At 35.2% G+C, this 115,343-nt stretch carries 95 protein-coding genes and 1 pseudogene (1 of these 96 running past the window's edge); 49 read left to right on the forward strand and 47 right to left on the reverse strand.

The genetic code is table 11. From position 1 onward, the window contains the following. Window positions 1-10 precede the first annotated feature (10 nt). From C245_RS0104310 to C245_RS0104385, 15 genes are all read right to left on the reverse strand, one after another. Complete coding sequence (locus C245_RS0104310; RefSeq protein WP_017495351.1) at window positions 11-625, reverse strand: acyloxyacyl hydrolase; 615 nt, start codon at window positions 623-625, stop codon at window positions 11-13. Window positions 626-887: 262 nt separating this feature from the next. Next, on the reverse strand, window positions 888-1,043 hold the full coding sequence (locus C245_RS24190) for a hypothetical protein (protein WP_017495352.1): 156 nt from the start codon (window positions 1,041-1,043) through the stop codon (window positions 888-890). Between the two features lie 15 nt (window positions 1,044-1,058). Beyond that, a complete protein-coding gene (locus tag C245_RS24195) occupies window positions 1,059-1,229 on the reverse strand; it encodes a hypothetical protein (protein ID WP_017495353.1) in 171 nt (56 codons plus the stop codon). Between the two features lie 268 nt (window positions 1,230-1,497). Next, window positions 1,498-4,476: a protein translocase subunit SecDF gene (secDF, locus tag C245_RS0104325; RefSeq protein ID WP_017495354.1), complete on the reverse strand. Its 2,979-nt coding sequence runs from the start codon at window positions 4,474-4,476 to the stop codon at window positions 1,498-1,500. Window positions 4,477-4,703: 227 nt separating this feature from the next. Beyond that, window positions 4,704-5,639, reverse strand: coding sequence for a malate dehydrogenase (gene mdh / locus C245_RS0104330; RefSeq protein ID WP_017495355.1), 936 nt, complete (start codon window positions 5,637-5,639; stop codon window positions 4,704-4,706). Window positions 5,640-5,748: 109 nt separating this feature from the next. Then, window positions 5,749-7,689, reverse strand: a complete 1,941-nt coding sequence (gyrB, locus tag C245_RS0104335; RefSeq protein WP_017495356.1) for a DNA topoisomerase (ATP-hydrolyzing) subunit B — start codon at window positions 7,687-7,689, stop codon at window positions 5,749-5,751. A 354-nt stretch (window positions 7,690-8,043) separates the two neighbouring features. Next, complete coding sequence (locus C245_RS0104340) at window positions 8,044-10,779, reverse strand: pitrilysin family protein (RefSeq protein ID WP_026109863.1); 2,736 nt, start codon at window positions 10,777-10,779, stop codon at window positions 8,044-8,046. A gap of 348 nt (window positions 10,780-11,127) precedes the next feature. Continuing rightward, window positions 11,128-12,744, reverse strand: a complete 1,617-nt coding sequence (gene asnB, locus C245_RS0104345) for an asparagine synthase B (protein ID WP_017495358.1) — start codon at window positions 12,742-12,744, stop codon at window positions 11,128-11,130. Window positions 12,745-13,057: 313 nt separating this feature from the next. After that, window positions 13,058-14,734, reverse strand: a complete 1,677-nt coding sequence (asnB, locus tag C245_RS0104350) for an asparagine synthase B (RefSeq protein WP_017495359.1) — start codon at window positions 14,732-14,734, stop codon at window positions 13,058-13,060. Between the two features lie 874 nt (window positions 14,735-15,608). Beyond that, window positions 15,609-16,058, reverse strand: a complete 450-nt coding sequence (locus tag C245_RS0104360) for a hypothetical protein (RefSeq protein ID WP_017495361.1) — start codon at window positions 16,056-16,058, stop codon at window positions 15,609-15,611. Between the two features lie 73 nt (window positions 16,059-16,131). Then, window positions 16,132-16,479 (reverse strand): SH3 domain-containing protein, encoded by a 348-nt coding sequence (locus C245_RS0104365; protein ID WP_017495362.1) that lies wholly within the window; start codon window positions 16,477-16,479, stop codon window positions 16,132-16,134. A gap of 83 nt (window positions 16,480-16,562) precedes the next feature. Beyond that, the gene (locus C245_RS0104370) at window positions 16,563-17,093 is read right to left on the reverse strand and encodes a GNAT family N-acetyltransferase (RefSeq protein ID WP_017495363.1); all 531 of its coding nucleotides are present in this window, start codon (window positions 17,091-17,093) and stop codon (window positions 16,563-16,565) included. 180 nt (window positions 17,094-17,273) lie between these two features. Further along, window positions 17,274-19,025 (reverse strand): hypothetical protein, encoded by a 1,752-nt coding sequence (locus C245_RS0104375; RefSeq protein ID WP_026109864.1) that lies wholly within the window; start codon window positions 19,023-19,025, stop codon window positions 17,274-17,276. Window positions 19,026-19,152: 127 nt separating this feature from the next. Then, on the reverse strand, window positions 19,153-20,016 hold the full coding sequence (locus C245_RS0104380) for a PhzF family phenazine biosynthesis protein (RefSeq protein WP_017495365.1): 864 nt from the start codon (window positions 20,014-20,016) through the stop codon (window positions 19,153-19,155). A 127-nt stretch (window positions 20,017-20,143) separates the two neighbouring features. Next, a complete protein-coding gene (locus C245_RS0104385) occupies window positions 20,144-23,158 on the reverse strand; it encodes a tetratricopeptide repeat protein (protein WP_017495366.1) in 3,015 nt (1,004 codons plus the stop codon). A gap of 363 nt (window positions 23,159-23,521) precedes the next feature. On the opposite strand from C245_RS0104385, the gene C245_RS0104390 reads away from it, so the two are divergent. Genes C245_RS0104390 through C245_RS0104400 form a run of 3 tightly spaced genes read left to right on the forward strand, consistent with a single transcriptional unit; the run spans window position 23,522 to window position 26,029 of the window. Continuing rightward, window positions 23,522-24,205 carry a cell division ATP-binding protein FtsE gene (locus tag C245_RS0104390; RefSeq protein WP_026109865.1) on the forward strand — a complete coding sequence of 228 codons (684 nt, stop codon included), beginning with the start codon at window positions 23,522-23,524 and terminating at the stop codon, window positions 24,203-24,205. Beyond that, window positions 24,205-25,092, forward strand: a complete 888-nt coding sequence (locus C245_RS0104395) for a glycosyltransferase (RefSeq protein ID WP_017495368.1) — start codon at window positions 24,205-24,207, stop codon at window positions 25,090-25,092. Before C245_RS0104390 ends, C245_RS0104395 begins: the two co-directional genes overlap by 1 nt. 1 nt (window position 25,093) lies before the next feature. Beyond that, entirely contained in the window at window positions 25,094-26,029 is a 936-nt protein-coding gene (locus C245_RS0104400; protein WP_017495369.1) for a glycosyltransferase family 2 protein, read from the forward strand. Here the strand turns inward: C245_RS0104400 and C245_RS0104405 are convergent. Next, a complete protein-coding gene (locus tag C245_RS0104405; protein WP_017495370.1) occupies window positions 26,016-26,420 on the reverse strand; it encodes an FdtA/QdtA family cupin domain-containing protein in 405 nt (134 codons plus the stop codon). The two genes, C245_RS0104400 and C245_RS0104405, sit on opposite strands and share 14 nt — an antisense overlap. Next, window positions 26,421-27,257, reverse strand: a complete 837-nt coding sequence (locus C245_RS22675; protein WP_157495777.1) for a glycosyltransferase family 2 protein — start codon at window positions 27,255-27,257, stop codon at window positions 26,421-26,423. Between the two features lie 165 nt (window positions 27,258-27,422). On the opposite strand from C245_RS22675, the gene C245_RS24485 reads away from it, so the two are divergent. After that, window positions 27,423-27,764 (forward strand): hypothetical protein, encoded by a 342-nt coding sequence (locus C245_RS24485; RefSeq protein ID WP_051041431.1) that lies wholly within the window; start codon window positions 27,423-27,425, stop codon window positions 27,762-27,764. Window positions 27,765-27,811: 47 nt separating this feature from the next. After that, window positions 27,812-28,561, forward strand: coding sequence for a glycosyltransferase (locus tag C245_RS22680; protein ID WP_051041432.1), 750 nt, complete (start codon window positions 27,812-27,814; stop codon window positions 28,559-28,561). A gap of 66 nt (window positions 28,562-28,627) precedes the next feature. On the opposite strand, the gene C245_RS23585 is transcribed toward C245_RS22680, so the two are convergent. The 13 genes from C245_RS23585 to C245_RS0104485 form a co-directional block, all read right to left on the reverse strand. Next, entirely contained in the window at window positions 28,628-29,623 is a 996-nt protein-coding gene (locus C245_RS23585) for a hypothetical protein (RefSeq protein WP_017495372.1), read from the reverse strand. 339 nt (window positions 29,624-29,962) lie between these two features. Further along, window positions 29,963-30,478: a hypothetical protein gene (locus C245_RS0104430; protein ID WP_017495374.1), complete on the reverse strand. Its 516-nt coding sequence runs from the start codon at window positions 30,476-30,478 to the stop codon at window positions 29,963-29,965. A gap of 768 nt (window positions 30,479-31,246) precedes the next feature. Further along, window positions 31,247-31,618: a hypothetical protein gene (locus tag C245_RS0104435; protein ID WP_017495375.1), complete on the reverse strand. Its 372-nt coding sequence runs from the start codon at window positions 31,616-31,618 to the stop codon at window positions 31,247-31,249. Next, entirely contained in the window at window positions 31,581-38,348 is a 6,768-nt protein-coding gene (locus tag C245_RS0104440; protein ID WP_017495376.1) for an RHS repeat-associated core domain-containing protein, read from the reverse strand. Before C245_RS0104440 ends, C245_RS0104435 begins: the two co-directional genes overlap by 38 nt. Before the next feature lie 8 nt (window positions 38,349-38,356). After that, complete coding sequence (locus C245_RS0104445) at window positions 38,357-38,803, reverse strand: T9SS type A sorting domain-containing protein (protein ID WP_157495778.1); 447 nt, start codon at window positions 38,801-38,803, stop codon at window positions 38,357-38,359. Window positions 38,804-38,832: 29 nt separating this feature from the next. Then, on the reverse strand, window positions 38,833-39,879 hold the full coding sequence (locus tag C245_RS23590) for a hypothetical protein (protein WP_017495378.1): 1,047 nt from the start codon (window positions 39,877-39,879) through the stop codon (window positions 38,833-38,835). A 98-nt stretch (window positions 39,880-39,977) separates the two neighbouring features. Continuing rightward, window positions 39,978-41,435, reverse strand: a complete 1,458-nt coding sequence (locus C245_RS0104455; RefSeq protein WP_017495379.1) for a lipopolysaccharide biosynthesis protein — start codon at window positions 41,433-41,435, stop codon at window positions 39,978-39,980. A 37-nt stretch (window positions 41,436-41,472) separates the two neighbouring features. Beyond that, complete coding sequence (locus C245_RS0104460) at window positions 41,473-42,786, reverse strand: CDP-glycerol--glycerophosphate glycerophosphotransferase (RefSeq protein WP_017495380.1); 1,314 nt, start codon at window positions 42,784-42,786, stop codon at window positions 41,473-41,475. Window positions 42,787-42,804: 18 nt separating this feature from the next. After that, window positions 42,805-43,905: a DegT/DnrJ/EryC1/StrS aminotransferase family protein gene (locus tag C245_RS0104465; protein ID WP_017495381.1), complete on the reverse strand. Its 1,101-nt coding sequence runs from the start codon at window positions 43,903-43,905 to the stop codon at window positions 42,805-42,807. A gap of 15 nt (window positions 43,906-43,920) precedes the next feature. Further along, window positions 43,921-44,892, reverse strand: a complete 972-nt coding sequence (locus tag C245_RS0104470) for a hypothetical protein (RefSeq protein ID WP_026109866.1) — start codon at window positions 44,890-44,892, stop codon at window positions 43,921-43,923. 173 nt (window positions 44,893-45,065) lie between these two features. Next, window positions 45,066-45,668, reverse strand: a complete 603-nt coding sequence (locus C245_RS0104475; RefSeq protein ID WP_017495383.1) for a trimeric intracellular cation channel family protein — start codon at window positions 45,666-45,668, stop codon at window positions 45,066-45,068. Window positions 45,669-45,761: 93 nt separating this feature from the next. Beyond that, window positions 45,762-46,625 (reverse strand): hypothetical protein, encoded by an 864-nt coding sequence (locus tag C245_RS0104480; protein ID WP_017495384.1) that lies wholly within the window; start codon window positions 46,623-46,625, stop codon window positions 45,762-45,764. A 187-nt stretch (window positions 46,626-46,812) separates the two neighbouring features. Next, entirely contained in the window at window positions 46,813-47,556 is a 744-nt protein-coding gene (locus tag C245_RS0104485; protein WP_017495385.1) for an RDD family protein, read from the reverse strand. A 20-nt stretch (window positions 47,557-47,576) separates the two neighbouring features. Here C245_RS0104485 and C245_RS0104490 point away from each other — a divergent pair, with 20 nt between their 5' ends. The 18 genes from C245_RS0104490 (at window position 47,577) to C245_RS0104575 (ending at window position 68,575) form a co-directional block, all read left to right on the forward strand. Beyond that, complete coding sequence (locus C245_RS0104490; protein WP_017495386.1) at window positions 47,577-48,542, forward strand: stage II sporulation protein M; 966 nt, start codon at window positions 47,577-47,579, stop codon at window positions 48,540-48,542. Continuing rightward, complete coding sequence (locus C245_RS0104495) at window positions 48,542-49,492, forward strand: hypothetical protein (protein ID WP_017495387.1); 951 nt, start codon at window positions 48,542-48,544, stop codon at window positions 49,490-49,492. Before C245_RS0104490 ends, C245_RS0104495 begins: the two co-directional genes overlap by 1 nt. Beyond that, window positions 49,485-50,261, forward strand: a complete 777-nt coding sequence (locus C245_RS0104500) for a hypothetical protein (RefSeq protein ID WP_017495388.1) — start codon at window positions 49,485-49,487, stop codon at window positions 50,259-50,261. Before C245_RS0104495 ends, C245_RS0104500 begins: the two co-directional genes overlap by 8 nt. Continuing rightward, complete coding sequence (locus tag C245_RS0104505; RefSeq protein WP_017495389.1) at window positions 50,254-51,465, forward strand: DUF4350 domain-containing protein; 1,212 nt, start codon at window positions 50,254-50,256, stop codon at window positions 51,463-51,465. The genes C245_RS0104500 and C245_RS0104505 overlap by 8 nt, the downstream gene beginning before the upstream one ends. 41 nt (window positions 51,466-51,506) lie before the next feature. Beyond that, window positions 51,507-52,517, forward strand: coding sequence for a MoxR family ATPase (locus tag C245_RS0104510; RefSeq protein ID WP_017495390.1), 1,011 nt, complete (start codon window positions 51,507-51,509; stop codon window positions 52,515-52,517). A 68-nt stretch (window positions 52,518-52,585) separates the two neighbouring features. Then, window positions 52,586-53,200, forward strand: a complete 615-nt coding sequence (locus tag C245_RS0104515; RefSeq protein WP_017495391.1) for a hypothetical protein — start codon at window positions 52,586-52,588, stop codon at window positions 53,198-53,200. A gap of 31 nt (window positions 53,201-53,231) precedes the next feature. Next, complete coding sequence (locus C245_RS0104520; RefSeq protein WP_026109867.1) at window positions 53,232-54,563, forward strand: DUF58 domain-containing protein; 1,332 nt, start codon at window positions 53,232-53,234, stop codon at window positions 54,561-54,563. A 145-nt stretch (window positions 54,564-54,708) separates the two neighbouring features. Continuing rightward, window positions 54,709-55,794 carry a phosphoglyceromutase gene (locus C245_RS0104525; RefSeq protein WP_017495393.1) on the forward strand — a complete coding sequence of 362 codons (1,086 nt, stop codon included), beginning with the start codon at window positions 54,709-54,711 and terminating at the stop codon, window positions 55,792-55,794. Window positions 55,795-56,011: 217 nt separating this feature from the next. Then, complete coding sequence (locus C245_RS0104530; protein WP_017495394.1) at window positions 56,012-56,803, forward strand: RNA methyltransferase; 792 nt, start codon at window positions 56,012-56,014, stop codon at window positions 56,801-56,803. 16 nt (window positions 56,804-56,819) lie between these two features. Next, window positions 56,820-58,358, forward strand: a complete 1,539-nt coding sequence (locus C245_RS0104535; RefSeq protein ID WP_017495395.1) for a serine hydrolase — start codon at window positions 56,820-56,822, stop codon at window positions 58,356-58,358. A 176-nt stretch (window positions 58,359-58,534) separates the two neighbouring features. After that, window positions 58,535-60,757, forward strand: a complete 2,223-nt coding sequence (locus C245_RS0104540) for a bifunctional (p)ppGpp synthetase/guanosine-3',5'-bis(diphosphate) 3'-pyrophosphohydrolase (RefSeq protein WP_017495396.1) — start codon at window positions 58,535-58,537, stop codon at window positions 60,755-60,757. Window positions 60,758-60,958: 201 nt separating this feature from the next. Then, the gene (locus C245_RS0104545) at window positions 60,959-61,417 is read left to right on the forward strand and encodes a Fur family transcriptional regulator (protein ID WP_017495397.1); all 459 of its coding nucleotides are present in this window, start codon (window positions 60,959-60,961) and stop codon (window positions 61,415-61,417) included. A 94-nt stretch (window positions 61,418-61,511) separates the two neighbouring features. Then, complete coding sequence (locus tag C245_RS0104550) at window positions 61,512-62,783, forward strand: adenylosuccinate synthase (RefSeq protein WP_017495398.1); 1,272 nt, start codon at window positions 61,512-61,514, stop codon at window positions 62,781-62,783. 57 nt (window positions 62,784-62,840) lie between these two features. Beyond that, window positions 62,841-63,422 (forward strand): NUDIX domain-containing protein, encoded by a 582-nt coding sequence (locus tag C245_RS0104555; protein ID WP_017495399.1) that lies wholly within the window; start codon window positions 62,841-62,843, stop codon window positions 63,420-63,422. Between the two features lie 40 nt (window positions 63,423-63,462). Further along, window positions 63,463-64,956, forward strand: coding sequence for a S41 family peptidase (locus tag C245_RS0104560; protein ID WP_017495400.1), 1,494 nt, complete (start codon window positions 63,463-63,465; stop codon window positions 64,954-64,956). A gap of 85 nt (window positions 64,957-65,041) precedes the next feature. Further along, a complete protein-coding gene (locus C245_RS0104565; RefSeq protein ID WP_017495401.1) occupies window positions 65,042-65,917 on the forward strand; it encodes a L,D-transpeptidase in 876 nt (291 codons plus the stop codon). Window positions 65,918-66,116: 199 nt separating this feature from the next. Next, window positions 66,117-67,259 carry an NAD(P)/FAD-dependent oxidoreductase gene (locus tag C245_RS0104570; RefSeq protein ID WP_017495402.1) on the forward strand — a complete coding sequence of 381 codons (1,143 nt, stop codon included), beginning with the start codon at window positions 66,117-66,119 and terminating at the stop codon, window positions 67,257-67,259. 116 nt (window positions 67,260-67,375) lie between these two features. Further along, window positions 67,376-68,575 carry a hypothetical protein gene (locus tag C245_RS0104575; RefSeq protein WP_017495403.1) on the forward strand — a complete coding sequence of 400 codons (1,200 nt, stop codon included), beginning with the start codon at window positions 67,376-67,378 and terminating at the stop codon, window positions 68,573-68,575. Window positions 68,576-68,648: 73 nt separating this feature from the next. Here C245_RS0104575 and guaB read toward each other — a convergent pair whose 3' ends face one another. From guaB to C245_RS0104600, 4 genes are all read right to left on the reverse strand, one after another. After that, window positions 68,649-70,121, reverse strand: a complete 1,473-nt coding sequence (gene guaB, locus C245_RS0104580) for an IMP dehydrogenase (protein WP_017495404.1) — start codon at window positions 70,119-70,121, stop codon at window positions 68,649-68,651. A 202-nt stretch (window positions 70,122-70,323) separates the two neighbouring features. Continuing rightward, the gene (locus C245_RS0104590; RefSeq protein ID WP_017495406.1) at window positions 70,324-71,727 is read right to left on the reverse strand and encodes a DUF5723 family protein; all 1,404 of its coding nucleotides are present in this window, start codon (window positions 71,725-71,727) and stop codon (window positions 70,324-70,326) included. Then, complete coding sequence (locus C245_RS0104595) at window positions 71,724-72,278, reverse strand: hypothetical protein (protein WP_017495407.1); 555 nt, start codon at window positions 72,276-72,278, stop codon at window positions 71,724-71,726. The genes C245_RS0104590 and C245_RS0104595 overlap by 4 nt, the downstream gene beginning before the upstream one ends. Window positions 72,279-72,375: 97 nt before the next feature. Further along, the gene (locus C245_RS0104600) at window positions 72,376-73,242 is read right to left on the reverse strand and encodes a hydroxymethylglutaryl-CoA lyase (protein ID WP_017495408.1); all 867 of its coding nucleotides are present in this window, start codon (window positions 73,240-73,242) and stop codon (window positions 72,376-72,378) included. 208 nt (window positions 73,243-73,450) lie between these two features. Between C245_RS0104600 and C245_RS0104605 the strand changes: the two genes are divergently transcribed. Both C245_RS0104605 and C245_RS0104610 read left to right on the forward strand, forming a co-directional pair. Then, on the forward strand, window positions 73,451-74,065 hold the full coding sequence (locus C245_RS0104605; RefSeq protein WP_017495409.1) for a SatD family protein: 615 nt from the start codon (window positions 73,451-73,453) through the stop codon (window positions 74,063-74,065). Next, a complete protein-coding gene (locus tag C245_RS0104610; protein ID WP_017495410.1) occupies window positions 74,062-74,778 on the forward strand; it encodes a DUF3307 domain-containing protein in 717 nt (238 codons plus the stop codon). Before C245_RS0104605 ends, C245_RS0104610 begins: the two co-directional genes overlap by 4 nt. On the opposite strand, the gene C245_RS0104615 is transcribed toward C245_RS0104610, so the two are convergent. After that, window positions 74,764-75,798 (reverse strand): quinone-dependent dihydroorotate dehydrogenase, encoded by a 1,035-nt coding sequence (locus tag C245_RS0104615; RefSeq protein WP_017495411.1) that lies wholly within the window; start codon window positions 75,796-75,798, stop codon window positions 74,764-74,766. The two genes, C245_RS0104610 and C245_RS0104615, sit on opposite strands and share 15 nt — an antisense overlap. Before the next feature lie 356 nt (window positions 75,799-76,154). Between C245_RS0104615 and C245_RS0104620 the strand changes: the two genes are divergently transcribed. The 3 genes from C245_RS0104620 (at window position 76,155) to C245_RS0104630 (ending at window position 79,376) form a co-directional block, all read left to right on the forward strand. After that, window positions 76,155-77,285 (forward strand): formylglycine-generating enzyme family protein, encoded by a 1,131-nt coding sequence (locus tag C245_RS0104620; RefSeq protein ID WP_017495412.1) that lies wholly within the window; start codon window positions 76,155-76,157, stop codon window positions 77,283-77,285. A 226-nt stretch (window positions 77,286-77,511) separates the two neighbouring features. After that, complete coding sequence (gene pepT / locus C245_RS0104625) at window positions 77,512-78,789, forward strand: peptidase T (RefSeq protein ID WP_035746278.1); 1,278 nt, start codon at window positions 77,512-77,514, stop codon at window positions 78,787-78,789. Between the two features lie 8 nt (window positions 78,790-78,797). Next, a complete protein-coding gene (locus tag C245_RS0104630; RefSeq protein WP_017495414.1) occupies window positions 78,798-79,376 on the forward strand; it encodes a YdeI family protein in 579 nt (192 codons plus the stop codon). Window positions 79,377-79,574: 198 nt separating this feature from the next. On the opposite strand, the gene yajC is transcribed toward C245_RS0104630, so the two are convergent. The 3 genes from yajC to C245_RS0104645 form a co-directional block, all read right to left on the reverse strand. After that, window positions 79,575-79,850: a preprotein translocase subunit YajC gene (yajC, locus tag C245_RS0104635; RefSeq protein ID WP_026109868.1), complete on the reverse strand. Its 276-nt coding sequence runs from the start codon at window positions 79,848-79,850 to the stop codon at window positions 79,575-79,577. A gap of 113 nt (window positions 79,851-79,963) precedes the next feature. Continuing rightward, complete coding sequence (gene nusB, locus C245_RS0104640) at window positions 79,964-80,875, reverse strand: transcription antitermination factor NusB (RefSeq protein WP_026109869.1); 912 nt, start codon at window positions 80,873-80,875, stop codon at window positions 79,964-79,966. 193 nt (window positions 80,876-81,068) lie between these two features. Beyond that, the gene (locus C245_RS0104645) at window positions 81,069-82,175 is read right to left on the reverse strand and encodes a Glu/Leu/Phe/Val dehydrogenase (RefSeq protein WP_017495417.1); all 1,107 of its coding nucleotides are present in this window, start codon (window positions 82,173-82,175) and stop codon (window positions 81,069-81,071) included. 205 nt (window positions 82,176-82,380) lie between these two features. Between C245_RS0104645 and C245_RS0104650 the strand changes: the two genes are divergently transcribed. The 3 genes from C245_RS0104650 to C245_RS0104660 all read left to right on the forward strand — a co-directional run bounded on the left by C245_RS0104650 (window position 82,381) and on the right by C245_RS0104660 (window position 85,286). Further along, window positions 82,381-84,159 (forward strand): ABC transporter ATP-binding protein, encoded by a 1,779-nt coding sequence (locus C245_RS0104650; RefSeq protein ID WP_017495418.1) that lies wholly within the window; start codon window positions 82,381-82,383, stop codon window positions 84,157-84,159. A 68-nt stretch (window positions 84,160-84,227) separates the two neighbouring features. After that, window positions 84,228-84,596: a PUR family DNA/RNA-binding protein gene (locus tag C245_RS0104655; RefSeq protein ID WP_017495419.1), complete on the forward strand. Its 369-nt coding sequence runs from the start codon at window positions 84,228-84,230 to the stop codon at window positions 84,594-84,596. Between the two features lie 144 nt (window positions 84,597-84,740). Continuing rightward, entirely contained in the window at window positions 84,741-85,286 is a 546-nt protein-coding gene (locus C245_RS0104660; RefSeq protein ID WP_017495420.1) for an alpha/beta hydrolase, read from the forward strand. Window positions 85,287-85,373: 87 nt separating this feature from the next. On the opposite strand, the gene C245_RS0104665 is transcribed toward C245_RS0104660, so the two are convergent. Further along, the gene (locus tag C245_RS0104665) at window positions 85,374-85,709 is read right to left on the reverse strand and encodes a tRNA-binding protein (RefSeq protein WP_017495421.1); all 336 of its coding nucleotides are present in this window, start codon (window positions 85,707-85,709) and stop codon (window positions 85,374-85,376) included. A gap of 216 nt (window positions 85,710-85,925) precedes the next feature. Between C245_RS0104665 and C245_RS0104670 the strand changes: the two genes are divergently transcribed. After that, window positions 85,926-86,489, forward strand: a complete 564-nt coding sequence (locus tag C245_RS0104670; protein ID WP_017495422.1) for a thioredoxin family protein — start codon at window positions 85,926-85,928, stop codon at window positions 86,487-86,489. A 332-nt stretch (window positions 86,490-86,821) separates the two neighbouring features. Beyond that, complete coding sequence (locus C245_RS0104675; RefSeq protein ID WP_017495423.1) at window positions 86,822-87,217, forward strand: GreA/GreB family elongation factor; 396 nt, start codon at window positions 86,822-86,824, stop codon at window positions 87,215-87,217. Between the two features lie 109 nt (window positions 87,218-87,326). Here C245_RS0104675 and C245_RS0104680 read toward each other — a convergent pair whose 3' ends face one another. From C245_RS0104680 to C245_RS0104710, 7 genes are all read right to left on the reverse strand, one after another. After that, on the reverse strand, window positions 87,327-87,638 hold the full coding sequence (locus tag C245_RS0104680; protein WP_017495424.1) for a cytochrome c: 312 nt from the start codon (window positions 87,636-87,638) through the stop codon (window positions 87,327-87,329). 92 nt (window positions 87,639-87,730) lie between these two features. Next, complete coding sequence (locus C245_RS0104685; protein WP_017495425.1) at window positions 87,731-88,663, reverse strand: peptidylprolyl isomerase; 933 nt, start codon at window positions 88,661-88,663, stop codon at window positions 87,731-87,733. Between the two features lie 51 nt (window positions 88,664-88,714). Beyond that, window positions 88,715-89,860, reverse strand: coding sequence for an MFS transporter (locus C245_RS0104690; protein WP_017495426.1), 1,146 nt, complete (start codon window positions 89,858-89,860; stop codon window positions 88,715-88,717). Between the two features lie 142 nt (window positions 89,861-90,002). Continuing rightward, window positions 90,003-90,353: a cupin domain-containing protein gene (locus tag C245_RS0104695; protein WP_017495427.1), complete on the reverse strand. Its 351-nt coding sequence runs from the start codon at window positions 90,351-90,353 to the stop codon at window positions 90,003-90,005. A 115-nt stretch (window positions 90,354-90,468) separates the two neighbouring features. Next, window positions 90,469-90,930, reverse strand: coding sequence for an IS200/IS605 family transposase (gene tnpA, locus C245_RS0104700; protein WP_026109871.1), 462 nt, complete (start codon window positions 90,928-90,930; stop codon window positions 90,469-90,471). 331 nt (window positions 90,931-91,261) lie between these two features. Beyond that, window positions 91,262-91,717, reverse strand: coding sequence for a nuclear transport factor 2 family protein (locus C245_RS0104705; protein WP_017495429.1), 456 nt, complete (start codon window positions 91,715-91,717; stop codon window positions 91,262-91,264). A gap of 115 nt (window positions 91,718-91,832) precedes the next feature. After that, window positions 91,833-92,162: a hypothetical protein gene (locus tag C245_RS0104710; protein ID WP_017495430.1), complete on the reverse strand. Its 330-nt coding sequence runs from the start codon at window positions 92,160-92,162 to the stop codon at window positions 91,833-91,835. A gap of 259 nt (window positions 92,163-92,421) precedes the next feature. Between C245_RS0104710 and trmD the strand changes: the two genes are divergently transcribed. From trmD to C245_RS0104790, 16 genes and pseudogenes are all read left to right on the forward strand, one after another. Next, entirely contained in the window at window positions 92,422-93,102 is a 681-nt protein-coding gene (gene trmD, locus C245_RS0104715; RefSeq protein WP_017495431.1) for a tRNA (guanosine(37)-N1)-methyltransferase TrmD, read from the forward strand. Between the two features lie 102 nt (window positions 93,103-93,204). Further along, the gene (locus tag C245_RS0104720; RefSeq protein WP_017495432.1) at window positions 93,205-94,029 is read left to right on the forward strand and encodes a GyrI-like domain-containing protein; all 825 of its coding nucleotides are present in this window, start codon (window positions 93,205-93,207) and stop codon (window positions 94,027-94,029) included. A gap of 113 nt (window positions 94,030-94,142) precedes the next feature. Further along, complete coding sequence (locus tag C245_RS0104725) at window positions 94,143-95,273, forward strand: agmatine/peptidylarginine deiminase (RefSeq protein WP_017495433.1); 1,131 nt, start codon at window positions 94,143-94,145, stop codon at window positions 95,271-95,273. A 261-nt stretch (window positions 95,274-95,534) separates the two neighbouring features. Further along, on the forward strand, window positions 95,535-95,885 hold the full coding sequence (gene rplS, locus C245_RS0104730; RefSeq protein ID WP_017495434.1) for a 50S ribosomal protein L19: 351 nt from the start codon (window positions 95,535-95,537) through the stop codon (window positions 95,883-95,885). 282 nt (window positions 95,886-96,167) lie between these two features. Continuing rightward, window positions 96,168-98,387 (forward strand): annotated as a pseudogene (locus C245_RS0104735) (NADP-dependent isocitrate dehydrogenase); the annotation flags it as partial. Window positions 98,388-98,603: 216 nt separating this feature from the next. Then, window positions 98,604-100,985: a TonB-dependent receptor gene (locus C245_RS0104740; protein WP_017495436.1), complete on the forward strand. Its 2,382-nt coding sequence runs from the start codon at window positions 98,604-98,606 to the stop codon at window positions 100,983-100,985. Window positions 100,986-101,022: 37 nt separating this feature from the next. Then, on the forward strand, window positions 101,023-101,844 hold the full coding sequence (locus C245_RS0104745) for a DUF4249 domain-containing protein (RefSeq protein WP_026109873.1): 822 nt from the start codon (window positions 101,023-101,025) through the stop codon (window positions 101,842-101,844). Between the two features lie 10 nt (window positions 101,845-101,854). Then, complete coding sequence (locus C245_RS0104750) at window positions 101,855-102,337, forward strand: GyrI-like domain-containing protein (RefSeq protein ID WP_017495438.1); 483 nt, start codon at window positions 101,855-101,857, stop codon at window positions 102,335-102,337. A gap of 4 nt (window positions 102,338-102,341) precedes the next feature. Next, window positions 102,342-102,782 carry a DinB family protein gene (locus tag C245_RS0104755; protein ID WP_017495439.1) on the forward strand — a complete coding sequence of 147 codons (441 nt, stop codon included), beginning with the start codon at window positions 102,342-102,344 and terminating at the stop codon, window positions 102,780-102,782. A 94-nt stretch (window positions 102,783-102,876) separates the two neighbouring features. Continuing rightward, entirely contained in the window at window positions 102,877-105,417 is a 2,541-nt protein-coding gene (locus C245_RS0104760; RefSeq protein WP_017495440.1) for a T9SS type A sorting domain-containing protein, read from the forward strand. 142 nt (window positions 105,418-105,559) lie between these two features. Next, window positions 105,560-106,222: a thiamine diphosphokinase gene (locus tag C245_RS0104765; RefSeq protein ID WP_017495441.1), complete on the forward strand. Its 663-nt coding sequence runs from the start codon at window positions 105,560-105,562 to the stop codon at window positions 106,220-106,222. Window positions 106,223-106,285: 63 nt separating this feature from the next. Next, the gene (rlmF, locus tag C245_RS0104770) at window positions 106,286-107,245 is read left to right on the forward strand and encodes a 23S rRNA (adenine(1618)-N(6))-methyltransferase RlmF (protein WP_017495442.1); all 960 of its coding nucleotides are present in this window, start codon (window positions 106,286-106,288) and stop codon (window positions 107,243-107,245) included. A gap of 89 nt (window positions 107,246-107,334) precedes the next feature. Continuing rightward, window positions 107,335-108,297 carry an alpha/beta fold hydrolase gene (locus tag C245_RS0104775; protein WP_017495443.1) on the forward strand — a complete coding sequence of 321 codons (963 nt, stop codon included), beginning with the start codon at window positions 107,335-107,337 and terminating at the stop codon, window positions 108,295-108,297. A gap of 337 nt (window positions 108,298-108,634) precedes the next feature. Then, window positions 108,635-111,754: a TonB-dependent receptor gene (locus tag C245_RS0104780; RefSeq protein WP_017495444.1), complete on the forward strand. Its 3,120-nt coding sequence runs from the start codon at window positions 108,635-108,637 to the stop codon at window positions 111,752-111,754. A gap of 125 nt (window positions 111,755-111,879) precedes the next feature. After that, on the forward strand, window positions 111,880-113,874 hold the full coding sequence (gene uvrB / locus C245_RS0104785; protein WP_017495445.1) for an excinuclease ABC subunit UvrB: 1,995 nt from the start codon (window positions 111,880-111,882) through the stop codon (window positions 113,872-113,874). A 123-nt stretch (window positions 113,875-113,997) separates the two neighbouring features. Further along, window positions 113,998-115,227 carry a hypothetical protein gene (locus C245_RS0104790; protein ID WP_017495446.1) on the forward strand — a complete coding sequence of 410 codons (1,230 nt, stop codon included), beginning with the start codon at window positions 113,998-114,000 and terminating at the stop codon, window positions 115,225-115,227. A 24-nt stretch (window positions 115,228-115,251) separates the two neighbouring features. On the opposite strand, the gene C245_RS0104795 is transcribed toward C245_RS0104790, so the two are convergent. Next, on the reverse strand, window positions 115,252-115,343 hold the 3' end of the coding sequence (locus tag C245_RS0104795; protein ID WP_017495447.1) for a hypothetical protein. It continues 310 nt past the right edge of the window; 92 of the gene's 402 nt are visible here — the last part of the coding sequence; its start codon lies off the right edge, out of view; its stop codon occupies window positions 115,252-115,254.

Here is a 115,343-nt window from a genome sequence, read left to right on the forward strand (position 1 = left end):
GCGTTTTTATTTAAAGGAAATACGAAATACCTAATTCAATGTTTCTGGTATTATATCCCGCATTTTCACTATTTAGGCCTCCATTTGAAACGTGCCGAATGTTACCACGAGCATCCAACTGTAAGCGATTCATTTTAATCGAAAAGCCCATCGCAAAAACATCTGCAAAAGCAAAACCTTTAGACATTCTTTCTGTTTCCGTATCTGTAATCATTGGTCCGATACTTCCTAAAGCATAAACAGAGAAAACTTTTCCAATTGGTTTCCTAACCAGAAAACCAAGATTCAGCACGTACTCATGCACGTCCTTCAACTTCGTATATTCTTCCCTCTTTTCAAGATAATCAGGTCTGTCCGGCTTCACAAAGTAAAAGTTCATCAATTGATGTCTTCCAAAATTAACTTCCGGCTGAACCAAAACCTCATATTTAAAATACTTTGATTCGTTAACCCGATAGCGCAATTCGACTTTATAAAAATGGTTGGTAAATGTGTAATTTCTATTATTAAATTCGCTCCCAAAACCATAATTGATTCCTATAGTCAGCTTTTCGTTTTTAGTCTGCCCCAAGGCTTTAAATGCGCCAAAAACAATAATTAGAATCAACAGTAATTTTCTACCCATAAATACTTTTTTATTACCCTAAATATAGCACAAAAAAAAGATCCGGCTTACACCGGATCTCTTTTCAAATACTTAATTTACATTTTACAATATTTTGCTTCTATCGCAAAATTCAGTCCTTTAGAATTGAATTACCTGACTTATTAAACTTAATTTGCAAGTCATACTTAGCACATCTCCCTCCTAAATAGAAAGCTACTGAAATACAAAAAAGTACCAGAATAAATAATCGTATAATTTTTTTTTCTTCCATTTTAGCAATCTATACATTATGCCTTGCATCATATGCAGCACAAGCAGCTCCAAGTTCATAACAACACCATACAGCGGCTAAACCAAGTGATAGAATCCCACTGATTCCTCCATTAATATCTTTTACTTCTTCTTCTTCTTCTGATAATTCTATTACATTTTCCATAATCTAATTTCGATTTTATGAATTTAAATGATAACCTAACATAAATGCGCCCAGGCCAACCGGACCACATACTAAATAACACCCAAGCCCAACCAAATAAGTTGTTTCAGATACACCTCCCTCAACTTCCTTCATTTCCTGAACATTGAGCACTACTACCGCTAAATTTTCTAATTGTTTTTCCATGATTTCATTTTTTCTAAATTAATAAATTTTCAATAAAATCATTCTATCGAAATCTTTTTCTTACAACAAATTTAACCGACTTCCGTCTAGTAACCTTGGACGGAAGTCTTGCTTATTTATTTTTAACAAATATTCTATTAAAAAAACTACAGCCTTCCTACAGGTAAACCTAATTATTCTTAAAACTTCAATACATCGTACCCATTTTTAATGCAAAAAAAAAGATCCGGCTTACACCGGATCTTTTTATTATATCTTAAGTATATGATTATACTTTATTATTATGCTTGTCTTCGATTGTGTGCTTATCATCACTTGAAATTGTGTCAACCAATACCGGTGTAGCAATAAATAATGATGAATAAGTTCCTACTACAATACCAATTAACATAGCAAAGATAAATCCTCTGATAGATTCTCCACCAAAGATAAACATCGTTAATAATACAATGATCATCATTAATGACGTATTCAACGTTCTTGATAATGTAGTATTAATAGAAGCGTTTACGATATCTTCAAAACTTCCTTTACGGTTTCCGATGATGAACTCTCTAATTCTGTCAAATACAATTACAGTATCATTCATAGAGTAACCAATTACGGTAAGGATAGCCGCAATAAAGTGCTGATCCATTTCCATGTGGAAAGGCATGAATTTGTAGCATAAAGAGTAGATTCCTAATACAAAGATAACGTCGTGTGCTACCGCTGCAATCGCACCTAATGAATATTGCCATTTACGGAAAGAGATCATTAAGTATAAGAAAATAACCGCCATTGCACCTAATACAGCCCAGTAAGAGTTTGTTTTGATATCCTCAGAAATAGAAGCTCCAACTTTAGATTGTTGTACAACACCAATTCTTTTACCATCAAATGAATTGATGAATTTTTCGTAAGAAGTGTTAGGGAAATATTTCGTCAACGACTTGTATAAAATTTGGTTCACTTCTTCATCGATAGCTACACCGTCTTCTTTAATTTTATATTTAGTTGTGATTTTCAACTGATCATCATCACCTAAAATTTTCGCCTCAACCGGAGTACCGAAAGCAGCAGACAATTCATCTGATACTACAGTAGCATCAACAGGTTTTTCAAATTTTACCTGGAATGTTCTTCCTCCAACAAAATCAACACCTTCATCCAATCCGTTTACGAAAAAGATAGAAACTAAACTCACAACTACTACAATTGAAGAGAAGATGTATGTGAATTTTTTAATTTTAATAAAGTCAAAGTGGAAGTTTGTAAACCAGTTTTTAGTAACACTTGTAGAAAAAGTTAAATCTCCTTTTCCAGCAATGTTTCTGTCAATAAAAATTCTTGCGATAAAGATTGATGTAAACAATGAAGTTACGATACCAATCAATAATGTTAATGCAAAACCTTTAATTGGTCCTGTACCAAAAATAAACAAGATTGCTCCAGTTAAAACGTGCGTTACGTTTGCATCAATAATAGAACGCATTGCTCCGTGCCATCCGTAAGAAGCTACAACCGCATCAGACAATGATTTACCTTCACGCAATTCTTCTTTTGCTCTTTCAAATATAATAATGTTCGCATCTACCGCAGTACCTAATGTTAATACGATACCTGCAATACCTGGTAATGTTAATACAAAACCAAAACTTGCCATAATTCCAAAAAGGAAAAGTAAGTTTAATAATAATGCAAGGTTAGCATACCAACCAGCTTTACCATAATAGAATACCATCCATAAACAAACTAATAAGAATCCTAATACAGAAGAAATTGTACCTGCATCAATTGCTGCCTGACCTAAAGATGGCCCTACAACTGTTGACTGAATAATATCTGCAGAAGCCGGTAATTTACCTGCATTTAATACGTTAGCTAAATCTTTAGTTTCAGCAACATCAAAAGATCCAGTGATCTCAGATCTACCTCCGGCAATTGGTCCGCTTGTAACACCTGGTGCAGAGTAAACAATATTATCTAAAACGATAGCAATGTATCCTTTTTGAGAGAAAGCTCTTCCAGTTAATTCTTCCCAAACTTTAGCTCCCTGACTGTTCATTTGCATAGAAACAGCCGGTTTTCCTAATTGGTCAAAAGTATCTTTTGCATCTGTAACAACTCCACCGCTCATCGCAGGAACGTTGTCTCTGTTTCCTTTTAAAGCATATAATTCAACTGCTTCAATATCTTTTCCTTTTGCGTCTTTAATTGTAGTTGGTTTACTCCAAACAAATTTTGCATTGTGTTGGTCAGCACCCAATAAAACTCTGATATCTGCTCTTTTAAAGTAAGCATTTACAGCAGCAGTATCTTTAGGAGCAAAATATCCTAAAACTGGTCCACCACCCTGACCTAACATTTTGTCAAATAATGGGTTGTTTCCTTTTTTAGTATCAACTGAATCTTTAGCATTATCCGTTAACAATGCATTCAATGAATCTTTAGCAACAGCTTTAGTTTCTTTTACTTTAACTTCAGTCTTTTTTAAAGCCTCGTTAGAAGCTACTAAGAAGTTACCAATTTCTTCGATTTTAAAAGTTTCCCAAAACTCTAATTGAGCTTTTCCTCCTAATAATTTCTTAATTCTATCTACATCCTTAGCACCTGGAAGCTCTACTAAAATTCTTCCTGTTTCTCCTAATTTTTGGATGTTTGGTTGAGTTACACCAAATTTGTCGATACGCTCTCTAAGTACTTTGTAAGCACTTTCGATAGATTCGTCAACTTTTTTCTTAATTACTTTTTGAACTTGTGCATCAGACATTTGAAAATCTACACCACCTTCTCCTTGTAAACTTCTGTTTGCAAAAATATCAGGTGAAGCTAATTTTACTGATCCTTTTGAGTTAGCCTCAAAAGCTTCAAAGAACTTATTTAAATAGGTTTTGTTTCCTTCTAAATTTGCAGTTGCATCAGCTAATGATTTATTAAATACCGGATTTTTAGAATTGTTTGCTAATCCTTTCAAAACGTCTTTAACAGAGATTTGAAGAATCACGTTGATTCCCCCTTCTAAGTCAAGACCTTTATTAAGTTGTTTGTTTTTTACTTCGTTATAAGTAAAATCAGTAAAACCAAGGTTTAACACTTTTTCTTTCCCAATAGAATCTAAGTATTTTAATTCTTTATCAGGATTATCTCCTGCAAAAGCTTTAGCTTCACTTTTGACACTATTGGCCACAAAAGTGAACGAGAGTTGGTAAATACTTACCAATGCAAATAGAATTGCGAAAAATTTAATAAGTCCTTTATTCTGCATTATTACTAAAAATTAATTATTTTTTATTGTTTGTTTTTGTTTTAAAGTCCCATAGAATAAGCCCTGATATGATTTTTTAGCACTAAAAAATCAAGATCACGAATTACAACATTTTTTTTAACCCGAGCAAATATATAATTAACGAAAAGATTAACCAATTTATTTATTAATTAATCTCAAAAAAAAGACTGCAAAAGTGCAGCCTTTTCCTCTTTTTACGAAATTCGTTATACTAAAATCGATTTTAAAGCGTCATTCATGCTTCTCACCGCATCTGCACTTTTCGCAAATAAGGCTTTTTCATGATCATTTAACTGAATGTCTAATATTTCTTCCACTCCGTTTTTACCAATTATACAAGGTACACCTATACAGATATCATTTTGTCCATACTCTCCTTCAACAAAAACAGAGCAGGCGATCATTTTTTTCTGATCATTCAGAATACTATCTACCAGATAAGCCACAGAAGCTCCTGGCGCATACCATGCTGACGTTCCCAAAAGACCTGTAAGTGTCGCTCCACCCACCATAGTATCAGCAGCTACTTTTTGCAATACTTCTTCTGAAAGAAATTCAGTTACCGGAATTCCGTTATAAGAGGCCAGACGGGTTAATGGAATCATAGTAGTATCACCATGTCCTCCAATAACCATAGCCGAGATATCATTTGCCGGCTTATCTAAAGCTAATGAAAGATAGGTTCTGAAACGAGAACTGTCTAACGCTCCACCCATACCAATAATTCTGTTTTTTGGTACTCCGGTCGATTTCAATGCCAAATACGTCATCGTATCCATTGGATTAGAAACTACAACTATTATAGTGTCCGGAGAATATTTCAGTACGTTTTCGGCAACTGTTTTTACAATTCCTGCATTTATACCTATTAATTCTTCACGGGTCATTCCTGGTTTTCTTGGAATTCCAGATGTAATAACTACTACATCACTTCCAGCAGTTTTAGAATAATCATTGGTCACCCCAGATACTTTGGTATTAAAACCTGTATTTGTGGCACATTGCATAATATCCAACGCTTTCCCTTCGGCAAAACCTTCTTTAATATCCAACAACACTACTTCGCTTGCAATTCCTCTATAAGAAATAACATCTGCACAGGTAGCTCCAACATTTCCTGCTCCTACAATGGTAACTTTCATATTTTATACTTTATCGGTTATTAATTAATTTGTTTGTTTGATAAATCGACAATTCGTTTAATCGTTTAAGTAAATTTAAACAATTAAACGAATTGATGATTAAAATTTATTACGCATCGATATTAGCGTAAACTGCATTTTTCTCGATAAATTCTCTACGCGGCGGAACTTCATCTCCCATTAACATAGAGAAAACTCTGTCAGCCTCAGCCAAACTATCAATGGTTACCTGACGCAGAGTTCTGAAATTCGGATCCATTGTTGTTTCCCACAATTGCTCCGCGTTCATCTCTCCAAGACCTTTATAACGCTGAATCGCGGCGCTTCCACCCATTCTCTCGTTGGCCTGATCACGCTGAACATCATTCCACGCATATTCTTTCTTGTTTCCTTTTTTAACTAAGTACAAAGGCGGTGCAGCGATATAAACGTGACCTTCTTCGATTAGTTCTTTCATGAAACGGAAGAAGAACGTTAATATTAAGGTAGAGATGTGACTACCATCGACATCCGCATCACACATGATGATTACCTTGTGGTATCTTAATTTTTCAATATTTAAGGCTTTACTGTCTTCTGCGGTACCTACTGTTACTCCTAAAGCAGTAAAGATATTTCGAATCTCTTCGTTTTCGAATACTTTATGGTGCATCGCTTTCTCCACATTCAAAATCTTACCACGTAAGGGTAAAATTGCCTGAAAATTTCTGTCACGACCTTGTTTAGCAGTTCCACCCGCCGAGTCTCCCTCGACAAGGTAAACCTCACATCTTGCAGGATCCTGCTCTGAACAATCTGAAAGTTTTCCCGGTAATCCACCACCGCCCATAACGGTTTTACGCTGTACCATTTCACGAGCTTTCTTAGCCGCGTGACGTGCCTGAGCAGCCAAGATTACTTTTTGAATAATGACTCTGGCATCGTTTGGATTTTCTTCCAGATAATTCTCTAACATCTCTCCAACAGCCTGAGAAACCGGAGAAACTACTTCTCTGTTTCCTAGCTTTGTTTTGGTCTGACCTTCGAATTGAGGCTCTGCAACTTTTACCGAGATAATAGCAGTTAATCCCTCACGGAAATCATCTCCCGCAATTTCGAATTTCAATTTATCCAACATTCCGGATGCATCAGCATATTTTTTAAGGGTTCTTGTTAAACCACTTCTAAAACCTTGTAAATGCGTTCCTCCTTCGTGTGTATTGATGTTATTTACGTAAGAGAAAATATTTTCTGTATAACTTGTATTGTAAATCAGCGCCACTTCAACCGGAATTTCTCCTTTATCGTGATCCATACTGATTACATGCGAAACAATTGGCTCGCGGTTACCGTCTAAATAACGAATATACTCTTTTAGTCCTTCTGTAGAATGAAAAACTTCGCTTCTGAATTCTCCTTTTTCATTTACTTCTCTTTTATCTGTAAAAGTGATTGTAATTCCTTTGTTCAGAAAAGATAGCTCGCGCATACGAGCGGATAACGTATCATAAGAGAACTCTGTAGTCTGTGTAAAAATGGTATTATCAGGGTAAAAAGTCTGACGTGTACCTCTTTTTTCTGTTTCTCCTATTTGTTTTACCGGATATAACGATTTACCTCTTTCGTACTCTTGTTCGTAGATTTTTCCTTCTCTAAAAACGGTAGATTTCATGTGAACAGAAAGAGCATTTACAACCGACACCCCTACTCCGTGCAAACCTCCGGAAACCTTATAAGAATCTTTATCAAATTTACCTCCGGCTCCAATTTTAGTCATTACAACTTCAAGTGCCGAAACGCCTTCTTTTTTATGTAAATCAACCGGAATACCACGACCATTATCCTCAACTGTTACTGACCCGTCTTCGTTTATTGCAACACCAATGGTATCACAATGTCCTCCCATCGCCTCATCAATAGAGTTATCTACAACTTCATAAACCAAATGATGAAGCCCTCGAACTCCCACATCTCCAATATACATCGATGGACGCATTCTTACGTGCTCCATTCCTTCTAATGCCTGAATACTATCTGCTGAATAATTGTTCTTCTTGATTTCTTCGCTCATATAATTTATTCTAAAAAATGTATTTATTGTCTAACACGCAAATATATAAAAACGCAAATTATATATCCCTAAAATTCCGATTTAAAGCACTTAAGTTATCAACACAATTGTCTGAAAAACCTAAAAATATGCCTAAAAGAACACTTAAATTACAATTTTCTTAAATTACAAATTACAAAATTTTAGAATGCAGTAAAAAATCAATTGATTTTATAAAGTCTAAATTGCAAAACGCCTATTTTTTAAACCGTATAAAAAAAACCGAAATAACATTATAAAATGCATTTCGGTTTTTATGATTTTAAAACTCCCTGAAATTGGAATTTGGATTTTTAAAATGAATCTTTCTAAACTTTATTGTTTTTTATTAAAATCTCCAACATAAACAGAAGTCATTTTATCTAAACTTAAGTACTTTTTCGCAACCGCGTTTACCTCTTCGATTTTCAAGGCTTTAACTTTAGCTTCAAGCGTATCATAATCTTCCAAAGGAACTCCGTATTGCAGATAAACATTGGTCAAATCCATTAAAGTTCCGTCATCACCCAATCGTGTTTTTCTTTCATTAAGCCAGCTCACAAGATTTGATTTTAACTCTTCTGCTGTGAAGCCATCTTTTAATGCTTTTGCAATTTCTTCTTTTGCAGCAATCTCAACGGCATTTTTCTTCGTTGGATTTAAAAATGCATAATAAGCCCAATACGAAACATCATTGGTGATGGGTACATTTACGAACGACCCTGCTCCGTAACTGATTCCTTCTTTTTCTCTCAATCGCATCGGTATTCTTGCGCTTAGAAAACCTCCGCTTCCTAACATTTCATTGGCCATCACAAAAGCAGGATAATCAGCATCTTTCTGAGTCATTTTAAAGCTGATTTTACCCACAGCAACCGCATTTTCTTTATCAGGAGTAATATACTCTTTATCGGCTTTCTGTGTTTCAAAATAAGTCGGTATTGCTCTCTCATATTTTGATTTGGAATTCCATTTACCAAAAGTACTCTCTAAAATCTGAGCTGTAGATTTCGCTTCTAAATCTCCCACTACAGTCCCTACTCCATTATTTCCTCCTAAAATGTTTTTATAGAAATCAATAAGTTCCGGCTGTTTTATCTTTTTGTAAGCATCAATTTGTTCCTGAACGGTCGCAGTGTAAAAAATACTCTCTTTTGGATATTTAGAGGTTTGTCTTGAAACTTCGATAAATGCCAGAGAATTAGGATCATTTAAACTCGATTCTAAGTAGGTGTTATATTCACTGATTGTTTTGGTTAACTCATTTTGCGGAAAAGTAGCATTAGTCAATAAATCTCCTAAAATCTCCATTACTTCCTTAAAACTTTCTTTATAGGTACTAACATTCACCGTTAATGTTTGTCCTGAAAAACCAAATGACAAACTTGATTTCAGAAGGTCTAAACGATCACTAATTTGTTCTTTTGTACGGGTAGTTGTTCCGGTCTTTAACAATTGAGCCAAAATAGCGCCAACATCTGATTTTCCGGATAAATCCTTTTCATTACTTACCGGAAATTTAAACGCTGCCTGAACTTTTCCTCCTTTAATTTCTTTTTTAATCAAGCCATACTTAGCGCCATTACTTAACTTTCCTTCAACAAAATTTTGTTTCAGATTTTTAATAGAAGCTTCAAACGGAGCTGTTTCTTTTTCAAGTGCTTTTCCTTTATAATCTTTAGTAAAAGCTGCTAATTGCTCGTCAGTATATTCGACTGGCTTAACTCTTTGTTCGTCTTTTGAAGGAATAAATACTCCCACAGTTCTGTTGTTACTTTTAAAATACTTTTCAGCAACTCTTTGTATGTCTTCTTTTGTAAGTTTTTCGATTGCATCTCTATACAGGAAACCTAATCTGTAATCACCTGCACCAATAATTTCGGTAAGATTTATAGCAAAAGAAATGGTGTTATTTTTAACCCCTTCAATTTGCTTGATAATTTTAGCTTTAGCTCTGCTTACATCTTCATCCGTGTATTTAGTTGATCCAATCTTATCCAGTTCAGCTCTTACCAGTTCTTTTGTTGCTACAACATCTTTATCGTTAGGAACAGCTACTCCAAAGTACACAAAACTGGCATCTCTGGTGGTTGGCTGCCAATAATAAATACTGGAAATCTTTTGAGTTTCTACCAGTGATTTGTACAAATAACCAGATGGATCGGCTGTTAAAATTTCCCCCAGAGCATCAATGGCTGCATAGTCTTTATCTGCATAGGCTGCGGTATGGTACAATACCCCGATATTTTTGCTGTCACCGGCTCTTTTCAGCTCCACAAACTTTTCGCCATCCTGCGCTGGCTCTATCGTATACGTTTTATCCAAAACTCTTTTAGGTTTTGCAATGCTTCCAAAATATTGACCTACATACTGCAATGCTTTTTTCTCATCAAATTTTCCGGCAATTATCAAGGTTGAATTATCCGGCTGATAATATTTCTCGTAGAAAACTCTTAATCTGTTAGCTTTTACGCGTTCAATATCTTCTTTACTACCAATGGTGCTTTTTCCGTAATTGTGCCACAAATAAGCCGAAGAAAGTATTCTTTCCTGTAAAACACCGTCAGGGTTGTTTTCTCCTATTTCGAACTCGTTTCTAACTACAGAAAATTCTTTATCTAAATCGGTCTGTAAAATAGTCGCATTGATCATTCGGTCTGCTTCCATTTCAATACTCCATTTCAGATTTTCATCATTCGATGGAAAAACTTCATAATAATTGGTACGATCCAGCCAAGTTGTACCATTAGCAGCACCTCCTTTTTCAGAAAGCATTTTTTTAATATCTCCTAAGTTTTTGGTACTCTTAAAAAGCATGTGCTCTAACAAGTGAGCCATTCCTTTTTCTCCGTAACCTTCGTTTCTGGAGCCAACATTGTAGACAATATTTACCACCATATTACTTTGGGAAGCATCCGGAATCAAGAGCACTTTCAATCCGTTATTCAGGGAATATTCTTTTACTCCTTCGACATTTTTAATATATTTTGGCACGTCAGTTTTTTGTGCGTACACCGGACTTAACGAAGCTAGCGAGCAGCACAAAACACTACTAAGCAATAAGTTTCTCATAGATAAAGTTTAAAATGGTTAGTTATTAATGGTAACCAAATATAATATTTTTCCTAAACACGGTGAGCGACAATTAACTTAGTTTTTAGAAATGTTCAAGGATTCAAATCTTAATTTTCAAATTTCAAGTTTCAGGTTTCAAGTTTCAGGTTTCAAGTTTCAAGTTTCAAGTTTCAAGTTTCAAGTTTTGAAATTTGGAATTTGAGTTTTAATAACTAAAAGTTTTCTTTCTTTCAAATCATAAAAAAATCCGGAACTACATTTGACATGTCTCTCCGGATTTTTTTAAAACTTATTTTCAATAATGATTTTGTTCCCTCTATTAAGAAGCAACACTCCTTGCATATTTTAAGCAATAATTCCTGCTTTCGAAGCTTCAACACCTGCTTTGACGTGCGCTGCATTAGCTCTTCCGCTTGGATCCTGATTTTCCTGCCATTTCGGTATCCATTTTCTAACGGTTTGTGCTGAACTAACTTGTGGATAGAATTTATGGAAAATTGATCTGTACAAATAAGCTTCCTTAGTTGTCGGTGAATTATATGGAAATTCTACGCTTGCACCTGCAAGCTGTTCGTCTGAAACCTGTGCGGCGCAGAATTCAATCAATTCATCTACCCAGTTATATCCCACTCCATCCGAAAACTGTTCTTTTTGTCTCCATAAAACTTCCTCTGGTAAATAAGGATCGTCTGGTGTATCAAAAGCTTTTCTTAAAATGTATTTTTCAATTCCATCGTAGGTTTTTGGTTGTTTTTCTATGGTTTTAATTCGGATTGACGCCTCTAAAAATTCTTTGTCCAAAAACGGAATTCTCGCTTCCAGTCCATGTGCCATTGGTATTTTATCAGCACGCAGCAAATCAGCAGTAAACAATTTTTGTACTCTTTCGATAGTTTCATCCTGAAATTCCTCTGCTGATGGTGCATTTCTAAAATACAAATGACCTCCAAAAACCTCATCGGCACCTTCACCGGAAAGAATTACTTTAATTCCTTTATCGGCAATTACCTTTGACAACAAATACAATGGCACTCCTGATCGCACCGAGATAATATCGTAAGTTTCAATATGATAGATTACTTTTTCTAAAACCTCGATTCCTTCTTCAACTGTAAAATAGATTTCGTGATGTTCTGTCCCTAAAAATGCTGCCGCAGATCTTGCTGCTTTATTATCTGGTGCATCAGCATCTAATCCGATAGAAAACGAATGCAGTTTTTCTCCGTTTTCTTTCAATAATCGCGCAGCAATTGCTGACGTTAATGAAGAGTCTAATCCTCCTGAAAGTAATACTCCCACAGGAACTTCACTCATTAAACGTTTACGGGTTGCTTCAATTAAAGTATTACGAATTAAATCTAAATCTAATTTTTGATTGGCTTTGGAGTGGTCTTCATATTCGGGATTGTAGTATTTTACAAAACCGGTTTTACCTGTATAATAGTGCCCCGGAGGAAAAGTTGAAAAGGATTTGCACTGATCTGAAATGGACTTCATTTCTGATGAAAAATAAATTCTCCCTCTCTCATCCAGTCCATAATACAATGGTTTTACACCAACTGCATCTCTGGCTGCTATGTAATTATCTCCGTCAACAATTACAAAAGCAAAATCACCATCCAGCATATGACAAAACTTATGCCCAAATTCTTCGTACAAATGCACGATAACTTCTGAATCTGATTTTGTTCTGAAGCTATGCTCTTTTAAGACTGTATCTTTTAGTTCCTGATAATTGTAAATCTCTCCATCATGCACCATCCAGGCCTTATTAGTTCCCTGAATAGGCTGCTTACCTGATTTTAAATCAATAATCGACAAACTTTCATGGCAAATAATACTGCCATTTTCCATAATATGCAAATCACTTTCATCAGGACCGCGATGCGACATTCTTGCAGAAAGCTCTTTTACGAGTTGCGGGTCTTTACCTTTACCTATAACAGCTAATAATCCAGACATACTGTTCTATATTTTTTTATTATTCTCTTTATTTTTTTGGATATTAAATACGTTAATCCAATATTTAATATTTTTCTAATGTTTGGCTAAGCTAAATATTATTTCTGAATTTTATGTACTTATTCAGCTACATTTTTAGTTCTTACCATTTTTTTTCGGCAAATGCCAAATATAAAAAAGTAAAATCAGATCATTGCTTAAAAAAACTCTTAACTAACTGAAATAATACCATTTAACATCCTAAGACAAGAAAAACGTTCCCAGTACTGAGAACGTCTTTCGAAAATATATATACTAATTCTAAAAATACTTTTTATGCTTTAGCGTATGCATCATCGTGCACACTGGCTACAGCTCTTCCTGAAGGATCATTCATGTTTTTGAAAGCCTCATCCCATTCTAAAGCAATTTTTGTACTACACGCTACACTTGCTTCCTGAGGTACGCATAATGCAGCGGCATCACTTGGAAAATGTTCTGCAAAAATAGAACGATAGTAATATTCTTCTTTAGATGTTGGTGTCTGCAATGGGAATTTATACTTTGCATTGGCCAGTTGTTCGTCTGAAACTTCTTGGGCTACCACTTCTTTCAAAGTATCAATCCAGCTGTATCCTACACCGTCTGAAAATTGTTCTTTTTGTCTCCAGGCAACACTTTCAGGCAACATATCTTCAAATGCTTTACGAACTACCCATTTTTCCATTGGATGCTCTTTGTTGATCATTTTATCCTGTGGGTTGATTCTCATGGCAACATCCATAAATTCTTTATCCAAAAACGGAACACGTCCTTCAATTCCCCAGGCTGCTAAACTCTTATTGGCACGTAAACAATCGTACATGTGTAATTTACCTAATTTACGAACGTTTTCTTCATGGAATTCTCTCGCGTTTGGTGCTTTATGGAAATACAGATACCCTCCGAACAATTCGTCTGCTCCTTCTCCTGACAATACCATTTTGATTCCCATTGATTTGATCACTCTCGCCATTAACCACATGGGGGTCGAGGCTCTGACAGTTGTTACATCATAAGTTTCTAAGTTGTAAATCACGTCACGAACAGCGTCCAATCCTTCCTGAATGGTAAATTTAATTTCATGATGAATGGTTCCGATGTGTTTTGCAACCACCTGCGCTGCTGCTAAATCAGGTGATCCTTCTAAACCAACTGAAAAAGAGTGCAATTGCGGATACCATGCATCAGTCGTATCATCTGACTCGATACGTTTTTGTGCAAATTTTTTGGCTACAGCCGAAGTAATAGACGAATCTAAACCTCCTGAAAGTAAAACTCCGTAAGGAACATCACTCATTAATTGTCTGTGAACTGCTGCTTCAAGTGCTTTTTTGATTTCAGAAATACTGGTTTCATTATCTTTTACTGCTTCATATTCAGTCCAGTCTCTTTTGTACCATTGTACAAATTCGCCATCTTTACTAGTCATATAATGTCCTGGAGGAAACAGCTGGATTTTTGTACAGTACCCCTCTAAGGCTTTTAATTCAGAAGCAACATAAAACGTTCCGTGCTGGTCCCAACCAATGTACAATGGAATAATTCCCATGTGATCACGAGCTATAAAATACTCATCTTTCTCTACATCATAGATTGCAAATCCAAATATTCCATTCATTTCATCTACAAAATGAGGTCCTTTTTCTCTGTAAAGTGCTAAGATTACTTCACAGTCACTTTCGGTCTGAAAGTTGTATTTACCCTGAAATTGTTTACGTAATTCTCTGTGGTTATAAATTTCACCGTTTGCAGCCAAAACCAGTTTTTTATCTTCGGTAAATAATGGCTGTTTTCCTGAGGCCGGGTCTACAATCGCCAAACGCTCGTGTGATAAAATTGCTTTATCATTACTATATATTCCGCTCCAGTCCGGTCCGCGGTGACGGATAATTTTAGACATTTCCAAAACCTGAGGTCTTAAAGTCTCAGCTTTTTGCTTTAGATCAAAGGCGCATACGATTCCACACATAACTATATATTTTTAATTATAAACTTTTAATTTGATGAAGCAAAGATGCGATATCAGTTACGATTGAAAAACACATAAGTTATTTTTAATTACAATTTAAAACCAAAAATCGATTTTTACATACAAAACATAAAATTTAAGCATTTAAAAAAGCCTCAAACTTAAAAATTTCAATTTTGAGCTTCATAAAAGAAAAAAAAGCAAACTAACAGAGAAATATTTAAATTAAATCACAGCAAATATCAGAATCATTAACAGATTCTCAAAGAGAAGAATAAATACTGTTCTGAAATTATTGTTTCAATCAATCCCGAAGTTTAGGGAGAAATTATCTGAAGATTGATAAACTTTATATTGATCGTTCCTAAGGAACTTATTGATTGGTATTCATGCCTCTTCAACGGATTAAAATCCGTTGCTACAAGATAAACCGTTCCTCCGGAACTTGTATATAAAAGCCTTGATCTTTACATATATTGCAACAACGGATTTCAATCTATTGAAAAGAGTAATTAACAATACATAGTTTCTAAAGAGCAAGGTATAAGAGCCTTGGGCTCGACATATATTATAGCAACGGATTTTAATCCGTTGAAAAAAAATAATCAACAAAACAAAGTTCTGGAGGAACGACACAATTAAATTTAAAAAAGTTTAAAAAGAAACACTAAGGTAAAGCTTTGAAAAAATAAACTAATCCACCTATAGTCATCATTACTATAATCGTCCAATTTTTGAAAGACTGAAAATTAATTTGAAATTTATATTGATCCTTTTTTTCAATTGCATCCTTTAACCAAAGCTTGTGAAGTTTATAATAAGCAAAAGCAGCTCCAAATAGAGAGAAGCTGCATATTAAACTCAAATAATCCATTTAATTAACTTCCTGAATTAAATATTTTGTGCTGTTAATTTCAAAAGTAAACCCCGCTTGATTTCCCATCAAGTGGGCTCCCAAAGGAGATTGAGGTGAAAGTGCAATAACATTTGTACCTTCAATATTAATTTTAGGAAGTGCTACACTTACATACAAAAAGATTCCGTTGGCTTTTACCAAACTTCCCGAAATGATATTTTCGGTTGTTTTTGAAGCATCAATTTTGTCTAAGACTGCTTTTTGGGCAATGGCTTCTTTCAGTTTATTGGTGAGTTTTTCCTGTTCTATATGCATCATAGACAAAGCAGTTTCATGTTTGTCTCCGGCAGAACCCTTTGCATCGTTTTTAGAATCTTCGGTCAAAGCCGAAATCATGTCTCTAAAAACGTCAATTCGATCCTGAACCATTTGCTGGTAATGTGTATGTATTTTTTGTTTGAAAGTCATTTTTTTTTTGAGGTACTGAGGTTCTGAGTTGCAAAGGTGCAAAGGTTAAAATTAGAAATGAAAAAAAATACGCTTAACCTATTATTTCATCAGGAATCCATCCTTCATCATTATTTATAATTTTTCTTACCCAAGTCCAGCCGTTCAAACTCTTAATTTTTAGAATTTCATCGTCTTTGTCAACGTCGAGTTCTTTCGCAGTGTAATACTCTAAAACTTTAGCCTCTTTATTGTCCTCAGAAATTTCAAGTATCTGAATGGGTACCCAGCCTCCATTAATTCCGTTATCTGCCCAAATCCACCCTTTCCACTTTTCTTCTGTTTCCTCTTCTCCTAATTTTACAATCTCACCCTTATCAAGAGTAATAGGATTTTCATATTGTGTTTTATAGGTTTCAAGAATTTTAAATACTTCTGTCATTATACAGCTCTTTTAATGAAATGAGTTTTTTTGGAGGTACTGAGGTTCTAAGGTGCAAAGTTTTTTTCTCTTTGTTTTATTTTTTATCCAAAGAAAGCCGATGGATAAACTACTTTTCCGCTTACTCCTGACAATCCATTTTCGGTTAAAGGAATCACCATGCAATTTTCTGCCGGAACATCGAAAGGCATTTCGATATTGTATTTTTCACAAAGTTCATAACCAAATCTCGGATAATAATCGGGATGTCCTAATAAGATCACTGATTTATATCCTAATTCTTTCGCGACTTCATGAACGTGCACGATAAGTTTCGAACCAATTCCCTTTCCTTGAAATTTTGGCAACACTGAAACGGGAGCCAATGCCAAAGATTCAAAAGATTCTGTATCGTTTTTAATTTCTAATTTCGTCAATAAAATATGCCCTGCGATTTCATTCTCTACTTCGGCAACAATAGATAATTCCGGAATAAAAGCAGCTGATTTTCTTAACCTTTCAACCAAAAACTGTTCTTTATGATCGCTGTATTCTTCCTTTTCAAAAGCTTTTTCAATTAAGTCAAAAACACTTTTGTGGTCCTTTTCATTTTCTTGTCTGAGTTTAATTTTCATCTTAATTATTTTAAATATCTGCCTATTTAACCGCAAAGCACGCAAAAGTTTTTATCATGAATCGCGCTTAGCAAACACAAAGTTCGCAAAGCTTTATGTTGAAATAGCTTTGCGAACTTTGTATTTTATCTGCGTAACGCAAAATAAAAAACTTTTGCGTGCTTTGCGGTTAAAAAAAACTTAAAAATCGAATTTGTAGTTTGCTCCAACTACTACCTGAAATCCTTGTACCGGGTAATTCAGCCATTTTTCATAGGCTTGATTCCCTATATTATTCAATTTCAGGAAACAGGTCAAACGCTCGTTGTATTTATACCCCAGATGAGCATTGGCATCAAAATAGCTTTTTAGTGTTGTAATTACCGGATCGGTTCCTAAGTTTACATTCGACTGCATGTCTTTTCGTTCTCCCACAAAGAAAACATTCAGTCCTGCATACCATTGTTTGGTGATATTTACATCCAGATTAGAACTCAATTTCATAGAAGGCAAATTCCACGCTTCTATACCGTCATATTTGTAACTATTGAAGGTTCCATTAATTCCGAAAGAAACATTTTGAGAAAAATCAGCTTTTAATTCCCCATAAAAACGGAAGGTTCTGATATCATCATAAATCACTCCAAAAGAGTTTCCAAAGCCATAATTTTGATTAGAAAAATCTTCTGTGTAATCGTTACTTCTGTATAGTGCTTTATCTTTTTCATTTAGATAAGAACCCGTAAGATTGTAACTAACATTGTTGGCCAACTTTCCTTTTAAACCCGCAAAAACAGTATACTGATTGTTGGTAGGTTTCACTAAAAGTGTTGGAGATAAAAACGGATTTTCAGTCACAAAATCAGCATAGGAATTTTGATTCAAACCTCCATTTACTCCTGTATAAAAAATCATCAAATCTCCTACCAGCTTATAGGAAGCATTTACTTTTGGATAAATATAAAACTTGTTTCCGCTGTTTTCAGAATCCAAGCTATAAAACAAGCCTGCTCCCAACTCCAGTGTCCAATCATTTTCTAACATTACAAAGCTTGGTTCAATTCCAAAATTAGTCAGACTGTACTTCAAAGGCTTTGTATTATCATACGCATAATTATGTTCGAAAGATCCGCTTACGTGATCTACAATAATATTGGTATTGATAGCCTGGTCCATTATATCTACCTTAAAAGAAGGTTTTACATAAAAACGGTTTTCTGATGACGAAAAACTATCTGAAAAATGCGTAAACTTAGTCGAAATCTTACTGAAAACACCTTCTGTAAAAGCTACGTTACCGCCTAAAGAAATGGTATTATATGAATGATTTGGATTAATTCCTCTTATTAAATCATCACGCATCTGTCCCGCTAAAGTTGACCCAAAATCAGCCGGTAAACCGTACCAGTTGTACAATTGATTCTGATAGCCCAGATCGACATTCCATGACATATCACGATTGTTTACCCCATATCCTACATTCAATGCTGTATCATAAAACTCATCGTTTAATTCTACACCTTTAATTCCTCCCTGAGAAGAATGGTGACGAAACATACCCGCCACATAATCGTTGTTTCCTAAATCCTGATTGACAAACAATTCAGCGTTTAAAGTTCCGTAATTCCCTACTCCAAGCGTAGCATAATTGTTAAATAATTTTTCTTTTTTAGATTTCTCAACACCTTCCGCTTTTCCTTTTGAAGGAGTAAATGTAGAGGCTACAGGAACAGATAAAATACTGTACTTTATCGTTTCTTTGGGCTGATTACCGCTATCGTCAAGCGAAGGAGTTTCCTTTACTTTGAAAGCATCTGAAATCGTTGGCGAATAGGGCTTTACTACGTTTACAGTTTCTGTACCGATTGTTTCATTCTTCTTTTGCGAAAACGAAAGCTGGACAACAAACATTACTAGTAAGATGATGATTTTATTCTGGCAATTAATTTTCATATATCTTTTTTTTGAGAGGAAAGAGAATAGAATAAAGAGTATCGACTTCCCTCCTTTTCTAAATTTTCTTTTTACTCTATAATTCTACCTTCTTTATTCTATTCTCTTTACTCTTTACTCTTTACTCTTAAACTTCCCACTCTCCTTTTGCGACAAACTGAGCTTTACCTCCTATTTTGATATCAAATTGATTTTCGGTCAATTGCCCTTTAAAATAAATTTGAGACGGACGATTAATATAATCTCCCTGATAATTGATCATTTCAAATTGCGGCAAATGATATTTCAAAAGAAAAGCCTGTAAACAAGTACTTGCGCTTCCGGTTGCTGCATCTTCAACCAATTGATTGTGCTCGATACACAACATTCTGCTAAACAATTTTGAGTCTTCCAGATAATAAAAATACAAGGCTCTGTGAGCTGTTTTACAGTTGTTTTTCATCCATTCATCTGCTTTCTCTTTATCTAAAACCAAATTTTCCAATGCTCTTTTATTGCTCAGTCCAACCATCACAAAAGCACTTCCGGTCGTTACTTCCTGAATTGGGAATTGATTCTCAAAATCTTCTTTTTTCAGATTGCTGAATAAGGTGAAGTCTTCCTTTGCATAAATATCCCAAAACTTAGGCTGTGCAGCTTTTAACCAAATTAAATCTTCAGACTGATGAATCAGAATTGGTCCAATAGGAACTTCTAATGTGATATTCTCATGGGAATTATCAAATATTTTGTTGATTAAAACCCAAGAAGTTCCAATTATAGGATGTCCTGCAAACTGCATTTCATGAGCAGGAGTAAATATTCTGATCTCTGCTTTGTTTTTTTCTCTGTCAAGCTTTGTTATAAATGTGCTTTCTGCAAAATTAATCTCGCGTGCCATCTGCTGCATTTCTTCAGTACTTAGATTCTCTGCTTCCGTAAAAACGGCTAACTGATTTCCTGTATATTTTTTATCGGCAAAAACATCAACTATATAAAATGGTAAACTCATAAACTATTTCTTTTTTTATTTAGATGATAGAGTCAAGATACAAGACTTCTATTCTATATTCTTGCATCTTTACTCTTGTATCTATTCTCTTGTATCTATTCTCTATTCCCTATTCTCTTTAAAACACTTACTTGGTGATCGACGAATTTGTTTTCGACTCTTCCAGTTTTATGGCACTTAACTCTTTCTTAGCTTCTTCAACAACATCCGGATAATCGGTAAAATTGTTAATGACGTTGTCTAAAATATAAGTTGCCTGATAACTGTCTTTTAATCCGTAAAAATTCTTTGCCATTAGCACCAAACTTTTCGCTCCGTAATATTTGTAAGCCGAATAGTTTTTAGCCAGCTTTTGTACTGAAACATTAGACGCATCAAATTTTCCTTCTTTGGTTTTAAAATAAGCATCATAATACAAGGCTTCCGCTGCTAATTCTCCTTTCGAAGTTGCCGATAATTTAGCATAGGCCGTTTTGGCCTTGTCTTCGTTTCCAGTTTGCATTGCCGCACGTGCCACGATAATTTGTGCATCGGCCTTTACATTTACATCGGCTTTTGCGTTTTGCAATACTTTATCAGCATACACTACAGCATTGTCGTAATCTTTTTTATCGTAATAACATTTCATCAGGTTCGCCTGTGCAAAGTTTTTATTCTGAGGAAAATCAGCTTCGTTTTCTAAACGTACTAAAACCGGAATCGATTGATCACAATCTTTTGCTTTAAGGAAAATCTGTGCAAGTCTGCTCAACGATTGCTCCGTAAATTCACTTCTTGGCTGATCAGTCACATACTGATAATTTGCCACTGATTTTGTTTCCGACCCTTCGGCAAAATACAATTGTGCTAAATAAAAGTTAGCTTCCAGCGCATGCATTCCTTTCGGAAATTTGCTCACATAACCTGTAAAACCAGTTATGGCTTGCTTACTGTTGTTCTGACTATATTGTTTGAAAGCCGCATCATAAGTATCATTATCCAGCTCGGCATCAGTAACCGCTACAAAATCTAAGGTACGTACCCAGGTCGCATATTCATCCACCTTTCCTGAGTCGACATAAATCAATCTGGCTGTCGAAACGGCTTCTAAAGCTTCGGGAGTTTTAGGAAACTCTGCTGCTACTTTTTTAAACTTCACCAAAGCCTGATCATCGCGATCTGAATTGTAATAAATCAATCCTTGTTTTAAAATTGCTTTCGAAGTAAACGAACCGTTTTTAAATTCTGAAATCAGCTGATCGTAAGTTTTAAGTGCCTGATCGTTCTTTTTCTCCGCAACATAGGTATTCCCTAATTCGTATAAAGCATCATCTCGATAAGACGACTTTTTATACATCTGAAGGAAATTGCTCAATTCATCTGCTTTCTTATCATTTTTGGACATAAACCCGTAAGAAATTGCTTTCTGAAACTGTGCATAATCGGCGTCAACGCCTTTTGATTCAATGGCTTTTGAGTACGCTTCATTTGCCGCACTGTACTTTGAACTCACAAATCGGCAATCGCCCAAACGCAAATACGAATCGTTCAAACGTACTTTATCTTCTTTCGAATTGTCAATTTGTGCCTGAAAAGAATTCCCTGCCTGATCGTATTCTTTTTGTTTAAAATAAGCATAACCAATATTATAATTGATGTTTTTATACTCATTAGTAGTTTTTGCCGCAGCTAATCCTGCAAATTGCTTGTAGCTTAGTAAAGCATTCTGAAAATCATCGGTCATATATTCCGTTTCGGCTTTCCAAAAAGTGGCACGGGCTGTAAATTCAGGAGTCTTTTGTTCGCTGACAGCATTTTTGAACATTTTCCCCGCTTCAGGATAATTAGATTCATTGTACAATTCTACACCTCGGTAGAAAAGCACTTTTTGATAAGCCGCTTTATTCTCTGCCGACCTGTTTTTTTCTAATAACGAAAGTGCTTCTTTGTAGTTTTTTGAAGAAATATAAGAATCAACCAGTAATTTTTCTACTTCAGATCTACTTGAATTATTTGGATATTTCTTTAAAAAATCGAGCAAAATTCCCGGTACAGTTTGATAGGCATTCCCAATTTCATAACTCAATTTTGCATAATTTAATGCTGCGTCTTCCTGAATTTGCGCATTGAAATCCATTTCAGAAGCATTTTTAAACGCATTTAAAGCCTCCTGTTTTTTACCTGTATTTAAATATGCTAAACCTAAATGGTAGTACGCATTTTGAGCTACAAAATCTTTTCCTTCAATAATTTTATTGAATTGGGAAATTGCTTTTTCATACTCTTTTTGTTCGTAATACGCATATCCCAATTGATAAAAATCGGTGTTATTCCACTTTCCTTTTTTACCGGCATATTGCTCTAAAAACGGAATCGCTTTACCATATTGCTTTAAATTGAAATAACTTTCTCCAATAATTTTATTCAGTTCTGACTTTTCCAAATCATTCGATTTACTCATGGCTTTTTGCCCCAAATCGATTGCTTTTTGGAAACTCCCCAACTTAAAATTCATGTCGGCCTGATAATACGAAAGCTTTTCTTTGTACTTTTCTTCGCCTGAAACTTCATCAAAATATTTTGTTGCTTCTTTATAATCATCACCTTCATACGCCATAAATCCCAAGTAATACTTGGCTTGAGAACCAAAATCGGGAGAATTTACCACTTTGTTAAAATAAGTAGTTGCTTCCTTTTTCTTTTTAGCAGTGAAATAACTGTATCCTTTTTGAAAATTAAATTTATCTGAGTCTGATTTGCTCATGTAAGTTTCATCTACTTTATCAAACCATTGCAACGCTTTCGGGTAATTTCCCTGTTCAAAAAAATACTGAGCCACTTCAATATACGCCTGATTTTGTTTTGTACTTGTCGGATAATCGTGTACAAATTTCTCCATCAGAGCATCAGCATTTACTTTATTCGTTCGAATGGCACAATTGGCGATATAATAAGCACAATCGGATTGAACTTCCTCAGTTGTTGCATTATTTTTTACATATTCGAAAATAAGTTGAGCCGAAGCATATTGTTTGTCATTGTATAAAGCCAGTGCTTTGTCAAAATCCTTTAAGTCGTAAGTATAAATAGCTGATTTTTGTGCCGAAACTATGGTTGAGAAAAGGATAATTGGGAGTAAAAAGAACCAGGAAAGTTTACGCATTTTAATTATATTTAGTATTCAAATGTATCATTTTATACCGTTTATAACGAAACGTTCCTTGAATTTATTATGAATAAATATTTTAATCGCAATTATTAAACCATATAGTAAACGCCAAAAGATTGGTTCTCAAACTTTACAGAAATATTTTTATGTTTTACAATTGAAACAACGATTCTGTTATGTTTGACACAGATTTCACCCCTTCTCACAGATTGAAAAATGGACTTTAGCAAAAGGAATAAAATCATTCTAATTCATTAATCTGTGGCCTTTTTTTTGAAATTCCTCACAGAAATGATTAAAATTTATTTTGAATCCAAGCGTTATCTTATTACTTTTACCATTCAAATTAATTTTATTATGTCGCAAACCGTACTGTCTCTTAAAGAAGTCACTATATATCAGGAAGGAAAGAAAATTTTATCTCACATTAATTTAGATGTTCAGCATGGTGAATTTATCTATATCATTGGAAAAACAGGTTCCGGAAAGAGTAGTTTCATGAAAACACTTTATGGTGATTTGCCTTTAACTGAGGGCGAAGGACATATCGTTGAATTTGATCTGGCGACTTTAAAAGAAAGCGAAATTCCTTATTTGAGACGTAAAATCGGAATTGTGTTTCAGGATTTTAAACTACTTCCGGACCGTTCGGTAAAAGACAATATGCTTTTTGTTTTAAAAGCTACCGGCTGGTCTGAAAAAGAAGCCATGGAGCATAAAATCGATGAAGTTCTGGATAAGGTAGGCATGAAAGAATTCCTAAACAAAATGCCACATCAACTTTCAGGAGGTGAACAGCAGCGTGTTGCTATTGCGAGAGCACTGTTAAACGATCCTGAATTTATCTTAGCCGATGAGCCAACCGGAAATCTTGATCCGCAAACCAGCTCAGAGGTTCTTGAAGTACTTAAAAAAATCAATGCCAACGGTAAAACAGTGATCATGGTAACCCACGATTATGCTTTACTGATGAAATTCCCGTCTAAAACCCTAAAATGTGAAGACGAAAGAATTTTTGAAGTGGTACAACGCAGCGTATAGTGCTTTCTATTTTAATTCCGGTTTATAATTATGATGTTTTGCCACTTGTTTTAGAGCTGAAGCATCAGGCTGATAATTTAGGAATTGCATATGAAATCATTGCTCAGGATGATGCCGGTACTAAATTTATTAATGAAAACAACCAGATTAATTACTTAGAAAACTGCTCTTTTTTTGTTAATACAGAAAATTTAGGCAGAGGTAAAAACATCAATTCTTTAGCCCATAAATCAGAATACGAATATGTTTTGATTATGGAAGCCGATGCTTTACCGAAGAATAAGTCTTATCTCAAAAATTATATTCATTTATTATCAAAAGCACCTAAAGTAATCTTTGGAGGTGTTGAATATCCGGACACAGTTCCTCCCAAAGAAAAATTACTTCGATGGAAATATGGAATAAATAGGGAAATCAAACCTTTAGAATACAGACTTAAGAACAATTATAATTTTACATTTACATGGAATCTGCTTTTAAAAAGGGAAATCCTTTTGCAGTTTCCTTTTCCTGAATTCATAAATGAGTATGGTTACGAAGATTCTATTTTTATACAAAAACTTCGATTAAATTCTGTTCCTATTACTCATATTGAAAATATATTAGTTCACCATAATCAAGAAGATAACATTGATTTCATAAGAAAAACTGAAAGAGCAGTCAAAAATCTTCACAACCTGATTTCTTCTCGAAAAATAGATTCAAAAGACATTAAACTAAACAGGATTTATTCCTCTTTAAAAAAGTTTCATCTAACAGGAGTTTCAAGGTTAATTTATGAAAAAAGCAAAAACATAGTACTCGCTAATTTAATATCAAAAAAGCCTAATCTGTACGTACTGGATTTCTATAAATTAGGTTATTATTGCACTTTAAAAACCAAGTAACATGGCATTTTTCTCTGTTGTCATTCCATTATACAATAAAGCTGATTATATCGAAAATACTATAAAAAGTATTCTCGATCAAACTTTTGCAGATTTTGAAATTATTGTAATAAATGATGGATCTACAGACAATAGCATGGCAAAAGTCCAAGGGTTTAATGATGACCGCATACAACTTTACAACGAAAAAAATCAGGGAGCCTCTATAGCAAGAAATCTCGGAATTGAAAAAGCAAAATGTAATTACATTGCTTTTTTAGACGCAGATGATTTATGGGCACCTAATCACCTCGAAACTTTAAAAACTTTAATAGAAAAATTTCCGGATGCGGGTATTTTTGCTTCTCGTTACGAGTTAGTATTTAGTAATGGAAAAAATTATATTCCAAAGTTTAAAGAAATCTCTACTGCTTTTGAAGGCATTATTCCGGATTACTTTGAAACCAGTTTACCTTATCCTATAGCTACCTCATCTTCAATTGTAATTCCGAAAAACATATTTAAAGAAATAGGTGACTTTAAGCCAAGCATATCCAGTGGCCAGGATGTGGATATGTGGATTCGAATTGCATTAAAATATTCCGTTGCATTGAGCAATAAAGTTACGGCATCTTACCTGCATTACATCGAAAACAGTCTTTCGAAAACCCCAATACTGGAAAAAAACTTAAAGAATTTTGAGGACTATGAACAAGAAGAAAAAAGCAATCCAAGCTTAAAAAAATATCTTGACGTTTATAGAATAGAATATGCTTTACAATATAAAATTGCCGGTGAAAACAAAAAATCGAAAGAATTGCTTCAAAACATCCTAAAAGAAAATATTTCTTTTAAAACTAAAGTTATATACTGTCTGCCCAGATACGTGTTAATACCATTACTCAAAATAAAAAAACTTTTAAGGCGAAAAGGTTTTAACTTTTCTATTTATCAATAGTCTTTTTCGAGCACATAAATTTATCAAAATCTCTAATGTAATCATCTTCTATATAAACTTCTGAAGCTACAACCAGGCAAATTGAACCCGAAGAAAAATTTTGAAGTTCACGCCAAATTCCCGGATTGATTAACAAACCTTCATACGGTTTATTTAAAGTAACAATCTTCTCTTCTTTTCCATCGTTTAAAACAACATCAAAACTGCCGCTTAAAGCAACCAAAAACTGTCGAAGATCTTTGTGCGCATGCCCGCCTCGTTCTGATCCAGCCGGAACATCATATAAATAATACACTCTTTTGATACTGAAAGGAATAATATCATTTTCAATTACTGAAAGATTCCCTCTTCGCTCTTCTATTTTAGGGATCGATAAGATTTGTATATTCATTTATTTTTCATTTTTGTATTGTATGCTTTCAAACTTTTTATATCCCTCGTATGTCCTATTAAGAGCTTTTTTAATACCCGTGAATTTCAAATTCTTTTGCTTCAAGTCAAAAAGTAGCTTGATAAATAACCAAAGAATAGCTTTCTTTTTTAAAATTCGGAAAAATAATGCTCCATTGATGTAATATCTTTCTATTACCTCTTTTTTATCCGAAGAAGTCTGCTGATGATGTTTTACAATTACTTCGGGCACAAAGACAAGCTGTTTATTTTCCTTCTTCAAATCTGAAAGAAAAATTGCTTCTTCTCCTAACTCGAAAATTCCTCCCAGTCCAAAATTCTCATCAAATCTACTTTTAGAGGTATTAAGAATCTTTTTATTTAGCGTAATTTCTATTGAGCTTGTCTTAAAAATATCAAAAATATTTAAATTATTTTTTAAACGAGAAGGATATTTTTTCATTAGATCTCCTTTTGAATTTACAGCACAAAAACTTATAACTGATGCCTCAGGAAATTTATTATATGCTTTAACAATATTAGTACTAAATCCTTCTTCATAAGTTATATCATCATCAGCAATTAAAAGAATTTTTCCCGTCGCATTTTTAAAGGCTAAATTTCTACTTTTTGACAACCCTTTTTCAAACGAATTTACAACTCTGACATTGGAATAAGCAGATGTCAGAATTGTATCATTTTGGGTTTGATTAACAATCAAAAGGTGAAAGTGAGAAAAATGAGAAAAAGGAAACATTGGCACTAGAAAATCTAATGAATCTCTGTTCATTGTAGAAATTAAAATTTCAATATTATCAATAGTATAGATCTCTTTCAAGTGGTTTTCATTCTTAAACAAATGTAATTTTTTTTCTCCTTGAAATACAAAATGCAGTTCTGTTTTGTTTTAAAAAGGAAAAATAACACCTTTACTATATTTGATCTATTTCAATAACCAAATTGTTTTACATTTACTTTTTTTTCTTTTTACTAATTAAAATATATGCGAATTTTACTAATTGGAGAATATAGTCTTTTACATAATTCTTTAAAAAAAGGACTAGTAGAACTTGGACATGAGGTTCTTTTGATAGGAAATAGGAATGGCTACAGATGTTATCCTGTAGATTACAATCATGAACCAACATTTTTTAAAAGAAAAATTTTCACTATACCCAGAAAAATAATTTATAGGCTGTTCAAATTTGATTTAGCAAGTTTAGAATCTGGTATTCGTTTCTATTTATTTCTTCCTAAATTAAAAAACTATGATATCGTACAATTTGTTAACGAATCATCAATAAAAACAACGAGAAAAATAGAACTATATTTGATAAAAAAATAATACAAAATAATAAGCGTTCTTTTCTATTATCTTGTGGATTAGATTATATGACTCTTAAGTTTTATATTGAGAATAAGGACTATAAATCTATTTATCAACCTTCATTAGAAAAATCAAAACCCTCAAAAGAGTTCAACTGGTTTAATGAATACTTAAAAAAAGGGCATATTAAAATCCATGAATATATTATGAGTACTTTCGATGGGTTAATTGCTACTGATTTCGATTATTTAGATGCTACAAAGAATTATCCTATTTTTTCTAAATTTATACCCTATCCGGTAGATTGCACTAAACTAATTTTCAAAGATCTAATCATTCAAGATAAAGTAATTATTTTTTTAGGCATTAACAAATACAGCTATCATCAAAAGGGGATACCGTATTTTGAAAAAGCACTAAAAATTATAAAAGAAAAATATAACGATAAAGTAGAAATTATAATTACCAATACAGTACCCTATCCTATTTACATTAATTTATACAACAAATCTCATATTCTCCTAGATCAAGCCTTTAGCCAAGACCAAGGATATAATGCTCTCGAAGCAATGGCAAAAGGAAAAGTAGTATTTACTGGTGCTGAAGATGATTTCGTAAATTATTATAAATTGAAAGAGAGAGTTTGCATAAATGCCATTCCTGATGTAGATTATCTAGTAAATGAATTGTCATATTTAATAGAAAATCCTAACGAAATAATAGCAATAGGAAAACGTGCCAGAGCCTTTGTTGAAAAAGAACATGATTACCTCAAAATTGCGGAAGAATATTTAAAAAGTTGGAAAATTAGCTAATAAGATAAATTGCCTAGAATAATAACTTCTTGGCAACTACGAAAATTATGCTTAAAACTATATGTATTACTTTTTCTCCAATAGGATTTTTATTTGAGTTTTTAATTCCTGAAGATCCCTATTTTGCTCTTCAATCCTTTTATTCTGCTCAATCAGATAAAGCGTTAATTCTTCTATTTTTTCTTGTTGAATCTTAATCATTTCTCCAAGTTCTAAGCCATTTTTCGTAATTTCCTTTGCTGAAGGTACATTTTTTAAATGTCCATTTTTAGCAATGTATTTTTCAACTTCTTTTAAATCTGGTAACTCGTAATCTTTACTAAAAACGTAATCGGCCCAAGTATTGTAAACTTTTACCTCTTCGGCTCGAATTTTTCCTTTTACAGAAAGTTTGTAACTATCAGCTCCATCTGTAAAATTTGAAGTCCCAATACCTATTGCTGAAGCAAAATAACCGGTACCATTGACAGCAAGTGTATTGGCATTCGCGGTGTCAGGAACCCACTGATCATAACCAATTTGTAATCTGCTGTTAATTTGAGAAACACCATCTGTTAAGGCTGCCGGGATAGCACAAAGCCAAATATTTTGTTTGTTGTCTCTGCCTAAATTCAACGAAGGATATGGCATACCTGAAATATCATTTGAGATTCGTAATCCAACATCCGTAATACCACTTAAATTAGAACCCGTTACTGTCCCCCACCCTTTGAGCAATTCAAAAACTTTGCCTGATCCAACCGTTTTTCCATTTATGAAGAGACGATAAAATTCGGTGTTAGCGGAGAATATGGCCACAGGGTCAGAAGAAATACTATTCTTAAATGTTTTTTGCCCAGAAAACGTTTGGTTATCAGTCGTAATTAATCCCGTTGCTATTGAACTGGCATACGGAATATTCAATGTTATAATAGGAGTTGTTGTACTGTTTGTTACAGCAGAATTCACATTTGTTCCTGAAGTACCAATAGCTAAGGCACCAACCGAAGTGACTGTTCCTGTTTGGCTAAAAGAGAACATGGTTCCTAAAAATAATACTGATGCTAAAACTATTTTTTTCATAACTAATTGTTCTTTATTTTTTTACCACTTAAAAAATGACTATATCTCTAAGTTTATTTTTAATAATTAATTGCAACTATTGTAAATGCTCTTGTTTCATAAATACCTGCAGCCGTTGTTTCAGGTTTATTAATTTGATGTACAAAATGATTCTATCCGGAAACTACAAGTCCTGTAACTGCCTCTTGCCAGAAATTACCTCCTGTAAGTGCAGCACCAGTTCCTCCTGAAACAGTTCCAAAAGCAATCATCCCCACAATCCTGAATTTGCAAAACTTCCTCCAAGGCCGCTCATTCCGGTATTCGTTACTGCAGCACCTTTTTTGCCTTTAAAAACCTTTAAAATTCAATTCTAACTCCTATTTGATTACCACTTGCTACTAAAGTGGTTTTAGTCCCTGGTTTATAATTTTCTACCAAACCTTCATTATATTTCGCAATGGCAGATTTAATCTTTCTGGTATACCCCATCTTAATAGGGATAGAGGCGATAATCATCGCACCACCAATAATCGCAGCTGTAAAACTGGTAGGTTCGGACTTAACTGTAGGTCCGTAACCATTACTCGCATAGGAAACAGTAGTATTATCCTGAGTTAAACCCACTATTAAATTGGCAACCACAAGACCGCTGCCTCCATAAAAAAGTACATTCCCCCATGTTTTTTTGTTACGCCCGGCATTATAAAGTGCTAATGCTTCCGCATTGGTGTCCAAATAGGCACGAACCACATTGGATGATAGTTTTTTATTTTCGGCATCGTTGTAAACGACTCCTCCGCTTCTGTAACTCAGTTGTTGCGAGAATACTGATACGGATAGTACTAAAAATAAAGTGGTAATTATTGATTTCATGATTCTAGATTCTACTATTTATTATTACTTTTTTGTCCCAATATGGCAAACACATAAAAACATCCTTAAACAAAAACTGTCACATGTTAGACATTACATGAGATACAAAGTTTTACAACTTTACGACTACTTGCTACACTTTTTACAAAACCTACTTCTTTATAAACCTTTGTCGCTACAAAGTCGGGAGAAACGAAATTTTTCCCGCTATTGATATTGCTCGTAAAATTGCCAATATTCTTGAAGTTTCCTTAGACTATCTTACAGGCAGAAAAGATGTGCAAATTGATAAAAACACCAGTAGCCTTATTCTTGAAGTGGCAAAGTTTGAAGAAACCGACCACAATCATATTTTCTCCATTATCGATACCTTTATCACTAAAAGAAAAATTCAAAGTATTTTGTAAAACAATAAAACCTAGCATCGCTCGGCTTTTGTTTATGTTTGACTAATTATTAATATCAATTCTTTTCCCGTCATTTACTAGATTACTCAGAATTTTTATATATTCTTTTGTTTCTCCTGCTGGCGCGAGCGTCCCGCTCGTAGACAAATCCGCTTTCTTTTCGAACCATCAACTCCTCCCCTTTATATAATTTATTTTTTCCATCGCAGAAACTAACTTTACATGCTTTCACGAACGGGACGCTCGCGCCAGTAGACGAGTTAAAATGGTCAATACCTTTTTAACCCCAAAGAAATTTAAAGACTTCTTTGCTAAAAATATAGCAACCCTATAAAACAAGAAACCCAGCCTTTTAAATAAATTATCTCATTATCAAATAAACATACAAAACACCTAAAGTCAATAAAATATTCATAGAATAAATAAATAATGTTTCTATTTTACTAGATATTTTAAATATAAGGTTGTAAATCATTAGAAAAATAAAATTAAAGAAAATCATATTACCAAGATAACTAAATGCTCTTAAGAAAAAAGCATTCATATCTATAATAGGGCTTGATGTTTCATTTATGTTTAACATTTTTTCTAATCCATAACCATAACCAAAAATAAAATAATTATCATTATTTTGATATAGATAAAAAAGATTTACAAAAAGAATGAATAAACAAAATACTAGAGCTTTCTTATCGCTAATTAATTGGCGTAGAAAATAACTTGCCTTTTTCATAAAAATATAGTTTATTATCATTTACAAAACCTGATGTATAGATTTTAGTTGTAGAAACTCCGGTAAGTTTAAAATTATAACCTTTCATTCCATTTAAAGTCTGTGGCTTAATAGTTAATTTAGCATCAGTTCCAACTCCTGCCATTCTTCCTGCAAATGTTCTCTCTAATTGTAAAGTGCCATTAGAAGACATTGTAGCTTTATCAAGAATAAGTCCAATTTTAGAATTTAAAAAGTCTAAATCACCACCATCAATATAATCTCCGGGCTTCATACCTTTCATTAATTTACCCATCATAGTTTCGGAAGAATCTCCTTTTTTTATTCCTAAAGATTCTTTAGTAACTTTTTTTCCTTGTTGGTCATATTCATCATCAAAATTATTCTTTGTTGTATGCATTGCGTGATTCAGCCCACTAACCATAAGTCCTGTCACTGCACCTTGCCAGAAATTACCTCCTGTAAGAGCGGCTCCAGCTCCTCCAGAAACAGTACCAAAGGCAATCATACCAATCGTATTATTTGCACCTAGTGCTCCACTTATTCCCTGATGCGAAAAAGTATTGCTTACAAAATGTCCTTCCGTTAAACTACTATTTGTTTCAAACTTCGTCTCGACGGTACTTCCTCCGTTCCATGCACTGGACGCAATACTACTTAAAGCTCCGGCAGCAAATCCGCTCCAAAATTTGCCTCCTGAAATTGCAGTCATACTTCCCTGAAAAGTACCATGCGCTGCAGCACTAAAAGCGGCCTGAGAATAAAAATTACTAAACAATGCCGACGAAGCACTACCAATTCCAAAGGTCACTGCAGAGCTAGCCGCTGCAATAAAGGCAGTTTTAAGCAAACCTCCCACAGTAAAAGGAACGTCGGCTAATAAGGCTGTAAGTGTATAACTTGTTACAGCAACAGCAACTCCAATGCCAATAGCCACCAAAAGCTCATATGCCTCTCCGCTAGAATCAGTATACTTTAAAGGATTATTAAGCACATACCCATAACGATTATAGTTTTGGGTATTGGCAGGATCTTGTACAAAATTATCCGGCTGTAGGAAACGATGTAATTTTGGATCGTACAAACGACCATTCATATTGATAATCCCTATGCTCTGCAAATGCTCGTGCCCCGTATAACCGCGATCCAAAACAGTCAACAATCCTAAATCTGTACCGGCTCCGTTTTGTACTTTCAATACTGCTCCCCAGGCATCAAAGAGTCGTTTTTCAACTATTGCACCACTGTTATCGGTTACTGCCAAGATAGTGCCCTGGTAATCTCTATGTAAATATAAATAATTTTGTGCTGTTCCATCGCTTTTTACTACAAGGGGCGCACTATAACCGTCACCTCCTATGTAAGTTACAAATTCTATAGCACCGGTAGTTCGATTTTCTTTGATCTCCATAGTCCCGTCACCCGAATAATGTTTTCTAAGCGGACGAAGTAATTTATCTTCTTGCCCTCCTCCATAAAACATCGTACTGCGATCGTTACCATCGTTATAGGTAAAACTAAGATACTCGATATAATTTCCATCACGTCCACGTTCCTTAATTGTTGCGGGGCTCTTAAACGTATTATAAGCAATATCCAACTCCAGCTTAGGAGCTGAATTGACACCTGTGCCTCTGTTTTTATAATAATCTAAGGCTTGTGTAGATAATGTAATCGAGTTGTTTTGATATGTTTTTCCAGTTACAGTATAATTATAAGTCCCCAAATTGTTTTGGGTAATTTTACCCTTTGCATCGTAAGTCTGTGTTTCTTGCTGACCCTGTGCATTATTATAGGTCAGTAATCGGTCTAATTCGTCATACGTAAAATTTTCATTCCAATTAAATAAGTTATTCGTTCTATTGGTCAGATTCCCTCTTTTGGGTTCAAAAGCGGTTGTCAAAGTCATTACGTTCCCCGGATTGGTAACCGTTCTATCCCACTTAAACTGTGAGGAATAACCATATTGATCGTAATTATTGTTTACGGCAATTCCGTTTCCTAAACTTGCATTTGTTAACTGCCCCCTTTCGTTTAGCGAATTAGTCTGCCACAATACCTGTTGCGTAGCATCGTCTACAATTTGCCATGCAAAACCATTCTGATAAGTATGTTTTAGCTTCTTTGAACTTGATTTACCTCCTATAGCTGCTGTTGCTGTTTCTTTATCTGCACGTCCAAATGTATCATAAGTAATTTCTTTGGTGAAAGTAGCATAAGGGGTATTCTCTGTTGTTTTGCTGACTCTTTTATAACTGTCATATTCAAATGAATTGGTAATCGAATTGCCCTCCAGATTATTAACAAAAGTACTTGTCGTTATTAAATTGGTAGCAGGGTTATAAGCATAAGTCGTCTTACTGTTGGTATTATTCCCAACTATTGTTTTTTCGGTTATTTTTCCTGCGGCATCATACACATAAGCAGTTGTTCCGTTAGGTGTGGTCTCCGTTTTAATTTGTCCGAAAGCATCATAAGAATAGGTATACGTTCCGGCACTTGGATCAGTCATGGCAACTTTATTACCCCACCCGTCTATTGATATCGATACTTTGTTGCCTTGATAGTCTGACTCCTTTAATTGCCCGTTGGCATAGTATATAAAGTTGACAGCTCCACCCGGATCAGTTGTTTGTGTTTTATTCCCTAAAGCATCAACTGTAATGGTTGTTACCTTACCATCATCGTTACTGGTTGTTGTTAATCCTGAATAAGATAAACTTTGAACTTTTCCGGTATGAGATGTTATTTTTTCAGGACGCATTAAGTAATCGTACTCGTAAACTGTCCATTGGCCTGGGGATGAAAAATAAGGCTCGCTTTCTTTGGTTTTTCTGCCTAATCCATCATAAACAACCTGCTTAGAAACCATAGTACCTGCTGCAAAACCTTTAGTTGTTGTAACCACAGCCCTGCCTAATACATCATACTGTGCTATGGTTTTACCATCAGTATTAGTTGTAGTAGTGGTGGTATAACCGCCGTCAGACAACTTGGTATAAACTACAGTAGTTGTTAAAGGTGTTGCTGCTGTATTTTGTGTAGTCGTGTTAGTTACTTTCCCCCAGTTGTCGTAGAGGTAATCGTTGACAACTCCTAAATAATCTGTTGATTTAGTAACCTGCCCTAATGCATTGTATTCAAAATTCGTTACAAAGCCCTGATGGTCTGTTTTTTTGACTACAAATCGTTTCGTACTGTCGTATTCATCAGTAATTGTTCTTGCTGCTGGTGGAGACGGTGCTCCCGGAGCACTTACTGTTTTTGTCAATAAATTCCCCAATGAATCATAACTCATATCCTCTATAATTGGATAGGTATTATGTCCTTTCTTTTCAGATCTTGTTAAGTTTGATCCAGTGTAAGTATATTTTTCCTCAGAGGTACGATTATCACCTGTATAAACCGTCTTCGAAGAATTGATCTTTTTAGGACGTCCTACATAATAAGCATTGCCAACTCCTGTCGGGTTATTATCGTATTCCGTATCCACCGTAGTCATTCCCTGCAAAGTGGCCCCGCTATATTGCTTTGAAACATTTCTAACTTCCAAACCAAAGTAATTGGTACTCTGAACCGTTCCATCATAAGTAAAAGAAGTTTCATTTTTAACTCCTGTCAAATGATCAACAGTAGTTTGTTTGGTAAGCAAAACATTGTAAACACTACTATTTGAACCTGAGGCTCCTCCGCTTTGAGAAGCTGATACAGGAGAAGCTATAAACTTGCTATTATTATTAGCACTAGCAATAAATCCAGGTTTTAGCGTTATTTCCGGTGCCTGATAAACAACTGCTACATCATCATTTACTCTTGACAAGGCAGTTATAGAACCGCTGGCTTTATAGGTCTGTCCAACGGTAACAGGATCCTGTATCGTAATTGTGTTTGGAATGGTACGCGACGAGACAGAATCTCCTCCTCCTTCTGTATAAACTGCGAATTCATTTGTTTTTGTACTCAGTAAATTGGTTGGCGTACTATTAAATACAGTAGTTCCATCAGTACTAGTCCAGGTAATGGTATTAGCCCCCTTTAGAGCGACATCATTAAACTGTGTCGTCCATATTTTAGCATCGCCGCTATTCAAATACCAACTGCTTCTGGTGGTTTTAACAAAACCAACTGTTCCATAATTAAAATTAGACACATAACCTCTGTACCTAAAATCCTGATACTTTGAAACACCATTGATCGTTGCCGTAAGTTTAGAAACCAAATAGGCTCCCGGATTTCTTATAATTTCAATATTAGGATAGGTTACAGCATTTTCTGAAGAATAAAAATCAGTCGATGAATTTCCTAAGCCGCTGTCGGCAGCCTCCATTGGTTTATACTCGATGGTCTGTTTTATGTTTCCACCTGATGATAGCACATTTATTAATCTGTTTTCGGCATCAACATTTTTATTGAATTGATAATATTCAATTTTATTATAATGTCCTCTGACAAAAACAAGATCGGTATTGGCTCCGTTGTATTTAAAATTAGAGTTAATAGGAATTGGAACATCCGGAGAATTTGAATGTATTATACCAGAATCATATGTTAAATTAAAGACTGTACCGTTTACTGTACCAATATTATTGGCAAAGCCGGTAACCTGCCATTCGGTATCATGATTATTTATAGTCCAGGATTCCTTATAAAACTTTCTCCATACCCTAACAAGATCAGACTTCCCATCTTTATTAATATCCATCGCATAATAATTACTCCAATGTCTTTGAGTATTATAATGCGTTTTTGTATCCGGCCAGTATTCTACAATATTTAAATTTTCCTTTGTGAAAAACTCTCCTCCAGAAGTATTTCCATTACTATAATAAATATTCCAGTTTACATCACCAGAACCACCTTCACCGGTAGGAAGCATGACATCGACTTTACCGTCTCCATTAAAATCTCCCAAAGGCATTTGTTTTGTATCACTAAACTGATCCAAATTTCCCGTTCCAATTACTTCTACAGCTACCCAAGGTGCTACTGCTAATTGACGAATAGAAACAATACGATAATTCTTAGTTGTCTTATTAACGATTAAAATATCCGCTTTCCCATCTCCATTAAAATCTCCTATAAATCTCTTTTCAGTCTCTTTGCAAAAAGTAAATTCCGGCAAAGAGACAAAATCTTTTGTATTAAACTCTGTCGAAGCATTCGGATTTAAATTTACGAAATAGGCACCACTAATACAGTTACCTATGCTTGTACTTTTCAAAATACAATTACAATTCAAAGCTTCTCCACGAGGCCCGGTACAAGGGCTATCCATGCCATAATGGTCTACTTGGTGAAACTGGAGGACTATAACATCTGAAATTCCATCACCGTTAAAATCTCCTTCAATGTACTGATTGTTTAAATTAACCAGCGTTGGGAATTCAGTAGTTGTATTACTACTTTTGCTCATTCGACTTGTTTCTTCTCCTCCACCGCCTCCTGTGCTACACTGAATTTCATTGGTTACAATATTAGAAATTGCAACTGATTTAGAATGAACCAAATTTACTGAACCACCAACAAGATTATAATATTTAAAAGTCAAATAATCGAGATTTTCTTCCGGATCGATTATGCTGTTAAATTGATTTATCTTATTATCAGTTAAAGTAGTAGCGGCAAATGTTTTTCCAGATGATGCATAAAAAGGCATTGTTATAGGTGTATTTCCACTATTCCCTTCAAACAACTTCGTAAACATTTTTCGATCTACAATAAAATCCAATCTGCCATCCCCATCAAAATCCCCCGCTAAATCTGTTTTATCAAATTCCAGATTATTCGTATATTCTTTTTCTGTTCTCTCTTGATTTACCGGACTGGAATCGTACTTGAACTCTACCGGATTCGATTCCTCATTCTGTGCATTTATTTCTTTTATAGTTGATACTCGTTCATACCCCAATTGTCCATCTTCTGTATGAGTAAGCTTGTAGGTTCTAAAAATACCATTGTTTGCATAAACCTGTATATTATCAAGTATTTGAGTTGCATAAACTGGAACTCCCTTTAGATAATCCCTCTCAATACGCTTCGAATTTCTATAATTAAAACTGATTTTATTCTGCGCAGCAATTCCTGCAGCTGTATTTCCACTAAAAGCTATATTGTCAATGTACAATTGATTGGAACTATTGTAAGTAACTGTTTTATAACTATAGTCTATAAAATTGCCGTTTACATCTTCAAAGTGAACAATATACCAGGCATTGAGCGAAACTGAATTTTGCAAACTTCCCGAACCTTTAGAACCATACCAACTTCGTGATCCGTCAGGTGCTGTCACAATAAAATAGGTAATTGAACCTTCTATTTTTAGTTCAATTTTTGTATTGCTTTTATACTCCGTCTCATAAGTAGAACCATTTGCCCAATATGTTCCTGTTTTTATCAATAAACGCTGGCCGTCTAATGCCAATTTATCATTATCATCAAAATCTACTCCATCAACAAAACCATCAATGTCACGTCGTGTAGCTATACGGCTAATGGCCGAAATGCTGTTTATACTCCATCCTTGTCCTGCGATACCTCCTCTTACACCGCTACTGTAAGTAAGATTAATTATAGGAGCAACGCTTTTTATACTTGGCGGTGTAGCAATAGGCAAAGTGTAAATGGCTGTTCCTGATGCAGAAATTTGTAATTCTCCTTTAGTATCTGTAAAATTTTGAGAAAAACTAAAATGGTTTATAAAAATTAAAATAAAAAGGCAAAAATTCTTCATACTACACTTTATTTTTTGATTATTTTAATAGACTTGTCTGCACCGTCTTTATAGGAAAGCAAAACAAGATAAACGCCTCCAGGGTAATTCTGAAAAGAAATATTTAAACTATTTGTTCTCTCGTTAGTGCCATAGTTTTGTAAAACCTGACCCGATATTGAATAAATCACAACCGACGTTACATAATTATTATTGGTTAATTGCCATTGTAAATAAAGCTCTTCCTTTACAGGATTGGGATAATAAGAGATTACATCTTCCGGTGAAAATTTCAATAGATCCTCTTCCACCAACGCATCGATTTCTTTTACCTGCTTTGCAGATTGTGAGCAACCTGACAAACACAATTCTCTAAGAATTTGATTCCCTGCAGCATCATAATTAAATTGTATTTTTGTTTGTGCCTGAGACAGAAAAGAAATTCCCAGCATCAATAATGTAATGTAATATTTCATAAACGGGATTGTATTAAGAAGTAATTTGTTTACTGTTTTTTTGTTGCCAGTAATAGTTTTACCTGAGATTTTAGTTCTTCTATTTCCTTATTTTGCTGAATCATGTAAAGAGTAAGTTCCTCGATTTTTTCCTGTTGAATTTTTGACATTTCACCAAGTTCAAGACCTTTTTCTTTGATTTCTTTAGCAGAAGGAACATTAGGTAAATGACCATTTTTTGCAATATAATTTTCAACTTCTTTTAAACTTGGTAATATATAAGTTGGGGCAAAAACATAATCAGCCCAGGTATTGTAAACTTTAACCTCTTCGGCTCTAATTTTTCCTTTTACGGAGAGTCTATAAGTAGTCGCTCCATCTGTAAGATTTGAAGTTCCTATTCCAATATTTCCCATTACAATGGTATTTCCCTCAATAAAGGCACTGCCAGAACCATCTATAAATGTTCCCCCGCATTTACCCGATTTGACTATTAATTTGTATTTTACATTTTCATCAGATGTCAAACTTTCATAACTTGTTCCGATTATTAATTTTGTATTAGATTGTGGAAGGGAAATATGACTAAAATTACATCCATCTGATATTGTTTCTTCTGCAACTTTAAAAACATTTCGTTGTTTATTATCGTTTATCTCAAAACCACCATAACCGCCAGTTTCGGCATAAGATCTGAATCTTTGATTATCTGCTCTATCATCAATTGAAAACCAAAACCTGGATTTTGCATTAATATTGGAAGCGGGAAAATCATAAAAATTCATCATTCTATTGGAACCATTAACAAAACTACCCGCCTGAAAAATTTTGCTTTTTTGATCACGATCATTCGAATCAATAAAAGTTGTTCCATTTGGAAGGTCTCTCGAAAATTCTCCAGAATATGCTTTGATAGTTCCAACAACTTCTAACTTAGCTGTAGGGTTGCTAGTGCCAATCCCAACATTAGTATTTGAAGTCGGATTATTGGGTAATACACTTGCAGCCCCTCCTGTACCTGTACTAATTTGGGCATGAGCAGCTAATACAACTAAAAAACAAAGTGTTGAATACGTTTTTCTTTTAATACTTTTCATTTTATTTTCTTTACAAGATTAATCCATTGCTTTCAAATATAAAAAAAATAGTACAAAAAAAAACATCAATAAAATTAAAAAAAAGTTAACTCCATTGTTCAAGATTTAAAAAACTTACTTTTTAAACTCAACATTAATTGCCAGACTTCCTTTAATTCCTCTAATTTCAATAAATAGGAAATAAATAAATAGGTTACTCCTCCAAGTACAACTCCAAGAAGCAATTGCAATATTAGATTATCCACGAAACAAGTCATCGCAAATACCAAAATTGCCATTCCAAAAGCTGCTATAAAAAAAGGAACCATGTCTTTTAGTTGTTTTATCGCTCCATATCCATAAAATTTACCTGGTAAATAGGCGTTAATAATGAACGATAATGCTGAAGTAACAACATGTCCAATAATAATAGCTTTAACACCTAGGGGAATTGTAATTATCATGGCTAATATAGTGAGTGGCAATTTTGACAAATCAACTTTTAAGTATAAGTCTGAACGACCAACTGCGTTTAATAAATTCATATTAATTGCACTCATAGGGAGAAAAATACGTGCAAAAACCATCCATTGTAAGAGTGGAATCAGAGAAATCCATTTCTCTGTAAGCAATACTATCACAATTGGTTTTGCCAATAAAGCAATAAGTGTCATTAATGGAATAATAAAAAAAGCTGACATACGAATCATTCTGCTATAAATAGAAACCAGTCTTTCTCTATCATTTTGAACGGTGGCAAGAACAGGAAAAGTAGCTTGCTGAACGATGCTAACAATGATTCCTGCTGATAAATCGGCAAAACTTTTAGCTCTTGTATAATGTCCTAATGATGCCGGAGCATAAAATTTTCCTAAGCAAATATTATAGGTATTATTTAGGATTTGAGCATACAAACCGGCCATTAACAACTTTGAGCCGTAACCAAATAATGATGTGAATGACTTTTTTGAAAAGACAACAGAAGGAGTCCAGTTTCCTAAAAACCACAAAGACAAAGACGTACTAAAAGTTCCGACAAGCATTTGAATAACCAACGCCCAGACTCCATAACCGCTTATTGCCGCCGTTACTCCACACACTCCTCCGGCAATCATGCCAATTACATTACTTTTGGCCAGGGATTTAAAATCAATTGCAATTGTTAATTTTGTTCGTTGAACTACTGCAAAAGCATTTAAAATCAGGATTAAACCTAATACCCGAAGTAAATCAATTAATTTTGGCTGATTAAAAAATGATGCTATGTAAGGAGCTGAGAAAAATAACAGTGCGTAGAAAAAAACACTAACCGCTAAATTAAAAACAAACACAGTCGAAAAATCAATATGGGTTCTGTTCTGACGCTGAATCAAACCTGTTCCTAAACCACTTTCTACAAAAGTCTGTGACAAGGCTATAAAAATGGTTAACATCCCTATTACTCCAAAATCTTCCGGCAGCAAAATTCGGGCAAGTACTATACCTACGATAAATTGCCCAAACTGAATGGCAAATTTATCAACTGCTGACCAGACAACTCCTTTTATTGCAGTTGATTTTAAAGAGGTATCGTGCATGTATAAAAATAAATTTTAATTAAATTCCAATTCAAAATTATTCAAAAATTTGACTTTCGAGGTATTTCATAATGTTTTCAGATGCGGTTGAATTATTTTTAGGAATTAGAGTATTTTGTACAAAATCGCAGCGTTTATCTTTCATCCAATCATTCCCGTTAAGAACAACATTCTCAATAAAATCAATTACTTGTTTTTTGTTTCTTGACTGATAATGTGCTGCTATCGCTTCATCGCCAAAAGTACTCCAATAATCCATAATTGATTCATCCCGAATCATAAAAAGAGATGGTTTTCCAGTGATAAGATATTCTGCCATAAAAGAACCACTATCGTGTATGAGTGCATCTGATGTTAAAAAAAGATCGATATAATAACCATCACCAAACTGACCATTTTCAAGGTTTATCCATTTATCGAAATAATTATCGGTTTTTTCTTTACCCCAATTTGGGTCATTTTCCAATTTAATTCTCAACAAAGGATGCGGATTGAATGTAATTTGCAATTTATCCTTATAAGTAGTAGCTAATTCTAAAAAGAAATCATAGTACTCCAAAAAATTAGACACTTTGCTTAACTCGTTCATTAAATGATGCGGTGTCCATATAATTCTTTTTAAAATGGGATTCTTATTTTTCCAAACCAATTTTGGTTGTTTATTTATCAAAAGGGGATCGAATCCCGGATACCCCGTTACAACTCTATTTATTGCTTTATTCCTTTGGTTTTCGGAAGCCATTTTTTGATGAATATCCGTTTCTGAAAAAATTTTCCAAATTAAATTATGAAAATTCAGATCATAGGTAAACCCATAATTAACCGTTGGGATACTATAGGGAACATAACAAGTTAGTGTTTTGGAAAACTCTTTTATATAATACCTGTAATCGACTAAACCTTCATATGGATTAGTAAAAAAAACAAGATCAGGTGAAAATGTCTTTTTGATATCTAAAAATTCTCCTGTATCGGTATTATAGGTTCTAGCAACATCATATCCTCTATTTTTAAAAGCATTATAAGCTTTATCCATTTCGAAAAGCATATTTTCTTTACCAAAGTTCACTATTGGGCACACAAATATTTGAGGCTCAAACCGAGGATCCGCAAGCATTAAATCAAATAACAGATCGTATTTCCAAACGGATTCATGAGTCAGAAAAAAAGCAACTTTAACCTTTTCTTTTTTCCTTACAATCTCAAGTGCTTTTCGATGATTTTTAGGTGCCTGTCTAATTTTATACGCATCCCGCATGGCGCGCAGGTTTGTAAAATTATAGGCTTTAATAAGAGACATCCAAATTTTCTCAGGAACGTAAGGTTTAACAGCTAATTTTAATTCTCTCATTTTTTATTCCAATTAAAACTAATATCTGTTTAAAACCTCTACAATAAAATCAACCTCCGTTTCTGTCAAAACGGTACTAATAGGCAAGCTTAAAACTTCCTGATGAATCTTTTCTGTCACGGGTAATGACAAATTATTCCATTCCAGAAGTGCTTTTTGCTGGTGTGGCGGAATTGGATAATGTATTACGGTTTGTATGTTATTTTTGGATAAGTAGGCCTGCAGCCCTTCACGATCTGAAGTTCGTACCACAAACAAATGAAAAATATGGTTATTTGAAAAATCCCAAAACGGAAGTACTATTTTTTCATTTTTTATTTCTGCCAAATATCGTTTAGCAATTTTGCGTCGCCTCTCATTATCGGCATCTAAATGAGGTAATTTCAGACTTAAAAAAGCGGCCTGCAGTTCATCTAATCTAGAATTTACCCCAATATAATCATTGTGATATTTTACCTCAGATCCATAATTGCGAAGCGAAAAAAGCACTTTTGCCAACTCCCTATCATTTGTCGTAATAGCACCGCCATCACCTAAAGCACCAAGGTTCTTTCCGGGATAAAAACTGTAAGCTGATGCGGAGGATAATTTATTAATTGTTGATTGTTGATTGTTAATTGCACCATGCGATTGGGCTGCATCTTCAACTATCAATAGATTATTACGATTTGCTATTTCATTTATTTGGTCCATTTCGGCCAGTTGTCCGTAAAGATGAACGGCTAAAATGGCTTTGGTTTTCGGACTGATTTTTTCCTCAATTAAATCAGGATTGAGATTGTACGTTTCTAATCTTGGTTCCACCAAAACCGGAACTAAATCTGCCTGCAATACAGCCAAAATACTAGCAATATAAGTATTCGAAGGAACAATAACCTCATCTCCTTTTTGCAGTTTTCCTAAAGCTATATATCCCTTAAAAATCAAAGTTAATGCATCGAGACCATTTCCTGTTCCGATACAATAATCGGCTTTGCAATATTTTGCAAAAGCGGTTTCAAATGCTTCCACTTCCTTCCCTAAAATGTACCAGCCATTCTCTAAAACTGTTTTCAGTTTTTCGTGAAATGCGGTTTCATACGGTTTGTTTATTTTCTTCAGGTCCAGAAATGATATCATTTTCTTTTTTTCTATTTAAACAAAAATACCATTTAACTTCTTATAATTTGCCGTTTCCAGTTCGTAGAAATCATGAACTATGGTACCCGCTCCAAAACTTTCTTTCCAGTACGATAAACCTTCATTCAGGTTCTTTCCCTGATTTTCATTCGAAATTCCAAAATCAAAAAATCTCTTTTGAGCAAATCGTTCCTGAATCAGATAATGGTATAAATAATCCAGGCTTCCTAAGTCTCCCTTTTCATTCTTCGAAATATACTGGCAATGCACTGTCGTTTCCGTTTCAAAAATCGTAGTTCCGGCTACAATTTTATCTTCTAAATAAACATTAAACTGATGAATGTTTTGAGGAAAATGCTTTTGCAGATAATACATTTCTTCTGCTGAATGTACCGGATTTGCTTTGTGTTTTTTATTCAAATTGGGAATTAAAACTTCATTCCAAAACAAACCAAAATCAATTTCTTCTTTGATGGTCAGTTGATTCGAAACTCCTTTTTGAAAACCTCTTTTTCTAATCTTTGATACGACATTTTCCTGAGATAAATCGATTACCGAAAGTGAATCCCGGCGTACCAGTTTCGCATCGGCCAAAAACAGAGCATACAAAATTTCTTCTGCAAGTTTTAGATGGTAAATAGAAGGAAGCGTTTTATAATGTAGTTTCAGAATCTCATTTTCGTTCAGAAAGAACAAAACTGCCTGAAAAATTTCAATAACGTCAACTTGTTTTGTTTTTTCACTATAAACCAAGCCTCCGTAAGTCAATCCCTGGTGTGAGTAAACCGAATTTTCGACTTTATTCGCCGGTAAAATTGCTTTTAATCTATCATCCTTGAAAACCAAAAGTGAGAAATCTTTAAACCGGTCTTCGTGGTACTCCATAAAATCACGGTAAAACAGGAATGTTGCATTTTTAGCCTGCGCCACAAATGCATTCCATATTTCGTAATCGTTTTTATGATAATTCCTTACGGTATATTTCATTCCGTTTTCTGTGGTAATTTTATGGTTCTCTTTTGAGTTCTGTTGAAACAAACTTATAAAAAAAGTTTGCCGCGAATTCACAAATTTAATTTTTATTGTCTAACAAAAATTTAAATTCTGTTTGTGAATTCGCGGCTCTTAAATTTTCAGCACACTGCTATTGTTTAAAAATCTTACTTGTGTTCAAATGCCGGTAAATACCATTTGTATTTTACGGCTAATAAACGGGTAACAATCATTACGACAGAAGTTACTAAATACAAAACATCGTCTTCTAAATTCAGTTTTTTCAGAATAAAAAATACAATTCCTCCAAAAATACAAATGGTGGCATAAATCTCTCTTCTAAAAATGGTTGGAATTTCGTTACACAAAATGTCCCGAATCACGCCTCCAAAACATGCCGTCATAGTACCTAAGGCAATACAAATAACCGGGTGCAAACCAATCATAATTCCTTTTTCGAGTCCAATTAAGGTAAAAACACCCAATCCGATCGTATCAAACAAGAATAGCGAAGTACGCAGTCTGTCGAACTTTTTTCTGAAAAGGATGGCAAATCCAAACCCCAGGATGATTACATATACATATTGCAAATCCAGCATCCATCCTACCGGTGTTCGGCCTATCAGCACATCACGAAGCGTTCCGCCACCAACAGCCGTCACAAAAGCAATGATAAAAACACCAAACGGATCCAGCTTTTTATGCATCGCTGTCAAAGCACCCGACATGGCAAAAGCCATTGTACCAATAATATCTAATAAATGAAACATTTTTTACTTTTTAGCTGCAAAAGGCGCAGAGCCGCAAAGGTACAAAGGTTAGCGCTGTTTTTATATTCTTTAGTGCCTCTTCTCTCTGATTATTTATTTTCTAACATAAATCGGGCTTCTTTTTAACAGATAAGAAACAGAATCCATCCAACTGTCTTTTATGTTTAAGAATGGCTTACGAGTTTGTGAATAAATTTTCGTTCCGTTTTTATACATATCAAAATAAACCATGTAATTGTAGTAGGTTTGTGTACTTGACGTTGTAGTTGAAATATCGTTTGTTTTAAGCTTTTTATTGTTGTCACTCACTTTAGCATTTCCGCTGTTATAAGTTGAAGCCACTGAACCCTCCGTTATGGTATACGACACTTTTGTTGCGATGATGTTATCCACTCCTAAAATTTGCTGAAGATCTTCGATTGGGGTTTCATCGATATTTTTATAATCTATCCCTGCTTTGTGCAATAAACTGTTGGTTACTCTTAAATCCTGAACCGTTAACGGAAAAATATTCGACGATTTATCTAATAATTTGTTATACAAATCATTCTGAGCAAATTTTGCCATTTCTTCTGAACTTTCTAAAGTGCCTGAGTTTACATAAGGTACCGGCAGCACAGCAATGGTATTGGGTTTCATTCCTACGGCAGCAATCACCTGTCCTGAATTACCTGAACTTCTATTATTTGATGCTACGGTATTTGCAGATACATCAAAAGTTTGAGAACGCCCGCTCGCAAAATCAATTCTGGCAATCTGAGATACATCAAGTGAAATTTGCAGTGTTTCTCCAGGTAAGGAATATTCAACTGTTTTATCTGACATTTTTGCAATGGTACATTCAATAATCTGATAATCTCTTTTTATAATTTTATCCAGTTTTTTGCTACTGGTCTGAGCAAAATTGGTAACGGAAATCAGCAACATTAAAATTGCAAAAACCTTTGTAATTTTCATAATTTCTATAATTTAAATGATCCTACTCTTAAAGCTTTTCGGTAACGCCTTTCTAAAATCAAAAACTGCCTATATAATGCAATCTAAAAATCAGTACTACACAAGTTGATTTTAGTATTAGTAAAACTACAAAAATTATGAACTTGATAAAATGACATTTATCATCATTTTTTCGCCCCTTTAGAAGCTACATATTCTGCGTATAAAAATTATAATCTTTGAGAATGACTCTCAGGAAGTCAGTATTATTACCTGACTGATTTTTAATTCCGGTAACGCTCTCTATTTTGGCAACCAGTTTATAAATGATTTCATGATCGTTTTTGGCAAGGGCACTTTGAAAAGTCTCTTTGATAATTCGCATATCATTATCCGACAATTTAATCACCAAAGGATAAGTTGGGACATAAGCGTCTCCAATTTCCTCCAGAATAGTGTGGCTGATGTTGATTTTATTTTTTAACGTAATCACAGCTGTTCCGGCAACCATATCGCCCAATCGCTGTCCTTTTTGACTCGAAATTATGGATATCAGCCCCACGATTCCTCCAAGAATAGAAATATCAACCAGTCTAAAAAACCATCGCATTAAATAGTCTCCAAATCCGGCCTGATAACCGTCAATTTTTACCACTTTTATTTTTACTAATTTCTTACCAATTGTCTGTCCTTCAAAAATACTTTCTAAGGTTATGGTATAAATGATAAATGGAAAATACAGTAGTAAAATTATAGACATTCTCGACCAGTTGTCTAAGGTATTCAGTACTTTATCAAAATTTAATCCGTAGAAAAACACCAGGGAAATTACGGTCACATAAGCCAGTTTAATAGCCAAATCGATGAAATAAGAACCTATTCTTTCCCCTATCGTTGCGGCGATAAAATTTATTTTGACATTTTGCGTCGTATTTATAGATAATTCTGACATATTTTATATTTTAGCCTGCAATGAGAGAAGTTGCCTTCATAAAACAAAATAAAGAAAAATGGCTGGAATTTGAGCTAGCTATTTTTGGTAAAGCTAAAAAAAATCCGGACGAGTTAGCTAATTTGTACATTCAAATGATGAATGACTTGTCCTATGCCCAAACGTATTATCCGAAGAGCAAAACCGTTATTTACCTCAATCATCTCGCTTCACAAATTTATCAGAAAATTTATAAAACAAAACGAACAGAAAAAAATAAGTTTCTGGAATTCTTTGTTACCGAAGTTCCGTTGCTGATGTACGAGTACAAACGCTATTTACTGTATGCATTTGCGTTATTTTTTCTGACAGTGGGAATTGGAGTTGTTTCTGCCAGATACGATCAGGATTTTGTTCGTCTTATTCTGGGGGATTCTTATGTGAACATGACCTTAGAAAACATCAAAAAAGGAAACCCAATGGCTGTATACGGCTCCGGAAGTAACTGGGGAAGTTTTATTGGCATCACCATGAACAACCTTTATGTAGGCGCGAGATGTTACATTTACGGAATTTTTGGAGGTCTGGGTACTTTTTACATTTTCCTTCAAAACTGTATCATGCTGGGCTCTTTTCAGTACTTTTTTTACGAACAGGGCGTTTTCTGGAAAAGTGTCCGCGGCATCTGGATTCACTGTTCAATGGAAATTTTTGCCATTGTAATCGAAACTACAGCAGGTTTTATTTTGGGAGCTTCGATCTTGTTTCCTAAAACTTTCTCGAGAATGAATTCTTTTAAAATAGGCTTCAAAAATAGCTTCAAAATATTCCTGAGTACATTTCCGTTTACCATCAGTGCCGGTTTTCTCGAAGGTTTTATCACTCGTTATTCGATTGATATGCCCAATTGGCTAAGTAGTTTTATCATTTTACTTACTTTAGCTGTAATTTCTTTTTATTATTTGATTTACCCTTTTATTGTTCACAAAAAAACAACTTTATCCTAATGTTTGAGCTTTACAAAAAACGACAGCTGGGCGATTATATCATCGATACTTTTTCCTTTTTTAAAACTTTCGGAAAACACTTTTTTAAGATCTTTTTCATCATCAACGGCGCCTTTCTCCTAATCGTAGGGGCTTTGGTCTTTTTCTTTTTAAAAAGTAATTTTCAGGCTGTATTTAATGATAGCTTAAACCAACCCGGCTCTGACAATCTTGCCGGTTATTTTAACGATAATTTTGGACTCTTAGTTGGTTTTGTTGCCCTCTTTTTTATTGCTGTAATTGCTTTATCACTTTTCAACTCGACTTACCCTATTCTGTACTTAAAACTGGTGGCGAAAAAGAACACAACTGATTTTAAAACAGAAGATATCACCACGATCTTCAGACAAAACATCTGGAAAATCATCAAATTTTGTATTGGACTTACCTTTCTTGTTGTTCCGGTGCTGTTAATTGTTATCATCATACTCTTCTTTTTATGCTTTCTAATTGTTGGGATTCCCCTTTTGTTAATTGCTATCCCCGCTTTATTTACCTGGGTAAACTTTAGTTTTTATGCGTATCTGACAGAAGATAAAAGTTTCTTTCAATCCTTAAATCATGCCTATCTTTTACTAAAAGAAGATTTCTGGACTTCAATTGGAGCTACTTTTTTAATGCTGATTATGATCCAGATGATTCAGGGATCGATCACCATGGTGTTCTATTTTGCCGGAATATTTATTTTTTTACTAACGGCCATTGGAAGCTCTAATTATAATGCAGAAGCGATAGGCGATTCTCCACTCTTCCTTTTATTTTTGACTCTGATTTTCATCCTCATCTTTACCCTGAGTAATATTTTCAACAACATGATTATGGTCAATCAGGGAATTATGTACTACAGTCTGGGAGCAAAAGATAAAATTTCAAATCGCGACATTGATTTAATCGGAACCGATAATGAATAAAATCTTCCTATTCCTTTTATCTTTTTTTATTTTCTCTGGCATAGTTCAGGCACAGGATACTTTGGCTACAGCCAAACCTCCCAAAATAACAGCTGTAAAATACACTGAAAAAGACATTCGAATAGATTCTGACACCATAGAAATTAAGACTTTCTCTAAAAATTTCAAAAAAAAGTATAGCGGTTCCAGCTTTGTTTATGAATTTAAAGCTCCTGAAAAAGGTTTATGGCAGCGTTTTAAGGAATGGCTGGCCAGTGTTTTTAGCGATTGGTTCGATTTTGAAACTCCGGAAAGCTCTATTAATTTTGTTTCGGTTTTAATAAAAGTACTCGCCGTTCTCATCATCATTTTTGTTATTTATTTGATCGTAAAAGCGATCATTAATAAAGAGGGACAGTGGATTTTTGGAAAAAACGCTAAGAAAAAAAATATTATCTATTCAGAAATCGAAAAGAACATTCACCTTTTGGATTTCGATAAACTGATCAAAGAAAGTATCCAGTCCGGAGAAAGAAGAGCTGCCGTTAGATATTACTATCTGTGGCTTCTAAAGGTTATGGCACAAAATAATTACATCGAATGGGACATCGAAAAAACCAATTCTGATTATTTATACGAACTTCAAAAGCCTGCACACAAGGAAGAGTTTACTTATTTGTCTTATCTGTACAACTACATCTGGTACGGGGAGTTTGAGATTGATGAAATCACTTTCAGAAATGCCGAAAACCGATTTAAGAATGCCTTAAAAACCTTTAGCAATGAGTAAAACACTTAAAATTTATATTGCTGTACTGGTTCTTATTCTGACCTTAATTCTGATAGCAGATCGCGAACAGCCGAAACCTATTGACTGGACACCGACCTATTCTGTTAATGACAAAATTCCTTTTGGGCTCTATGTTTTTAACAACGAAATCAATGATTTTTTTAAGAATCATAGCGTAGAACGAATTTCAGACCTAACTCCTTATGAGTATTTGACTTCAAAATATGACAATGACAGTCTGGTAGAAAATTACAAAATAAAAGGAACTTTTTTAAACATCTCTGAATCCAATACCATTGATGAAGAATCTGTAAACGAACTTCTTTACTTTGTATCGCGTGGAAACAATGCTTTTTTGAGCATGAAAGACTTTCCTCAATATCTGTTAGACAGTTTAAAAATTGAAGTAAATGCGGATTATCTCAATTCTGGCAACACCACTGTTTGGCTGGCGAACTCCCAATTGAAGGACAAAAAATATAAGTTTGTACAGACATTAGAAGATTATTTTTCTAAAATTGATACCGCAAAGACCACCGTTCTGGGTTATCAGCTTTCTTCGGTCAAAAAAGCAAAAAAGCACGTCAATTTTATAAAAATACCGTATTATCAAGGGCATTTTTACCTGCACACACAGCCTGTCGCTTTTACAAACTACAACTTACTGAAAGCAAACCATTATCAGTACGCAGAGAATGTCTTATCCTGTTTGCCTGAGGGAGATATTTTTTGGTACACGAAAGGGCAAAACAGCGAACGCATTTCCGAATCGCCTCTACGATACATTTTAAGTCAGCCCGGTTTAAAATGGGCCTGGTATTTCTTTCTGTTTGGTATGTTGATTTTTATTATTTTTAATGCCAAGCGTAAACAGCGAATTGTTCCCATATTAAAGCCTTTGCCCAATTTAACCGTTGATTTTACAAAGACTATCGGAAATTTATATTATCAGGAAGGCGATCACACTAATATTATTGATAAAAAGATCATTTACTTTTTAGAAAAAATCAGGAATGAATATTTAATCGATACCACAAAACTGGACGATCATTTTATTCAAAAATTGCATCATAAAACAGGTAAAAATGTAACGGATATTCAGGAACTCGTATTTTTGATTAACGAACATCGAAAGAGTTACCACGGCAGTCTTGAAGAAGATCTGATCCGAATTAATAATGCCATAGAAAAGATTTTACATTAGATAAAAAAAGCTACCATACTATAAAAGAAAAACTGACCATCATGGACGATATCAATACAACATCTCAAATCACAAATGAAAATGTGAATTTTGAAACCAGAATAAACTTAACACCTCTTTTAGATCACGTTAGCGCGATTAAAAAAGAACTCGAAACTGTAATTGTCGGACAACACAAAATGGTCGATCAGCTTTTGGTGGCTATTTTATCAAACGGACATGTTTTACTGGAAGGTGTTCCGGGAGTTGCCAAAACCATTACGGCCAAACTATTGTCTAAAACCCTAAACATTGGCTTTAGCCGTATACAATTCACACCGGATTTAATGCCATCGGATATCTTAGGAACTTCGATTTTTAATTTAAAAACCTCTGAATTTGAATTCAAACAAGGTCCAATTTTCTCCAATTTAATCTTAATCGACGAAATAAATCGTGCCCCTGCCAAAACACAGGCCGCACTTTTTGAAGTAATGGAAGAACGTCAGATTACCATTGACGGATCGGCCTATCAGCTTGAAACTCCATTTCTGGTAATTGCCACTCAAAACCCGATCGAGCAGGAAGGAACTTACCGTTTGCCGGAGGCACAATTGGATCGTTTTTTATTCAAAATCACCATCGATTATCCGAAACTCGACGAAGAAATTTTAATTATTCAAAGAGAGCATTTGCTACAAAATCACGGAAAATTAGAAGCTGTTAAAACGATACTTTCTGCTGCGGAAATAAAAGAATACCAGGCTTTGGTAAAACAAATCAGAGTCGAGCAAAATCTGTTGGAATACATTGCACGAATTGTAGTCAATACCCGTGAAAATGCGTTCTTATATCTGGGAGCCTCTCCTCGTGCTTCAATCGCTATTTTGAATGCTGCCAAAGGTTTTGCTGCCATCCGCGGACGTGATTTTGTTACTCCTGAAGACATAAAAGAAGCTGCGATTCCGGTTTTACAGCATCGTGTAATTGTAGCCCCTGAGCGCGAAATGGAAGGCATCACAAGTTCAGAAATCATCAGACAAATTATTGAGACTGTTGAAATTCCAAGATAGTTATTGGTCTCAGTTTTCAGTCTCAGTGGCAGTTTTCGGTACTATGCTTAATAACAAACCTTTTTTAAATGAAATATTCTAAAATTTTCTTTTTGTTTCTTCTGGGTATCATATTGGTAAGTTTTAAACCTTTGAATATTAAACAAGCGGATACTGCCAATACATCAATTTATTTTTTAACAGACAAACAGCAAATTGAAACCTTAATAAAAAAAGCCTATGAATGGATCGAAACCAAAAAAACACAAGGCGACTTTGATGTAATCGAAAATAAAAAGGGAGATAAATATGTGGCGTTAAATACAAAAACACATCATAAAATAATAAGCGAACTTAAAAACTCTAATTTTTTTGCGCAGCAATTTATCGACAATTATAACAAAATTGCGCTGAAAATTGGGGAGGATCTTAAAAGCAGTAAAATCGAATATTGGGTTGGAGAATTACCTCCATACGGTAACGATAGCAACCCATGGTGTGACTGTCAGGATAATCCGGAATCTTATTGGAAAACATTAAAAGTAAACGACTTAAAAATCCAAAATAACAAAGCGACATTTTACTGGACATGGACAGAATGGAAAGATAGTCCTAAATATAAAGTAACAGCAGTTAAAGAAAATGGAATCTGGAAAATAGCCGCCTTAGACGGTTTTGATTATAAAAGCTTTACTAAAATATAGTAAAAAACCTTTAACCCTAATTTTATTAAAATTGAAATTTATAAAAAGCCTTTACCTTAATAACTTTTTCTTCTATGTGCTTCTGGGCATAATTGGATTGTTTGTCTGTGCTTTTATTTTCCCAAATTTGTATCATGCGGTTTGGTTTGTGGTTTTAATTTTATTTAGTTTCTTAGGGCTTGACGTACTCCTGCTCTATCTTAGTAAAACAGGCATTGAAGCGGAAAGAACGACACCGGAAAAACTTTCAAACGGAGATTTGAATCCCATAACCATCACCGTTAAAAACCATTATACCTTTAAAATTTCAGTTAAGATCATCGACGAAATTCCGTTTCAGTTTCAGGTGCGTGATTTCAAAATTGTAAAAACCGTTAAAGCCTCTGAGCAAAAAGAAATTGGCTATGAATTACGTCCTACAGAACGAGGAGAATATTACTTTGGCTATCTAAACGTTTATGTTTCGTCACCGCTAAGACTAATTTCCAGAAGATTTTCGTTCGATAAAGACAAAATGGTTCCCACTTATCCGTCTTATATTCAGCTGCGAAAATATGATTTATTGGCTTTTTCGAATAATCTGTACCAATACGGAATCAAAAAAATCCGTAGGATTGGCCATACGATGGAATTTGAGCAAATTAAAGAATATGTTCAGGGTGATGATCTTCGAACTTTAAACTGGAAAGCCACGGCCAAGAAAAATGCTTTAATGGTCAATCAGTTTCAGGACGAAAAATCCCAGTCCGTTTACATGGCAATCGATAAAGGCCGCTCCATGCAAATGCCTTTTGACGGCTTAAGTTTGCTGGATTATGCTATCAATTCGGCCTTAGTTTTATCAAATGTGATTCTGAAAAAGCAGGACAAAGCAGGGATTTTTTCATTCTCTAAAAAAGTAGAAAACCGTGTTTTTGCCGAAAAAAGGGCTTCTCAGATGCAAAAAATTTTGGAAACCTTATACAATATCAAAACCGACTTTTTTGAAAGCGATTACAGCCGTTTGTATGTGGACATCAAAAAAAACATCAATCAAAGAAGTTTGATCCTTTTATACACTAACTTTGAAACAATGGACGGTTTAAACCGACAGTTGCCTTATTTAAAAGGAATTGCAAAAAACCATTTACTGGTGGTTGTCTTTTTCAGTAATACCGAACTAAATGCAATCATCAACAAAAAAACAGACACCATTCAGGAAATCTACGACAAAGTAATCGCTGAAAAATTCATGTTCGAAAAGCGTTTAATTGCTAACGAACTCAAAAAATATGGCATACACTCTGTTTTAACACAGCCCGAAAATCTGACTTTGGATGCTATCAATAAATATCTGGAAATAAAAGCCAGAGGGATTTTGTAGAAGTGAAAAATAATTTGTGAGAAGTAAAATGAACACAATTGTTTTTTGCAAATATTATTAAAACATCAAGTTCTTTATAAAAATTAAGATTAGTTAAAAAATCGTTGAACCTTTGTTCTTTTGAACCTTTGTAATTTTTAAGAAAATGAAAAAACTACTTGTACTTGTATTTGTTCTGACAAGCTTTATGTCTCATGCACAAAAAACGGAGAACATTATCATCATCACCACAGACGGCTTTAGATGGCAGGAAGTGTTTAAAGGAATGGACCCTGCAATTGCCAATGATAAAAAATTCAATCAGGGAGACAGTACCTATATTTACAAGAATTATGCAAGTGCTGACTCCAAAGAAAGCCGAAAAAAAATCATGCCTTTTTTATGGTCAGAAATTGCTTCGAAAGGACAAATTTATGGCAATCGCGAGGTAGGAAGCAAAGTTGATGTTTCTAATCCGTACTGGTTCAGTTATCCCGGATACAGCGAAATTATGACCGGAAATGTTGATGTTGCCATCAACTCCAATCATTACAAAAACAATCCAAATGTAAATGTTCTGGAGTTTTTAAACCAGCAATCTAAACTAAAAGGAAAAGTTGCCGCTTTTGGCGCCTGGGATGCTTTTGATCGAATTTTAAACGAAAAAAGAAGCGGTTTTCCGGTAATTTCTGCCTTCGATAATGTGGGAGGAGACAAACCTACAGAAACTCAAAAGTTATTGAATGAAATGCGCAACAATTCGTTTAAACCTTTTCATCAGGATGAATGTTTAGATGTTTTTACACACTATCAGGCTTTAAACGAACTTAAAACCAAAAAGCCAAAAGTACTCTACATCGCCTACGGAGAAACTGATGAATGGGCACATGCCGGGCATTACAGATCGTATCTTGATGCTGCAAACCAGGTCGACAAATGGATTAAAGAAATCTGGAACTTTGTACAAAACGATCCCCAATACAAAAATAAAACTACCCTCGTAATCACCGTAGATCACGGTCGCGGAGATAAAACAAAAGCACAATGGACAGATCATGGTGCCGATGTTGAAGGTGCCTCACAAATTTGGTTCGCTGCAATGGGACCAGAAATTGCCTCAAAAGGAGAAATCAAAACAGATTCTCAACTGTATCAAAAACAAATAGCGCAAACCATTGCAAAAATCATGGGATACACTTTCACCGCTCCACATCCGGTAGCAAACGAAATTTCAGAAGTACTTCAGAAATAAGAAGATTTTTTTTGCCACGAATTTCACGAATTTACACGAATAAGTATTTTTACTTACTCCTGATGAAATTCCTGAAATTTGTGGCATTTTTTCTTTATTTCCCCCTCTGAACCTCTGCAACTTTGAACCTTTGTATCTCTGCAACTTTCCAACTTTCCAACTTTTTAAAAAAATCTCAGTACCTTAGCCCCATAGAACCTTAGTCCCTTTAAAAAAAATGAAACAAATTACTTCAGTGCAAAATCCGTTTATAAAATCACTTGTTTTACTGCAGGAAAAGGCCAAAGCCCGCAAACAAACCGGAACATTTTTGATTGAAGGCTTACGTGAAATTTCACTCGCAATAAAAGGAGGCTACGAAATAGAAACCGTTTTATTTTTACCTGAATTGGTTACTGAAAATCAGATTCATAAATTAGTAAACAGTCCGGTTCAACTCATTGAAATCAATAAAGAAGTTTATCAAAAACTAGCTTATCGCGATACTACTGAAGGCGTTCTGGCCATAGCCAAAACCAAATCGATGCTTTTATCGGATCTAAAACTATCTGATAATCCATTGATTATAGTGGCCGAAGCACCGGAAAAACCGGGAAACATTGGCGCCCTTTTACGTACTGCTGATGCCGCAAATCTTGATGCCGTATTAATTGCCAATCCAAAAAGCGATTTATACAATCCGAATATTGTGCGCTCCAGTGTTGGCTGTTTGTTTACCAATCAGATTGCGACAGGAACGACGGCTGAAATCATAGCCTTTTTAAAAGAAAAAAAGATTGATTTTTACTGTGCTACGCTTCAAAATTCAACTTCGTATCACACACAGGATTTCACCACTCCCACCGCATTGGTTGTGGGTACAGAGGCTACCGGCTTAACGCAGGACTGGCGAGATGCTGCTACTCAGAATATCATCATTCCCATGCAGGGCGAAATCGACAGCATGAATGTCTCGGTGGCTGCCGCAATTTTAATTTTCGAAGCCAAACGACAACGCGGATTTAACTAAACCAAAACATACCGTCATGAACTACAAATTATCACTTTTAGCCTTCTTATTTAGCTTTACTCTTTCAGCACAAATAACCAATCCGGAAGTAGATGATCTGGTCAACCGCACCCTAAAAGCATTTGATGTGCCCGGAATTGCCGTTGCCATTGTAAAAGACGGAAAAGTAGTTTTGGCAAAAGGTTATGGTGTAAAATCAATTGCAACACAGCAAAAAGTGGATGCCAATACGCTGTTCGGGATTGCTTCCAACAGTAAAGCTTTTACCTCAGGAGCACTGGCAATGCTGGTTGACGAAGGTAAAATAAAATGGGATGACAGAGTAATAAAATACCTTCCTGATTTTAAAATGTACGACGATTATGTAACCCGTGAATTCACGATTCGTGACCTGTTAACCCATAGAAGCGGACTTGGACTTGGAGCCGGAGATTTGATGATCTGGCCCGATGGAAGCGATTTTAAAGCGCAGGATATTATTCATAATCTAAGGTATTTAAAACCTGTTTCTGATTTTAGAACCAAATACGATTATGACAACCTGCTCTATATCGTAGCAGGCGAAATTGTACATGTAGTAAGCGGTAAAACCTGGGCCGAATTCGTAGAAGAACGCATCATGAGACCTTTGGAAATGAGCAATAGTGTAGCTTCAGTGAAACGTTTAAAAGACACCACAAACGTTATCACACCTCATGTTCCGGTTGACGGAAAACTCAAAACCATAAAACGTTATGAAAACCAACTTTTTGACGGAGCAGCCGGAATTTATTCCAGTGTAAATGATCTGAGCAAATGGGCCATACTACAACTTAACAACGGAAAATATGGCGATAACAAACCACTGTTTTCAGAAAAAGAACACAATGAGATGTGGCAATTGCAAACCATCATTCCAACCAAAACAAGACCGCCGTATAACACTCATTTCTCCGGTTATGGTTTAGGCTGGTTCCTGAGTGATGTAAAAGGATACAAACAGGTTTCACATACTGGAGGACTGGAAGGAAATGTAACTCAAACCACTTTGATTCCGGAATTAGGATTAGGAATAATTGTTTTAACCAATCAGCAATCGGGAGCAGCTTTTAGTGCCATTACCAATACGATAAAAGACAGTTACCTCGGTATTAAATCAGATGACTATGTGACGATGTACAGCAGCCGAATGAAAGACAGCGAAGCATCGGCCGATAAAGTAACCGATGAAGTTTGGGCAACCGTTGCCAAAAACAAAAAAGACAAACTAAAAACTGACTTTTCTAAAATTACCGGAACTTACAAAGACAACTGGTTTGGCGAAATTACCATTACCGAGAAAAAAGGAAAAATATATTTTGCTTCCAAACGCTCTCCGCAACTGGCCGGTGAGGTATTTTTCTATAAAGACGGAAATTACGTCGTGAAATGGAACAATGCATTCTTTCATGCCGATGCACATCTGCTTTTCAAATACGACGAAAGTGGTAAAGTCCTTAACTTAAAAATGCTTCCAATTTCTGAATTAACTGACTTTAGTTATGATTTTCAGGATTTGGATTTTTCGAAAGAATAATTTCAGGTTTCAAGTTTCAGGTTTCAGGTTTCAAGTCGAAAACAAAATATAAAAACAGTTCTCTAAAACATGAAACCTGAAACGTGAAACAAAATAATTTCATTCTAAAATCAACCCTCCATTCCCTTGCGTATATTCAAACTTATTCTTATTTTTAGTACTTGAACTATGCCGTTATGATAGAAATAGATATTGAAAAAGAAAATAAAGCAATTGCACAAGAGTATAAAGAGTTACTTCGAATCAGTTACCAGACTTTAAGTCCAACCGACAAAAAACTTATCCGTAAAGCATTTGATGTTGCAGTTGATGCGCATAAAGAACAAAGACGTAAATCCGGAGAAGCGTATATCTTTCATCCTATTGCAGTTGCGAAAATCGTTGCCTCCGAAATTGGTTTGGGAGCGACCTCTATCGCTGCGGCCCTTTTACATGATGTTGTTGAAGATACTCCTTTGACTGTGGAAGATATTGAACGTTTGTTCAATCCGAAAGTTGCACAATTAGTAGAAGGCTTAACCAAAATATCATTGGTTCAGAGAGATCTGAATGCCTCCATGCAGGCCGAAAATTTCCGAAAAATGATTCTGACACTGAACGATGACGTTCGTGTTATTCTGATCAAACTGGCCGATCGTTTGCACAATATGCAAACCATGGATTCGATGGCGGAATACAAACAAACTAAAATCGCCTCAGAAACACTTTATATTTATGCCCCTCTTGCCCACCGTTTGGGATTGTACAATATCAAAACCAAACTGGAAGATTTAGGTCTGAAATATACAGAACCAAATGTTTACAACGACATTGTAAGCAAAATCAGAGAGACAAAAGAAGAACAGGATGCTTATATCAAAGACATTTCAGATGTTTTAAAGAAATCTTTAGACAGTGAAGGTGTCGACTATGTCATTAAAGGACGTCCAAAATCTATTTATTCGATTCGTCGAAAAATGCGTGCTCAAAATGTAAGTTTTGACGAAGTGTACGATAAATTCGCCTTAAGAATTGTGTACAAATCAGATCAGCATGATGAAAAATTCGTAGCCTGGAAAATCTATTCCATCGTTACAGATCATTACAGACCGAGCCCAAGTCGTTTGCGTGACTGGATTTCCTCTCCAAAATCAACCGGTTACGAAGCCCTGCACATTACGGTTATGGGACCAAAAGGCCGTTGGGTTGAAGTTCAGGTTCGAAGCGAACGTATGGATGAAATTGCCGAAAAAGGATACGCCGCACATTACAAATACAAAAACGGTGCGACTGAAGAAAGCGGTCTGGACGTATGGCTGAATTTACTTCGTGAAGCACTGGAGAATCAGGAAACCAATGCCGTAGATTTTGTTGAAGATTTCAAAATGAATTTGTATTCCAAAGAAATCTTTGTCTTTACACCAAAAGGAGAAATCAAATCACTTCCAAAAGGAGCCACATCACTTGATTTTGCTTTCAGCATACACTCTGAAATTGGAATTAAAACCCGAGGAACACGCGTCAATGGACGATTAGTGCCTTTGAATCACGAATTAAAAAGTGGCGATCAGGTTGAAGTTATAACCTCTGCCAATCAAAAACCAACTGTAAACTGGTTGGAATACGTGACAACTTCGCGCGCGAAAACCAAAATTAAAAATGTTCTGAACGAGAACACCAAAAAAATCGCCGAAGAAGGAAAAGAACTCCTTACCCGAAAATTAAAACATCTTAAAATCACCATTAACGAACAAGTTATCAATGAATTGGTTAACTTTTTCAAACTTAAAACCAGTTTAGATTTATTTTACAGAGTGGGTATTGGTGCGATCGAAAATCAACAATTAAAAGATTATGCGGCGCAAAAAAGCAATACGTTTATCAATTTCTTCAAAAATAAAATTAAGCGAAACAAGGATAACACCGCTTCAGAAGACATCCACAAACCCATCATCAGCAGTAACTACGATATGCTGGTTTTTGGAACGGAACACGACAAACTCGATTATAAACTCTCCCCATGCTGTAACCCGATTCCGGGAGATGATGTTTTTGGATTTGTAACCATCAATGAAGGAATCAAAGTTCACAAAAAAGACTGTCCGAATGCGATTGGCATGCAGTCTAATTATGCTTACCGTATCATGAGTGCCAAATGGATTGACTCTTCTCAGGAAGAATTCAAAGCCATCATCAACATAACAGGAATGGACGTTTTAGGACTTACCAATCAATTGACCAGAGTCATTTCAAACAACATGAGTGTAAATATCCAGAGCATTTCGTTAAGCACTGATGCCGGAATTTTTCACGGACAAATTGCTGTCATCGTTCAAAACAACACCATTTTGAAGAAAATGATCAATGCCATTAAAAAAATCGACGGAGTTGATAAAGTAACAAGAGAGTACAGAACTTAGGAATGGATTATTGTTCCAGCTTTCAGGTTATGAGTTCTGGATATTAAACTCCTAAACTTGAAACCTGAAACCTGAAACCTGAAACTTGAAACTTGAAACTCACCACGCATAACTTTTTTAACCTATCTATAAGGGTTTTATAACTAAACTTTAAACCCGAAACTTTTATTCATTAAAAATAAAAAATTATCTTTGCCGGATATGACACTCATTTCAACTGACAACACTAGAAATCAAGAAATTGTAAAAAATGTTTTTACACTGTATCTTGAGCAAAAAGGGCATCGCAAAACTCCTGAGCGTTATGCTATACTTCAGGAAATTTACGATAGCGAAGAACATTTTGACATAGAAAACCTATACATCAAAATGAAAAACAAGAACTATCGTGTGAGTAGAGCTACATTGTACAACACGATTGAGCTTTTGTTAGACTGCGCTTTGGTTAGAAAACATCAATTTGGACAAAATCAGGCTTACTACGAAAAATCATATTTTGATAAACAGCATGATCACATTATCATGACGGATTCTGGTGAGGTAATTGAATTTTGCGATCCAAGAATTCAGACCATCAAAAAAACAATCGAAGAAATATTTGATATTGAAATTACAAATCATTCGTTGTATTTCTACGGAAACAAAAAGCAAAAACAATAATTCCGAAAGGTCTTATTCAGAAAATATAAAAAAGAAAATTAACTACATTAATCAGTGGGGCAATACGGATTGCCTCAACGCAAATTAAAAGAGAATGACCGTAGATTTATTACTAGGATTACAATGGGGAGATGAAGGTAAAGGAAAAATTGTAGATGTACTTACCTCAAATTATGATATTATTGCACGTTTTCAAGGAGGACCAAACGCAGGACATACATTAGAATTTGACGGAATTAAACACGTACTTAGAACCATTCCTTCCGGAATTTTTCATAAAAAATCAGTAAACATCATTGGTAATGGTGTTGTAATAGACCCGGTGGTTTTTCAAAAAGAAATCGAAGGTTTAGAGAAATTTAACCTTGATATCAAAAGCAAACTGATCATTTCAAGAAAAGCACACTTAATTTTACCAACGCACCGTTTATTGGATGCTGCTTCTGAAGCATCTAAAGGAAAAGCCAAAATCGGATCTACTCTTAAAGGAATTGGACCAACTTACATGGACAAAACCGGAAGAAACGGATTGCGTGTGGGAGACATCGAATTAGAAGACTTTAAAGAGCGTTACAGAGCTTTAGCCGACAAACATGAGGCTATGATTGCTTTTTATGATGTAGCGATTCAATACAATCTGGCTGAACTTGAAAAAGAGTTTTTTGAAGCTATTGAAGAATTAAAAAAATTAGATTTTATTGATAGTGAAGAATACATGTACCAGGCTCAAAAAGCAGGTAAATCAATCTTATGTGAAGGAGCTCAGGGTTCTTTATTAGATGTTGATTTCGGAACTTATCCGTTTGTAACTTCTTCAAACACTACAGCTGCCGGAGCTTGTACCGGTTTAGGAATTGCTCCGAACAAAATCAAAGAAGTATACGGAATTTTCAAAGCTTATGTTACACGTGTAGGTAGTGGCCCGTTCCCTACTGAACTTTTTGACGAAGTAGGTGCAACAATGGCAAAAGTGGGTAATGAATTTGGATCCGTTACAGGAAGACAAAGACGTTGCGGATGGTTGGATTTAGTAGCTTTAAAATATGCCGTTCAGGTAAATGGAGTTACTCAGTTAATGATGATGAAAGGTGACGTACTTTCCGGATTTGAAACTTTAAAAGTTTGTACTGCATACAATTATAAAGGTGAAAACATCTCTCACTTCCCTTACAACATCGAGCCTGAAAACGTAACTCCTGTTTATAAAGAGTTTAAAGGATGGCAAGCTGATTTAACAGGAATGACGACTTACGATCAATTACCGGTTGAGCTAAAAGAATATATTGAGTTTATTGAAGCAGAAGTTGGAGTGCCGATCAAAATTGTATCGGTTGGACCAGACAGAAAGCAAACAATAACAAAATAACACCTCTAAACGCTCTGACTATCAGAGCGTTTTTTTTTATACCAAACATTTCTAATGATGAAAAATCCAAAAATTAAAGTTACCGAAACCCAATTATTATCAGACAATTGGTACCTGCTGAACAAAGTAACTTTTGATTACGAAATGAAAGACGGTAAAATAGAATCTCATATTCGTGAAGTGTATGACCGCGGAAATGGAGCTGCCATTTTATTGTACAACACCTCAAAGAAAACCGTTATCCTGACGCGTCAATTTCGTTTACCTACCTATCTAAACGGCAATAAAAGCGGAATGCTGATTGAAGTTTGCGCAGGACTTTTAGATCAGGATCATCCGGAGCAGGCTATTATTCGCGAAACTGAAGAAGAAACCGGATATCGTCTGCAAAAAGTAGAAAAAGTTATCGAAACCTATATGTCACCGGGATCAGTAACCGAAATTTTATACCTTTTTGTGGGAGAATATGACGAGACCATGAAAGTAAACGATGGCGGCGGACTAGACGCTGAACAAGAAAACATAGAGGTTCTGGAATATACTTTTGACGAAGCTTATGCCATGATTGAATCCGGCGAAATCACAGATGCAAAAACGATTTTATTGTTGCAGCATGCCAAAATAAAAGGTTTGATTTAAGATTTTTTTGAGTATTTTAGATAAAACTAAAATCTGTTAGATGCTCCATTTTAAAACATTCCTTTTTCTGTTTTTTCCTTGTCTGCTCTTTTCCCAAAATGAAAAATGGCCTGCCGCAAAACTAAAACAGGATTTATCGACTTTTAAGGAAATTAGAGAAAAAGCCAATTCAGGGGTTTATAAATACCGAACCAAAAAGCTGATCGACAGTATTTATTCGTGGGCATTTTCAGAATTAAAAAAACCTAAATCGTTACTGGATTTCTACAAAATAATCCTAAAAATCACTGACTTCGAAGGCAGTGTGCACAATAACACTACTCTTCCTGATGAATTTCTAAAAAAATATACATCAGGAAAAGTTTTCTTTCCGTATCCTGTAAAACTACTTGGTAATAAAATAATTATCAATTTTAAGAATTCCGAAATTCCGATTGGATCTCAAATCCATAAAATCAACGGCATTAAAATCGAGAAAATAATCTCTCGTTTCTATAAATATTACACGACAGACGGCTATAATCTTTCTGGAAAATCAATCGGAATCAGCGCTTCATTCGGAAGGTATTTCGAACTGGAATATGGCCCAAAAGAGCATTTTTTGGTCGAATATTCACTTCCTGATCAGACTCAAAAACAATCCAAAAAAGTTCTTGCTGTTTCAAACGAAACCAGAAAGGATAATTTTAAAAACCGACATTCTCTGCCTGTAGACAGTCTGTATTATGGAAAAATTAAAACCAAATATACTTTTAAGATAAGTACACCAAATACAGCACTGCTTTCTATACCAACTTTTGCAATTGGCATGAACGCAGAGGACAAAGAGCATTTAGTCTATAAAAAATATCTGGACAGCTGCTTTCAGCTTCTCACACTGCATCCTGAAATCAAAAATTTAATTGTAGATGTTCGTAGTAATGGCGGTGGAAGTGACCCCAACGATCTTGTCGCTTTTTCTTATCTGACACAAAAACCGTATCGGGAAAACACATCGGCATTTATTAATTTTCAAAAAGTTCCCTACCCCCAGTATTTCGTTTACGAAGAAACAGAACCCAAAAAACAACTGGAGGAACTAAGTGAATTTGAAGCCGAACTCAAAGAAGAATACCCGGAATTGAAAGGCAAAGTATATCTTCAAGATTCCAAATTCAATCGTTTGTTACAGCCTGACAAAAATAATTTCCAAGGGCAGATCTATCTATTAATAAGCCCCAGAATAGCATCTGCAGGATCACTCTTTGCTGCTTTAGTTACAGGCCATACCAATGCCATAATTATTGGAGAAGAGACAATGGGCGGTTACTATGGCCATAACGGACATACACCTGTGGAATATGAACTCCCAAATACAAAAATAAAAACGCAATTTTCGATTGTCAACTTAGAACAGGATGCCCCTAAGAAACCCAATCAGCTTTTTGGCAGGGGCGTAATTCCCGATCATGAAGTCAAACAAACAATTGACGATTTTGTACAAAATAAGGATACACCGTTGGAATATACTTTGAAATTAATTGATCAGATGTAAAATGAAAATCAAATAAACTATTCTAAGAATTGTATAATCAATTAGAGGATTAATAAAATAACTTTACTACTCTAAAAATGCAATTATGAGAAAGTTACCTTACACTTCAAGTATTTTATTGTTGGTTATTCTAACCTTAGCAACTTCTTGTAAAAAGAACGAAACTAGTGAATCTAAGAGCAAAGTCAAAAAAACGATCGAGTATAAAAAACCAAAGTCGGTCTCCTATCATTTTGAAAACACCAAAGAATGGCTTAAAACCAATGCCTCCGATAGCAGCAAGCTTCATATTGCCTACGCTCTAAACCGAACAGATCAAAAGAATTTTGTCAAAATGGACTCGGTTATTATTCCGGCTGATTTTACAGGTGACCTGGTCTATTATCTTCCGTTTCCTTTGCACGTTGCCGCCTTAGAAGAGGTTTCAAAAGTAATTCTTTTTTCTTATCCTTCTCAGGCATTTGCCGCTTATGAAAATGGAGAACTAATCTATACAGGCCCAACTAATATGGGAAGAAAAAAAGATCCTACTCCAACCGGATTATTCTTTACCAACTGGAAGGCCGAAAAAACAACCAGTACCTTCAATGACGAATGGGACTTAAAATGGAATTTTAATATCGAAAATAAACTGGGTGTTGGATTTCACCAGTACGATTTACCCGGATATCCGGCATCACATTCCTGTTTGAGATTACAGGAAAACGACGCCAAAGATCTTTACAAATGGGCCGATGAATGGATCTTAAAAGACAGAGAAAATATAGAAATAAAAGGAACTCCAGTGATTGTTTTTGGAAGCTACCCTTTTGATACACCAAAACCCTGGTATGCATTAGTAAAAAATCCGAAAGCACTTGATCTCTCCGAATCAGAGATAGAAACGCAAATCCGGCCTTTTTTAAAAGAAATACTGGAAAACCAAAAACTTAGAGAAGCCGGACAAACTCCTACGCCCTGATTCTATTTTATAAAAAGCAACATCATTAAAATCAGTCAAAACCACTTCTTAAAAGGTTCTGACTGATTTTTTTATGAAATTTACGCCCCCACTGAGCCTTTGTACCTTTGAACCTTTGCGTCTTTGAAACTATTTAACATTTAAATGAATAAACGTTCATTTATTATTTATATATTTGCTACCTAATTAAAAACAAGACATGAACCATTCCCTTATAAAAAACAAAAAGATCGCCATTATTGGTGGCGGACCTGTTGGCTTAACAACAGCAAGAATTTTACAAATTAATGGTGCCGACGTAACGGTATACGAAAGAGATTTGAACGCTCAGGCCAGAACTTCAGGCGGAACACTTGATATTCATTTAGATTCTGGTCAGAAAGCAATTGAAAAAGCGGATTTAATGGCCGAATTCTATAAATATGCACGTCCAACCGGCGAAAAAATGGCCGACATGCACGGTAACATTACTTCGACTGAAATGCCTACTGAAGAAAACGCCTATGCACGACCTGAAATCGACCGCAACGATTTACGAAAAATCATGCTGGAGAATCTAAACGAAAATACAGTAGTTTGGGACAGTCATTTAATCCATATAAAAAAAGCCGGAGTGCAATATCATTTAGAATTCAAGAATGGTACCACCGCAACCGCTGATTTTGTAATTGTAGCCAACGGCGGAAGATCGAATGCCCGAAAATTTGTAACCGATCTGGAACCTCAGCTTTCAGGAACGTATATTATTCAGGGAGAAATTGGCGATCCGGATCGTGATTATCCGGAATTCAAACCTAAATATGGTGATGGAAATGTAATGGCTATGGGAGAACACAAAATGTTCTACACTCACACATTACGTGACGGTTCGGTACATTTTGGAGTTTCTTTCAAAGCAGATGAAAATTGGATTTCAAACAACGGAATTGACTTTGAAAACCTCACTTCAGTAAGAGCTTTTTTGAATGAAACCTTTAAAAACTGGAGCGACGATTATAAAAAATTCTTTAACGCAGCAACTGATTTTTCCGGATTGCCTTTACGTTTTTTCTCATTAGAAGATTCCTGGAAAGAACACTCCAACATTACACTTGTTGGAGATGCAGCTCATTTAATGCCTCCCTTTGCTGGTGAAGGTGTCAATATGGGATTGTTTGATGCTTATCATTTAACCGAAAACTTAACCAACGGAAAATTTATCACCCTTCAGGATGCCATTGATGACTATGAACAAAAAATGTTTGGCTATGCTTTAGAAGCACAGCGTGAAACTACCAAAATGGAAATCTTACTGCACTCTGACAACACAACGGAAGACATTTTAAATAGCAGGATTGGCTAAAAAATCGAGTTATTAAAACTAGAAAAGGCATAAGACAGTAAATCTTATGCCTTTTTTGATGGTAAAAAATTATATTTCTCTATTTTTAGTATTCCAAAATCCTTTTCTGTAAATCAATGAAATTACTTTTTCTTTCAACACTTTTATCTTTTTCTGTTCTAACAACAGTACATTCTCAAACAAAAAAAGAAATCTATCAATTCTCTAAAGATATCGATTCAAAGATTGAAAAAGACAGTGTAAAATGGAAATACCAAACCGGAGCAACTGACTATTCTATTAGCGGTTACTATAAAAAAGCACTGGAAACGTGGGATAAAAACGGCGCTACTGTACCCATACTAACCAAAGAAGACAGTTTATACCTAACCCAATTTCACCCTAAAAATGCGAAAGAATATATCGTTAATCGGTCAAAAAAGGAAAAAGTCATTCTGATAAATGAAGCCCACAACAATGCCATGCACCGGGTATTCACCACTTCAATATTACAGGGACTTTACGACAATGGTTTTCGATTTCTGGGTCTTGAAGCACTCTCTGACACTTTAATCAATAAAAGAAAGTTTCCAGTCTTAGAAAGCGGCTATTACACCAAAGAACCTCAATTTGGCAATTTGATTCATGAAGCTCTAAAAATAGGCTTTATTGTGTTTGATTATGAAGATTTCGACACCCCAAATCTCACCGGAAAAGACCGGGAAACAAAACAAGCTCAAAACATTGCCAAGTGGATCAACAACAACCCGGACGGAAAATTTTTAATTCATTGTGGATACGATCATATTATCGAAGGAACACCATCAATTAAATCCTGGGAAAAAGCAATGGCCGGAAGACTAACAGAAATTACAGACATAAATCCATTTACTATTGATCAGGTTAGATACTCAGAAAGAGGAGATCTGAAATTAAACCAGCCCTATATTCAAATGACCCATTTAGAATACCCGGCAATACTGATCGATACTGATGGCAATACCTTTAACGGCCCTATAAACAATACCAAGAAGATAGACTGTTCCATCATTCATCCCATTACTAAGTATAACAACCAAAGGTCAAACTGGCTGGATTTGTCAGGAAATCGAAAAAATTACACTATTTCAAATTCAAAAATAAAAGAATTTCCAGCATTAGTTTTAGCTTATCGAGTTACCGAATTTGAAAATGAGGGAATCCCCGCTGATGTTATTGAGGTTTTAGAAAATAATGAAAAGGAAAATTTAATATTACATCCGGGGAAATATAAAATTGTAATCAAAAACAAGGACTATAAAATAATCAATGAGTATTTAATCACAGTAAAAAAGTAGCCTTGTCTTAAAATCAAAAAAGGCATAAGAAACAGAATCTTATGCCTTTTGTTTTTATAGAAAAAACTAAAAATTATCTGGAATAATTTGGAGCTTCTTTTGTAATGGTTACGTTATGCGGGTGACTTTCTGTAATTCCGCTTGAAGTAATTCTAACGAAACGCCCTGACTCTTGTAAAGTTGGAATATCTTTTGAGCCACAGTATCCCATTCCGGCGCGAAGACCACCAATGAACTGAAGCATACTTTCGTTTAATTCTCCTTTATAAGGAACACGACCTACAATTCCTTCTGGAACTAATTTTTTAACGTCGTCTTCAACATCCTGAAAGTAACGGTCTTTAGATCCGCCTTGCATCGCTTCAACAGAACCCATTCCACGATACGATTTGAATTTTCTTCCTTCGAAGATGATCGTTTCTCCCGGAGATTCTTTTGTCCCTGCCAGTAATGAACCTAACATCACACAATCAGCTCCTGCAGCAATCGCCTTAGGAATATCTCCTGTGTAACGAATTCCACCATCGGCAATTACCGGAACACCACTTCCTTTAATAGCCGCAGCTACTTCAAGAACTGCTGAGAATTGAGGAAAACCAACACCGGCAACGATACGCGTTGTACAGATAGAACCAGGTCCGATACCCACTTTTACACCGTCAGCACCGCTTTCTACTAAATATTTAGCCGCTTCCGGAGTAGCTATGTTTCCAACTACTACATCTATTTGAGGGAATTTTGATTTTACCTCTTTTAATACATTGACTACACCTTCGGTATGTCCGTGAGCAGTATCGATGATAATTGCATCAACACCCGCTGCCACTAAAGCTTCCGCTCTTTGAACAGCATCACCGGTTACTCCAATTGCCGCTGCAACTCTCAAACGTCCGTAAACATCTTTGTTTGCAATTGGTTTTTGAGTCAGTTTTGTGATATCTCTAAAAGTGATTAAACCTACTAATTCATTATTAGCATTTACCACCGGTAATTTTTCGATTTTATGTCCTTGTAAAACTACTTCGGCCTGCTCTAATGAAGTTCCTTCAGCAACGGTCACTAAGTTTGTGCTTGTCATTACCTCAGCGATTGGTCTTGCTCCGTTTTTTTCAAAACGCAAATCACGATTGGTAACAATTCCTTTTAGTATTTTATTCTCGTCAACGATTGGAATACCACCAATTCCGAATTCTTTCATTGCATTTTTAGCATCTGCAACAGTTGAATTTGTTGGTAAAGTTACCGGATCGATAATCATTCCGGACTCTGCACGTTTTACTCTTCTAACTTTCGCAGCTTGTTGCTCGATCGTCATGTTTTTATGTAAAACACCAATTCCGCCTTCCTGAGCCATAGCAATCGCCATAGAACTTTCAGTAACGGTATCCATAGCAGCTGATACTATAGGAACATTTAGCGTTATATTTCGTGAAAACTTTGATTTAATACTCACTTCGCGGGGAAGCACATTCGAGTAGTTAGGTACTAATAATACATCGTCGTAAGTTAAACCTTCGCCGATAATCTTGGAGTTGTGTGCTATCATGGTGCAATTTCTAGTTGAATTGCGTGCAAATATAGTGAATAAATTGATAACTTGGATGCTAAGTTATTCTTAAATTTATAGTTAAGGAATTAATCTTACAAATGAACCGTATAATAAATTCCAAGTTTTGAAATTCCAAATTCCAATTGCTAGAACCTGAAACTTGAAACTTGGAATTTGGATTTTGGATTTTTTTAAAACATTATTCTTCCGAATTGTCATTAAATATAAAATTAAAACCGAACTGAAATGCCATACTGTTGGCTTTTGAAACATCTTTTAATTCTAAGAGGTTATTGACCAGAACATACATATTCAGTTTTCCAAGTGTACCTGCAAGTCCTAAGCCAATATTTTTACTCGAATAAGAATCAACTGTATAAGTGGCTTTTACATCTAATTTTTCGAAAATACTGCGTCTGTAAAAAGCGGTTAATGCCACAAAAGGTTCTACAGGCATAGACATTGCAAACAGCTGTCCTCCTACACCGTTGACATATTTTCGGGTGACTTTACCATGGCAATTACAATCTTCATCAGAACGTGATTCGCCAAAGGAATACTGAAGGGAAGAATAGAATTTTGTTGGTCTGAGTGTCGTGTATTTGTTATAAAGTGTATCACGTGGTATGGCTTTATCAAAATCATCAAAGATATTCTTCGGTTCATTTGAATTATCAAAATTCGGATTCACACCTTCATAGTGATACGTTCCTTTATAGGTTAAGGTTTCGATATCTTTAGACTGTCTCACAAAACCCAGATCAACAATACTTGCGGTAAGTTGAAGATTATCTTTAAAATAATAAGTAAAACCCGCATCAAGCCCTAAACCTAAACTTCCGTTAAAAAAAGTATTGTGTGCGATATCACTTGGAATACTACCGTCGTACTCGTCTTTTGTAAATGCGGCAATACCAGAAGTCTTTATCTCTAAGTTAGACGAAATCGTCTGGGTATATAAATTAGGAGTTCCTGCAGCCTGCCCCGTATAAATGTATCCTGAATTTCGGGTTGATGTTGCATTTGCTCCGCTCGAATAGATTTTGGCGCGACCACCCAAAACCAGTTTCTCACTTACTTTTTTATGAAATCCCACATGAAACACTGAGAGTACTTCGGCTCTTAAATTTAAGTCGGATAAATTGAATGACTTGCCAATGTAATCTTTATTTCCGTTTAGTGCCAATATAGCGGGATCCTTTGGAACATACATTAAAAAGTCAAATTCCTGATAAGCGCCAAACGAAAGATACGACTGACTGTCTTTTCCTCCCACTCTGAAACCACCTGAAAACAATTCCAACTGTTGATTAATTTGAGTTTTATCTCTACTCGATGATTTGTTAATCACGTTTCGGATTTTATCGTTGAAATTTACCCCGTTATTCGCAAACAAATCATAGGCCGAAAAGCTGCTTGAGCCTAAATTTGCTGAAATTCCGGATAAAACAGGAACTCCAAAATAGAATTTATAAGCAACATCTGCTCCCGGATTCACAAGGGAAGATTGCGGAATGGCGGTAAAATTATACAGTAATTCTTTATTTTGACCAAAACAAGAAAGCTGAAACACGACTATCAGAACTAAGTATAATTTTCTCATTGAATTACCATATAAGCGGTTGCACTTGAGCGTAATTTTAAACTGCCTGTACTGCTTCCGTTTAAAGGCGGACCTGGTGCCATAACCACTACAAAGCCAAGTTTACGGGTCTGTTTCAATAAATCTAATCGTTGGTTTTCGAATACTTCGGTAGGATATTTTATAACATTTGTACCTCCTGAGTAAGCAGGAACTGCCAGTGTTATGGTTTGAAGAATTTGATCGCTGCCGCTTAAAAGCAATATATTGAGCGTAAAGGCTCTGTTGATCGTATTCTCCATTTCAAAATTAAATTCGGCTTTAACGAGATGATCGTTGAAGTATTTTTCTTTGAAAACATCAAATTCCTGAACATCAAATCCTATTTGCTGTTCTGTACCGTTATCAACAAAAGAAGTTGCCGGAACATTAAAATAAGCCAGATTCGCTACAAAAGCAGGTTCCAGTTTGAAATCTTTAGTCTGATCAAAATCCAGATCACTGGAACATGATGAAAATAGTACAGATAAAAATAGTATCTGAGAAATTCTCTTTATGAAATTTGGTCTCATGGTGGTATTTATACTTAACTAAGTACTAACAATATACTAACAATGTAAATTTGCAATTACTTGTTATTTGTTTCCGATAAGTAAATATAGTTATTTTCTAATGAAATTTTCCAAACAATTTTGATGCTTCATTATAGGCGCTCTCAAAACTTAAAGAGTTCAAACCTGTCACTTTTTTATTGGATGTAAAATATGAAATCAGCTTTTCGGTAGGCATATTACCTGTAAGTTTATCGGTTGCCATCGGACAGCCTCCAAATCCCTGAATAGCCCCATCAAAACGAGTACAGCCTGCATTCGAAGCTGCCTCTATTTTCTCAAACCAGCTGTTTGGCGTGGTATGCAGGTGTGCTCCGAATTCAATTTGGGGGTATTTTGGAATTAAATTGGAAAAAAGATACGTGATTACTTCCGGTGTAGAACTTCCAACGGTATCAGAAAGTGACAATATCTTAACCCCCATTCCTGCCAGTTTTTCCGTCCATTCACCCACTATCTCAACATTCCAAGGGTCACCGTAAGGATTTCCGAACCCCATAGAAAGATAGGTAACTACTTCTTTATTTTTCTGATCGGCGATTTCAAGAATTTCTTCTAGCGTGATTAAAGATTCAGCGATTGTTTTATGTGTGTTTCGCATCTGAAAATTTTCAGATATCGAAAAAGGGAATCCCAAATATTGAATAGGCTCATGTGCTGCAGCCAGCGCTGCTCCTTGTGTATTGGCAATAATCGCCAACAATTTGCTCGTTGTTTGCGACAAATCAAGCTGAGCCAGAACTTCGGCAGTATCCTGCATTTGAGGAATTGCTTTTGGAGACACAAAACTTCCAAAATCGATAGTATCAAACCCCACTCTCAATAAAGACTGTATATAGGAAACCTTATTTTTAGTAGGTATAAAAGTTTTGATGCCTTGCATAGCATCACGTGGACATTCGATAATCTTGATTTCTTTATTCAAAGCTTACTCTTTTATGCAGGCTAAGTTAGTTTCTTTTTTAAAGAAATAAAAGTTATAATTTTCTTTAATTGTATTACATGATATGGTAACACTTTAATATGTTACACAAAAACGTAACAATTAACAATGTTACACAAAAACGTAACATTAAAAAATATTAGCTACATTTGTAATACTATTATTATTCTTTTTATTTATATTTGAAACTATGACTAGTGTAATTACGGGGGATATAATCGATTCCAGAAAGCAAAATTCAAAAGACTGGGTAGAATCTTTAAAGAGAATCTTATCTCCTTTTGGAGATACGCCTCTTCAATGGGAAATTTACAGAGGGGACGAATTTCAAATTGAAATAAAAAATCCCGAAGAAGCTTTATTGGCAACCATCCTCATTAAAGCACATTTAAAAGCTTTAAAACTGGATGCCCGAATGAGTATTGGTATTGGAGATAAAACGCACAATGCTGAGAAAGTTTCTGAAAGCAATGGTTCTGCCTTTATACACTCAGGTGAACTTTTTGAAACTTTAAAGAAACTAAAAGTAAATTTAGCCTTGCGAACCGGTGATACGGCTGTCGATGAAAAAATGAATTTAATGCTTCAGCTTGCTCTTACTTTTATGGATAATTGGCCTGCTCAATCTGCAGAATTTGTTGCAATTGCGATAGAAAACCCAAGCTTATCACAAGAAGAATTAGCCCCAAAATTAGGAATCAAAAGAGCCGCCGTAAGCCGAAGACAAAAACGGGCACAGTTTGATTTAATATTGAGTTTAGACCGTTATTTCAGAACACAAATAAACCAACTTACAACGCTATGATTTTATTTATAAAACTACTTTTAGCACATTTACTGGGTGATTTTACAGCACAACCTAACTCCTGGGTAGTCGATAAAGAAGCCAAAAAACACAAAAGTATTTATTTGTATCTTCATATTCTTTTACATGGCATTTTAGCAGCCGTTTTAGTCGGAGAAATTCAATTCCTCCCTTACGCTTTGCTAATTGCCGTATCTCATGGTGTTATCGATTTAATCAAACTCCATTTCCAGAAAAACACAACAAAACGCAGTTGGTTTATAGCAGATCAGGCGCTACATCTTTTAGTTTTGATTGGCGTAGTTTTGCTCTACAATGGTGAAACCGTTCATTTTCTATGGCTCAACAATCAATTTTGGATTTTAGCTACAGGATTTTTATTCATTACAAAACCAACTTCTATCCTGATTAGAACCATTATATCGATCTGGAATCCGGAAAGTCAAAGCAGCCACAATGAAAACTCACTTTCCAAAGCCGGAAACTATATTGGCCTATTAGAAAGATTATTTGTTTTCTGTTTTATCCTAACGGGACATTTCGAGGCCATTGGTTTCCTATTAGCCGCAAAATCCATTTTTAGATTTGGCGATTTAAAAGAAGCCAAAGACCGAAAACTAACCGAATATGTTTTAATTGGTACGTTAATCAGTTTTGGAAGCGCCATTGCTACAGGACTAATCGTTCAGGTACTGCTATTACAATTGCTTTAAAACCTTTTTATTGATTGCTTTGATCAAAGCTGGTCCTTCATAAATAAAACCAGTGTACAATTGTACCAAGCTGGCTCCTGCATTCAATTTCTCGATTGCATCATCGGCAGTATGAATTCCCCCTACTCCAATAATCGGGAACGCTTTGTTGCTTTTTTCCGAAAGAAAACGAATCACCTCTGTCGAACGTTTTGTTAGTGGTTTTCCTGACAATCCACCTGTTTCTACTTTATTGGCAGATTGCAATCCGTCACGTGAAATCGTCGTATTGGTGGCTATCACACCCGCAATCTGAGTTGTTTTTACAATATCAATAATATCTAATAACTGCTCGTCTGTAAGATCGGGAGCAATTTTTAACAAAATTGGTTTTACCTTTTGTGTGCTTGTTTTTTGTTTCTCTATATTTCTGTTCTGAAGCGTTTGCAACAGAGCCGTTAAAGGTTCTTTGTCTTGTAATGCGCGTAAATTTGGCGTATTTGGCGAACTTACATTGACTACAAAATAATCTACATGATCAAACAAAGCATCAAAACAAATAATATAATCGTCTACGGCATTTTCGTTTGGAGTCACCTTGTTCTTTCCGATATTACCCCCAATCAAAACTCCGGAATTCTTTTTCAAACGCTCTACAGCTTCCAGAACTCCGCCATTATTGAATCCCATTCGGTTTACAATTGCCTGGTCTTCTTTTAATCGAAACAAACGTTTTTTAGGGTTTCCTTCCTGTCCAACAGGAGTTACGGTCCCAATTTCGATAAATCCAAATCCGAAATCCGATAATTCTTTATACAGTTTGGCATCTTTGTCAAATCCTGCCGCCAAACCTACCGGGTTTTTAAATTTAATTCCAAAAACTTCACGTTCCAGACGACTGTCTTTTACTTCGTAAACTGATCTGATAATTGATGAAACTCCGGGGATTTTTGAAATGAATTTAACAAATGAAAAAGTAAAGTAATGAACTTCTTCAGGATCAAACCCAAAAAGTATCGGGCGAATTATCAATTTATACATAGTAGTGTGTTGTTGTTGTTTTTTTGGGTGCAAATTTAATTATAATACTTTGAAAATGTCTTCTTTTTGCTAAAACAAATTACATCGGGTTTTGACTCTATATTTCTATGTTCAAATGATTTTTACTGCAATCAAAAGCCTTCTTTTTCATAATTGCATTACAGCATTGGAAACAAAAAAACGAAGTTCACAAACACCACACCTGCAAAATTTAACCACAACTATTATCAGTACCTTAATAAAGCAGCAACAAAAAATACTATTAACTTCATAAAATAAATAGAGTTTAAAAAGAGTACTTTATAAACTTTATTCTTAAATTTACCCGCAACTACTATTCGATAAAAACATTCGTCATGAAAAATAAAACGTATTGGATCTTTGCCATTCTAACCCTCTCTGTTATTACAATTGCTTACGGCTATACAAAACTTATAGTACCGAAACAAAAGTTAACAGCGATGATTTGTGACGAGGTTCCAAATACAACGGAGGAATCATTGTTTAAACCAACCATTGAAAACAAAAACAAACCTGTTGGTAAAGCTCCTGAAGGAATGGTGTGGATTCCCGGCGGAGAATTCTCTATGGGAAGTAATGTCGAGGACGAAAGTTTGTGCAGTATAAAAGGAGTTACCAAAGATGCTGCACCCATACACCGCGTTTATGTAGATGGATTTTACATGGACAAAACCGAAGTTACAAACGACCAATTTGAAGCTTTTGTAAAAGCAACAGGTTATGTTACTTTAGCCGAGATAAAACCCACCCATGAAGAATATCCCGATGCTCCTTTGGAAAATCTCGTTGCCGGATCGGCCGTGTTTACTCCTACCCCGGCTCAGGTTGATTTAAACAATTATATGCAATGGTGGACTTATGTGCATGGTGCTGACTGGAGACATCCAGAAGGAGCCGGAAGCTCAATAAAAGGAAAAGGCAACTACCCTGTTGTTCAAATTTCCTATGATGATGCCGCCGCTTACGCCAAATGGGCCGGAAAAAGACTGCCAACAGAAGCTGAATGGGAATTTGCTGCCCGTGGCGGAAAATCAGGGGAATTATATGCCTGGGGAAACACACTAAAACCAAAAGGGAAATTTCAAGCCAACATTTATCAGGGACACTTCCCTCTGGAAAAAGGAGACACCGGCGAAGACGGCTATATTGGTATTGCACCGACTGCTAAATTTGCCCCTAATTCTTATGGTCTTTATGATATTGGCGGAAATGTGTGGGAATGGACCAATGATTGGTATACTGCAGACTATTACAAAATAATCAGCAAAAACAGTCCGGTTGTTAAAAACCCTCAGGGTCCTGAATCTTCTTATGATCCTTCAGAACCCGGACTACCCAAAAAAGTACAGCGTGGCGGATCTTTTTTATGCACCGACCAGTATTGTACCCGCTATATGGTAGGGACCAGAGGAAAAGGAGATTACAAATCACCGGCCAATCATATTGGTTTTAGATGTGTTCAATAAGATTTTTTTAGTCTCTAATAACATAAATTAAAATCTTGTCATGCTACTTACAAATCCAATTTCACGAATTTAAATTCGTGAAATTGGATTTTAACTTTCTAAAATCAGAACAAATCAGTAAAATTTGAAGCAAACTTTTTTTCAGTCTAATTTATAGTTTTCATAATTTGAAACTTTACAACCCTTAACTATTTACTTATATTTGCCTAAAAATAAAATAAAAAAAATGCAACATATCATAGATCGTTTTGTTAGTTATGTAACTATTGACACTGAGTCAGATCCAAATTCAAAAACAACTCCAAGTACAGAAAAGCAATGGAATCTTGCCAATAAATTAGTCGAGGAATTAAAGACAATTGGCTTATCAGATGTTACCATAGATGACAAAGCTTACATTATGGCTACATTACCTTCTAATGTCGATCATGAAGTTCCAACTATTGGTTTTGTATCTCATTTTGACACTTCTCCTGATTTTAGCGGAGCAAATGTAAAGCCTCAGATCGTTGAGAACTATGACGGGAAAGATATCGTTTTGAATGCCGAGAAAAACATCGTTTTATCACCCAACTATTTTAAAGATTTATTACAATATAAAGGGCAAACCATTATTACAACTGATGGAACAACCTTATTAGGAGCCGATGACAAAGCAGGAATTACCGAAATTGTCTCCGCTATGGAATACTTAATTCAGCATCCGGAAATTAAACACGGAAAAATTAGAATTGGTTTTACTCCGGACGAAGAAATTGGCCGTGGCGCGCATCATTTTGATGTGAAAAAATTCGGTGCAGCCTGGGCTTATACTATGGACGGAAGCCAAATTGGCGAATTAGAATATGAAAACTTCAATGCAGCCGGAGCAAAAATCACTTTCAAAGGAAAGAGCGTTCATCCGGGTTACGCCAAAGGAAAAATGATCAATTCAATGTTGATTGCCAACGATTTCATTAACGAACTTCCAAAAGGAGAAACTCCTCAGGAAACGAAAGGTTACGAAGGCTTCTTCCACGTACACCACCTTACCGGAAGTATTGAAGAAACGGTTTTAGAATTAATTATCCGTGATCACAACAAGAAAAAATTCGAAAAACGTAAAGATTTAATTGCAAAAATTGCCAAAAAAATCAATAAGAAATTTGCGAAAAAATTCGGAGAAGATATTGTAATTGCTGAAGTTAAAGACCAGTACTATAACATGAAAGAAAAAGTACTTCCTGTCAAGCATATCGTTGATATTGCCGAAAAAGCAATGAAAGAATTGAACATCAAACCTATCATCAAGCCTATTCGTGGTGGGACAGACGGGTCGCAACTTTCTTTCATGGGGCTTCCTTGTCCAAATATATTTGCCGGTGGTCATAACTTTCACGGAAAATACGAATATGTTCCTGCCGAAAGTATGCAAAAAGCGACTGATGTCATTGTAAAAATTGCCGAGTTAACTGCAATTCCGGGCATTTTTGACGTTCCTGAGAAAACTAAAAGAAAAAAATAAACCGAAGTATGTCCGATAAAAAACACGTTTGGGATAAAGTCAACAATTGGGAAGAAGAACTTCTTTTCCTAAAAGCTATTATTGACAAAACCGAACTGGTTGAAACCGTAAAATGGGGAGGCCCCGTTTATGTATACAACAAAAAAAATGTTATCGGCATAGGTGGCTTTAAAGAGTATTTTACGATTTGGTTTTTCAATGGGGTTTTCCTGAAAGACGAGAAAAAGAAACTCATCAATGCGCAGGAAGATAAAACAAAATCGCTACGCCAATGGCGTTTTACTTCAAAAGATCAGGTAAACGAGGCAGAAGTTTTGGCCTACATTTCGGAAGCTATTGAGAACGAAAAACAAGGAAAAATCATCAAACCTTCAAAAAAAGAAGCTATTGTTTCTGAGCTTTTTCAGAAAGAACTCGACCAAAACTCTGCTCTGGCAGAGGCATTTCAAAAGTTCAGTCCTTACAAGCAATATGAATTTCTGGAGTACATTGAAACTGCCAAGCAAGACAAAACCAAACTTTCGAGAATTGAGAAAGTAATTCCGATGATACTGGAAAACATCGGATTGAATGATAAATACAGATAGGCTTAAATTTCAATTTTTTTAAGCTCCAAATTCCTAACTACACAAAACCTTTATCAAAGTTTAAAACTTTGAAAAAGGTTTTTTTCTTTACATAAAGAACTGTCATTTCGACTGAAATGACAATTAAAAAAAATCCCAAACTCCAGTTTTGGAATTTGGGATTTCATATTTTGAAATTTATTTTTTCGAAGAAAAAATTTAAGCTTTTTTATTCAAGGCAGCACTCATTTCCATAGAAATTGCTGAACGCTCAATTTTCAATTTTCCAGACATTGTTTCGATCACTGCACTAGTTTCAGCTAGCTCAACAATTTTACCGTGAAAACCACTTTTAGTAATTATTTTATCACCTACTTTTAGGCTGCTTTCAAATTCTTTTTCGTTTTTTACTCTTTTTTGTTGTGGTCGGATCATAAAGAAATACAACACGACAAACATTAGTAAATAAGGCGCAAATTTCATTAAATCTTGCATAGTATTCAGTTTTTATTTTTGTTATTAATATTCGTGCTTTGGGTTCCTGAATTTCACTTAGAGCGATATAACATAAACCGGAGTTTGAATTTTATTTATAGAGTCAAGTCGAATTACATCAACCCTCTTCCTACTTTAATCATCTTTTTATTCGCTGTAAGCTCTTTAACCAGATTGTCTAAAATTCCGTTGATAAAAATACTACTTTTTGGTGTAGAATACTCTTTTGCAATTTCTAAATATTCGTTAAGAGTTACTTTTACTGGAATAGAAGGGAATTTTAAGAATTCGCAGATAGCCATTTTTAAAATAATAGTATCAATTTCTGCAATCCTTTCACTGTCCCAGTTTGGTGTTTTATCATCGTATTCTTTTGCCAAAACCGATTCGTTTAAAACTGTTCTTCTGAACAAATCTTTAGCAAAATCCTTATCCTCAACATCTTTATACAATTTAGGCACTCTAAAATCGTCCGGATCTTCTGTTTTAATCGCTTTTAATTGTTTGATGATGTGTGTATTTACAACCGGAATGTCATCCACCCAGGTTAATTTATCATCCTCTAAATACTCATATAATTTTTCATTTGGAACAATTACTTCAGCAAACAAATCAATTACAAATTGCCTGTCTTCTTCAAAAGTATTGGTTGTAGTACTCATGTATTTCGCATACAAAGCACTTGACTTGATATCATTTAAAAGCAAAATGATATAATCGTCGTTTAGGTTCCAGTTGTTGATTTTACGATTTTCTAAAGCAATACTAAGTGAATTACTTTCGGCTAGGAGTTGAAAAATTTTGTTTTTAATAAATTTTTCATTCGGATTACGTTCTGCAGCGGTTGCAAGATGTTTTTTACTTGAAAGGTGTAAAAAAACGGACTCTTTTTTGCAAATTTCAATCAATGAAGAAAGCATTATAAGATATAGATCCTGAATATTATCAATACTGTAAAAAAGAAACTTCTCTTCTTTTTCCATATTATCAGAACCGCTTTGATGCATTGCATAAATGGATTGCATTACTTTAACGCGTATGTGTCTTCTATTTACCACCTCGTAAGAACATTTAAAAATTAGTCTGCAAAAGTAAGTATTTAACTCTTTATAATAAAATTAAAACGATAAAAAAAGTCTCAGTTTTCAGTCACAATTTCAAGATTTCTCTAAAAACTGTGACCGAGACTAAGACTCTTCAACAATAAACTATGTTTTATTATTTTTTAGCGTTTTCAATTTTTCTCAAATCGATACGATTTTGAGCAATTGTCAAAGCCGCTTTGTGCGTTGTCATTCCGTTTTTCACAGCATACTCGATAATCTCTAAAGTTGTGTTATAGATATTTTCGGTTTTTGACATGATTTCAGCTTTACCGTAATGCTCTAATTCAGCATATACGTTGATAATTCCACCAGCGTTGATTAAGAAATCCGGAGCATATAAAATCCCTCTTTCCTGTAATCTTGCTCCGTGAACATTCTCATCAGCCAACTGATTGTTAGCTGCTCCGGCAATAACTTTAGCCTTAATTTTATCTACAGTTGCATCATTAATGATCGCTCCCATTGCACACGGTGCGTAAATATCAACATCAGCTGTATACAAATCTTCACCAGAATAGATTGAAGCATTGTATTTCGAAGCTACCTGAAATAATTTCTCTTCATTGATATCCGTAATTGTAACGATTGCTCCTTCTTTAGTTAAGTACTCAACCAAAGCCTCACCTACGTGACCTATTCCCTGAACTAAAACTTTTTTACCTTCTAAAACATCAGTACCAAACTGACTTTTAGCAGCAGCTTTCATTCCTAAATAAACACCGTAAGCAGTTATTGGAGAAGGATTTCCTGAACCACCTCTTTCTTCAGAAATACCCGTAACATAAGGCGTTACGTCTCTAACAGTGTCCATGTCTTTTGTTTCCATTCCAACATCCTCAGCCGTAATATATCTACCGCCTAAAGAGTGAACAAATTCACCAAACTTACGCATTAATTCAGGTGTTTTTTGCGTTTTAGCATCACCAATAATTACTGCTTTACCTCCACCGATATTCAATCCGGTAATGGCTGATTTATAGGTCATACCTCTTGAAAGACGCAAAACATCGTTTAATGCTTCCCATTCAGTATTGTAATTCCACATTCTAGTACCTCCTAAAGCTGGTCCCATAACTGAATTATGAATACCAATAATTGCTTTTAAACCTGTATCTTTGTCATTGCAAAATACAATTTGTTCGTGATCGTCAAAAGACAATTGACCAAAAACAGGATCCATTTTCTGAAGTTCTTTTCCAGTTGCGAAAGTTGCATCCATAGCGCTACTATATTATTTTGTTAAAATTATGAATATGTCAAAAAGACTTCTCAAATTTATATAAAAAATATACATGTGCTAATTTATTATCTTTAAAATAACAATCTAACAATCGTTTTGTTTTGATAAAATTATATATTGCATTAATTTTTATTCATAATATTTCATCAAATCGAAACATTTTAACATTGAATCTCTTAAAAAAATGAAAGAATTAAGTTATTTAAACAAATATTTCATCAAATATAAATATAGTTTTTCTTTAGGTATTTTAATCACCATAATCGCACAAATATTCTCTCTGTTTACTCCAAAGCTTATTAGCAAGTCGTTAAACGCTATCGAAAAGTTTGACAAACTGCCAAAAGCCGATCAATCTTCGCAAATCGTCATTGATTCGTATCGCGAAGGATTAATCCATAACGTACTGCTAATCATAGCTACTACCATTGTAGCAGGATTCTTAACGTTCTTAATGCGTCAGACTTTGATTGTAATGTCGCGTCATATCGAGTTTGATTTAAAAAATGAGGTTTTCAAACAATACGAAAGACTCTCACAAAATTTTTACAAACAAAACCGCACCGGAGATTTAATGAACCGTATTAGCGAAGACGTTTCAAAAGTTCGTATGTATGTGGGGCCTGCCGTAATGTATACGATCAATACTTTTATTCGTTTTGCCATTGTCATTATATATATGTACAATGTCTCACCATTATTGACATTGTACACTATTTTGCCTTTGCCTATTCTTTCCTATTGTATTTTCAAACTAAGCTCGGAAATCAACAAAAGAAGTACCACTTTTCAGCAATATTTATCTAAAGTTTCCAGCTTTACACAAGAAATCTTTTCCGGTATCCGTGTTATAAAAGCCAACTCACTGGAAAATCAGCATCAAAACAACATGGTCGCTCTGGCTGACGAAAGCAAAAAAAAGAGCTTAGATTTAGCCAAAGTACAGTCCTTATTTGGCCCTTTGATGATTGCTTTAATCGGAATCAGTAACCTTGTAGTCATTTACTTTGGAGGTGTTATGTACATTAACGGAACGATTCCGAATATTGGAACGATTGCTGAGTTTATTTTATATGTAAATATGTTGACCTGGCCAGTAGCTTCATTAGGATGGGTTTCATCAATGGTACAGGAGGCCGAAGCTTCTCAGAAACGTTTGAATGAATTTTTAAAAATCGAACCTGAAATAAAAAACAATAACGAAAATCATTCCGATATTGAAGGCACAATTTCTTTTGAAAATGTAAGCTATACCTACGAAGACACCAATATTGAAGCACTTAAAAATGTAACTTTTACTGTCAAAAAAGGAGAGACACTGGCTATTTTAGGAAAAACCGGTTCCGGGAAGTCCACAATATTATCGCTAATCTCTCGTTTATATGATGTAACCGAAGGGAAAATCACCATTGATCAAAACGAAATCAGCGGTCTGAATCTATATGATTTACGAAATAATGTTGGAATTGTACCTCAGGACGCTTTTCTATTCTCGGACACTATTAAAAACAATATAAAATTCGGCAATCAGAACGCTACAGATGAAGAAGTGATCGAAGCGGCCAAAAATGCGGTAGTTCATGATAATATTATCGCTTTTAACAAACAATACGATACTGTTTTAGGAGAAAGAGGAATCACTCTCTCAGGCGGACAAAAGCAGCGTGTCTCTATTGCGCGCGCCATTATTAAAAATCCGGCGATTTTACTTTTCGACGATTGTTTGTCCGCAGTGGACACAGAAACAGAGGAAACGATTCTTAGCAATTTATTTGAAATTTGCAAGGATAAAACTACAATAATAGTAAGTCACAGGGTATCATCTGCAAAAAATGCCGATAAAATAATCATTCTGGAAGACGGGAAGATCATTCAACAAGGCTCTCATAATCAATTAATAAATCAGGAAGGCTATTATGCATCGTTATATTTAAAACAACTTTCGGAAAAAGAATTACTTTAATTGTTGCGTAATCGATAATTTTTTATGATTTTTGAGTACTATTAATTCCAAAAATGATAGAACGTATTATGAGAGAAAATGACATGTTAGAAAAAGAAGAGATTTTTTCTAAAGTATTACGAGCAGGAAGAAGAACTTATTTCTTTGATGTGAGAGCTACTAAAGCTGATGATTATTATATCACAATTACCGAAAGTAAAAAATTTACTGAGGAAGACGGTTCCTTTCATTTTAAGAAACACAAGATCTACTTGTATAAAGAAGACTTTAGTGCTTTTGCCGAAATACTTGAAGAAATGACTTCCTATGTCCTGAACCACAAGGGCGAAGAAGTAATCTCTGAAAGACATCAAAAAGATTTCAAAAAAGAATATGGTTCTGATAAACCTGAAGGACAAAGAACCAGTTTTACAGATATAGATTTTGACGATATTTAGTCGACGGAAGACTTTTTTAAAAGTATAAGTCCATAGTGTTTTGCATTTTGGACTTTTTTTAAACACATAAACTCTACTAATTTGGTAGAATATTTATTTATGCTTTAAAATAAGTAATTCAACTATCTTGATAAAAAAGCAACAATGGAAATACAGCTATTGATTCTGCCAGGTCTTGGAAATTCAGGAGACAAACACTGGCAAACGTTTTGGCATGAGAAATTTAAAAATTCAACCCGCATCGTTCACGACGAATGGGATGAGCCTATTCGCGCAGAATGGCTTGAGCGTTTAAAAGAAGAAATCTCCAGGCTTAATGGTCCGACAATACTAGTAGCACACAGCCTAGCTGTTTCACTCGTTCTACATTGGGCACAGAACAACAACAATCCAAACATAGTGGGTGCCTTACTGGTTGCACCTGCCGATGTAGATTCTCCTGCACACACACCGGAATCTATACGAAACTTTTCACCCATGCCAACCTCGAAACTGCCTTTTCCTTCTATTGTTGTAGCGAGCGAAAACGATCCTTACGCGACTTTTGAGCGAAAAAAATACTTTGCCGAAATGTGGGGAAGCGATCTTGTCAATGTGGGACAAAGAGGACACATCAACTCCGATTCGGATTTAAAATATTGGGAAGAAGGACAATTGATTTTGAAACAATTGATCGAGAAAACAAAATAGTCTACAGTCGCAATTTTCGGTCGCAGTCTGCATACTGAAAACTGAGACTGAAAACTGAGACTGTAAACTGTGACTGAATACTGTAAACTAACCTATACGCAGTCCATTTTCTATTTTAAAATCGGGTGCCAATAAAATAACATCCCCCTCCTTGCCTATTGCGCCAAGAACCAGGCATTCGCTCATAAATTTCCCAATCTGCTTTTTAGGAAAATTGACTACTGAAATAATTTGTCGGTTTAGTAAATCTTCTTTTTTATAATGCACCGTTATTTGAGCTGATGATTTACGGATTCCTATTTCGGGACCAAAATCAATGGTAAGCTGGTAGGCCGGTTTTCTGGCTTCGGGAAAATCATTTACTTCTATAATTGTTCCGACACGCATATCGGTTCTTTCAAATTCACTCCAGGTTAAATCCATTTTTTGTTTTACTATTTGATGTTTTACAAACCTATTAATTTTACCATTACAACCGCCAATTCCATAACTGTTTTTTGAGTTGTTTTCCTCATTTCAGAAATCATATTGTAGTTCTGATCTCATCAAAGAAAATATGCTCCAAAAATTAAAAACAAGTCCATATCCTTTCTTTTACAGAAATTTAAAGTTATTTTTGAAGAACTTATTTCTACAAAAATGGCACGAACTCCTTCTAATATGATTCCTCTTGGAACAATTGCTCCAGATTTCAAATTAAGAGATACCAATTCGAATAATGAGTATTCATTTGACGATTTGAGGGGCTCGAAAGGTACGCTGGTTATGTTTATTTGCAACCATTGTCCATTTGTACTTCATGTTATCAAAGAGGTTGTCATGATTGCCAATGATTATCGTGTACAGGGAATTGGTGTGATTGCGATTTCAAGCAACGATGTTAAAAACTATCCGCAAGACGGTCCCGAATTAATGACCGACTTTGCTTTTCAGAACAAAATCGATTTCCCGTATTTGTACGACGAAAGCCAGGAAGTAGCCAAAGCCTACGAAGCGGCTTGCACTCCTGATTTTTATTTATTTGACAATCAGAACCGATTGTTTTACCGTGGTCAATTAGACGATTCAAGACCAGGAAACGGAATTCCGTTAAGCGGAAGTGATCTTCGCAGTGCAATTGATGCTCTTATCTATAACAGAAGTCTGAAAGATCCGCAAAAACCAAGTATTGGCTGCAACATCAAATGGAAAACATCATTTTAGTGTTTTCAAAAAGTTTGCTTATCTTTACAAATCAAATTAATTATTCCCACAGTGACTACTATAAATCTATTTACAGTTTCTCCGGTATCGCTTTCTCCTACGAGAAGAGCATACTCGGCTGTATTTATTTCACATAGTAAGGCCTTTATCAATTAGGCCTCCGTCTATTTCAATTTCTTCTCTCAGACGGAGGATTATTTTTTTTAAAATTTTCAGTTTACAATTTTCAGTTTTTAACAGCAGTCTTCCTTTACAGACCGCCAGAAATGACCGTAGCAATACTTTGTATCTGAAAATTCTACACAGTCAACCCACAATAAATTAGAATAGATATGAAACCAACACCTACATTCTGTAAGTCAGATTATCAATTTTTAAGAGAATTGATCCTAAAAAGTAAAAACGCAACCAATGCTAAAGAAATTGGACAACTTTCGAACGAATTGGACCGCGCTGTTATCCGTAAAGAAAGCGAATTAGACAGCAGCACTATACGCATTAATTCCCATGTTATTATTGAAGATGTAAAAGCAAAAAAACAAATGAAAATTCAAATTGTCCTTCCTTCATTTGCAGACGTAAAAGAGGGCAAAATATCAATATTAGCGCCACTAAGTGTTGCTATCATTGGCTTTAAAAAAGACGATGTTGTCGATTGGGAATTACCTGCCGGAATAAAAACTTTAAAAATAGCAGCGGTTGACAATTCTTCTGAAAACGCTTCTTAATTTTCTAAACACCTCCCGCGTGAAGGTGTTTTTTTATGCTCCGTTTGGAGCAAAAAAAAACTATTCAAAATAATATGAATAGTTTTTATGCTTTTTAAATTACAACTCCTTACAATTGAGAAGTTATATAGTTTGATATTAAAGTAATTTGAGTATCGTCTACCTTCGCTTTTTTCTGCATTCTTACCAGAATTGGCTTCCAGTCTTCCTGACTAAATTTCTTCGGATCGTATAATTTATGACATCTTGCACAACTGTTTTCGTACAAGTTTTTACCTTCTGCCAATGCAGGAGTTAGTTCTGTAGTTTTTGCCGTCTCAGTTGCAGCCGGAGTGGCTGTTGCAACCGGAGCTGCTTTTTTTGTACCGCACGAAATCAAAAGCAATGTCGCAGCGGTTAAAGTTAGGATCCTTAATTTCATTGTTCTTGTTTTTTAAAGTAAATATAAAAAAAATCCCATTCGGCTAGCGAATGGGATTGCTATTTAAAACAATACTAAATTGCTGTAAAGTCTTATTTTACGTCCATTAATTCAACGTCAAAAATCAAAGTTGCGTGTGGTGGAATAACTCCTCCTGCACCTGAAGCTCCGTAAGCTAAATCAGATGGAATTACAAAACGAGCTTTGTCACCTACTTGTAATAAAGCAATACCTTCGTCCCATCCCTCGATAACCTGGCCCTGGCCTAATCTAAATTCGATCGGTTTTTTACGTGGGTAAGAAGAATCAAATACTTTTCCGTTTTCTAAAGAACCTTCGTAGTGTACTGCAACAGTTTTACCTGCTTCCGCTTTTTTACCTTCTCCTTTTTGGATCATTTTATAACGCAATCCACTATCTGTTTTATCAAAACCTGCAGCCAATTGCTCCATCTTTGCTTCTGATTCCGCTTTTAAAGCAGCATCACGCTTCAAACGAGCTCCTTTTAAAGAAATAAAAGCTTCGATTGCATTCCATTTTTGAGCTTCTTCACCTACTCTGATGATTTCTACTGCATCAAGATTATCTCCCTGAGCTACAGCATCCACAACATCCTGTCCTTCGATTACATGACCAAAAACGGTATGTTTTCCGTCTAACCATGAAGTTGGAACGTGAGTAATGTAAAATTGAGAACCGTTACTTGCCGGACCTGAATTTGCCATTGCTAAAACTCCCGGACGATCGTGTTTCAAGCTTGGGTGAAACTCATCATCAAATTTGTATCCAGGATCTCCGGTTCCAGTTCCTTTTGGACATCCTCCCTGAATCATAAAATCAGGAATTACTCTGTGAAAAGTTAATCCGTCATAGAATTTTTGTCCTTGAGGTTTAACTTTATTTTCCATATTTCCTTCTGCAAGAGCTACAAAATTCCCTACAGTTCCAGGTGTTAAATCGTGTGTAAGTTTTACTAAAATCGAACCTTTACTAGTGTTGAATTTAGCATATATTCCGTTTTCCATGGTTGTTATTTTTTATTTGATTGCAAATTTACAAATTAATTTTATATCAATTTATGCTTTCTGTTTTTTAGACTTTGATTTGTAAGTAAGACCATAAACCGTAAATGCCAGTGCCGATAATCCAACACATCCAATGGTTACGGCATGCCATCCGCCCAGTTTCCACAACAACAATCCGTAAGCCGATCCGGCTGCTGTTCCTAAAAAACTAAACGACATAAAGACGGTATTCAATCGGTTTCTGGCTTCAGGAAGTAAGGAATACACGCGGGTTTGGTTTGAAATATGCACTCCCTGAATTCCGATATCAATAAATACAATTCCAATCGCAATTCCGATCACACTTTCTATTGAAAAATAAAAAACCAGAAAACTAATTAAGATCAATAAACAACCGTAACCTACCGCAATTCTTGAGTTTCCTTTGTCTCCCATTTTTCCTACTAAAGGTGCCGCCAAAGCTCCTGATGCTCCCACAATTCCAAATAGTCCAATTGTAGCACTATTAAAACCGAATGGTTCTCCCGAAAGCAATAAAACCATAGTGGTCCAGAAGGCTCCAAATTGTGCAAAACTAAATACATTTATCAGTGTCGCTTCACGCAGAACCGGTTGTGTTTTTATAAGTGTAAAAAGGGATTGAATTAACTGCCCGTAAGTTCCCTCAAACTGAGGTTTATTGACCGGAAATTTATTCTGAATCACAAAAAAGATCAGTAAACAAATACCTGCAGCAATATAAAACATAGACCTCCAACCCAATACCTGGCCGATAAATCCGCTTAAAGTTCTGGAAAGCAATATCCCCACAAGTAAACCGCTCATGATGGTTCCGACTACTTTTCCACGTTGTTCAGGCGCACTTAAAGATGCTGCCAATGGTAAAATTAACTGTGGTACGATTGAAGTAATTCCGATTAATAACGAAGCTACCTGCAAAAGGAAAAAACTTTTTGCCGTTGCCGCAATAATCAAAGCAATTACAGAAGCAAAAGTGGTGATTAAAATTTGCTTTTTACGTTCGATTTTATCTCCTAACGGAACCATGAAAAACAGTCCTATAGCATAACCCGCCTGGGTTAGATAGGTTATTGTTCCCGCACTGGCTTCAGGAATTTTAAATTCGTTGGCAATTAAAACAATTAAAGGTTGGCAGTAATACAGGTTTGCAACTATAAGTCCGGTGCAAGCTGCCATAAATAAGACATTCGTTTTGGATAAATTCATTTTGCAAAAATACCAATCTAATTATTACCAAAACTTTAAAAAAATTATAATTTTTAAAGGTTTTAAAGCCAATTCGGTTCTTATTTTATAGCTTTTAATGGACTTTAAGCCCTTACGATTGTATAAAATCTTCTCGCATTGGACTAAAAACATCTGTCAGAAGTCCGCTTTCCAGACAAACTACTCCATGAATAGCATGAGGCGGAATGTAAAAACTATCTCCCTCCTTTAACGTTTGGGTGACTCCGCTAATGGTAACATCAAATTTACCACTGGAAACATAGGTAACCTGAGAATGATAGTGCTCATGTAAAACTCCGATTCCGCCTTTCTCAAAATGTACATTTACTAACATCACTCTTTCATCGAAAGCCAGAATTTTACGTTTGATTCCTTCTCCAACCACCTCCCACTCAATTTCATCTCCTTTTATAAATTCTTTACTTGTTTTTAGATGCTGCATTTTCTCTGTGTTTCATTAACTTTTCGTTTCTTGCAATTTCATTAATCGATAAACGTCTTTTCGTTTCGGCTATTTTTATCAAATTTAAGCTAATCTGTTTTCTTATTGCTTACTTCTAAATTAATTCTTTAAAAATAAACTTTTCATCATAATCAACTTCAGACTTTTGCAAAAAGTGAATATACTCTTCTCTCAGGGTTTTCTTTCTGTGGTGCGCTTCCTGGTTTTCAATATACCTGATTACAGTACTCAGTTGAGATTTACTGTATGAAAACGCTCCATAACCTTCCTGCCATTGAAAATGACTTTTAGACAATTTATTACTATTAATCCATTTTGAAGAATCCTGTTTAATATTTTTCATCAAATCAGAAATTGATTGCGCAGGTCTGATCCCGATTAAAATATGAATATGATCCGATACACCATTTATCGCCAGAAGCTTATGATCATTATTTTTTATAATTCCGGTTATATATTGATACAATTCGGCTTTCCATTCTTTGTCTATCAACGAACGTCTGAATTTCACTGCGAAAACAAAATGAATATGTATTTGGGTGTATGTGTTTGCCATAATTACCGATATTTAATTCCTGACGGAATAATTTGCGATGTGTAAAACATATATTTTTTTGATATTCTACCAATATTTAATTCCTGACGGAATAATTTGCGATGTGTAAAACATATATTTTTGATAGCCAAATTAATTCCTGACGAAATAATTTTAGATTATTTAAAATGAAGGAATAAAACTACAAATATTTTATCATTAAATATTACTTCCCTCAATTTATTTTACTTATTAGCAAAAAAAATGCTCCGTCAGGAGCAAGGATATCGGTAATCCATCGTCAACAATGTCCCGTAGGGACAACACCTCTTTTTACGGTTAGCAGCTGCCCTTAGTTTTCCTCTTCTTCAAAATTATCGAAATAGGTAAAATCTTTGGTAATTAATCCGTTTTCAATGGTAAAAATAGTGCAGATAGGCAGTTCAGATTTTGAATTATCGGGTGCTGTACCTGATGAAACAAACTCTACAATAATATGTTTGTCTCCCGACGGATAAACCTGAATCACTTTATCATGCAGATCCGGAAAAGCTGAATTAAGCTCTGCATACTTATCCGCAATTTGTTTACGGGTTTGCTTTACAATCCCCGGCCCTAGCGAAGGGTCTTTAAAATCAGCGGTATCCGTGTACATTTCTGACATCTTCTTCCAGTCGTGGTTGTTAAAATGTTCAAAATACTGTTTGATTAATTGTTCATTTTTTGTGGTATCCATAGGTTTTGATTGATTTTGATTGTTACAGGAAATAATTAGAAAAAACACCATTAACATTGCTATTTTCCTCATGATTTATCATTTTAAGTTACTTAAGATCAGTATAAAGAGAACATAAATATACTGAAATGATTTTCACCGCAGTAATAAATCAGCGCTATTTTCTTATAAAAAACAATCAATCCGTTTATTTTACAGCAATCGTTTGTGGCGGCTGCTGTTGTTTATCGGTTTTATACAAATAAATTTTCCCGTCTTTACGGGTGTATATATAAGTGTAATTCCAATAGTTTGAACCGGCAATTCTGGTACCTTCACTTGTATTTGTATTTGCATATACCTGATCTGCATAAATTAATATTTCCCCATGATCCTGATTATTTATAGTACGTATGGGAGGTCCCCACGCCTTTATAAGATTATTTTTAGACTGACCAATCCATTGATCGTTTGCATTTTTAGCTGTTGAACATGCCTGTAAAATCAATAGAACAGTTAATACTAATAGCTTTTTCATGGGATTTTATTTTTTGATGATTGAATCGTAATATTACTTAAAATTAGGCATCTTTTTTTTACATTTTAACTGCTTTATGTTATATAATTGTCACGTATTTAACTGTTTAACAAACACTTAAATACAAATCACCAAATAACACACCCGTTAGCAATTCATTCTGAGCAGTCTCTTAATTATTTTCTCTCATTTTCAAATCTTGAAAATTCACAAAAATTAACTTTGTATCTTTGCATCTTAGAACTATTGAAGAAAAAAAATGCGAATTGACATTATTACAATTTTACCTGAATTATTAAAGAGTCCGTTTGAGGCTTCGATTATGAAACGTGCCATAGACAAAGGTTTAGTAGAAGTTCATTTTCATAATTTGCGTGATTACACCACAAATAGGCAAAAAAGTGTTGACGATTATCCGTTTGGCGGTGGTGCCGGAATGGTAATGACAGTTCAGCCTATTGATGACTGTATCACACATTTAAAAAGTCAGCGTGAGTATGATGAAATTATCTATATGTCGCCTGATGGAGAAACTCTAAATCAAAAAATGGCCAATACGATGTCGATGTATGAAAACATTATCATTCTCTGCGGACATTATAAAGGGGTAGATCAACGTGTTCGTGACCATTTTATTACCAAAGAAATTTCAATTGGCGATTATGTATTATCCGGTGGAGAATTAGGCGCTTTAGTATTATCTGATGCTTTAATCCGATTGATTCCCGGTGTTTTGAGCGACGAAACTTCAGCATTGACTGATAGTTTTCAGGACAATCTGCTTTCGGGCCCTATATACACACGACCTGCAGATTATAAAGGCTGGAAAGTTCCTGAAGTACTAACGAGCGGACATTTTGCTAAAATTGACAAATGGCGCGAGGATATGGCCTACGAACATACTAAAAACAGACGCCCGGATTTATTGGAAGAAAAATAAAAAATATTCCCTTCTCATTTATTTTTAGTGATTCTTCTCCATCATACTTGAAAGCTGTAATTATCGTTATCTTTTTTGTTACTTCTTTCTAAAAGATAAAAAATGAGCGATTTTAATCTGAAACATATTTACAATACACGGAATTATATTGAGATGAATTACAATCAAATCATCTCAATAAATTCTCTGGAGCGTATTTCCTGTTACTCTTACAGGAATTTGCAACGCATTTTTTATTCTTTATTTAATGAAACCATCGGCGCTTATCAGACCCGATTGAAAGTAGAAAACGGGTACAAAAAACTGATCTACTCCAACAAACAAATCTCAGAAATTGCACTTGAAGTAGGTTTTGCCGATGTACAGTCTTTTTCAAAAACCTTCAAAAAACATTTCGACTGTGCTCCTTCACTAGCCCGCAATCAAAAAGAACTTTTATTAAACGATACGGGTATTCTTCAATCTTTTACCTCCTTTTTAAAGCCTGAAATACTTGTAATTCCGGAAACAGCTGTTTATTACCTTAGCTCCAAAACGCATTATATTAATCCCGAAATAGAAAATCTTTGGGAGACTCTTTTAAAAAATGAATTCCCTGAAACGGATGCTCGCTTCTTCGGAGTTATAACGGATGACATTTTAATTACCGAAAAAATAAATTGTACTTACGAAGCCTGCATTGCGACAACCGCTGTTCTTAAAAACCTTCCAAAGAAGCAAATTTTTGGGGGCAAATATGCTCGCTTTTTTCACCATGGAAGCTACCACACCCTTGAAGAAACGTATAATCAAATCTTTGGTGGCTGGTTTCTAACCCATGATTATGAACTTTCACATTTGCCTGTTATTGAACAATACCTGAAAACAAGCGACAATTGTGATAACGAATCTGACTATCTCACAGCGATTTTTATTCCGCTTATTTGATTTGTCCATTTTGGACAACTGCCGGATTACGTTTTAGAAATACATTTGTACCGTCAAAATACTAGTAACACAATGACGCTAAACAAGTTAATTCACAACAAACTCAAATTAAGATGAAAAAATTATTTTTACCAATAGTACTACTTCCTTTGTTTACTTCCTGCCAGGAAGACGGAATGTCTGCAACACCTAACGAACCAACTGAATCCATTAAAAGCGAGATTATGTATACCATGCCTGAAGAATCTGCTCCGCATGAAGGAACCTGGCTGCAATGGCCACACCAATATCAATACGGTATAAACTATAGAGATGATCTGGATGCTACATGGGTTGCCATGACAAAATCATTGTCGACAAGTGAAAAGGTGCATATCGTTGCTTATAATACCAACGAAAAGAACAGAATTACAACTTTATTACAAAATGCAGGAGTTTCTCTTTCTGCTATCGATTTTAAAATCTATAAAACGGATGATGTTTGGGTACGAGATAATGGACCAATTTATGTAAAAGACAAAAACAATCAACTGGTAATTCAGGACTGGGGCTTTAATGGCTGGGGAGAAAAAGCTGATTTTAAAAATTGCAACACTATACCAGCACAAATTGCCGCAGATCAAAACACAACTGTTGTAGATTTAAATGCGATCATGATCAACGAAGGCGGAGCTGTAGAAATAGATGGAAAAGGAACCTTATTAGCTACTAAAAGCTCTATTCTGAACTCAAATCGTAATCCTGGAATGAGTCAGGCACAAGCTGAAGCCATTTTTAAAAAATATTTAGGAGTGTCTAACTTCATCTGGCTTAACGGAAAAGCAGGAAAAGAAATTACCGACATGCACATTGACGGGTTTGCACGATTTGGTAATGACAACACCATCGTGACGATGAGCGAAGATGATTTACTGTACTGGGAAGTACCGGAGGGAGACATTCCTACTTTGTACAATTCAAAAGATTTAAAAGGTAAAAAATACAATTTCCTAAAACTGCCTTTGACTCAAAACAAAGTGGTAACGACCTATGGAAAAAAATTAGGCTACAAAGGTTCTTATGTTAATTACTACATTGGAAACACAGTTGTATTGGTTCCTAATTACAATGATCCTAATGATGCTGTTGCCAATCAACTGATTCAAAGCTTGTATCCTAACAGAAAGGTAATTGGTATCGACGTTCGTAATTTATACGCTAACGGGGGAATGATCCACTGTGTGACGCAGCAGCAGCCTAAATAAAAAGTTTCTTTTGTTTCAAGTTTCAAGTTTCAAGTTTCAAGTTTCAGGTTTCAGGTTTCAAGTTTCAGGTTCTTATGATCCGGAATCAAAACTTGAAACTTGAAACCTGAAACTCTTAACCCTCAATTTATCAGCAACTTAAAATAATTTACAATTTATAATTCATAATTTACAATTATTTTTTACATTTGCACCCGAATTAGACTAACCTCTGGCGAAATACGTGAATGTTACTCTAAATAAACAATAATAAAAATTATCATGGCAGATTTATTAAAGTTCGTTCAAAACGAATTCGTTGCTAAAAAAGATTTCCCTGTTTTCGGAGCTGGAGATACTATCACAGTTTACTACGAAATTAAAGAGGGTGAAAAAACAAGAACTCAGTTTTTTAAAGGAGTTGTTATTCAAAGAAGAGGTTCTGGTAACACAGAAACTTTCACTATTCGTAAAATGTCTGGAGCTATTGGAGTTGAGCGTATCTTCCCAGTAAACTTACCAGCTTTACAAAAAATTGAAATCAACAAAAAAGGAGCTGTACGTAGAGCTAGAATTTTCTACTTCAGAGAACTTACTGGTAAAAAAGCTAAGATTAAAGATAAAAGAAGATAATCATTTATCTATTGGTTATAAAAAACTCGTTTCATATCATTTGAAACGAGTTTTTTTTTGGACTTCATTTTCAGAATGCCAAAACTGTAATTTTTTAATACCAAAATCGTCGATTTGACAATTTAAAGACCTCGAAATAACAATCTGATAATTTCGGCATTTCTCCTGAAAACTACACCGTTTTCGGACTGTTTTTATTATATTTGCTCCGCTCATTCTGAGCCGACTATACCTTTTACATTGCCATTCTCTGGCGATACGATTATAAAAAAAAAAAAATAGACACAGAATTCGAAAATCTATTACACCTTAACTGATGAGGCGCCCTTGTTAGCGACTTATTCTTTTTTACCTATTGTTCAAGCATTTACGGGTACTGCTGGTATCGCTATTGAAACCAGAGACATCTCTTTGGCTGGCAGAATTTTATCTAATTTTCCTGAGCTTCTAACAGCTGCTCAAAAAACCGGAGATGCCTTGGCTGAATTGGGTCAGTTGGCAACACAGCCTGATGCTAACATCATCAAATTACCAAACATTTCTGCATCGGTACCGCAATTAAAAGCGGCTATTGCTGAGTTACAGGCACATGGTTACGGAATTCCAAATTATCCTGAAGATCCGCAAAACGATGCCGAAAAGGAAATCAAAGCAAAATATGCTAAAGTTTTAGGTTCTGCCGTAAACCCGGTTTTACGTGAAGGAAACTCTGACCGTAGAGCACCGAGAGCAGTAAAGAACTTTGCAAAATCAAATCCACACTCTATGGGTGCCTGGTCTGCTGATTCTAAAACAAAAGTAGCTTCAATGCCAAACGGTGATTTCTACGGAAGTGAAAAATCGCTTACTGTTGCAGAAGCTAACGATGTAAAAATTGAATTCGTTGCAAAAGACGGTACAACTACTGTATTAAAAGCCAGTACTCCGCTTAAAGCAGGTGAGATCATTGACAGTTCTGTTTTAAGTGTAAAAAAATTAAAAGCTTTTGCTGCTGATGCTATCGCTGATGCTAAAAAAGAAGGTGTTTTACTTTCGGTACACTTAAAAGCAACCATGATGAAAGTATCAGATCCAATTATCTTTGGCGCTATCGTTGAAGTATACTTTGCTGATCTTTTCAAAAAATACGAAACTTTATTTGCAGAATTAAACATTGACACCAGAAATGGTTTAGGTGATATCTATGCAAAAATTGCAGGAAGACCTGAACAAGCGGAAGTGGAAGCTGACATTACTAAAGCAATCGAAAACGGTCCTGCTTTGGCAATGGTGAATTCTGATAAAGGAATTACAAACTTACACGTTCCTTCGGATGTAATTGTTGATGCTTCTATGCCGGCAATGATTCGTACTTCAGGACAGATGTACAATAAAGAAGGAAAACAACAAGATACTATTGCCGTTATTCCGGATCGTTCTTACGCTGGAATTTACACGGCTACTATCGATTTCTGTAAAAAACATGGTGCTTTTGATCCTAAAACAATGGGAAGTGTTCCTAACGTAGGTTTAATGGCTCAAAAAGCAGAAGAATACGGATCTCACGACAAAACATTCCAAATAAAAGCTGACGGAGTTGTTCGTGTAACAGACAACAAAGGAACTGTTTTAATGGAACAAAACGTTGAAACTAATGATATTTTCAGAATGTGTCAGGCCAAAGATGCTCCAATTCAGGACTGGGTTAAACTAGCTGTAAACAGAGCACGTTTATCTGATACTCCTGCCGTTTTCTGGTTAGACGAAAACAGAGCACATGACAGAGAATTGATCGCAAAAGTTCAAAAATATTTAAAAGATCACAATACCGTAAATCTGGATATTCGCATCTTAAACCCAGTTGCTGCTACTGAATTTACTTTAGACAGAATCATCAAAGGTTTAGACACTATCTCGGTAACCGGAAACGTTTTACGTGATTATTTAACCGATTTGTTTCCAATTCTGGAATTAGGAACTTCGGCTAAAATGTTATCTATCGTTCCGTTAATGAACGGTGGTGGATTGTTTGAAACGGGTGCCGGAGGTTCAGCTCCAAAACACGTTGAGCAATTTACAGAAGAAGGATATTTACGTTGGGATTCATTAGGAGAATTTTTAGCACTTGGTGCTTCTTTAGAGCATTTAGGACAAACTTTAGACAATTCTAAAGCTATTGTTCTGTCTGAAACTTTAGATCAGGCCAATGATAAATTCCTTGCCAATGATAAATCTCCTGCCCGTAAAGTAGGTCAGATTGACAACCGTGGTTCTCATTTTTACCTTGCATACTACTGGGCTCAGGCTTTAGCTGCTCAAAACAAAGATGCTGAATTAAAAGCGATCTTCACTCCAATTGCTGCTGAATTTGAAGCTAACGAAGCTAAAATCGATGCTGAATTAATTGGTGCACAAGGAAAGCCTCAAACGATTGGCGGTTATTACCAGCCAACTCCGGAGTTAGTAAGCAAAGCAATGCGACCAAGCGAAACATTCAACTCTATTATTGCTCAAATAAAATAGCAGTATAAAATATAGAGAGATAAAAATATCTCTTCACTAAAAAGACAACTTTCAACAGTTGTCTTTTTTTGTGAATTGAACTAAAAAAAACTCTGTACCTCCACACCAGTGTACCTTTGAACCTTAGAGAAAAAGTGATTCTTAACTTATGTTTAACAATTGTTGTGCAAAAATATTTAACAAGAATCACTAACTATGTGACTCAAAACCAAGACAATGACCACCAAAAAAATAACTGCTTTTTTATTTTTCTTCTTTACTATTCTAACATCATTTTCTCAGGAAAAATTTACACTGAGCGGTACCATCACCGACTTTAAAAACAATGAAACTTTAATTGGCGTAAACCTCTATATTCCAGCCTTAAAAATTGGTACTACCACCAATGAGTATGGTTTTTATTCTCTAACTGTTCCAAAGGGAGAGCATCAGATTGAAATTAGCTATGTTGGTTATCAGATTCTTCAAAAAACCATTACTTTAAATCAAAACACTAAAAATAATTTTGCCATTACCGAAAGCGGTGAAGAACTTAAAGAGGTCATAATTACTGATAATAAAAGTAAAATCAACATCAAATCGCCTGAGATGAGTGCCAATAAACTCTCTATTGCCACCATCAAAAGAATGCCGGTTGTTTTGGGTGAAGTCGATGTCATAAAATCAATTTTATTGCTCCCGGGAGTCACAAATGCAGGTGAAGGCGCTTCGGGCTTCAATGTGCGTGGCGGGGGTGCTGATCAGAATTTGATTTTGCTGGACGAAGCTACTATCTTTAATTCTTCTCACGTATTTGGTTTTTTCTCCGTTTTTAATCCGGATGCCATCAAAGATTTAAAATTATATAAGGGAGGAATTCCGGCTCGCTATGGCGGAAGAGCCTCTTCTGTTTTAGACATTTATCAGAAAGACGGAAACAGCAAAGAGTTTCACGTCAATGGTGGAATTGGATTAATTTCAAGTCGAATTTTAGCCGAAGGTCCGCTAGTGAAAGACAAAGGTTCTTTCCTGATTGGAGGAAGAGCTTCTTATGCTCATTTATTTCTAAAGTTATCTGAAGATCAAAAAAACAACGCTGCTTATTTCTATGATTTGAATACTAAATTGAGTTATAAGCTAAACGAAAACAACAGCTTGTATTTATCGGGTTATTTTGGCCGCGACGTATTTAGTCTGAACAAGAGCTTTACCAATATCTACGGAAATTCGACCCTAAACCTGCGTTGGAACCACTTGTACTCTGATAAGTTATTTGCCAATTTATCTCTAATTTACAGCGATTACTATTACGGTCTTGACTTAGATTTTGTAGGCTTTAAATGGGACTCCGGAATTAAAAATTATAACATCAAGTATGATTTCAAAAACTATATCTCGGATAAATTCAAACTGAACTACGGTTTAAACGGAATTTACTATGAATTTAATCCCGGAACCATTAAACCAAGTAATGAAAAATCCGGAATTAATCCGGACCAGCTGGACAAAAAATATGCTTTTGAACCTTCAGTTTATATCGAAGCCGAGAATCAGCTTTCCAAAAAACTTACACTTGCTTATGGCTTGCGCTACAGTCTTTTCTACCGCTTAGGTACTTCTACTATTAATTATTACAACAATAATGAGGCTGTAACCTTCAATAATAATATGCAGATTTACGAAAAAGGAATCCCTGTCTCAACAAAATACTTCGGTAAAAACAAGGTCATTCAGGATTACAACAATTTCGAACCGCGGCTTTCGGTTTCTTATCAGTTAAACGACGATCAGGCTATTAAAGCAAGCTATAACCGCATGGCGCAGTATCTTCAATTGATTTCGAATACCTCATCACCTACTCCGCTTGACGTGTGGATGCCTAGTGACAACTACATCAAACCCCAGCTTGCAGATCAGGTTGCTTTGGGCTATTTTAGAAATATTAATAATGGCGCCTATACCGTTGAAGTCGAAACCTATTATAAAAAGATTCAAAACCGACTCGATTATATCGATGGTGCTGATTTGATCGCTAATGATGCGATCGAACAAATAGTTCTGAACGGAAGAATGAGAGCTTATGGTGTCGAATTTATGCTTAAGAAAAACGAAGGCAAATTCAACGGATGGATTTCCTATACTTTATCCAAATCACAACAGCAGACTCCCGGAAGAACTCCCGAGGAGATCGGTATCAACAACGGACAATGGTACAGTTCTGCCTATGATAAAACGCATAATTTAGCCGTAACATCAGCTTATAACCTGAACGAGAAATGGTCTTTTGGAGCTAATTTTGCGCTTCAGTCAGGACAGCCTGTTACCTATCCAAATGGACAATATCAGTATTTAGGAATCACGGTGCCTAGCTATGGTTTAAGAAACGACAACCGTTTGCCGGCCTATCATCATTTAGATGTTTCGGCAACTTTGACACCCCGAAGAAACAAAGACAGAAAATGGAAAGCAGAATGGGTTTTTAGTATTTACAATTTATACAACCGCCAGAATGCGGCCTCGATTAATTTCCGCCAAAATACCGATACCGCTGCAAATGAAGCCGTAAAAACTTCAATTTTCGGAATTGTTCCTGCCGTTAGCTATAATTTTAAATTTTAAGACCAACTTTCCCTCCAAAGAAAATAAAAGACACATCATGAAAAAAGCAACTCTCTTAATTGTCCTTTTTATATCCATTTTCCTCACCGGCTGTGAAGAAGTTGTGGATGTTAATCTGGATACTGCTCCGCCAAAATTAGTTATAGAAGCGGCAATAAACTGGCAAAAAGGAACTACAGGAAAGCAACAAACCATAAAACTGACCACCACTACAGGTTACTTTCAAAATGTTATTCCAATTGTTTCGGGTGCAACCGTATTTATCACGAACAGCCAGAATATAAAGTTCAATTTTAGTGAAGTTCCGAAAACCGGACGCTATGCTTGCTCGAATTTTATTCCGGTAATCGACGAAATCTATACCTTAACGGTGATTTCCGGCGGAATTACTTATACTGCCACTGAATCTATGAAATCAGTCGCTCCCATAACCCGGGTGGAGCAAAACAATCAGGGCGGTTTATCAGGAAAAAAAGTGGAAACCCGTGCTTATTTTAACGATCCTGCCAATGCCGATAATTTTTATCTTTTTAAATATGTATATTCGACGAAAATTACCTCAACTTATTACGTTACTGAAGACAAATTTTTTCAGGGGAATGAATATTTCAGCACTTCAGATGATGACGATTTAAAAGTTGGTAATGAAGTCGAAATGACACATTACGGCATCTCGAAACAATATTACAATTATATGAGCATTCTGGTGAGTATTGCCGGAAACAATGTTGGCGGACCTTTTCAGTCTCCTCCCGCAACCGTAAGAGGAAATATTATCAATACGGCCGATAAGGCTAATTTTCCGTTAGGTTATTTTTCGCTTAGTGAAACCGATTACAAAAAATATAAAATTCAATAATCAGTAAAAAATGGAAGCCAGAATTCAGATCTTATCCGAAAAAAAACTAATTGGTAAATACGTAATAATGTCGTTTTTGGAAAACAAAACTCATGAATTATGGAGTTCGTTTATGCCGAAACGGAAAGAAATTAAAAACATGGTAGATACCGACTTGTATTCTCTGGAAGTTTTTCCAAGGGCACATTTTGACAATTTTGATCCCGGAAATACCTTCGAAAAATGGGCCGCAGTCGAAGTCTCTGCATTTGATGAAATACCACAGGAAATGAAATCTTTGGTAATTCCTGAGGGATTGTATGCTGTTTTTGTTCATAAAGGCCCTCAAAGTGAAGGCCACAAAACGTATCGTGAAATTTTTGTAGATTGGCTCCCCAATTCAGCGTATACGGTTGATGAAAGACCGCACTTTGCCATAATGGGTGAAAAATACAAAAAAGAAGATCCGGATTCTGAAGAAGAAATCTGGATTCCGATAACCCAAAAAGCTTAAAATCATGTTGATCGATACCTTAAAAATTCTTTTTAACAGAGACCTGAACAAATTAAAAGTTGAAATCGAATCCTATCAAAACGAAGCTCTGATTTGGACAATTGCACCGGATATTTCCAATTCAGCCGGAAATCTTTGTTTGCATCTGATGGGAAACATAAATACCTATATTGGTGCCGAATTAGGAAAAACAGATTATGTTCGTGATCGTCCATTGGAATTCTCCCTGAAAGATATTCCAAGATCTGAGCTCATCAGCAAAATTGAACATACTATTTTGGTGGTAAACAACACCCTTGACAGCCTAACCGAAGCCGATTTAGAGCTTATTTACCCGCAAATTGTTTTCGAAAAAGAAATGACAACCGGTTTCTTTTTAGTGCATCTTTCTACCCATTTAGCCTATCATTTAGGACAAATAAATTACCACAGAAGATTATTATAACTTAAATTTAAGGCTACAAAAATAAGAAGAAACAATTGTTTTTTTGTATGTACAAATAAAATATTAACAATATATTTGATACAAAAAATCATTTATGAAAAAACACTACTTCTTATTATTTCTTTTTTTTATATCATTATCGAGCAATGCTCAAGTTTCTTCAAATATTGACCCGGATTTTGACACCAAAGATTACCTTCCCAGTTTAACTTTGTTCAGCAAAGATTTTGCTTTACAGCCTGACGGGAAAATAATTCTGGTTGGAAATTCCAGTTCTTATAAATTGTACAATGACAAGAATGCAGTAAAAGGTAACAATATTTTGAGGCTAAATAAAGATTTGTCTCTTGATGAAACGTTCAAAACTGGCTTAGGGTTTAGTTCTGCACCGTCAGGTTTAGCAATACAACCGGATGGAAAAATTCTGATTGGTGGCGCTTTTACAACTTATGATGGAAAACCGGTGAGCAAAATAATCAGGTTAAATGCTGATGGTACTCTTGACAATACATTTAATCTTTCTGATAAAGGATTCAATTCATTTACGATTACAATTATACGTTCGATAAAAATACAGCCCGATGGAAAAATACTAATAGCGGGAGTTTTTGATGTTTCTATTTATCAAAAATTTACTGGCCGCAATATGCTGCGCCTAAATGCTGACGGTACTGTGGATAAAACTTTTCAACCAGGCTCCGGTTACCCTTATAATATTTTCAAATTTGAACTGCAAACTGATGGTAAAGTAGTAAGAGCCTATGAGAATACATTCAACAAAGAAACAAGTTATAGAATTGACCGTTTAAATTCTGATGGTACTTTAGATTCAGGATTTACTGCTATAGAAGGATTTGGAGGAATTTGTTCCAACAATACTGTTGGGTATGATAGTATGTACGATTGTAAATTGGGCATTCAAAAAGATGGAAAAATATTATTTGGTGGTTGTTACAGTACATTCAAATATATTGGGACCTCCGGTTTTATGAGGTTCAACACCGACGGATCTAAAGACACATCATTTAAATACGTTGTGCCAGGATTCCCAATGGCAACAGTAAAAGATTTTATTCTTCTCTCGAATGATAAAATACTAAAAAGCGATTTGACACTCATTAATAATGATGGCTCCATTGATAATACAGTTGTAGCAAAATTAGACGCAAACACAAATTCAAATAAAATTTTGTTGTGCCCGGATAATAAATTATTAGTTTGTACGGAGAATATTGTAAACTTTACAGGAGGAAGTACTTCTTTTAACCGATTTATTAAAGTAGATTTAGCTACTTCTGAAATTAACGCACAAGAACAACCCAGTACTTTTTATGCAGGAAATGATATTTTAGAAAAACCGAATGGCGACATTCTTGTTCTGGGAAATAGCAAAAGTACCTTTAATACAAAATATCATGATGGTATAAAATTGCTAAACAAAAATGGCAAGCTTTCTCAGAATAAAAATTTATACCAAAACCTATTTACATCCCCTAAAAGCGAAAAAAATACCTTTAGAAAAGGAATTGTTCTGCCAGATGGTAAAGTTATCTTAAATAAAATTGAATCTACAGGCGTAAGTAGTTTGGTTAAATACAATGATGATTTTACAATAGATGCTTCTTTTTCGGCTCCTATTTACCTTGGACGCATATACAATTTAATATTGCTTTCCGATGGAAAAATCTTAGTTACTTCGGATGGACAGGACAGTCTTACAAGATTAAACAGCGATGGCTCTAAAGATCTTAGCTTTGCTTCTGTCAGAGGATTTAACAATCTCTGCTACACTTCAGCAGTGCAAAAAGATGGAAAAATAATTGTAGCCGGTAATTTTACTTCTTATAACGAAACAAAAATCAATCGAATTGCAAGATTTAATAGTGACGGAACATTTGACAATACTTTCCGTCCTGATGAAAACCTAACCGGATTTATCTACACTACAGGCATACAATCTGACGGAAAAATCATCATCGCGGGGCAGCTAAATTTTAATTCTATAACAGAAAAGAGTTGTGTTCTAAAACGCTTAAATACGGATGGCTCTACAGATGCATCATTTACTGAATATAATTCTACTTATGTAGCGCATCTTGTACGAGGTATGGAAATACAGTCTAATGATCAAATTGTACTTTTTACTAATCGAAACAGCACCACGGATTATCAGGTAAATGACTTTAAACTATTAGAGAAAAATGGAGAAATTGACACCACATTTGATTCAGGTGAAGGATTTGATGGTAACATCACTGCCATTAAAATTCAAAAAGACGGAAAACTTTTGGTAACAGGTAATTTTGTAAAATACAAAAACAACTGGTCTAATGGAACAATCCGATTACTTGGCACTAAAAGCACATTGGATACACCCGATTATTTCTTAAACAATGACAATTCTAATCTTGTTTTATTTCCTAATCCGGTTAAAGATGTACTGAACATTTCGTCAGATGAAAATCTATCTATAAAATCAATACAAATTTATAATACACTTGGACAATCTGTATTAGATACCAAAAACATAAAAAACTTCTCGAACATCAATGTTTCGGAATTGAGTAAAGGGATTTACTTCGTTAAAATAAATTCAAACAAAGGAACAACAACAAACAAATTTTTAAAAAATTAACCAAATGCTCTCTTAATTGAGAGCATTTTTTTTGCTCCCCTATTCTCGTAAAATCTCCATTGCAACTAATTTAGTTATTTGCCTGATCTTTTACAGCTCATAACTTTTGTACATTTGCAGCACATTTCAAATTAAAAACTAAATGTCTTCACACCATATCGTACGCGACGACCAGGAACCCGCTTTAATTATCGCCAACGGAGCAGCATGCCATCCCGAATTATTAGGACAATTACTGGAATGGTCTCCTCTGGTTATCGTACTCGATTCAGCCATTGAAAGAGTAATTGAATTGGGCATCAAAGTCGATGTCCTTCTGGGTGATTTCGACCGTGGTTTTGATCCTGAAATATACAAGACAACACAATATCCTATCGAAATTGTTCATACTCCCGATCAGGACAAAACCGATCTGGAGAAAGCTTTTGATTATTTAATCGATCGAAAAATACCTGCTGTAAATGTTGTCTGGGCCACCGGAAAACGTGCAGACCATACCATAACCAATATCACCAATATTGCCCGCTACCGCGATTTGCTTAAAATTGTTATACTGGACGATCACTCTAAAGTATTCTTACTCCCTCATAAATTCGAGAAGTGGTACACCGCAAAAACTCCTATTTCCTTGATTCCGATTGGGGTGGTTAACGGAATTTATTCAACCAATTTACAATATCCTCTTGAAAACGATACCTTAACCATTGGCTACAGAACCGGAAGCAGTAATTCTGTTCTTCAGGATGGTCTGGTAACCATTATCCATACCGATGGTGATTTACTGTTGATGGAATGTATGGATTAAGGATTGTTGTTCTGAATGCAATCACAAAAAAGGAATGACTATCTTTGCACCCAAATTCACAAAATGAAAGCAACAGACAATTCCGAAAAAAACAATTTACATCCCCGAAATCTGCATCGTTCACGTTATGATTTCGAACTTCTTATTGCAAATTGCCCTGAATTAAAAGCGCAGGTTGCCGTAAACAATCACGGAATTGAAACTATTGATTTCAGCAATCCCCTTTCGGTAAAACTGCTCAACAAAGCTTTACTGAAAACCTATTATGGCATACAAAATTGGGACATTCCTAAAAATTATCTTTGTCCGCCAATTCCCGGAAGAACGGATTACATCCATTATCTGGCCGATTTACTGGCCGAAACTAATAACGGAACTATTCCTCAGGGATCATCCGTGTTAGGTTTAGATGTAGGTACGGGTTCTAACTGCATTTATCCTATTTTAGGAAATGCTGTTTACGGCTGGGACTTTGTTGGAACAGATATCGATAGAAAAGCAATCGAAAACTGCAGTAAAATTATTGAAGCAAATCCAAAACTAATTGAAGCCATTAGCCTTCAGCAACAAACAGAATCGCGCTTTATTTTTAAAAACATCATTACTCCCGAAGATCGTTTTACGTTCACGATGTGCAATCCGCCTTTTCATGCTTCGGCAGAAGAAGCCAATAAAAGTACGGTTCGTAAAGTTTCTAATTTAAACCCGAAGGACAAAAAGAAAGTAAACCCTGTTTTAAACTTCGGAGGTCAAAATGCGGAATTATGGTGTGATGGAGGTGAGCTTCGTTTTATCACTCAAATGATTTACGAAAGCGCTAAATATGCCACACAATGTCTCTGGTTCACCACTTTAGTATCCAAAAGAGATAATCTTTACAGCATTTACAAAACATTAAACAAAGTAAATGCGGTCGATATTCAAACAATTGATATGGCTCAGGGCCAAAAAACAAGCCGAATTGTAGCCTGGACTTTTTTAAGTGAAAACCAACAAAAGGCCTGGAACTTTGAAAATGCCTGATATTGAAATTCTAATAGTTTAAAATAAAATTCTGATACTTTTTAGAGTGACCATTTTTGTACCTTTAAAGTAATTTGAATTTTATTACTATGGCAAAAATTTTCTTTAAAGTATTGTTCTTGCTTTTACTAGCAGGTTGTGCGGCTTCTAAAAAGACGAAATTTGACGATTATGTTTTTAAAACAAAAAGCGAAAAACAAGTTTATATAAATTCATACGATCAGGCACTAAAGCTTTGGGATATTCCTTATACCGAGGAAACTATACCTACAACTTACGGAACAGCTCATCTAATTATTAGCGGTATAGAAAACGGTAAAGACTTAGTGCTCCTACATGGTATGGATGCGAGTTCGACTATGTGGTATCCCAACATAAAAGTACTCTCCAAAACACACCGCATTTATGCCATTGATTTTATAATGGAACCCGGAAAATCTACTTTGACGACAAAACCACTGTCTTCAGAAGAAATAGTCCTTTTGTACAATGAAATTTTCAATCATTACAAATTAAAAAATATTGATCTTATAGGAGCCTCCCGCGGTGGCTGGATTGCAACATTACTAGCCACTCAAAAAGAAAATTCTATTGATAAAATAGTATTGTTAAGTCCGGCACAGACCTTCAAATCTGTAGATAAAGTAAGAAAGATGACTCCAGCCTTACTATTGAAACTTTTCCCAAATGAAAAGAATTTCGAAAAAACATTGAACATTTTTTCTATTCATCCCGAAAAAATCAGTCCGGTTTACAAAAGACAATTCTATTTGGCCAACAAATACGCAAAGTCAAATTCAAGCATGCTGAAAATGCGTCCTTTCTCAGATGATGAACTAAAATTCATCGCCAATCCGGTTCTGATTTTAATTGGAGATCAAGATCTTATCAATTCAGAAAAAAGTCTTGAGCGTGCTCAAAAACTTTTAGTAAACGGTACAACAAAAACGATTAACGATGCGGGTCATTTTTTAAGTATAGACCAATCTAAAGCTGTAAATGAACAGGTAATTGAGTTTTTAAATCCTAAGAAAGCAAACTTAAACCCTTAAAGAAAAATATTTTTCGCAACGTAAACACAAGATAAATACTAAAAATTAAAAAAAGGACCTTTAAACAGAATTAATCAATAGTTTTAACTTAAAATTATATATATTTACAATTATAGCAAAACTATTTTAAAAAATCATCAAAATAGAGCGAACCATACCCTTCAATCTACTGGACCAGTCCTAAATTAAAAAAGTGACAATAACCATATGGTTCAGAGATTTATTGAATAAAAATTCCAAAACAAATTCAATTTCAAAATAATTTATAGTTGCCCCGTTAGCTATTTATTTTTTTGCTTTCATATTAATTTAAACCAAACTAATATAAACCAGAATTATGAAGAAGAATCTATTCAAAAACCAAATGTACTTACGACTCCAAAAAGTGTTACTCACACCTTTTGCATTCACTATTCTTTTAGCGAACGGCAGCAATCTTACTGCTGCTGAAAATACTAAAAACCGAGAAAATACCATTCAGACCAATCAAAACAAACAAATCGATCTTGTCAAAGGAAAAGTTGTCGATGAAACAGGGGCCTCTTTACCGGGAGTTACTGTTTTGGTCATCAGTACCAAAAAAGGAGCCGTTACCGATATTGACGGGAATTATACTATTGAGGCCAAAGTTGGTGACGTTCTGCAATTTTCATATGTAGGATTACAAACCAAAACCGTAACAGTTGTGGGACCAACTGTAAATGTTACGCTATCGGGAGGCAGTGGTGAAAGCCTTGAGAATGTAGTGATTATTGGTTCGCGTAACCCTACCCGAACTGTTACAGAATCAGCTGTTCCAATAGATGTTATTGCAATGAAGGATATTGCAACGCAAGGAGCACAAACCAACCTGAATCAGATTTTGAACATGGTAGCTCCTTCCTTTACCTCAAATACCCAAACGGTAGCTGACGGAACGGATCACCTTGATCCTGCGCAATTAAGAGGTTTAGGCCCTGATCAGGTATTGGTTTTGGTAAATGGCAAAAGAAGACATACCTCCTCTTTAGTTAACATAAACGGAACTCCGGGAAGAGGATCAGTAGGAACCGATTTGAATGCAATTCCCGCTTTCGCTCTTGAAAAAATAGAAGTACTGCGAGATGGTGCTTCTGCTCAATATGGTTCAGACGCTATAGCAGGGGTAATTAATCTCAACATAAAAAAAGACACTAAAAAAATAGATATTAATCTCTTTTCAGGAAGTAATTTTTCACGAAATGCTAACGATCACAGGGGAGGAAATGATGGTAACAATTACCAAATGGACGTTAATTATGGAACAAATTTAGGCAAAGAAAAAAGTTTTATTAATTTAACGGGAAGCTTGCAATTAAGAGATGCTACAAGCAGAGCTAATGACGCCACAGGTACTATCTATAACGCTTACAATGCGATTGAACAAAGAGCTTCAGAAGACGGAATAAATATAAATTCTCTATACGGCAACATTACCAATACTCCTAATTCTGCTCAAATTGTAAGCTTAATAAAAAACTATGCTCCCAAAGTAAGTTATTTTACCGGGGCACAACAAACGAATATCAGTAATGCCACAACTATTTCGCAATTACAAACGGCCTTAAATTTTGATGCCACAGACGGAGAACTGGCTTACCGAAAACTTGAAAGAAGGAACTTTAATATGAGAATAGGGCAATCTGAATTTAAAAGTGTTCAGTTCTTTTTGAATGCCGCCTATCCCATAAATGATAAATTAGAAGTTTATGTTTTTGGTGGAACCAGTTATAGAAATGGTGAATCTGCCGGCTTTTTCAGAAGACCTAATCAATCAAGATCTTACACCGGTTTATACTTAAATGGTTTCTTACCTGAAATTCATTCTACCATTAATGACCTTTCTGCTGCAACAGGACTTAGAGGTACCATTTTCAAAGACTGGCATTTTGATTTGAGTAATACATATGGCCGAAATTCCTTTGATTATAATATCGAAAACACTGTTAATGCAACTTTAAGAGAAGGCTCCCCTACTGAATTTGATGCAGGAGGTCTACGTTTTGCTCAAAACACAACGAATTTTGATATGAGCAAAAAAATCAATACACTGAACGTCGCATTTGGTGCCGAATATCGCTACGAACAGTACGGTATCAATGCCGGAGTTCCTGACTCTTACAGTCAATACGATATCAATGGAAATGTCGTTACCGGTACAACACCTGCCAACATAAGAGTGACTGATTTTTATGGCGCCGCCAGACCAGGTGGAGCACAGGTTTTTCCCGGTTACAGAGCAGAAAATGCAAAAACCGAAAAAAGAAACAGTGTGGCTCTTTATACGGATTTAGAGTTAGATGTAACCGAAAAATGGTTATTAAACGGAGCTGTTCGCTTTGAAAACTATTCTGATTTTGGAAGCACTACTAATTTTAAAATTGCCACCCGCTATAAACTTACTGACAACATCAATTTGCGTGGTGCTTTCTCAACAGGATTCAGAGCTCCATCCTTACATCAAATTTATTATGAATCCACTGCAACACAATTTACAGGAGGAGTCCCTTTTGAAGTAGGAACTTTCAGCAATGATTCTGAAATCGCAAAATTACTTGGAATTCCGAAATTAAAACAAGAAGAGTCAACCAGTGTAAGCGCCGGATTTACAGCTAAAATTCCATCAGCCAACCTTACCATAACTGCGGATGCTTATTACATCAAAATAAACGACAGAGTAGTACTTACCGATCAGTTTACACCAACTCCACTGACTCAGTCTTTGTATGATCAGGCTGGCGCAAATGCGGCAACTTTCTTCGCCAATGCCATTGATACCGAATCTAAAGGAATTGATGTGGTACTTACCAACAAAATGAACCTAAATGAAAATCTGACTTTAAAAAATGACTTGTCCGGTACCTTTTCAAAAACACGTAAAATAGGAAACATTCATGCTTCTCCTATACTAGAAGCGGCAGGTCAGGTAAACACTTACTTTTCAGAATCTTCCAGAGTTTATTTAGAAGAAGCAGTACCGCGAGTTAAAGTAAATCTGACAAACGGTCTTACTTATAAAAAATTCGATTTCTTTCTAAGAAACGTGTACTTTGGGGAAGTAACAGATCCAAACGTTGCTGACGTAAACGGTGATGGTTTTGTAGGTGCCACTATTGTAAATGGAAAAGCGGTGGAAAATGAACATCCTGTTTGGGGAGGAAGAGTGATTACCGATATGTCTGTAGGTTTTAAAATTAGTCCTATTGCTAAAATCATAATCGGTGCTAACAATGTTTTTGATGTTTATCCGGATAAAAACCTAGGGCCACAAACAGCAAGAAGAGCCAATGGCGTTGATGCAAATGGAAACATAACCTATGCCACTACTCCAACTGCTATTGATTTATCCAACCAAAATCAATTTGTGTATTCCAGAAATATATCTCAATTTGGTCAAAACGGACGTTTTGTTTTTGCAAGATTAAGTCTTAGCTTCTAACTCAATCTCAACTATAAAAAAACCGTCAACATGATATTTGTTGACGGTTTTTTTTTGAATTATACTTTCAGAAAAAAAGAAATCAAACTCGTATCTTTACGACACTAATCTTTCATCCTCCAAAAATGAATTTCCAGGTATCCTCTGAATACAGTCCAAAAGGTGATCAACCGCAAGCAATTGAAAAACTGTCACAAGGCATTATAGACGGTGAAAAATACCAAACTTTATTAGGAGTTACGGGTTCCGGAAAAACTTTTACGGTGGCCAATGTTATTCAGGAAGTTCAGAGACCTACTTTGGTTTTGGCACACAACAAAACACTGGCTGCACAGTTGTACTCGGAATTTAAGCAATTCTTCCCGAATAATGCGGTGGAATACTTCGTTTCTTACTACGACTATTACCAACCGGAAGCTTTTATGCCGGTTACAGGAGTATTTATCGAAAAGGATTTGTCCATCAATGAGGAACTTGAAAAAATGCGTCTGAGCACTACTTCTTCCCTACTTTCGGGACGTCGTGATGTATTGGTTGTCGCTTCAGTTTCCTGTTTGTATGGTATTGGAAATCCTGTTGAATTTCAGAAAAATGTCATCGAAATAGCAAGAGATCAGGTCATTTCCCGAACGAAATTATTACACAGCCTGGTGCAGAGTTTATATTCCCGAACGGAAGCAGACTTTACTCCTGGAAACTTCAGAATCAAAGGAGATACGGTTGAAGTATACCCAAGTTATGCCGATGACGCCTATAGAATTCACTTTTTTGGTGATGAAATAGAAGAAATAGAATCCTTTGATGCCAAGACCTCACAAGTCATTGAAAAATTTACCAGACTAACTATTTATCCTGCCAATATGTTTGTGACTTCGCCTGATGTTTTGCAAGGCGCTATTTGGGAAATCCAGCAGGATTTAGTCAAACAAGTCGATTATTTTAAAGAAATCGGTAAACATCTGGAAGCAAAACGTCTGGAAGAACGTACAAATTTTGATTTAGAAATGATTCGCGAATTAGGGTATTGTTCCGGAATTGAGAATTATTCGAGATATCTTGACGGCAGAGATGCCGGAACCCGTCCTTTCTGTTTGTTAGATTATTTTCCAAAGGATTATCTGATGGTGGTAGACGAGAGTCACGTGACGGTTTCGCAGGTTCATGCCATGTACGGAGGCGATCGCAGCCGAAAAGAAAACCTGGTAGAATATGGTTTCCGTCTGCCTGCTGCAATGGACAACCGACCTCTGAAATTTGAGGAGTTTGAAGCCATGCAAAATCAGGTCATTTACGTGTCTGCAACACCTGCCGATTATGAACTTCAGAAAACAGACGGGGTTTATGTAGAGCAGATTATTCGTCCAACAGGATTATTAGACCCCATTATTGAGATACGCCCAAGTTTGAATCAGATTGATGATTTGATCGAAGAAATTCAGGTTCGCTGTGAATTAGACGAAAGAGTTCTGGTCACTACTCTGACCAAAAGAATGGCCGAGGAACTAGCCAAATATTTGACCAAAGTTAACATTCGTTGTCGTTATATTCATTCCGATGTAGATACACTGGAGCGTATCGAAATTATGCAGGACTTACGCAAAGGAATTTTTGATGTTTTGATCGGGGTAAACTTACTTCGTGAAGGTCTGGATTTACCTGAAGTTTCGCTTGTTGCTATTTTAGATGCCGATAAAGAAGGCTTTTTAAGAAACCACAGATCATTGACCCAAACTATTGGCCGTGCCGCAAGGAACCTTAACGGGAAAGCCATCATGTATGCTGATAAGATCACTGCCAGTATGCAAAAAACAATCGATGAGACCAGTTATCGCAGAACCAAACAAATCAATTATAATACTCAAAACAATATCACTCCTCAGGCCTTAAATAAAAAAATCGATAGTGCCTTTACTAAAAATCCTCTGGTTGAATACGAATTAGGACATACCATACCGTCAGCAGCGGCAGAACCGGAAACAGCTTATTTATCGAAATCGGAACTGGAAAAAATGATTCGTGAAAAACGAAAATCAATGGAGAAAGCGGCAAAAGAACTGGACTTTTTACAGGCTGCAAAACTGCGTGACGACATTAAAAAATTGCAGGAACAGCTTCCTTAAACATACAATTCTAAAACAATTGACATCCAAAGTATAAAAGAATTTTATACTTAAAATTATGGAAGAAATATTTTATAAGGAATTTCAAATTCATTAGTTTTAACAAAATTTTAAAACGCTGAAATGAAATATCTTTTATTCCTTCTTGCTCTTTTTGTTTTCAATATTTCTGCCCTGGCACAATCTGGAAATAATGATTTTTGGAATAAAGAAATAGAAAATTCTTCGGATATCATCAAACCGAATATTCTTTCCAATCACCCGCTAGGAATTTATATTTCCAGATTAAATCATAATTTCAATGTTCGTTCTCCTGATAAATACTCTTTTTCATTTGAATTCTCTAGCGGTAATGTCGCTCTACCTTATGTAAAATCATATGAATTAACAGATCCCAACGATCAAAAGGCAGCAGAAAACATGCCCTGGCATGTTCGGGAGTATGCTTTTGACTTCAATAAAGTTCCGCACAATACTAAAGAGTTCACCGCCGATGGTGTGATTCGATCGTATCGATTTACTTTTACATTGCCTATCACGGTTCATCACGAACTTAATTTCGGTTTACGAATAAATTCGCTGGATGGAGGAAAATATCCGTACTCTATTTTTACTTCTGATGAAACAATCGAATGGTTTCACAGTAACATTGCCGGCGGAGAAGATCCTTTCTCAAGACGTTACTATGGTTTAAATAAAGCCGGAATATCTTATAAAGATGAAAATGACAGGGTCCTCACCATGCATAACGGTAATTTTACCATTCCCGGAATTGACATCAATTACAACTATTATCCCAAATTAGAAATGAATGAAAAACATCATATCTATTTGAATTTTGGAGCACAGCTCGGTATCAATACTTCTCCATACAATCCTGTGGCCGATTTTGGGATTTCTTCTTCTATTCTAAAAAAGAAGATCATTAAAAACAAAAACATTCTGACTTTTGGCGCCAGTGCAGGAGTTTTACGCCAGCATTTTTTAGAATATGGAGATCGGGTAAATATTAGCAGTAGGGATTTCTTCTATAGTCTTGAAGGACTTATTGACTACAAGGTAAAACTGAAGAACAATAACCACCTTTCGTATGGCATCAATTATAATTTTCAGTCCTCCTATAATAGAAAAAACGAAAAAGATCATACTGTTCTCACCGGACAAAGAATCAAGACGCACTGGCAAAAAACGATTTCACATTTATACGAAGATTTAGAGGGATGGAATTTTATCTGTACCTACTCTACCAAACGTTTTTCTTATTTTGTGTATTTCAGAGAAGATCTAAATCTGGACAATGCACCTGATTTTCAAACCGGTATTGGTTTAAAAATGTCCATTAAAAAAAAGTAATTATCTGATCTGAAGCTTAAAAATTTAATTGTGCTGTTCCTGAAATACTTTCAATAAAAGTTTAGGATCGATTATAGCATTGGGTGCTTTTTTCATTAAATCGAGAACACGTCTGG

Origin of the sequence: Flavobacterium sp. WG21 (assembly GCF_000335775.1) — a bacterium.
Classification (GTDB): Bacteria; Bacteroidota; Bacteroidia; order Flavobacteriales; family Flavobacteriaceae; genus Flavobacterium; species Flavobacterium tructae.

Excerpts from the sequence above, each read along its gene's own strand:
- asnB (WP_017495359.1), bottom strand. The coding sequence starts at position 14,734 with ATGTGTGGAATCGTATGCGCCTTTGATCTAAAGCAAAAAGCTGAGACT.
- guaB (WP_017495404.1), bottom strand. The coding sequence starts at position 70,121 with ATGATAGCACACAACTCCAAGATTATCGGCGAAGGTTTAACTTACGAC.
- trmD (WP_017495431.1), top strand. The coding sequence starts at position 92,422 with ATGCGAATTGACATTATTACAATTTTACCTGAATTATTAAAGAGTCCG.
- C245_RS0104750 (WP_017495438.1), top strand. The coding sequence starts at position 101,855 with ATGGAAGCCAGAATTCAGATCTTATCCGAAAAAAAACTAATTGGTAAA.
- yajC (WP_026109868.1), bottom strand. The coding sequence starts at position 79,850 with ATGCAAGATTTAATGAAATTTGCGCCTTATTTACTAATGTTTGTCGTG.
- gyrB (WP_017495356.1), bottom strand. The coding sequence starts at position 7,689 with ATGAGCGAAGAAATCAAGAAGAACAATTATTCAGCAGATAGTATTCAG.
- C245_RS0104375 (WP_026109864.1), bottom strand. The coding sequence starts at position 19,025 with ATGAAAATTAATTGCCAGAATAAAATCATCATCTTACTAGTAATGTTT.
- C245_RS0104465 (WP_017495381.1), bottom strand. The coding sequence starts at position 43,905 with ATGATATCATTTCTGGACCTGAAGAAAATAAACAAACCGTATGAAACC.
- C245_RS0104435 (WP_017495375.1), bottom strand. The coding sequence starts at position 31,618 with ATGAAAAAGGCAAGTTATTTTCTACGCCAATTAATTAGCGATAAGAAA.
- C245_RS0104680 (WP_017495424.1), bottom strand. The coding sequence starts at position 87,638 with ATGAAATTAAGGATCCTAACTTTAACCGCTGCGACATTGCTTTTGATT.
- C245_RS0104575 (WP_017495403.1), top strand. The coding sequence starts at position 67,376 with ATGAAATTACTTTTTCTTTCAACACTTTTATCTTTTTCTGTTCTAACA.
- C245_RS0104595 (WP_017495407.1), bottom strand. The coding sequence starts at position 72,278 with ATGAGACCAAATTTCATAAAGAGAATTTCTCAGATACTATTTTTATCT.
- C245_RS0104570 (WP_017495402.1), top strand. The coding sequence starts at position 66,117 with ATGAACCATTCCCTTATAAAAAACAAAAAGATCGCCATTATTGGTGGC.
- C245_RS0104545 (WP_017495397.1), top strand. The coding sequence starts at position 60,959 with ATGACACTCATTTCAACTGACAACACTAGAAATCAAGAAATTGTAAAA.
- C245_RS24190 (WP_017495352.1), bottom strand. The coding sequence starts at position 1,043 with ATGGAAAATGTAATAGAATTATCAGAAGAAGAAGAAGAAGTAAAAGAT.
- C245_RS0104400 (WP_017495369.1), top strand. The coding sequence starts at position 25,094 with ATGGCATTTTTCTCTGTTGTCATTCCATTATACAATAAAGCTGATTAT.
- C245_RS0104780 (WP_017495444.1), top strand. The coding sequence starts at position 108,635 with ATGAAGAAGAATCTATTCAAAAACCAAATGTACTTACGACTCCAAAAA.
- C245_RS0104385 (WP_017495366.1), bottom strand. The coding sequence starts at position 23,158 with ATGCGTAAACTTTCCTGGTTCTTTTTACTCCCAATTATCCTTTTCTCA.
- C245_RS0104705 (WP_017495429.1), bottom strand. The coding sequence starts at position 91,717 with ATGAGGAAAATAGCAATGTTAATGGTGTTTTTTCTAATTATTTCCTGT.
- C245_RS0104685 (WP_017495425.1), bottom strand. The coding sequence starts at position 88,663 with ATGGAAAACGGAATATATGCTAAATTCAACACTAGTAAAGGTTCGATT.
- C245_RS0104615 (WP_017495411.1), bottom strand. The coding sequence starts at position 75,798 with ATGTATAAATTGATAATTCGCCCGATACTTTTTGGGTTTGATCCTGAA.
- C245_RS0104555 (WP_017495399.1), top strand. The coding sequence starts at position 62,841 with ATGAAAAATCCAAAAATTAAAGTTACCGAAACCCAATTATTATCAGAC.
- C245_RS0104610 (WP_017495410.1), top strand. The coding sequence starts at position 74,062 with ATGATTTTATTTATAAAACTACTTTTAGCACATTTACTGGGTGATTTT.
- C245_RS0104360 (WP_017495361.1), bottom strand. The coding sequence starts at position 16,058 with ATGACTTTCAAACAAAAAATACATACACATTACCAGCAAATGGTTCAG.
- C245_RS0104340 (WP_026109863.1), bottom strand. The coding sequence starts at position 10,779 with ATGAGAAACTTATTGCTTAGTAGTGTTTTGTGCTGCTCGCTAGCTTCG.
- C245_RS0104560 (WP_017495400.1), top strand. The coding sequence starts at position 63,463 with ATGCTCCATTTTAAAACATTCCTTTTTCTGTTTTTTCCTTGTCTGCTC.
- secDF (WP_017495354.1), bottom strand. The coding sequence starts at position 4,476 with ATGCAGAATAAAGGACTTATTAAATTTTTCGCAATTCTATTTGCATTG.
- nusB (WP_026109869.1), bottom strand. The coding sequence starts at position 80,875 with ATGCAATCCATTTATGCAATGCATCAAAGCGGTTCTGATAATATGGAA.
- C245_RS0104470 (WP_026109866.1), bottom strand. The coding sequence starts at position 44,892 with ATGAAATATACCGTAAGGAATTATCATAAAAACGATTACGAAATATGG.
- C245_RS0104775 (WP_017495443.1), top strand. The coding sequence starts at position 107,335 with ATGGCAAAAATTTTCTTTAAAGTATTGTTCTTGCTTTTACTAGCAGGT.
- pepT (WP_035746278.1), top strand. The coding sequence starts at position 77,512 with ATGCAACATATCATAGATCGTTTTGTTAGTTATGTAACTATTGACACT.
- C245_RS0104670 (WP_017495422.1), top strand. The coding sequence starts at position 85,926 with ATGGCACGAACTCCTTCTAATATGATTCCTCTTGGAACAATTGCTCCA.
- C245_RS0104365 (WP_017495362.1), bottom strand. The coding sequence starts at position 16,479 with ATGACAGAAGTATTTAAAATTCTTGAAACCTATAAAACACAATATGAA.
- C245_RS0104755 (WP_017495439.1), top strand. The coding sequence starts at position 102,342 with ATGTTGATCGATACCTTAAAAATTCTTTTTAACAGAGACCTGAACAAA.
- rplS (WP_017495434.1), top strand. The coding sequence starts at position 95,535 with ATGGCAGATTTATTAAAGTTCGTTCAAAACGAATTCGTTGCTAAAAAA.
- C245_RS0104655 (WP_017495419.1), top strand. The coding sequence starts at position 84,228 with ATGAGAGAAAATGACATGTTAGAAAAAGAAGAGATTTTTTCTAAAGTA.
- C245_RS0104765 (WP_017495441.1), top strand. The coding sequence starts at position 105,560 with ATGTCTTCACACCATATCGTACGCGACGACCAGGAACCCGCTTTAATT.
- C245_RS0104490 (WP_017495386.1), top strand. The coding sequence starts at position 47,577 with ATGAGAGAAGTTGCCTTCATAAAACAAAATAAAGAAAAATGGCTGGAA.
- C245_RS0104650 (WP_017495418.1), top strand. The coding sequence starts at position 82,381 with ATGAAAGAATTAAGTTATTTAAACAAATATTTCATCAAATATAAATAT.
- C245_RS0104430 (WP_017495374.1), bottom strand. The coding sequence starts at position 30,478 with ATGAAATCAATAATTACCACTTTATTTTTAGTACTATCCGTATCAGTA.
- C245_RS0104790 (WP_017495446.1), top strand. The coding sequence starts at position 113,998 with ATGAAATATCTTTTATTCCTTCTTGCTCTTTTTGTTTTCAATATTTCT.
- C245_RS0104540 (WP_017495396.1), top strand. The coding sequence starts at position 58,535 with ATGATAGAAATAGATATTGAAAAAGAAAATAAAGCAATTGCACAAGAG.
- C245_RS0104550 (WP_017495398.1), top strand. The coding sequence starts at position 61,512 with ATGACCGTAGATTTATTACTAGGATTACAATGGGGAGATGAAGGTAAA.
- C245_RS0104495 (WP_017495387.1), top strand. The coding sequence starts at position 48,542 with ATGTTTGAGCTTTACAAAAAACGACAGCTGGGCGATTATATCATCGAT.
- C245_RS0104440 (WP_017495376.1), bottom strand. The coding sequence starts at position 38,348 with ATGAAGAATTTTTGCCTTTTTATTTTAATTTTTATAAACCATTTTAGT.
- C245_RS0104620 (WP_017495412.1), top strand. The coding sequence starts at position 76,155 with ATGAAAAATAAAACGTATTGGATCTTTGCCATTCTAACCCTCTCTGTT.
- C245_RS0104460 (WP_017495380.1), bottom strand. The coding sequence starts at position 42,786 with ATGAGAGAATTAAAATTAGCTGTTAAACCTTACGTTCCTGAGAAAATT.
- C245_RS0104530 (WP_017495394.1), top strand. The coding sequence starts at position 56,012 with ATGAAACAAATTACTTCAGTGCAAAATCCGTTTATAAAATCACTTGTT.
- C245_RS0104535 (WP_017495395.1), top strand. The coding sequence starts at position 56,820 with ATGAACTACAAATTATCACTTTTAGCCTTCTTATTTAGCTTTACTCTT.
- C245_RS0104745 (WP_026109873.1), top strand. The coding sequence starts at position 101,023 with ATGAAAAAAGCAACTCTCTTAATTGTCCTTTTTATATCCATTTTCCTC.
- C245_RS0104500 (WP_017495388.1), top strand. The coding sequence starts at position 49,485 with ATGAATAAAATCTTCCTATTCCTTTTATCTTTTTTTATTTTCTCTGGC.
- C245_RS0104525 (WP_017495393.1), top strand. The coding sequence starts at position 54,709 with ATGAAAAAACTACTTGTACTTGTATTTGTTCTGACAAGCTTTATGTCT.
- C245_RS23590 (WP_017495378.1), bottom strand. The coding sequence starts at position 39,879 with ATGAAAAGTATTAAAAGAAAAACGTATTCAACACTTTGTTTTTTAGTT.
- C245_RS0104695 (WP_017495427.1), bottom strand. The coding sequence starts at position 90,353 with ATGCAGCATCTAAAAACAAGTAAAGAATTTATAAAAGGAGATGAAATT.
- C245_RS0104665 (WP_017495421.1), bottom strand. The coding sequence starts at position 85,709 with ATGGATTTAACCTGGAGTGAATTTGAAAGAACCGATATGCGTGTCGGA.
- C245_RS0104565 (WP_017495401.1), top strand. The coding sequence starts at position 65,042 with ATGAGAAAGTTACCTTACACTTCAAGTATTTTATTGTTGGTTATTCTA.
- C245_RS0104725 (WP_017495433.1), top strand. The coding sequence starts at position 94,143 with ATGAAAAAATTATTTTTACCAATAGTACTACTTCCTTTGTTTACTTCC.
- C245_RS0104760 (WP_017495440.1), top strand. The coding sequence starts at position 102,877 with ATGAAAAAACACTACTTCTTATTATTTCTTTTTTTTATATCATTATCG.
- C245_RS0104605 (WP_017495409.1), top strand. The coding sequence starts at position 73,451 with ATGACTAGTGTAATTACGGGGGATATAATCGATTCCAGAAAGCAAAAT.
- C245_RS0104480 (WP_017495384.1), bottom strand. The coding sequence starts at position 46,625 with ATGAAAATTACAAAGGTTTTTGCAATTTTAATGTTGCTGATTTCCGTT.
- C245_RS24485 (WP_051041431.1), top strand. The coding sequence starts at position 27,423 with ATGCGAATTTTACTAATTGGAGAATATAGTCTTTTACATAATTCTTTA.
- C245_RS0104475 (WP_017495383.1), bottom strand. The coding sequence starts at position 45,668 with ATGTTTCATTTATTAGATATTATTGGTACAATGGCTTTTGCCATGTCG.
- C245_RS0104710 (WP_017495430.1), bottom strand. The coding sequence starts at position 92,162 with ATGAAAAAGCTATTAGTATTAACTGTTCTATTGATTTTACAGGCATGT.
- C245_RS0104675 (WP_017495423.1), top strand. The coding sequence starts at position 86,822 with ATGAAACCAACACCTACATTCTGTAAGTCAGATTATCAATTTTTAAGA.
- C245_RS0104390 (WP_026109865.1), top strand. The coding sequence starts at position 23,522 with ATGTCGCAAACCGTACTGTCTCTTAAAGAAGTCACTATATATCAGGAA.
- C245_RS0104660 (WP_017495420.1), top strand. The coding sequence starts at position 84,741 with ATGGAAATACAGCTATTGATTCTGCCAGGTCTTGGAAATTCAGGAGAC.
- mdh (WP_017495355.1), bottom strand. The coding sequence starts at position 5,639 with ATGAAAGTTACCATTGTAGGAGCAGGAAATGTTGGAGCTACCTGTGCA.
- C245_RS24195 (WP_017495353.1), bottom strand. The coding sequence starts at position 1,229 with ATGGAAAAACAATTAGAAAATTTAGCGGTAGTAGTGCTCAATGTTCAG.
- C245_RS0104380 (WP_017495365.1), bottom strand. The coding sequence starts at position 20,016 with ATGAGTTTACCATTTTATATAGTTGATGTTTTTGCCGATAAAAAATAT.
- C245_RS0104510 (WP_017495390.1), top strand. The coding sequence starts at position 51,507 with ATGGACGATATCAATACAACATCTCAAATCACAAATGAAAATGTGAAT.
- C245_RS0104515 (WP_017495391.1), top strand. The coding sequence starts at position 52,586 with ATGAAATATTCTAAAATTTTCTTTTTGTTTCTTCTGGGTATCATATTG.
- C245_RS0104740 (WP_017495436.1), top strand. The coding sequence starts at position 98,604 with ATGACCACCAAAAAAATAACTGCTTTTTTATTTTTCTTCTTTACTATT.
- C245_RS0104590 (WP_017495406.1), bottom strand. The coding sequence starts at position 71,727 with ATGAGAAAATTATACTTAGTTCTGATAGTCGTGTTTCAGCTTTCTTGT.
- C245_RS0104370 (WP_017495363.1), bottom strand. The coding sequence starts at position 17,093 with ATGAAAATTAAACTCAGACAAGAAAATGAAAAGGACCACAAAAGTGTT.
- C245_RS0104485 (WP_017495385.1), bottom strand. The coding sequence starts at position 47,556 with ATGTCAGAATTATCTATAAATACGACGCAAAATGTCAAAATAAATTTT.
- C245_RS0104630 (WP_017495414.1), top strand. The coding sequence starts at position 78,798 with ATGTCCGATAAAAAACACGTTTGGGATAAAGTCAACAATTGGGAAGAA.
- C245_RS22680 (WP_051041432.1), top strand. The coding sequence starts at position 27,812 with ATGACTCTTAAGTTTTATATTGAGAATAAGGACTATAAATCTATTTAT.
- C245_RS0104310 (WP_017495351.1), bottom strand. The coding sequence starts at position 625 with ATGGGTAGAAAATTACTGTTGATTCTAATTATTGTTTTTGGCGCATTT.
- C245_RS0104405 (WP_017495370.1), bottom strand. The coding sequence starts at position 26,420 with ATGAATATACAAATCTTATCGATCCCTAAAATAGAAGAGCGAAGAGGG.
- C245_RS0104445 (WP_157495778.1), bottom strand. The coding sequence starts at position 38,803 with ATGAAATATTACATTACATTATTGATGCTGGGAATTTCTTTTCTGTCT.
- C245_RS0104505 (WP_017495389.1), top strand. The coding sequence starts at position 50,254 with ATGAGTAAAACACTTAAAATTTATATTGCTGTACTGGTTCTTATTCTG.
- C245_RS0104645 (WP_017495417.1), bottom strand. The coding sequence starts at position 82,175 with ATGGATGCAACTTTCGCAACTGGAAAAGAACTTCAGAAAATGGATCCT.
- C245_RS23585 (WP_017495372.1), bottom strand. The coding sequence starts at position 29,623 with ATGAAAAAAATAGTTTTAGCATCAGTATTATTTTTAGGAACCATGTTC.
- C245_RS0104455 (WP_017495379.1), bottom strand. The coding sequence starts at position 41,435 with ATGCACGATACCTCTTTAAAATCAACTGCAATAAAAGGAGTTGTCTGG.
- uvrB (WP_017495445.1), top strand. The coding sequence starts at position 111,880 with ATGAATTTCCAGGTATCCTCTGAATACAGTCCAAAAGGTGATCAACCG.
- C245_RS0104720 (WP_017495432.1), top strand. The coding sequence starts at position 93,205 with ATGAGCGATTTTAATCTGAAACATATTTACAATACACGGAATTATATT.
- tnpA (WP_026109871.1), bottom strand. The coding sequence starts at position 90,930 with ATGGCAAACACATACACCCAAATACATATTCATTTTGTTTTCGCAGTG.
- C245_RS0104690 (WP_017495426.1), bottom strand. The coding sequence starts at position 89,860 with ATGGCAGCTTGCACCGGACTTATAGTTGCAAACCTGTATTACTGCCAA.
- asnB (WP_017495358.1), bottom strand. The coding sequence starts at position 12,744 with ATGTCTGGATTATTAGCTGTTATAGGTAAAGGTAAAGACCCGCAACTC.
- rlmF (WP_017495442.1), top strand. The coding sequence starts at position 106,286 with ATGAAAGCAACAGACAATTCCGAAAAAAACAATTTACATCCCCGAAAT.